Origin of the sequence: Hyphobacterium sp. CCMP332 (assembly GCA_014323545.1) — a bacterium.
Taxonomy (GTDB): Bacteria; Bacteroidota; Bacteroidia; order Cytophagales; family CCMP332; genus CCMP332.
The window spans coordinates 2,779,461-2,894,803 of sequence record CP058647.1 but is presented as its reverse complement, the minus strand read 5'-3'; the positions used below and the strand labels follow the sequence as shown (position 1 = coordinate 2,894,803).

89 protein-coding genes, 2 tRNA genes and 1 other RNA gene (2 of these 92 cut by a window edge) are annotated in these 115,343 nt (G+C 38.4%); 44 read left to right on the top strand and 48 right to left on the bottom strand.

Annotated features, from left to right (window positions below; translation table 11 throughout):
• Positions 1-941, top strand: the 3' portion of a protein-coding gene (locus tag HZR84_12715) for a tetratricopeptide repeat protein (protein ID QNL22765.1). It extends 1,282 nt beyond the left edge of the window; 941 of the gene's 2,223 nt are visible here — the last part of the coding sequence; its start codon lies off the left edge, out of view; the stop codon is at positions 939-941.
• Between the two features lie 24 nt (positions 942-965).
• Here HZR84_12715 and HZR84_12710 read toward each other — a convergent pair whose 3' ends face one another.
• From HZR84_12710 to HZR84_12700, 3 genes are read right to left on the bottom strand one after another with little or no spacing between them, the layout of a single operon-like run.
• Entirely contained in the window at positions 966-3,188 is a 2,223-nt protein-coding gene (locus HZR84_12710; protein ID QNL22764.1) for a carboxypeptidase-like regulatory domain-containing protein, read from the bottom strand.
• A 1-nt stretch (position 3,189) separates the two neighbouring features.
• Entirely contained in the window at positions 3,190-3,537 is a 348-nt protein-coding gene (locus HZR84_12705; protein QNL22763.1) for a cation transporter, read from the bottom strand.
• Positions 3,538-3,589: 52 nt separating this feature from the next.
• A complete protein-coding gene (locus tag HZR84_12700; protein ID QNL22762.1) occupies positions 3,590-3,967 on the bottom strand; it encodes a hypothetical protein in 378 nt (125 codons plus the stop codon).
• A 188-nt stretch (positions 3,968-4,155) separates the two neighbouring features.
• Here HZR84_12700 and HZR84_12695 point away from each other — a divergent pair, with 188 nt between their 5' ends.
• Complete coding sequence (locus HZR84_12695) at positions 4,156-4,626, top strand: hypothetical protein (GenBank protein QNL22761.1); 471 nt, start codon at positions 4,156-4,158, stop codon at positions 4,624-4,626.
• Complete coding sequence (locus tag HZR84_12690; GenBank protein ID QNL22760.1) at positions 4,623-5,828, top strand: aspartyl protease family protein; 1,206 nt, start codon at positions 4,623-4,625, stop codon at positions 5,826-5,828. Before HZR84_12695 ends, HZR84_12690 begins: the two co-directional genes overlap by 4 nt.
• Here the strand turns inward: HZR84_12690 and HZR84_12685 are convergent, their stop codons facing one another.
• From HZR84_12685 to HZR84_12670, 4 genes are all read right to left on the bottom strand, one after another.
• A complete protein-coding gene (locus HZR84_12685; GenBank protein ID QNL22759.1) occupies positions 5,829-6,518 on the bottom strand; it encodes an SDR family oxidoreductase in 690 nt (229 codons plus the stop codon). It abuts the gene before it with no gap.
• Between the two features lie 6 nt (positions 6,519-6,524).
• On the bottom strand, positions 6,525-7,583 hold the full coding sequence (locus HZR84_12680; protein QNL22758.1) for a DUF2652 domain-containing protein: 1,059 nt from the start codon (positions 7,581-7,583) through the stop codon (positions 6,525-6,527).
• Positions 7,584-7,645: 62 nt separating this feature from the next.
• The gene (locus tag HZR84_12675) at positions 7,646-8,572 is read right to left on the bottom strand and encodes an MCE family protein (GenBank protein QNL22757.1); all 927 of its coding nucleotides are present in this window, start codon (positions 8,570-8,572) and stop codon (positions 7,646-7,648) included.
• A gap of 9 nt (positions 8,573-8,581) precedes the next feature.
• Positions 8,582-9,385, bottom strand: coding sequence for an N-acetylmuramoyl-L-alanine amidase (locus tag HZR84_12670; protein ID QNL23261.1), 804 nt, complete (start codon positions 9,383-9,385; stop codon positions 8,582-8,584).
• Positions 9,386-9,448: 63 nt separating this feature from the next.
• Here HZR84_12670 and HZR84_12665 point away from each other — a divergent pair, with 63 nt between their 5' ends.
• The 5 genes from HZR84_12665 to HZR84_12645 all read left to right on the top strand — a co-directional run bounded on the left by HZR84_12665 (position 9,449) and on the right by HZR84_12645 (position 21,228).
• Positions 9,449-12,202, top strand: coding sequence for an LPS-assembly protein LptD (locus tag HZR84_12665; protein QNL22756.1), 2,754 nt, complete (start codon positions 9,449-9,451; stop codon positions 12,200-12,202).
• 46 nt (positions 12,203-12,248) lie between these two features.
• Entirely contained in the window at positions 12,249-12,713 is a 465-nt protein-coding gene (locus tag HZR84_12660) for a hypothetical protein (GenBank protein ID QNL22755.1), read from the top strand.
• A 108-nt stretch (positions 12,714-12,821) separates the two neighbouring features.
• Positions 12,822-14,948 (top strand): T9SS type A sorting domain-containing protein, encoded by a 2,127-nt coding sequence (locus tag HZR84_12655; GenBank protein ID QNL22754.1) that lies wholly within the window; start codon positions 12,822-12,824, stop codon positions 14,946-14,948.
• A 137-nt stretch (positions 14,949-15,085) separates the two neighbouring features.
• Positions 15,086-18,103 carry a T9SS type A sorting domain-containing protein gene (locus tag HZR84_12650; GenBank protein QNL22753.1) on the top strand — a complete coding sequence of 1,006 codons (3,018 nt, stop codon included), beginning with the start codon at positions 15,086-15,088 and terminating at the stop codon, positions 18,101-18,103.
• A 140-nt stretch (positions 18,104-18,243) separates the two neighbouring features.
• The gene (locus HZR84_12645; GenBank protein QNL22752.1) at positions 18,244-21,228 is read left to right on the top strand and encodes a T9SS type A sorting domain-containing protein; all 2,985 of its coding nucleotides are present in this window, start codon (positions 18,244-18,246) and stop codon (positions 21,226-21,228) included.
• A 59-nt stretch (positions 21,229-21,287) separates the two neighbouring features.
• On the opposite strand, the gene HZR84_12640 is transcribed toward HZR84_12645, so the two are convergent.
• From HZR84_12640 to HZR84_12630, 3 genes are read right to left on the bottom strand one after another with little or no spacing between them, the layout of a single operon-like run.
• Positions 21,288-21,716: a DUF2141 domain-containing protein gene (locus HZR84_12640; protein ID QNL22751.1), complete on the bottom strand. Its 429-nt coding sequence runs from the start codon at positions 21,714-21,716 to the stop codon at positions 21,288-21,290.
• A 13-nt stretch (positions 21,717-21,729) separates the two neighbouring features.
• Positions 21,730-23,457, bottom strand: coding sequence for a lysine--tRNA ligase (gene lysS, locus HZR84_12635; protein QNL22750.1), 1,728 nt, complete (start codon positions 23,455-23,457; stop codon positions 21,730-21,732).
• Between the two features lie 54 nt (positions 23,458-23,511).
• Positions 23,512-24,693 (bottom strand): proline dehydrogenase family protein, encoded by a 1,182-nt coding sequence (locus HZR84_12630; protein ID QNL22749.1) that lies wholly within the window; start codon positions 24,691-24,693, stop codon positions 23,512-23,514.
• 86 nt (positions 24,694-24,779) lie between these two features.
• Here HZR84_12630 and aroB point away from each other — a divergent pair, with 86 nt between their 5' ends.
• The 4 genes from aroB (at position 24,780) to HZR84_12610 (ending at position 35,739) form a co-directional block, all read left to right on the top strand.
• A complete protein-coding gene (gene aroB / locus HZR84_12625; GenBank protein ID QNL22748.1) occupies positions 24,780-25,814 on the top strand; it encodes a 3-dehydroquinate synthase in 1,035 nt (344 codons plus the stop codon).
• On the top strand, positions 25,811-26,968 hold the full coding sequence (locus HZR84_12620; protein ID QNL22747.1) for a PLP-dependent transferase: 1,158 nt from the start codon (positions 25,811-25,813) through the stop codon (positions 26,966-26,968). Before aroB ends, HZR84_12620 begins: the two co-directional genes overlap by 4 nt.
• A gap of 213 nt (positions 26,969-27,181) precedes the next feature.
• A complete protein-coding gene (locus tag HZR84_12615) occupies positions 27,182-30,802 on the top strand; it encodes a PKD domain-containing protein (protein QNL22746.1) in 3,621 nt (1,206 codons plus the stop codon).
• A gap of 17 nt (positions 30,803-30,819) precedes the next feature.
• Positions 30,820-35,739, top strand: a complete 4,920-nt coding sequence (locus HZR84_12610; GenBank protein ID QNL22745.1) for a gliding motility-associated C-terminal domain-containing protein — start codon at positions 30,820-30,822, stop codon at positions 35,737-35,739.
• A 3-nt stretch (positions 35,740-35,742) separates the two neighbouring features.
• Here the strand turns inward: HZR84_12610 and HZR84_12605 are convergent, their stop codons facing one another.
• From HZR84_12605 to HZR84_12590, 4 genes are all read right to left on the bottom strand, one after another.
• The gene (locus HZR84_12605) at positions 35,743-36,006 is read right to left on the bottom strand and encodes a hypothetical protein (protein QNL22744.1); all 264 of its coding nucleotides are present in this window, start codon (positions 36,004-36,006) and stop codon (positions 35,743-35,745) included.
• A gap of 125 nt (positions 36,007-36,131) precedes the next feature.
• Positions 36,132-36,908, bottom strand: a complete 777-nt coding sequence (locus HZR84_12600; protein ID QNL22743.1) for a TIGR02757 family protein — start codon at positions 36,906-36,908, stop codon at positions 36,132-36,134.
• Positions 36,905-38,086 carry a LysM peptidoglycan-binding domain-containing protein gene (locus tag HZR84_12595; GenBank protein ID QNL22742.1) on the bottom strand — a complete coding sequence of 394 codons (1,182 nt, stop codon included), beginning with the start codon at positions 38,084-38,086 and terminating at the stop codon, positions 36,905-36,907. Before HZR84_12595 ends, HZR84_12600 begins: the two co-directional genes overlap by 4 nt.
• Positions 38,076-38,864 (bottom strand): hypothetical protein, encoded by a 789-nt coding sequence (locus HZR84_12590; protein ID QNL22741.1) that lies wholly within the window; start codon positions 38,862-38,864, stop codon positions 38,076-38,078. Before HZR84_12590 ends, HZR84_12595 begins: the two co-directional genes overlap by 11 nt.
• Positions 38,865-38,867: 3 nt before the next feature.
• Here HZR84_12590 and HZR84_12585 point away from each other — a divergent pair, with 3 nt between their 5' ends.
• The 3 genes from HZR84_12585 (at position 38,868) to HZR84_12575 (ending at position 42,533) form a co-directional block, all read left to right on the top strand.
• Positions 38,868-40,223 carry a nodulation protein NfeD gene (locus HZR84_12585; protein ID QNL23260.1) on the top strand — a complete coding sequence of 452 codons (1,356 nt, stop codon included), beginning with the start codon at positions 38,868-38,870 and terminating at the stop codon, positions 40,221-40,223.
• Positions 40,223-40,969: a 3-deoxy-manno-octulosonate cytidylyltransferase gene (gene kdsB / locus HZR84_12580; protein QNL22740.1), complete on the top strand. Its 747-nt coding sequence runs from the start codon at positions 40,223-40,225 to the stop codon at positions 40,967-40,969. Before HZR84_12585 ends, kdsB begins: the two co-directional genes overlap by 1 nt.
• A 106-nt stretch (positions 40,970-41,075) precedes the next feature.
• On the top strand, positions 41,076-42,533 hold the full coding sequence (locus HZR84_12575) for a Do family serine endopeptidase (protein QNL22739.1): 1,458 nt from the start codon (positions 41,076-41,078) through the stop codon (positions 42,531-42,533).
• 51 nt (positions 42,534-42,584) lie between these two features.
• Here the strand turns inward: HZR84_12575 and HZR84_12570 are convergent, their stop codons facing one another.
• The 3 genes from HZR84_12570 to HZR84_12560 form a co-directional block, all read right to left on the bottom strand.
• Positions 42,585-43,154 carry a peptidylprolyl isomerase gene (locus HZR84_12570; GenBank protein QNL23259.1) on the bottom strand — a complete coding sequence of 190 codons (570 nt, stop codon included), beginning with the start codon at positions 43,152-43,154 and terminating at the stop codon, positions 42,585-42,587.
• Between the two features lie 1,413 nt (positions 43,155-44,567).
• On the bottom strand, positions 44,568-45,314 hold the full coding sequence (locus tag HZR84_12565; GenBank protein QNL22738.1) for a response regulator transcription factor: 747 nt from the start codon (positions 45,312-45,314) through the stop codon (positions 44,568-44,570).
• A gap of 4 nt (positions 45,315-45,318) precedes the next feature.
• Complete coding sequence (locus HZR84_12560; protein QNL22737.1) at positions 45,319-48,288, bottom strand: histidine kinase; 2,970 nt, start codon at positions 48,286-48,288, stop codon at positions 45,319-45,321.
• A gap of 93 nt (positions 48,289-48,381) precedes the next feature.
• Between HZR84_12560 and HZR84_12555 the strand changes: the two genes are divergently transcribed.
• Positions 48,382-48,735 carry a hypothetical protein gene (locus HZR84_12555; GenBank protein ID QNL22736.1) on the top strand — a complete coding sequence of 118 codons (354 nt, stop codon included), beginning with the start codon at positions 48,382-48,384 and terminating at the stop codon, positions 48,733-48,735.
• On the opposite strand, the gene HZR84_12550 is transcribed toward HZR84_12555, so the two are convergent.
• The 14 genes from HZR84_12550 to HZR84_12485 all read right to left on the bottom strand — a co-directional run bounded on the left by HZR84_12550 (position 48,732) and on the right by HZR84_12485 (position 59,376).
• Complete coding sequence (locus HZR84_12550; protein QNL22735.1) at positions 48,732-49,961, bottom strand: N-acetylmuramoyl-L-alanine amidase; 1,230 nt, start codon at positions 49,959-49,961, stop codon at positions 48,732-48,734. The genes HZR84_12555 and HZR84_12550 overlap by 4 nt on opposite strands.
• Positions 49,945-51,252 (bottom strand): MFS transporter, encoded by a 1,308-nt coding sequence (locus tag HZR84_12545; GenBank protein ID QNL22734.1) that lies wholly within the window; start codon positions 51,250-51,252, stop codon positions 49,945-49,947. Before HZR84_12545 ends, HZR84_12550 begins: the two co-directional genes overlap by 17 nt.
• 55 nt (positions 51,253-51,307) lie before the next feature.
• Positions 51,308-51,778 carry a biopolymer transporter ExbD gene (locus HZR84_12540; protein QNL22733.1) on the bottom strand — a complete coding sequence of 157 codons (471 nt, stop codon included), beginning with the start codon at positions 51,776-51,778 and terminating at the stop codon, positions 51,308-51,310.
• Between the two features lies 1 nt (position 51,779).
• On the bottom strand, positions 51,780-52,331 hold the full coding sequence (locus HZR84_12535; GenBank protein QNL22732.1) for a biopolymer transporter ExbD: 552 nt from the start codon (positions 52,329-52,331) through the stop codon (positions 51,780-51,782).
• Complete coding sequence (locus HZR84_12530; protein QNL22731.1) at positions 52,331-52,654, bottom strand: hypothetical protein; 324 nt, start codon at positions 52,652-52,654, stop codon at positions 52,331-52,333. Before HZR84_12530 ends, HZR84_12535 begins: the two co-directional genes overlap by 1 nt.
• Before the next feature lie 19 nt (positions 52,655-52,673).
• Positions 52,674-53,525, bottom strand: a complete 852-nt coding sequence (locus tag HZR84_12525) for a MotA/TolQ/ExbB proton channel family protein (protein QNL22730.1) — start codon at positions 53,523-53,525, stop codon at positions 52,674-52,676.
• Between the two features lie 54 nt (positions 53,526-53,579).
• Positions 53,580-53,670, bottom strand: a tRNA-Ser gene (locus tag HZR84_12520).
• A gap of 86 nt (positions 53,671-53,756) precedes the next feature.
• The gene (locus HZR84_12515; GenBank protein ID QNL22729.1) at positions 53,757-54,821 is read right to left on the bottom strand and encodes an asparaginase; all 1,065 of its coding nucleotides are present in this window, start codon (positions 54,819-54,821) and stop codon (positions 53,757-53,759) included.
• A 1-nt stretch (position 54,822) separates the two neighbouring features.
• On the bottom strand, positions 54,823-55,584 hold the full coding sequence (locus HZR84_12510; GenBank protein QNL22728.1) for a TatD family hydrolase: 762 nt from the start codon (positions 55,582-55,584) through the stop codon (positions 54,823-54,825).
• Positions 55,581-56,204, bottom strand: coding sequence for a polysaccharide deacetylase family protein (locus HZR84_12505; GenBank protein QNL22727.1), 624 nt, complete (start codon positions 56,202-56,204; stop codon positions 55,581-55,583). Before HZR84_12505 ends, HZR84_12510 begins: the two co-directional genes overlap by 4 nt.
• Positions 56,201-57,406, bottom strand: a complete 1,206-nt coding sequence (locus HZR84_12500) for a PP2C family protein-serine/threonine phosphatase (GenBank protein ID QNL22726.1) — start codon at positions 57,404-57,406, stop codon at positions 56,201-56,203. The genes HZR84_12505 and HZR84_12500 overlap by 4 nt, the downstream gene beginning before the upstream one ends.
• A gap of 14 nt (positions 57,407-57,420) precedes the next feature.
• Positions 57,421-57,675 carry a hypothetical protein gene (locus HZR84_12495; protein QNL22725.1) on the bottom strand — a complete coding sequence of 85 codons (255 nt, stop codon included), beginning with the start codon at positions 57,673-57,675 and terminating at the stop codon, positions 57,421-57,423.
• Positions 57,672-58,652, bottom strand: a complete 981-nt coding sequence (locus HZR84_12490; protein ID QNL22724.1) for a glycosyltransferase — start codon at positions 58,650-58,652, stop codon at positions 57,672-57,674. The genes HZR84_12495 and HZR84_12490 overlap by 4 nt, the downstream gene beginning before the upstream one ends.
• Positions 58,653-58,782: 130 nt before the next feature.
• Positions 58,783-59,376 (bottom strand): hypothetical protein, encoded by a 594-nt coding sequence (locus HZR84_12485; GenBank protein QNL22723.1) that lies wholly within the window; start codon positions 59,374-59,376, stop codon positions 58,783-58,785.
• Positions 59,377-59,665: 289 nt separating this feature from the next.
• Here HZR84_12485 and ruvC point away from each other — a divergent pair, with 289 nt between their 5' ends.
• Positions 59,666-60,220, top strand: coding sequence for a crossover junction endodeoxyribonuclease RuvC (gene ruvC / locus HZR84_12480; GenBank protein ID QNL22722.1), 555 nt, complete (start codon positions 59,666-59,668; stop codon positions 60,218-60,220).
• On the opposite strand, the gene HZR84_12475 is transcribed toward ruvC, so the two are convergent.
• The 8 genes from HZR84_12475 to rsmA form a co-directional block, all read right to left on the bottom strand.
• Positions 60,207-60,596 (bottom strand): HIT domain-containing protein, encoded by a 390-nt coding sequence (locus tag HZR84_12475; protein QNL22721.1) that lies wholly within the window; start codon positions 60,594-60,596, stop codon positions 60,207-60,209. The two genes, ruvC and HZR84_12475, sit on opposite strands and share 14 nt — an antisense overlap.
• The gene (gene greA, locus HZR84_12470) at positions 60,596-61,063 is read right to left on the bottom strand and encodes a transcription elongation factor GreA (protein ID QNL22720.1); all 468 of its coding nucleotides are present in this window, start codon (positions 61,061-61,063) and stop codon (positions 60,596-60,598) included. Before greA ends, HZR84_12475 begins: the two co-directional genes overlap by 1 nt.
• Before the next feature lie 76 nt (positions 61,064-61,139).
• Positions 61,140-62,195, bottom strand: a complete 1,056-nt coding sequence (locus tag HZR84_12465; GenBank protein QNL22719.1) for a PorV/PorQ family protein — start codon at positions 62,193-62,195, stop codon at positions 61,140-61,142.
• Positions 62,196-62,214: 19 nt separating this feature from the next.
• On the bottom strand, positions 62,215-66,582 hold the full coding sequence (locus HZR84_12460; protein QNL22718.1) for a T9SS type A sorting domain-containing protein: 4,368 nt from the start codon (positions 66,580-66,582) through the stop codon (positions 62,215-62,217).
• Positions 66,563-70,516, bottom strand: a complete 3,954-nt coding sequence (locus HZR84_12455) for a carboxypeptidase-like regulatory domain-containing protein (GenBank protein ID QNL22717.1) — start codon at positions 70,514-70,516, stop codon at positions 66,563-66,565. The genes HZR84_12460 and HZR84_12455 overlap by 20 nt, the downstream gene beginning before the upstream one ends.
• A 127-nt stretch (positions 70,517-70,643) precedes the next feature.
• Positions 70,644-71,591 carry a phosphoglycerate dehydrogenase gene (locus HZR84_12450; GenBank protein QNL22716.1) on the bottom strand — a complete coding sequence of 316 codons (948 nt, stop codon included), beginning with the start codon at positions 71,589-71,591 and terminating at the stop codon, positions 70,644-70,646.
• A complete protein-coding gene (gene mgtE / locus HZR84_12445; protein ID QNL22715.1) occupies positions 71,591-72,943 on the bottom strand; it encodes a magnesium transporter in 1,353 nt (450 codons plus the stop codon). The genes HZR84_12450 and mgtE overlap by 1 nt, the downstream gene beginning before the upstream one ends.
• Positions 72,940-73,755, bottom strand: a complete 816-nt coding sequence (gene rsmA, locus HZR84_12440) for a ribosomal RNA small subunit methyltransferase A (GenBank protein ID QNL22714.1) — start codon at positions 73,753-73,755, stop codon at positions 72,940-72,942. The genes mgtE and rsmA overlap by 4 nt, the downstream gene beginning before the upstream one ends.
• Before the next feature lie 74 nt (positions 73,756-73,829).
• Here rsmA and pdxA point away from each other — a divergent pair, with 74 nt between their 5' ends.
• From pdxA to accC, 8 genes are read left to right on the top strand one after another with little or no spacing between them, the layout of a single operon-like run.
• Positions 73,830-74,843 carry a 4-hydroxythreonine-4-phosphate dehydrogenase PdxA gene (pdxA, locus tag HZR84_12435; protein ID QNL22713.1) on the top strand — a complete coding sequence of 338 codons (1,014 nt, stop codon included), beginning with the start codon at positions 73,830-73,832 and terminating at the stop codon, positions 74,841-74,843.
• 45 nt (positions 74,844-74,888) lie between these two features.
• Entirely contained in the window at positions 74,889-75,422 is a 534-nt protein-coding gene (locus tag HZR84_12430; protein ID QNL22712.1) for a DUF177 domain-containing protein, read from the top strand.
• A 7-nt stretch (positions 75,423-75,429) separates the two neighbouring features.
• On the top strand, positions 75,430-75,621 hold the full coding sequence (rpmF, locus tag HZR84_12425; GenBank protein QNL22711.1) for a 50S ribosomal protein L32: 192 nt from the start codon (positions 75,430-75,432) through the stop codon (positions 75,619-75,621).
• A gap of 3 nt (positions 75,622-75,624) precedes the next feature.
• Complete coding sequence (gene plsX / locus HZR84_12420) at positions 75,625-76,557, top strand: phosphate acyltransferase PlsX (GenBank protein QNL22710.1); 933 nt, start codon at positions 75,625-75,627, stop codon at positions 76,555-76,557.
• 2 nt (positions 76,558-76,559) lie between these two features.
• On the top strand, positions 76,560-77,555 hold the full coding sequence (locus HZR84_12415) for a ketoacyl-ACP synthase III (GenBank protein QNL22709.1): 996 nt from the start codon (positions 76,560-76,562) through the stop codon (positions 77,553-77,555).
• 13 nt (positions 77,556-77,568) lie between these two features.
• Positions 77,569-78,135, top strand: a complete 567-nt coding sequence (gene efp, locus HZR84_12410) for an elongation factor P (GenBank protein QNL22708.1) — start codon at positions 77,569-77,571, stop codon at positions 78,133-78,135.
• Between the two features lie 3 nt (positions 78,136-78,138).
• Positions 78,139-78,612 carry an acetyl-CoA carboxylase biotin carboxyl carrier protein gene (accB, locus tag HZR84_12405; GenBank protein QNL22707.1) on the top strand — a complete coding sequence of 158 codons (474 nt, stop codon included), beginning with the start codon at positions 78,139-78,141 and terminating at the stop codon, positions 78,610-78,612.
• 27 nt (positions 78,613-78,639) lie between these two features.
• Positions 78,640-79,983: an acetyl-CoA carboxylase biotin carboxylase subunit gene (gene accC, locus HZR84_12400; GenBank protein ID QNL22706.1), complete on the top strand. Its 1,344-nt coding sequence runs from the start codon at positions 78,640-78,642 to the stop codon at positions 79,981-79,983.
• Here the strand turns inward: accC and tsaD are convergent.
• Entirely contained in the window at positions 79,980-80,984 is a 1,005-nt protein-coding gene (gene tsaD, locus HZR84_12395; protein ID QNL22705.1) for a tRNA (adenosine(37)-N6)-threonylcarbamoyltransferase complex transferase subunit TsaD, read from the bottom strand. The genes accC and tsaD overlap by 4 nt on opposite strands.
• An 87-nt stretch (positions 80,985-81,071) precedes the next feature.
• Here tsaD and HZR84_12390 point away from each other — a divergent pair, with 87 nt between their 5' ends.
• The 5 genes from HZR84_12390 (at position 81,072) to HZR84_12370 (ending at position 89,046) form a co-directional block, all read left to right on the top strand.
• Positions 81,072-85,538: a translocation/assembly module TamB gene (locus tag HZR84_12390; GenBank protein QNL22704.1), complete on the top strand. Its 4,467-nt coding sequence runs from the start codon at positions 81,072-81,074 to the stop codon at positions 85,536-85,538.
• Positions 85,535-86,413: a DUF2279 domain-containing protein gene (locus tag HZR84_12385; protein ID QNL22703.1), complete on the top strand. Its 879-nt coding sequence runs from the start codon at positions 85,535-85,537 to the stop codon at positions 86,411-86,413. Before HZR84_12390 ends, HZR84_12385 begins: the two co-directional genes overlap by 4 nt.
• Before the next feature lie 2 nt (positions 86,414-86,415).
• Entirely contained in the window at positions 86,416-87,387 is a 972-nt protein-coding gene (locus HZR84_12380; GenBank protein QNL22702.1) for a Smr/MutS family protein, read from the top strand.
• Between the two features lie 23 nt (positions 87,388-87,410).
• Positions 87,411-87,876: RNase P RNA component class A (gene rnpB / locus HZR84_12375), an RNA gene on the top strand.
• An 18-nt stretch (positions 87,877-87,894) separates the two neighbouring features.
• Positions 87,895-89,046, top strand: coding sequence for a sigma-54-dependent Fis family transcriptional regulator (locus HZR84_12370; protein ID QNL22701.1), 1,152 nt, complete (start codon positions 87,895-87,897; stop codon positions 89,044-89,046).
• Positions 89,047-89,152: 106 nt separating this feature from the next.
• On the opposite strand, the gene HZR84_12365 is transcribed toward HZR84_12370, so the two are convergent.
• The gene (locus HZR84_12365) at positions 89,153-90,103 is read right to left on the bottom strand and encodes an acyl transferase (protein ID QNL22700.1); all 951 of its coding nucleotides are present in this window, start codon (positions 90,101-90,103) and stop codon (positions 89,153-89,155) included.
• Between the two features lie 56 nt (positions 90,104-90,159).
• Here HZR84_12365 and HZR84_12360 point away from each other — a divergent pair, with 56 nt between their 5' ends.
• Positions 90,160-90,822, top strand: coding sequence for a hypothetical protein (locus HZR84_12360; GenBank protein QNL22699.1), 663 nt, complete (start codon positions 90,160-90,162; stop codon positions 90,820-90,822).
• Between the two features lie 87 nt (positions 90,823-90,909).
• Here HZR84_12360 and HZR84_12355 read toward each other — a convergent pair whose 3' ends face one another.
• On the bottom strand, positions 90,910-93,315 hold the full coding sequence (locus HZR84_12355; GenBank protein QNL23258.1) for a transketolase: 2,406 nt from the start codon (positions 93,313-93,315) through the stop codon (positions 90,910-90,912).
• Positions 93,316-93,447: 132 nt separating this feature from the next.
• Between HZR84_12355 and HZR84_12350 the strand changes: the two genes are divergently transcribed.
• Positions 93,448-94,224: a DUF1573 domain-containing protein gene (locus tag HZR84_12350; GenBank protein ID QNL22698.1), complete on the top strand. Its 777-nt coding sequence runs from the start codon at positions 93,448-93,450 to the stop codon at positions 94,222-94,224.
• A 32-nt stretch (positions 94,225-94,256) separates the two neighbouring features.
• Entirely contained in the window at positions 94,257-95,372 is a 1,116-nt protein-coding gene (gene ald / locus HZR84_12345; protein ID QNL22697.1) for an alanine dehydrogenase, read from the top strand.
• On the opposite strand, the gene HZR84_12340 is transcribed toward ald, so the two are convergent.
• Complete coding sequence (locus HZR84_12340; GenBank protein QNL22696.1) at positions 95,369-95,809, bottom strand: type I restriction enzyme HsdR N-terminal domain-containing protein; 441 nt, start codon at positions 95,807-95,809, stop codon at positions 95,369-95,371. The genes ald and HZR84_12340 overlap by 4 nt on opposite strands.
• A 44-nt stretch (positions 95,810-95,853) precedes the next feature.
• Here HZR84_12340 and HZR84_12335 point away from each other — a divergent pair, with 44 nt between their 5' ends.
• Positions 95,854-97,491 carry an amidohydrolase gene (locus HZR84_12335; GenBank protein QNL22695.1) on the top strand — a complete coding sequence of 546 codons (1,638 nt, stop codon included), beginning with the start codon at positions 95,854-95,856 and terminating at the stop codon, positions 97,489-97,491.
• A 222-nt stretch (positions 97,492-97,713) separates the two neighbouring features.
• Here the strand turns inward: HZR84_12335 and HZR84_12330 are convergent, their stop codons facing one another.
• The gene (locus HZR84_12330) at positions 97,714-97,986 is read right to left on the bottom strand and encodes a hypothetical protein (GenBank protein QNL23257.1); all 273 of its coding nucleotides are present in this window, start codon (positions 97,984-97,986) and stop codon (positions 97,714-97,716) included.
• 215 nt (positions 97,987-98,201) lie between these two features.
• Here HZR84_12330 and HZR84_12325 point away from each other — a divergent pair, with 215 nt between their 5' ends.
• Positions 98,202-98,732: a transposase gene (locus HZR84_12325; GenBank protein ID QNL22694.1), complete on the top strand. Its 531-nt coding sequence runs from the start codon at positions 98,202-98,204 to the stop codon at positions 98,730-98,732.
• 448 nt (positions 98,733-99,180) lie between these two features.
• On the opposite strand, the gene HZR84_12320 is transcribed toward HZR84_12325, so the two are convergent.
• Positions 99,181-99,255: transfer RNA gene (locus HZR84_12320), tRNA-Val, on the bottom strand.
• A gap of 161 nt (positions 99,256-99,416) precedes the next feature.
• Between HZR84_12320 and dnaE the strand changes: the two genes are divergently transcribed.
• The 8 genes from dnaE (at position 99,417) to HZR84_12280 (ending at position 112,032) form a co-directional block, all read left to right on the top strand.
• Positions 99,417-103,709, top strand: a complete 4,293-nt coding sequence (dnaE, locus tag HZR84_12315; GenBank protein ID QNL22693.1) for a DNA polymerase III subunit alpha — start codon at positions 99,417-99,419, stop codon at positions 103,707-103,709.
• Between the two features lie 54 nt (positions 103,710-103,763).
• Positions 103,764-104,087 (top strand): thioredoxin, encoded by a 324-nt coding sequence (gene trxA, locus HZR84_12310; protein ID QNL22692.1) that lies wholly within the window; start codon positions 103,764-103,766, stop codon positions 104,085-104,087.
• A 101-nt stretch (positions 104,088-104,188) separates the two neighbouring features.
• Positions 104,189-104,578 carry a TerB family tellurite resistance protein gene (locus HZR84_12305; GenBank protein QNL22691.1) on the top strand — a complete coding sequence of 130 codons (390 nt, stop codon included), beginning with the start codon at positions 104,189-104,191 and terminating at the stop codon, positions 104,576-104,578.
• Positions 104,565-104,810 carry a hypothetical protein gene (locus HZR84_12300; protein ID QNL22690.1) on the top strand — a complete coding sequence of 82 codons (246 nt, stop codon included), beginning with the start codon at positions 104,565-104,567 and terminating at the stop codon, positions 104,808-104,810. The genes HZR84_12305 and HZR84_12300 overlap by 14 nt, the downstream gene beginning before the upstream one ends.
• Before the next feature lie 33 nt (positions 104,811-104,843).
• Positions 104,844-106,037, top strand: coding sequence for an L-2-hydroxyglutarate oxidase (gene lhgO / locus HZR84_12295; GenBank protein ID QNL22689.1), 1,194 nt, complete (start codon positions 104,844-104,846; stop codon positions 106,035-106,037).
• A gap of 257 nt (positions 106,038-106,294) precedes the next feature.
• Positions 106,295-109,972 (top strand): T9SS type A sorting domain-containing protein, encoded by a 3,678-nt coding sequence (locus HZR84_12290; protein ID QNL22688.1) that lies wholly within the window; start codon positions 106,295-106,297, stop codon positions 109,970-109,972.
• A 128-nt stretch (positions 109,973-110,100) separates the two neighbouring features.
• On the top strand, positions 110,101-111,531 hold the full coding sequence (locus HZR84_12285; protein QNL22687.1) for a T9SS type A sorting domain-containing protein: 1,431 nt from the start codon (positions 110,101-110,103) through the stop codon (positions 111,529-111,531).
• A gap of 165 nt (positions 111,532-111,696) precedes the next feature.
• On the top strand, positions 111,697-112,032 hold the full coding sequence (locus tag HZR84_12280; protein QNL20398.1) for a hypothetical protein: 336 nt from the start codon (positions 111,697-111,699) through the stop codon (positions 112,030-112,032).
• A 23-nt stretch (positions 112,033-112,055) separates the two neighbouring features.
• Here HZR84_12280 and HZR84_12275 read toward each other — a convergent pair whose 3' ends face one another.
• Together HZR84_12275 and HZR84_12270 are read right to left on the bottom strand one after the other, a co-directional pair.
• Positions 112,056-113,072, bottom strand: a complete 1,017-nt coding sequence (locus tag HZR84_12275) for a glycosyltransferase (GenBank protein QNL23256.1) — start codon at positions 113,070-113,072, stop codon at positions 112,056-112,058.
• Entirely contained in the window at positions 113,054-114,031 is a 978-nt protein-coding gene (locus tag HZR84_12270; GenBank protein QNL22686.1) for a pyridoxal-phosphate dependent enzyme, read from the bottom strand. Before HZR84_12270 ends, HZR84_12275 begins: the two co-directional genes overlap by 19 nt.
• Positions 114,032-114,070: 39 nt before the next feature.
• On the opposite strand from HZR84_12270, the gene HZR84_12265 reads away from it, so the two are divergent.
• Positions 114,071-114,841 carry a PorT family protein gene (locus tag HZR84_12265; protein ID QNL22685.1) on the top strand — a complete coding sequence of 257 codons (771 nt, stop codon included), beginning with the start codon at positions 114,071-114,073 and terminating at the stop codon, positions 114,839-114,841.
• Here HZR84_12265 and HZR84_12260 read toward each other — a convergent pair.
• Positions 114,838-115,343 carry the 3' portion of a MarC family protein gene (locus HZR84_12260; protein ID QNL22684.1) on the bottom strand. The gene runs 64 nt beyond the window's last position, so the window shows 506 of its 570 coding nt (coding positions 65-570); the start codon falls outside the window, past its right edge; its stop codon occupies positions 114,838-114,840. The two genes, HZR84_12265 and HZR84_12260, sit on opposite strands and share 4 nt — an antisense overlap.

Sequence of the window (115,343 nt, the reverse complement as noted above, 5' to 3'; positions counted from 1 at the left end):
TAAAAAGACAAAGGATGGGACAATTGTTTCTCAGCGCCATCATTTTTATAGTAATAGTCGTATCATTTTTTATTTATCGTGCCTTGAGGCTTTCAAGAAAACAGAGGCGGGAAATTGAAGATCAGAAAATGATCATTGAAAAGAAGAACCTTGAAATACTTTCATCCATTCGATATGCCAGCAGAATTCAAAATGCATTATTAAAAGAAGAAGAAACCGTAGCGCCCGTACTTCCGGAACATTTCGTCTTTTTCAGGCCAAGGGATATAGTTTCCGGTGATTTTTACTGGAGCGTGAAGCAGGATAACTGGTGGTATCTGGCTGTGGCAGATTGTACAGGCCATGGTGTGCCAGGAGCATTTTTAACGATGTTAGGGACTGCTTATCTAAATGAGATCATAAGTACGGAGGTTCACATTACCCCTGATTTGATATTAAATCAATTGAGGGAAAAAATTGTCAATCAATTAAGTCAGTCAGAAGATATCGAAGACAGCAAAGATGGAATGGATATTTCGCTCATCGCTCTCAATCTAAATACTTTGGAAGCAGAATGGGCCGGCGCCAACAATCCTATTTACATCATTCGGGAAAAGCGATCAGAGGCGATTGAAATAATGGAAAGCGAACAATTTGTACTGGCCGAAATAAAAGGCGATAAACAACCGATTGGATTTTCAAGTCATCAAAAGCCATTTACCAAACATCATATCAAATTTAAAAAAGGTGAGTTATTCTATTTAATGTCCGATGGCTTTGCCGATCAGTTTGGAGGACCAAAAAATAAAAAATACCGTTATAAACCACTTAAACAATTGGTTTTGAATCTGGTGGAATCCGACATTCACGAACAGAAAAATGTATTAAGCAAAGAATTTGATGATTGGAAAGGCAATCAAGATCAACTGGATGATGTTTGTGTACTGGGTGTCAGAGTTTAGTTAATCCCGAAGGCCTAATTCAAGTTATAACCATTTCAATCTAGCGCCCAAATATACCATTCGCCCAAATACAGGTGCCCAAACTAAGGAAGCATCAAAATATTCTCCATAAGGGTCATCAGCAGAAATAATCGGGTTCGACTGACGGAAATTTAAAATATTTTCAGATCCTAAATAAATGTCGAAACGTTCGTTAAAGGTTTTGGTAATTTGAGCATTCATTAAGTAAAAATCTGGTGAATTCGCTCTTAGCCTGAATGATTCAGGATTACTTTGGGTTGAAGGCAAACGCTTGCTTCCATTCCAGTTGAGGGTCCAATCAAAACTCCAGTAATTCCTTGTTTTGTATTCAAGATTGATAAATGCCCTGTGTTGAGAAATCAAGGGTTTTTGAAGAATGTCAAAATGATATTGCGTTTTTACATCGTACCAGCGATAGGCCAGGCGCATGTCCAGCCGGTTGATCAATTCGTAATCCAATTGGGCCTGAATACTGTTCGAATAAGAACGCCCATTCAAATTATAAAATAATACCTGCTGTGGACTTCGATCGTAATCTACTACAATTTGATTCTCAAAATCTGTACGATACAAATCAAGAATCAATGCGCCTTCTCTGTAATCCAGTTCAAATTTTTGAATCAGATTTATTCCATAGTTCCAGGATACTTCTGCATCAAGGCCATAGGGACTTGATTCATTTTGAGAAAATACTCTGATATCGCGAGCCGAAGCAAAAATTTGTTGGTTTTCTGCAAAAATACTAGCCGTGCGTAATGATCTTCCAGCGGATAGTTTAATAGTGGTTTTTTCAAAAATGCCATACCGTAAATGCAGTCTTGGCGTTAAAAAAGTACCGTATGAATTATGGTGATCCGCTCGAAGTCCAACTACCAACGTAAAACGATCATTTGGCAAAAAAGTATACTCTGTAAAAAGACCCGGCACATATTCATCTCTCAAAAAATCTATTGAATCGACTTGTTCATTAAAATTATCCTGCTGATAACTCAGTCCCATTTTTACCACATGAGCGGTATTGGAAATAATTGATTGATAAATCCAATTGAAATAAAGACTTCTCTGTCGGGCATCGTAGGTTCTCATTCCATAATTAGAATTTTGTTCGTGGAAGGTTCCATTCAATTGAATACCGGTACTCCTCCATGGTTTTCCTTGCCATATTTTTCCAGTTTTTGCCCATACATCCATTCTTTGTGTCATATGATTCAGTCGCCATACTCCGTGGTTTTCATTGATCTTTCCGGATAATTGTCCACCTTCATTATCAACGAATAATGCTCTGACACCTACCTGGCTAAAATATCCCTTACCCCAATCAAACTTCCAGCGGTTTAAAGCAATCAGTTTATTTGAAAGGGGCATGTCGCGAAAGCCATCGGAATTATTATCATTTTCGATTGATAGATTTCGCAATTGAATCATGGATGCCGTACTTACCCTCTTGCTAATATCAGACCTGACATCTCCATTGAATTCCATGGCCGAGCCTGCATTGCCATAAACATTCATCATGGCCTTTTTGCCAGATTCAGCTTTTTTGAGTTCAATGTTGATTTGTCCCACAACACTTTCAAAACCATTTACAACAGATCCACTTCCCTTGCTTATCTGCATACTTTGAATCCAGGTGCCGGGGTAAAACTGCAATCCATTGACAGCACCGATTCCCCTGAGATCGGGAATCATTTCTCTGGTAATAAGAATATTGGGACCGGAAAGTCCGAGCATTTGAATTTGACGTGTACCGGTAATTGCATCGGAAAATGAAACATCAATGCTCGGATTGGTTTCAAAACTTTCACTCAGGTTACAACATGCCGCTTTCTGTAATTCCCTTTCACTGACCAAGCTGACATTCAATGGGTCAAGCGTGTTAACCTCCAATCCTCCTACTCTGTGTTCAATTTCAACTTCCTCGAGTAAGCCTGAAAGCATTTTATGATTATGAATAAAATCTTTACCTTTTGTATCGATTGTATCTGTTTCATAACCAACAAAACTTGTAATAAGATAGCGCACCGAATCAGGTTTTTCAATTTCAAACAAGCCCTCAGGATCTGTAGTCGTTTGAATTTTTGAATTCAGCCAAAAAACATTGGCTCCTGCAAGCGGTCCTTTGCCTCCCTCTGCATAATCACCGCCAACTTTACCCTTGAGTATTTCCTGCGTGTATCCTGACTGTGAAAGAATCACAAGTAGAAATAATAAGAAAAAGATTCGCATATCAGTGAACTTTTACTCCATCCTTATAGGAACAGCAAGCAGGAATTTTTTTATAAGCTTCATCATTGGCTTTTAATTCTGAAGTGTCGTGTCCGGCAGCAGCTACAGCCTTATGGATATCCATTAATTCCACTTTATCCTTACGGTAGATGATATGCAAGGTCTGGGAATTTTTGTCCCAATTAACTTTTTTAACTCCATTTAAAAGAGCCGCATTTTCAATCCTGGCTTTGCACATTTCACATACTCCGCTGACATTAAATGCTGTTTCAATTATTTTTTTATCCTGCGAATAGGAATTAATTGTAATAAAAAGACCTAAAATGAAAAATAATATTGATTTATACATGATGATATAATTTAAATTTAAATACTTGATTTTCAGATATTTAAATTTTATATCATGCGTATAATACCAGGGATTGAATAAAAATTCTCGAATTGGATTTTTTGGGAGGAGGTCCTGTATATTGAGGTATCTCCAAAGCATTATTCTTAGAAAATAAAACATCACTTAAGATGAAAACAAGCTTTTCAAATTTCCAATCAGGATCAATACTTTGAAAATGGTTTTGAATTTGGTCATGCTCAATGGAAAGACTAACATGAACGTCTTTACAGCAGCCCTCCATCATTTCGCTTTCTCCACAGCAACATTCATGGCTTTCGTGACCGAATGAAACATCTTTCAATAGTCCCATGCAGTAATGCTGATTTATTCCAAAACCAAGGTTAAAGAATAAGTATATTGATGCTATGGTTGATATAACTGCTCTCAAAGCGATTTTATAAGTACTGTTTTAATTATGTGTTAAAACGTGGATAAATTTAATATTGTTCCATCGCAATTCCAATTTGAGAGTTTTACTCATTGTATTTGAAAACCTTGTCTTATGAACGGATTATTTAAAAAGCTTTTATATTTCTATTTTGATAGGTTTAATTTCAGTTTGAAAATTTTATATACATGAAGTTGGATTATCTATTTTTCGCATTTCTAATATTTGTATCGGCACCAATGTGTGCCCAGGAGCAGTTGGAAAACAACAATCCGGAATACGATTCTGTACTTGCAAAAGAATTAGGCGCTGATGATTACGGAATGAAAAAATATGTCATGGCTTTTTTGAGAAAAGGACCTAACAGAAGTGAAGACAAAGAAGAAAGGGCCAAATTGCAAAGAGCTCATCTCGATAATATCACACAGCTTGCAGAAGCAGGAAAATTGGTTCTAGCCGGTCCGTTTTTTGGCGATGGTGAAATTCGAGGGATTTATATATTTGATGTTCAATCCATTCAGGAGGCAAAAGAACTCACGTCTACCGATCCGGCCATTAAAGCTGGGTCATTGATTATGGACCTGAGGGAATGGTACGGTTCTGCGGCTCTTCTTAAATTAAAAGATATTTATCCAAAAATTTCAAAGAAGAAGATTTGAAAAGAATACTTTTAAAAAAATTTCATTTTGTTCATTTTACTATTCTATTATTTTTACTGAGCTCTTGCAGTCTTGAGTATTATTTAAAAAAAGGAAAGGTACAGTCTCGCAATTTCTCAAAGTCGATTAATTTCGAATACCCCAATCATCTGATAATTGTAAATGCGACCATTGCCGGGAAGGAGAGACGTTTGCTTTTTGATTCCGGTGCCCCGAACATCATATCGCAGGATTTGCAAGAAGAATTGCAACAGAAGGTTAAACTCAGAAATGGCACAATGGATAGTCGCGGTGTCCGGCATATTCTCGACTTCGTTTATATCGATGAAATTGAAATTGCAGGAATTACTGTAAGCAAATCAATTGCAGCAGTATCAGATCTGAATGCTTCAGAAGAAATAAAATGTCTAAATATTGATGGGATTATTGGAAGCAATTTAATGGCAAAACTCAACTGGGAAATTGACTATCAAAAACGAATAATAAATTTCAGCGATTCTAAAACTTTTGAAGATCAACATGATGCAGATATAAAATTGGATTTTAATCCGGACTTCCAGAAAATACCAAAAATTAAACTCGGGCTTGGCACTGAAATTAAAAACAATATCACTTTTGATCTTGGAAGTAATGGCGGAGTTCATTTAAAACCGGAAGATTTGTTGAATACATTTAAACAGGTAAAATCTTATGGATGGGAAAATTCCGCTCTTTTTGGTTCCACTTTTGACACCGCGTATTTTCGTTATACAAATCCGCTTCTCATAGGTAATTCAAGTCTTGGCCCTTATTGGATAAAATGTTCGGAATACTCCGATAGAACCATTGGCAATCGGGTCTGGGACAACTTCAAAGTTCAGATAAATTACAAGGACAAAGTCATTTATTTACATAAACAAAAAGATATACAGCCTTCCAAAGAAGAATTTGGATTTAAACTAAAATACAGAAATGGCCAATGGATTATTGCAACCGTTATCATTGAAAGTCAGGCTTATGATTATGGGTTGCGGCCAGGTGACAAGGTTCTGGAGCTAAATGAGTTCAATCTTTCAGATGCCGGGTTTGAAGATTATTGTGAACAATTTTTATCAGAATCACTCATCCCCAGTGGGAATGACTTAAGAATAAAAGTTTTATCAGGTGTTGATGAAGAGGTTCTGGAACTGGAATTGATTAGAGAAGAATTTTTTACTTTCTGATTACCAGTCTATAACTTTTCTGTCTCTTAAAAATTTGCCATTCGGGATATTTTCTTCTGATGCCAGCCAGGCAATGGTATCTGCACCCTGAATTACATCTCTGGGAGCTGAGCTTCCACCCATCTCGGTTTTTACCCAACCCGGACAAACAGAATTTACCTTTACACCATAAGGTTCCAGCTCATTAGCCAGCAACATGGTTTGTACGTTCAAGCCTGCCTTTGACAATCTATATCCGGCATAGCCTGTGCCCATATCCGAAATAGCACCCATTCCGCTTGAAACATTAATTATCCGGCCTTTACTTTTTTTAAGAAGGGGGATAAACATTCGTGACATTTTTATTGGTCCGTAAAAATTGATTTCCATTATTTTTCGAATCTCATCAAGGTCAACATCAACAAGTCCTTTATTACCCACACCAATTCCTGCATTATTTACAAGCACGTCCAAAGCTCCAAATTCCATTTCCATCCAGGCAGCGATAAAACCTATCTGATCCTCGTCTTGTACATCCAAAGGTTGAAAAGTCACATCAAGATTTTCCGCTTTTAGGATTTCTGCTGCTTTTTTACCATCCGCAACTTTTCTGGCTCCAATAATCACTTTGAAACCCATTTGCCCCAATTGCCGACATACTTCAAATCCGATGCCTCTATTCCCTCCCGTTACTAAAGCTATTTTTGACATTTAACATTAATTATTTTCTGCATAACTTTTTAATGACTTAATACTATTTCTAAGATTTTTAAGCAAAATCATTTTAAGTATAGGTGTCATCAATCTGGAAACAATATTTTTTTGAAAATAGTGAATTTCGACACTTAATTTAACTCCATCTTCCATTTGATCAAGAATGTAATAGCTCAATAATTCCTTAAAAAAAGGAGGATTTTTGTTCTTCTCACCTATAACTCTGTGTTGATCAGAAATATCAGTGGCCACAGTCTCAAATTGAAATTCTTTTTTGTTTATTACACAGATATGTGATGTTCCCAGCCTATTGACCTCATTAGGATTGTATTCCAAGCGATCTACGCCCTTTTGCCAAATTGAGCGAAATGAAAAATTGGCGATGTACTCTATCAGATTATTGATATCCGCATTTATAATTAAGCTGTCTTTTATCGGATTATCAATCCTGTCGGGTGGATTAAACGAAATGGGTTCGGGAATTTTTGAATTTAAATAATTTAAATCGCGATAATAGTATTTTAAAATCCCCGTGCCTTCGTATTCATATTGATCTTTTTGCCAATTTTCGTCGAGTTGATAGCTCGTGAAAAGGCTTTCAGAAAGTAACACATAGGAAGAAGAGGAAATGTTATTTTTTAATAATCTATGAGGAATTACAATATTGTTTCCATGAGGTTTTTTCTTCCCCTGAATATTTAAAAATCCAAGTTCTCCCGAGTGAGCCACAAATTTTAAACTTAATTTTGAAGCAGAGGTACAGGCTCCACAAGTACAAATTCGGTATTTTTCATATTGCAATAAATGCGCATGAAAAGCAATGTACATTTGTTCTGCTTGTTCAATCAGTTGTTGAAACTCAGGTACTTGTTTTTCCTTGTAAAACAATACCGCATCCCCTTCAACTTCTGAAACCTCCATACCCAAAGAATTCTGTTCAATTATGAGCTCTAACAGTTCTGAAATGATGTGCTCACTATGAGAAATCGCTGTGCTATTGACAAAATGACTGAAACCGCTGATATCGGGTATGAATACAATTGATTTTTCCTGATCACTCATCAGGGATCAATATTAGTCATTTGAATTACTCAATTAGTCAATAAGAGGACTAATTTGCTGTATTACTTATCTTTTTTACCAAAAATTGAAAAATGTACGTAGCGTTTGGGTTTTTCTCTGAAGTCGATCAATAGTTTATCCAAATCTGAAGACACAGCATTGAGATTATCATAAAGGGAATCATTGTAAACCAATTTACCCAGGGAGCCTTCACCGGAGGAGATTTGTGTGGTAATGGAATCCATTGAAACCAGAGAACGGTTGAGTGATTTTAAAGTCTTATTGATTTCAATTTGAGTCAGGCTATCCGATACGGAGCGCATATTTTCAAGAATTATTCTTACGTCCTCTGAGCTCTTTTTAAATTCATCCGTACTCGATTTCAAATTGTCCGAAATGGCTTTTAGGTTTTGTCGGTTTTCATATACAATTTTTTGAGATGCTGCCATTAGCTCTTTGGCCTGGACAAACATTTCCTGAATTTCCTTTGAGGCGAAGGCATATGACTTAAAAAATTCGTTGATATTGGTAATGGTAGAATCCAATCCTTCCACAATGGGCATGGCTTTATCTGCAAATACTTCGGGGAGGCTTTTATCCATTCGTCCCTGGATGGTATCGTAATTTTTAGCAGGATTTTTAATATCTCCGGTCTGTAATTCGATTGCTTTGCCGCCAAGTAAATCCGTATCCATTAATAAAGCGACAGCATCTTTACCTACGATCACTTCTTTTGAAACATCGAGACTTACTTTTACACGTGTATTTTCACCTTGTTCGATTGATATGCTAGAAACACGACCTACAGAATATCCATTGACCAAGACCTGATTTGATACTGTTAAACCACTTATTTCTTCATAATAGGCATAATAAGTATGATTGCTTGTCAGGAAGTCGGAACCCTTGAGGAAATTAAATCCAAAATATAGTATGGAGATCGATACCAGGGCTAAAATGCCGATCTTAATTTCTTTATTAAATTTCACAGCGCTAAATTAATTCATTGATTCGATATCCTGCTTATAATCTCTAATTGCTCTGTAAATTGCTGAGGCTAAATAAGTTTGTCCGAGATCATCATTAAGATAGCGCTCCTCCTGATTATGGGTAAGAAAGCCCAGTTCTACAAGCACACTTGGCATTGAAGTTTTCCACAAAACCAGGAAACCTGCTTGTTTTACACCCCTGCTGTGCCGCTGAACTCGATCTTTAAATTGGCCTTCTATTTTTCCCGCAAGGTTGAGGCTGTTATTGATATAAGCGCTTTGATATAGATTGAAAAGTATATAGGATTCGGGTGATTTTGGGTCAAAGCCATCGTAATTTTCCACATGATCTTCTTCCAAGAGAATTACTGAGTTTTCACGAATCACAACTTCCTCTAAATTTTTATCGCTTTTATTTATTCCCATAACCCAGGTTTCCGTTCCATAGGCTCTTTTTTGAGGGTCGGCATTGCAGTGAATGGAAACAAAAAGATCTGCATCATTAACATTGGCAAGTTTGGCTCGTTCATACAATCCGATAAATCGGTCATCTGAACGTGTAAAATAAATTTTTACGTCGGGAAGATATTCTTTAATTATTTTTCCAAGTTCCAGCGAGACGTCCAGGGCAACGTCTTTCTCATTGGAAATTTTTCCAATGCAGCCGGGATCTTTGCCCCCATGACCGGGGTCAATTACAATTTTTACGACTTTTACCTGTTTAGGATTTAAGAAAGAAAATGCCCCCAGGGTAAAAAAAATTGTTAAAATGGAAATGACGGCAATATTTTTGCGCACCTTAGTCCCGGTAATTTGGTGTTGTTCTTGAGTATTACGCAAAATTGTAAATTTTTAATTAATCTGAAAACCCTGTTTTTGAAAATAACAGCTCTAATTTTACTATGCCTCCTCACCATTGTCGGTTATTCTCAAAGCCTTGAGGACGAGAGTGAAATTAAGCCTATTCCTATTCAAAACGAAACTGACAGCCTAATTATTGACAATACTAATATAAGTGTTTTTGACAGCAGTCTGCTTAATGTTGATACATTAAGCGCTGACAGTATAAAAAGCGATAGTATTGCCAGTCCTAAAAGTGATATTAAATCGACAGTATTTTACAGTGCAAGAGATTCAATCGTTACAAATATTCTAAACAAAAAGGCATTTCTGTACGGCGATGCTAAAGTAACTTATGGCGATATTGAGCTTGAAGCAGATGAAATCGCTATCAACTGGGAATTAAATGAGCTTGAAGCGAATTATACTTTGGATTCTGCAGGTGAGAAAGTCGGCAAACCGGTTTTTAAAGAAGGAAGTCAAACTTTTGAAGCCGACAAAATCCGCTATAATTTCAAAACTAAAAAGGGCATAGTATCCGGTGTAATTACACAACAAGGTGAAGGTTTTGTCCATGGTGAAAGAGTAAAAGTGAATGAAAAAAATGAATCTTTTATCGATGATGCCTTATACACTACCTGCAACCTGCCCGATCCGCATTTCAGAATTAGGGCAAGAAAAATTAAAATGATACCCGAAAAACGCGTGATCACGGGCCCTTTTAATCTTGTAATCAATGATGTGCCTACGCCAATTGGATTTGCTTTTGGAATGTTTCCAATTCCCAAGGAAAAAGCCTCCGGTGTAATAATTCCAAAATACGGTGAATCATCGGACAGGGGATTCTTTTTGAGAGATGGGGGCTATTATTGGGCCGTCGGAGATTATATGGGACTAAAGTTTCTCGGAGAAATTTATACCAATGGATCCTGGGGGACCCAGTTTAACAATACCTACAAAAAACGCTATGGATTTGATGGCAATCTCAACTTTAGATTTAATAAAAGGATTCAGGGCGAAGACGATGAAGAAACAATTCTCGAAGATTTCTGGCTAAAATGGAGACATAGCCCGGTTCAAAAAGGAACTTACGGTGGGCGATTTAGCGCAGATGTAAGTCTGGGTTCACAAAATTACAACCAGCGGAATTCATTTAATATTGATGAGTTACAGACTGCCACGTTTAATTCGAATATTTCCTATAGCAAGGCCATTAGAAATACGCCTTTTTCATTCAACTCATCATTAAGACAATCACAAAATACAAGAACTGGGGTTATGGATGTTACCTTACCTGATTTTAACTTATCGATGGCAAGACAAAGTCCTTTTAAGAAGATTCGACCTCTTCGGAAAATTGAACCCCTCAATAAATTCAATATCAGCTACAACGGAACTTTTAGAAATCAATTGGACAATCGATTAATTAATACGACAAGTGTGCAGGGAATTGATGTGAGAAATGGTGTCAATGAGCGGGAAGGAACGGATAGCGATGTATTTAAAGCAAATGGAGATAATTTTGACTTAATGTGGGAAAGAAAAAGAATTGGTGCCAGACATACCATTCCCATTAGTACAAGTATGAAAATAATGAAGTATTTTAATCTGAATCCCGGTTTCAATTATACTGAGCGCTGGTATTTTCAGAAATTAGAGTATTTCGATGATTTCAGAAATGAAGGAATACGTGTAGATACACTCGATGGATTTTTCAGAACCGGAGAATGGAGTACTTCAACTGGTGTTACAACCCGTCTTTATGGAACTTTCTTTTTTCCAAAATTTAAAGGTTTGGAGGCCATCAGACATACAATGATCCCCAATATCTCCGGTTCATACCGTCCTGATTTTTCAAAAACATCAAATGCCTATCAGGAAGTCATAATAAATGATACCACAGGTGAAACGAAAAATTTATCGGTTTTTCAAAATGGAATATTTGGTGTTCCTGCTGCAGGTGAAAGTGCCAGTTTAAATTTTAGTCTTACAAACATCCTGGAAGCCAAAGTCAAAAAGAAAAAAGATACAACCGACAGTTTTGATAAAGTAAAACTTCTGGAAAACCTGAATATTTCTTCCGGATACAACTTCGCAGCGGAAGAGTTTGGGTTTAGTAACTTTAATGTAACAGCCCGAACCAAAATCGGCCCTTTCGACATTAACAGTAATGCTACCATTGACCCCTATGTTTACAAATTGGATTCCATAGTAGATGATGTGGTTTATCAAACCAAACGCGAAAGATACTTTTGGAATGAAGGTTTTAAACTAAGCCAACAGGTGAGGCGATACAGCGTAAACATAAGTACGAAATTTAATCCCAAATCCTTTAAAGGCGGAGCAAAACCGGAAGAAGAATCGCTTGAAGATGAAATTCCTCTGGAAGAATTAACCATTCAGGAGCAAGAAGAACTTAGATATATTGAAGAAAACCCCGACCTCTATGTAGATTTTACCATTCCGTGGAACCTGGGTTTGAGGTACACACTTAATCGCAGTAAAAATGGTTTTGAAGAAGCAGTGGTAACTCAGAATCTTCAGTTTAATGGAGATGTTAAACTCACAAATAAATGGAAAGTCGGGTTTAGATCTGCTTTGGATATCACAAAGGGTGAATTTTCAACAACAAGCATATCCATATATCGGGATTTACATTGTTGGCAGATGAGTTTGAACTGGATTCCTTTTCCATCGAGAAGAGCTTCCTTTACATTTGACATAAATGTTAAGGCTTCGATTTTGCAGGATATGAAATTGAGTAAAAGAAACTCTTGGTATGATCGATAGGTATTATAAAGGGTATTTTCATAATTTTACGATCTAAAGGCATTAAATGAGAAATTTATTCGTGTTAGTAATCATCGCCATCCTGATGCTTTCCTGTCAGGATACTTGCGATGAATCCGATTGTTCAGGTCGTTCTGCATTATTCAGTTTCAGGGTATTAAATTCCAATGGTTTTGATATGGTTTATGAACTCAATCAAATCGATAAGGATTCAATCAAAGTTTTGGGCAGTAATCCGGGTGCCATATCAAATTTGCAAAAGGAAATTAGCGTTAAATTATTTGATACCATTCCCGTTTTTCAATTTAGCGTGGATAACGTACACCTCCGGTATTTAATCAGAACAATAACAAGCGATACCACCATCACGGATACGTTAAGAACTGATTATATTTTGGACAATTCCGATTGTTGCGGTGTGGAATTAAGAGAATTCTCGGCCACTTTAAATTCGGAGCCATTATGTGAAGATTGTCAACCTGAAGACGTTTATATCATAGTTCGGGATTAATATCAGCCCTGATATATTTAATTAAATAACCAAATTCATTGTTATTTAACTCATATTCTGACCGAATAATTTGCTATTTTCACAGCTTTTTATGCCTAATTATTCATCATGATTCGACAATATCTTTTTCTCCTATTTGCTTTTATTTTTTCAAATTCAACTGTAAAGGCACAAGTAAACCCTTTTAGTAAGGATATCCCAAAAACACCTTCAGGTGTTCACAGATGTTATACCGAACAAATTGCACATTCGCTTTACGAGCAAAATCCTACCTTTAGAAATACCGTTGATTACGAAGTATTTAATCAATCCAGAAATTCAGGCGCAATCATTGCAAGACTATTTGGAGATAGTGTAATTCGCATTCCTACAGTGGTTCATGTGATTCACAATAATGGATCAGAAAATATTTCGAAAGCACAGATTGAAAGTCAGATTAGAATTTTGAATGAGGATTTTCGTCGAATTTCCGGCACCAATGGCTTTGGTCCTGGCGTAGATACAAAATTTGAATTTTTTCTTGCGAGAAAAGATGAAAACGGTCAATGTACGGATGGAATAGTAAGAGTGCAGAGTTCAAACACTAATAATGGTTCCGATGCAGCCATTAAATCAACTTCGCCGAATTGGGATCCGAATAAATACCTGAATATCTATGTTGTCAATAGTTTATCGGGAGGTACATTGGGATATGCTTATTTGCCTGCATCTATTTTAAGTCAACCCAATTTGGATGGTGTGGTAATCGCCGATCAATATTTCGGAGATCAGGGGACATCGGGCTCGGGTTCCTATGGCTTTGGAAGAACAACCACACATGAAGTAGGCCATTGGTTGGGTTTAAGACATACTTTTAATGGTTCTTGTACCGGTATGACTGATTCTAATTGCTTTAGCAATGCTACAAACCCCGGAAGTGCCGGTGATGGTGTTTGTGATACTCCACCGGTCAACCAACCTAATTTTACATGCAACACAAATGCAAATTCCTGCGCAGAGAATATTAGTATTTTAGGCGGTGATGCCAATGACATGGTTCAAAACTATATGGACTATACCAATGATTTGTGTATGGACCGTTACACACAGGGACAAAAAGACAGAATGATTGCCCAGGTGACTCAATACAGGCCTTTATTACTCGATTCAATGAATGCGGTTTCTGCAGGATATTACGGATGTCCTGTAACTGCAGCTATATCGGGTTCAGACACAGTCTGCGTGGGAGAAGATGCCACTATAACATTTAATTTAACAGGAAATCCTCCATTTGACATTGTTTTTACCGATGGTAGCAATAATTTCACAATTACCGGTGCCAGCAATCCTCATACGGAGGTTATCACAGCAGCCCAGGGCACATTTACATATACCATTGTATCAGTTACTGATCAGGATTCTACCAAAACTGCTCCGGATCCATCTTTAAGTGGCAGCGCTGAAATTACTGCTTTGTTTACCGGTGCAAATGATGCTACTTTAAGCGGTACTGGTTCCATTTGTGAAGGTGATACAAGTATCATTAACTTTTCTGCCAATGGAGGTACAAGTCCATTCGATATTGAAATTAATAATGGGGTCGGTTCAATTTTAGGTGTTGCAAATAATTCTGATATTCTTGTTACACCTTCTGATACTTCAACATTTACGCTTTTAAATGTTTCGGATGCCAACGGTTGTATGACAACGGTTTTTTCATCTACCGCCAGTTTTAATGTGACCCAAAGTCCAAATTCATTTTTCCTGAAATCTATCAATAAAGGAATAGTAACATTTAACAACTCAACTTCCGGAGCGAGTTCCTATTTATGGGATTTTGGAGATGGCAATACATCAACACAACAAAACCCGGTTCATGCTTATTTGACTACAGGACAATTTACCGTTTCATTAACAAGCACAAACAACCAATCCTGCTCAAATACCTATTCCGAAATCATAACAATATCAGAGATTTCATCCATACGGGGTCTTCTTGCAGGAGAGAGTTTTGAACTATACCCTAATCCTGTTGAGAATCAAGTCCAATTCAGAATTCAATTGAATTCAGAGCAGAATATTAAAATAGAAATTTACAATGTTAGTTCAGAGCAGGTTGCAATTCAAAACTCAAATGTAAAAGCTGCTGAACATAATTATTTATTTAAACTGGAGCATTTCCCTTCTGGAATTTATATATTTAAATTAAGTACAGAAGATGGTCGTGTATTAAATTCAAAAATCTACAAAAAGTAATTTTAAGATCCTTTCAAATAAGGCTCAAACTCCATGTGGAGTTTGGGCTTTTTTTTATAGCCTTGTTTAGCGCAACTAATTGTTTGTGTAATTCATAATTGAAATTCCTATTTTTATAGGATAATTAATTCAATACTATGAGATTTAAACTGCTACTTAATACTTCAATAGTTTTATTCTTTAGCCTTTCATTATTAGCTCAGACAAACCCTTTTTCAGAATCTACACCTCTGAATAAGGATGGTTATCGTTTGTGTTATACCTCAGAGCTTGCTCATGAGAAGTACGAAACCGATCCCGCCTATAGAAATAAAGTTGATCTGGAAAATTCCGGTCTATTATTAAATAGAAAGGCATCTTCTGTTCCATTTAGCGATAGTGTAATTCGCATTCCTGTTAATTTCATTGTTGTACACAATGGTGGTGCTGAAAATATCTCTCAGGCCCAAATAGAAAGTCAAATAAGAATTCTAAATGAGTCTTATAGAAAAATTCCCGGAACGCCGGGTTTTGGAAATGGAGTAGATACCAAGATTGAGTTTTTCTTGGCTCAAAAGGATCCAAATGGCAATTGCATTGATGGAATTGAAAGACATCAAAGTTCTTTAACAGTTCACAACGTTGGACCTCAGTTATCCAATACATTCCCTCCTATGGATTATACAAAATATTTAAATGTTTATGTGGTCACAAGTATTGGTACCGGTGGAACAATAGGATATACTTACCTTGCCAATAATAATGGCGGAGATCAATTTAATTCAATTTATATAGCTCACCATGCAATTGGTGATATTGGTACTGCGGGAACTGTTTTTCCTGCGATTAGTTCAGGAACAGTACTTGCACATGAGGCCGGGCATTGGCTGAATCTTTTACATGTATTTGAGCCACAAGGCTCTTGCCCTTCAGGCAATTGCAATACTACCGGAGATTTTATTTGTGATACCCCACCGCAACAGAGTGCCTCACCCAACGGTTGCAACCCTGCTAATTCATGTGGTACTCCAAATAACATTAATAATTACATGGATTACGGAAGTGACAATTGCTTCAACATGTTTACCAATGACCAGAAAAACAGAATGCAGGCAGCAATTACTCAACACAGACCAAATTTAATGGATTCAACAAATGCTGTTGATGCCGGCTATTATGGTTGTCTTGGCATCACCTATTGCCAGTCTCAGGCCAGCAACACCTCCGGAACAGAAATTCAAAATATGACATTAACCAATGTCAATAAAAACACTGCCAATGAATGTACAGGCTATTCATCCTTTAACACAACTTTTGCCAATGTTACCCAAGACAGTACCTATATTTTGTCGGTAACTACCGGACATTGCAGCGGAGGAACTGCTCCAAACCATGAAGTAAAGGCCTTTATCGATTGGAACAGAGATGGGGACTTCGTTGATCCGGGTGAGGAATATCTGGTTAAAGCTTTAGGACCTTCAGGAACAGGAACCGTTTCAATTACCGTACCCGGAAATGCGCCTTTGGATCGTACCGGTCTTCGTGTTATTGCCACGGATGGCGGTGTAATTGGTCCTTGTGCGACTTATGCCTTTGGAGAAACAGAGGATTATGGGATTCAGGTTTTGGCCCCACCACCAACCATTACATCATTTGCTCCTGCTTCTGGTCCTATTGGCCAATTGGTCTATGTCACCGGAGATAATTTTACTGGAGCTAGTTCCGTAACTTTCAACAATACGACAACAGCTGCAGTTACAGTAATTAGTGATGATTCATTGAGAGTAAATGTACCTGCTAATGCTACTTCCGGCCCGATTACAGTTACAACACCCATTGGTTCTGATGTAAGTGCAGGCAGTTTTAATGTTACCACACAATTGCCAACCGTAAATACATTTTCACCCGACTCCGGGTTTGTAGGAGATCCTGTCGTTATTTTTGGTTCTAATCTTGGAACGGTTCAGCAGGTGTTTTTCAATAGTACCCCCGTAACAAGCTTTACTCAACCACAGGGCATCGAAATAAATACAACAGTCCCTCCAGGTGCAACTACCGGAAAAATACAAGTGCAAAACGCAGTTGGTATTGCTACTAGTGCAAATGATTTTATTGTAAGGGTACCTCCTACCACAGCAAGTATCTCCGGTACAAGTCAGGTGTGTGATGGAACAAGTGCCAATTTGACTTTCAATTTGACAGGTACACCTCCATATGATGTAGTTTACACCGATGGTACCAATAACTTTACATTGAATAATGTAAACAGTCTGCATGTTGAGACGGTTAATCCCGGAATTGGTGCAACAACATATACCATAGTTTCCGTATCGGATACCAACAAAATTGTGACAGCTCCAAATCCGGCCATTACCGGAAACGCGACCATCACAGTCAATGCCAATCCGAGTTCAGCATCCCTGAGCGGAACTGCCACTATTTGTGAAGGAGATACTGCCAGTATAACATTTAATGCAAGTGGTGGATCAGGGCCTTATGATATTAGTATCAATAATGGACTTGGAACCTTCAATAATTTACCGGATGGCGCAATCATAGACGTAAATCCTTCAAGTACCAGTACCTATTCAATACTTACCTTAAATGACAACAATGGTTGCTCTACTAATAATTTTACAGGTTCAGCAAGTATAAATGTCAATGCTGGCCCCAATGCCAATTTTAACACAGCGATCAATAAAAGTATCGTCACATTTACCGATCTATCTGTCGGAGCGGTTTCGTGGCTATGGGATTTTGGGGATTCAACAAGCTCAACCCAACAAAACCCCGTACACGCCTATTTACATATTGGGATTAAAAACGTTAGACTTACTTCAACTAATTCAAATGGTTGTATTGATCAAATCACCAAGAATTTACTAATAACTGAAGTATCAGGTTTTGAAGGGCTTGGCGAAGGAGAAATTATCAATATTTATCCAAATCCTGCAGAAAATGAACTCACGATGGATATCAGGCTCAATCGTGCTGAAAAAGTAAGTGTTGACATAGTTGGCATTGATGGTAAAAAAATGATGAATATTGCTGATTCTAAGGATATGAATAATCATACAATTAAATTAAATGTGGATGATTTTCCCTCTGGTATCTATATCCTTAAAATTGAATTGAGCAATGGAAGAATTTTCAATACGAAGTTTTATAAAAATTAATTTTTAAAAGAAAAGCCTCATTGGATTGCAATTGAGGCTTTTTCAATTGCAATGTAGTTAGGTATCAGAAAATTAAAACTTCAATTATATTTTCAAACCTTGTTTTTATATTTTTACAATCCCTATTTAATAAAAATCGAATGAAATTTAATCTTTTACTAAGCACCTGCTTATGGATTGCGCTTTCAATAAGTGCCCACGGTCAGTCAAATCCTTTTGCCAAAAATATCCCTTCTCATAATGGGATACACCGATGTTTTTCGGATCAGATAGCTCATGAAGAATACAATACAAATCCAAGTTTCAGATTTGTGGTGGATAATGGATTTAGTCAGAATAAAAGCAATAACAATGCAAATGCGGTTCATAGATTCGCAGATAGTATTGTGCGTATTCCTGTAGTTTTTCATGTCATTCACAATGGAGGCGCTGAAAATATTGCTCTAAGCCAAATTGAAAGTCAAATAAGAATCCTTAACGAGGACTTCAGACGAATTCCTGGTACAAATGGTTTTGGACCTGGTGTTGATACTAAAATAGAGTTTTTCCTGGCTCAAAAAGATCCTAATGGGAATTGTACAGATGGCGTGGTTAGGGTCCAAAGCAGTCTTACCAATCACACCCCTTCTCAGGCTGCACAACTTAAAGCATTGAGCTGGTGGGATAATACCAGATATTTAAATTTCTGGGTAGTCAATACCATGGGAGGAGTTCTGGGTTATGCCACATTCCCCGGGGGCACTCCTGCATTGGATGGAATTGTTTGCGCTGATGAATATGTCGGAGATGAAGGGACATCTTCAGGAACAGGACCTTATGGCCTGGGTCGAACTGCAACGCATGAAATAGGGCACTGGCTCGAGCTATTTCACACTTTTCAGGGAGGTTGTACCGGTGGAGATCAATGTGCAGACACCCCACCAGTGGATAATCCCAATTTTGGATGTGCAACTGGCCATGTTTCATGTGGTAACGTGGATCAGGTAGAAAATTACATGGATTATTCTGATGATCCATGCTTTGATAGGTTTACAGCCGATCAGCTTGGACGAATGAATAGCGCACTTACGCAATTTAGGTCGTTAATGCTGGATTCTATGAACGCGATTAATGCGGGATTGTATGGTTGTCTTGGTATAACCTACTGTAATTCCGAAGCCACGGATTCCACAGGAACTGAAATTCGAAATGTAAATATAGAATCGCTAAATAATTCTTCAGCAAACAATTGCACAGGATACTCGGACTATACTACTAGTTTTCCTTTATTAACACAGGATAGTTCATATACTCTTTCTGTAACAACAGGACACTGTACAAATGGTACTGCACCAAACCATGAAGTAAAAGCATATATCGACTGGGATAGGAACGGGAGTTTTGCTGATATAGGGGAAGAGTATCTTGTAAAAGCCAATGGACCGGCCGGAACCGGTACGGTTACTATCACGGTTCCATCGAATGCACCACTCGACAGGACGGGAATGCGGGTGATCGCTACAGATGGTGGTGTTACAGGACCCTGTGCTAGTTATTTAAACGGGGAAACCGAAGATTATGCCATCCAAATCCAGGCGCCACCTCCAAGCATTACTTCATTTAGTCCTACTTCAGGTACGGTCAACTCTATTGTGTTTATAGTTGGTGAAAATTTCACCAGCGCAAGCGAAGTAAAATTCAATAACACCGCAACAAGTTTCTTTATTGTACTTAGCGATGACTCGATAAGAGTTAATGTACCTTTTGGAAGTACAACAGGGCCAATTACCGTTACGTCTCCAACAGGAAGTGATGTAAGCGCAGGAATATTTACAATAACAACTCCTCAACCGGCAATCACCAATTTCACACCGCAATCCGGTCCGGTAGGGACTTCGGTATTGATTTTTGGATCAAATCTTGGAACTGTCAACCAAGTCAGGTTTAATGGTGTGGTTGCGCCTGGTTTTAATCAATCCGGAAATCAGGTAACAGTGAATGTGCCAACAGGAGCAACTACAGGAAAAATAGAAATTGATAATAATGTGGGTACCGCACAAAGTGCTAATAATTTCGTAGTGACTTTCCCTCCTGTATCAGCAGGTATTTCAGGAACAGCCACCATTTGTGATGGTAACTCTAGCGATTTATCCATAAACCTCGCAGGTACTCCGCCATTTGATATCGTGTATACCGATGGAAGCAACAATTTTAGCGTAAACAATGTGAATGGACCTTTCCCATTATTGATTCCTGTTTCTCCATCAATTGGAGCAACAACATACACCATCGTATCTGTCATTGATCAAAACGATACAATTACCGCACCCGATCCGGCGATTTCAGGAAGTGCGGTAATTACGGTAAATGCAAATCCGAGTTCAGGATCACTTAGTGGTAACAGTACAATTTGTGATGGTGATACAACCAGTATTACATTTAATGTGCTCGGAGGTACAGGCCCTTATGATATCAGTATCAATAATGGCCTTGGTCAAATAAATGGAGTTTCCGATGGTGCCATAATCACCGTAATGCCCTCAAATACAAGCACTTATTCATTATTGTCTTTAAGCGATGATAATAATTGCAGTACAAGCAATTTTACGGGTTCAGGAACAGTAAACGTCAATACAGGACCGGATGCCAATTTCACATCCAGTATCAATAAAAGTACGGTGACTTTCACCGATCAATCCGTTGGTGCTGTTTCCTGGTTGTGGAATTTTGGAGATTCAACAACATCCACACAGCAAAATCCTGTGCACATTTACAGTCATATAGGAATTAAAAATGTAAAATTGACTTCTACTCATTCAAATGGATGTATTGATGAAATCAGTAAAAACATATTGATTCTTGAAACAACAGGGCTGTCGGGCTTAGGTATAAATGAGAATATCAGTATTTTCCCAAATCCGGCTAAAAACAGTTTGAATATCGATCTGAATTTAAATACACCAGTAAAAGTTGAAATGGAAATTATTTCAATTGAAGGTAAAAAGATGATTAACATTGCTAATTCAACTTTATCTGATTCACATAAAATGAATATTGATATTAATGAACTTCCAGGTGGTATTTATATCATGAATTTCACTTTGAGCGATGGTAGAACCTTAAATACAAAGTTTTATAAAAACTAATTAGAATAATATAAATGACCCGTCAATGTCTCATTGACGGGTTTTTTTATGCAATAAAATTAATCAAAGAGATGTATTGTAGCGCTTTTGCTTTCGTCTTTTTTTAATTGAAAAGAAGTATTCTCAAAAGCCGGAGGTCCAAAAGTTCCTTTTACATTATTATAAAAACCATATGGTTCCGCCGGAGGGCCATAGAGTCTTGTATTTAGTTTGCCGTTTTTATCGAGATCGTGAATAACAGAAATCGCATATATACCCGAAGGAAGCGCGTTAAAACAAGCCTCGTTAACACCATTTTGAACCTTGATTGTGATGGCTTTTACCGGTTTTTCTAAATAGTCATTCTCGTTGTCGAAAACAGCAATGATTAGATCTCCTTCAATTTTTTTAATGCCGGTGACTTTTACTTTTAATTGACAATCCTGTGCTATACCATTTAAAAAAATGAAAGAGCAAAACAATGTACAGAAAAGGCATTTAAGGAACATTATTTTAAGAAAATTATTCTACCCATTTCTGTACTTCTTCTTTGCTGGGATTAGAAATATCGAGTTTCATTTTTTTGCGCATCCCACAGACATCGTTGTGCAGTTTATTTGGATTCATACCCTTTAAATCTTCAGGCGATTCGATGCCAATCTTGTTTAACACTGGAATCCAATCGGATGAGATTCCAATTTTTTTAAATGCTTCAGGACCTGCTGTTACCTTTGCTTTTTCGGGCTTCATTTGTGGGAAAAACAAGACGTCCTGAATAGAATTTGAATTGGTCATCATCATCGCAAGACGATCTATCCCGATGCCCAGACCGGCTGTCGGCGGCATACCGTATTCCAGTGCCCTGAGGAAATCCTCATCCAACTTCATGGCCTCCTCATCACCCCTTTTGCCCAATTCAAGCTGTTCTTCAAATCGCTGCCTCTGATCAATTGGATCGTTTAACTCAGAAAAAGCATTGCAAATCTCTTTTCCATTGGCTATAGCTTCGAATCGTTCCACCAAACCCTCTTTGCTTCGGTGCTTTTTGGCCAAAGGCGACATTTCAATAGGATAATCTGTAATAAATGTCGGTTGAATTAAATGTGGTTCAACTTTCTCACCAAAAATTTCATCGATGAGCTTGCCTTTACCCATGCTGTCATCAATGGGCACTTTCAACGCTCTTGCGGTTTTGCGCAATTCATCCTCACCCATTGCTGAAATGTCTATTTTTGTATATTCTTCAATGGCCTCAAACATTGTAAAGCGTTTCCAGGGTGTTTTAAAATCAATGGTGTTTTTTCCCACCTGAACTTTAGTGTCTCCATGAAGTGCAAGGGCCACTTGCTCAATCATTTTTTCAGTGAGTTCCATCATCCAGATATAGTCTTTGTAAGCCACATACAGCTCTACCTGGGTAAATTCCGGATTGTGAAAACGCGACATACCTTCGTTTCTGAAATCCTTGGAAAATTCATAGACGCCATCAAAGCCTCCAACAATCAGTCTTTTGAGATATAATTCATTGGCTATTCGCAAATAGAGAGTCATATCCAATGTATTGTGAAATGTTTTAAAAGGGCGTGCCGCCGCACCACCGTAAAGCGGTTGCAGAATGGGCGTTTCTACCTCCAGATAGCCTTTTTCATTCAAAAACTCTCTTATTTTCTGAACCATCTGTGTTCTTTTCAAAAAAGCCTCTTTAACCTGTGGATTGACTACAAGGTCAACATATCTCTGACGGTATCTTTGTTCGGGATCAGTAAAGGCATCGTGCTTTTTTATGCTGCCATCTTCTTCTTTGGTTTCCTTTACGATAGGCAATGGCTTTAGAGATTTTGACAATACTGTTAAATCTTTAACATGAATTGAAATTTCACCTACCTGTGTTTTAAATACATGGCCTTTGATTCCAATAAAATCACCAAGACTTAAGAGTCTTTTAAAAACGGTATTATAAAGGGTTTTGTCTTCACCGGGGCAAATCTCATCCCTGTTAACATAGATTTGAATTCTACCTTTGGAATCCTGGATTTCGGCAAATGAGGCTTTCCCCATAATCCTTTTGCTCATAATTCGACCTGCCAGGTTTACAGATTCAAAATCTTTGGACCCCTCCTTATAGTTTTTATGGATTTCGCGGCTATTGGTATTGACTTCAAATAATTCAGACGGGAATGGGTTTATTCCCAATTCCATCATTGCTTTCAAGTCTTCCCTGCGTTGTATTTCCTGTTCGCTGAGTGGCATATATTAAATTTTGCGCAAAAGTAATGGTTTAATACGAAAAAGCTTGCTTTGAAATCAGCTGGCTTGTTTTCTTCTTTTAATTTCGCTTACAATCAAGGACAGTTCCCTGCTGCTTTGACCAGACACCGATTTATTCTCCTGAGCTCTTCTTACGAGATAAGGCATTACTTTATCTATAGGACCGTAAGGAAGGTATTTTGCTACATTATAACCGGCATTTGCAAGATTAAATGAAATATGATCGCTCATTCCATAGAGTTGAGCAAACCAAAATCGTTTATCATGGTGTTCAATATTATTTTCATCCATCAATTGCGCCAAAAGCAAGGAACTTTTCTCATTATGTGTACCCGCACATACAGTCATAATATCTCTTTTCTTCACACAAAAACGAAGGCCATCATCGTACATTTTATCCGTTAGCTCCTTACTTGGGTTAATGGGGTTTTCATAACCCTTCTCTTCTGCCCGATCGGCTTCTTTCTCCATATATGCACCTCTAACTAATTTTGCACCTGCAAAGAAACCTTCTTTTCTGGCTGTTTCTTCCAGTTTGACTAATTCTTCCAGACTCTTTTTTCGATACATCTGGTAGGTGATATGAATAATGCACTTTTCGCGATTGAATTTTCGCATCATTTCCAGCACCATTTCATCCACGATTTTTTGAATCCAGGTCTCTTCTGCATCTATCATCAAAGGCACCTGTGTGTCGTATGCAAATCGACAAATTCTTTCAAACCTTTGCTTCAATTTGATGTGGGAATTCTTTTCTTTCTCATTTAATTCCTTACCTGCCTGTATTTTTTCCAAAAGCTTAACCGAAGCAATTCCCGAGGTTTTAAATACGCTAAATGGAATATTTTCCTGGTCTTTCGCTTTTTTTATTGTGCGGATTATTTCTTCTGCCCCTTTGTCAAAACCCTTTTCATTTTTTTCGCCTTCCACAGAATAATCCAAAATAGACCCTATTCCATATTCAGCCAGATTTTCAACACTTGAAATTGAATCATTGATGGTCTCGCCCCCACAAAACTGAGCAAATACCGTATTTTTAATTATCCCTTTAACCGGAAGTTTGATTTTCAATGCTTTCAACATGATATCAGACCCTATTTTGACTAAAAAATTGGAATTAAATGAAGTGAAAATCCATTTGGCTTTTCTCAAGTCCCAATTTGATTTGGAGGAAAATGCGATTGAAGTATTATCGAAGTTAAGTTTTGTATCTTTCATAGATAGGTATGATTAGACCAAATATATTAAATTTCGGTACGCAGATTAGAACATTAGAACCTGAACAAGGGTTTTTATAAGCTAACATGAATGATAATTTAATTTTTTCCAGCAGCGTTTCAATCTCCCTTAAGCATTTATTTGAAAAGGGTGAATTTAGTGCTTCTGCAATTTTAGTAGATGAAAACACAGAAAAAAATTGTTTGCATCTGCTTAGCGATCGATTTACAAAAAATATCATCAGAATACCTTCCGGCGAATCTTCTAAAACTATATCACATTGCGAAATGATATGGGAAAAAATGACGGAGTATAAACTTGACAGGGACTCTTTGTTGATTAATTTGGGGGGCGGTGTCATTTGCGATATCGGAGGTTTTTGTGCCTCCACTTTTAAACGAGGGATCCGCTTTGTAAATGTTCCTACTACCTTATTAGCGATGACGGATGCCGCCATTGGTGGTAAAACAGGAATAAATTTTGGCAAGTATAAAAATCATATCGGTGCCTTCAACAATGCCGAAGTGGTCATTATAAATCCGGTATTTCTTGAAACCCTCGAAACCCGTCAATTGCGATCCGGATATGGGGAAGTATTAAAACACGCCATAATTGCCGATGCAGAACTTTGGGAACAGCTTCATTTTTCAGAACAAACAAGGGAAGATTGGGAGCCCTTAATTGAACGTTCTGCCAAAATCAAAAGCGGCATAGTCAGTGCAGATTACAAGGAAGATGGGCTGCGAAAAAAATTGAATTTTGGCCATAGCATCGGCCATCTTTTGGAATCATATCAATTTAATGATGATCCGAAATTTCACGGAGAAGCTATTGCTGAAGGCATGATGATAGAATCATTTCTAGCCTATCAAATGTATCTTCTTTCAGAAAAAGAACTTGCAAGCATTTGCAATCGAATATCTGTCATTTTTGAGTTAAATACTGTCAGCGAAGATTGTCAAAAGTACGTCCTCGAAAATATTAATCAGGATAAGAAAAACAAATCCAATAAATACCTCTTTGTTCTCCCAAAAAAAATTGGTGAAGTATTAATTGATCAGGAAGTTAAAATGGATGATATTAAAATGGCCATTAGTAATTATAATGACTTTCTTTCATGAAATCCTTTACAGAAATAATTAATGAAACCGGCGAGTTCGGCCCAGATGATTTTAACAATGTTAGCCCGGGACTTCACCCTTCCAGTAATTATTTTTTCAATACGGTTGAGGAAATGCGACAGTGTTTGCAAAAAGAACATTTGCAACCATTCTATTCGAGGGGCGTCAATCCAACAGTTAGGATTTTATGTGATAAAATGGCCGCGCTTGAAAACAAAGACAAAGCCCTGGCATTTGCTTCCGGAAGTGCTGCAATTGCAGCTGCTGTGATGAACACACTTAAAAAAGGAGACCATGCCATTTGTGTAAAAAACCCCTATACCTGGACCAGACAATTATTTGAAAATTATCTTCCGGGCTATGGTGTTGAGTGTACTTTTGTAGACGGCCGAAATCCTAAAAATTTTTCAGAGGCGGTTAAAGAAAATACCGGATTGATTTTCCTGGAAAGCCCCAATTCATTTTATTTCGATATGCAGGATCTGGAGGCCATTTCATCAATTGCAAAATCGGGAAAGATCACAACAATATTAGATAACAGCTATGCCTCTCCTCTCAATCAATGTGGAGAGGATTACGGGATTGATATGATTGTACATTCCGCCACCAAATACATCGGCGGCCATAGCGATGCTCTGGGTGGAATACTTTGTTGCTCAGAAGAAAGATACAAGAAATTATTCTCTACAGAATTTATGACTTTGGGCGGTGTTATGTCACCCTGGAATGCCTGGTTGATGATTCGAAGTTTAAGAACCCTTGAAATTCGAATGGAAAGAATTTCAAAAACCACTGAAAACATTGTGAAATTTCTCGAGGGGCATGAAAAAGTAGATAGAGTTCTGTATCCTGGTTCAGATAGTTATGAACAGAATGACCTTGCTCGAAAATATTTAAAGAAATCCGGTGGACTATTCACTTTAAAACTAAAAACAAGCGAAATCAATAAAGTGGAAATGTTTTGCAATCATCTCGTGAAATTTAAATTGGCCTGCTCATGGGGCAGTTATGAGTCCCTGATTTTTCCCGCCTGTGTCACATATCAGGGTAAAGATAAACCACTTGAAGACCAAAATATGATAAGAATGGCCATAGGCCTGGAAGACCAAGATTCACTTATCAATGATTTACAACAATCATTATCGCTTATTTAATAGAATTGACCGCTCAATTAGAAATCCGACCTTTCATTAAGCCAAAAGTGAAGTAAATTCATTATTGAATAATATTAAAATTGCATGTAATATCTTTAACTTTGAATTCAAGTGCTCTTACCAGCGCTTAGCTTCATACAGATGAGAAAACAAGTATTAATTCCAACCGTGAAATGCGTTTTCACGTGTTTTAAAATAAAATCCCATTTACACTTGAAAACGAGTATCTTCCTAGTACTTTTTAGCCTAATATTTTTAGAAGTTAATGCCCAATGCCCGATTCCGGCAAGTTGTACACCGGGAGGCCCTACAGCAGCCAACGCGGAATTATTCAATATGGGTATTCGTCGAGTTACAATTAATACGCTCGACAAGACATCATCTTTTATCAATTCCACCTTATCCAATTCATATGAAGATTTTTCCTGTACGGATTCTACAACTTTAACAGCCGGAATTCCATATAACATTTCTGTTACCACCAATGGAAACCCTCCCACGGGTACGCAAAATGAAAATGTGAGGGTTTGGATTGATTATAATAATGACGGTTCTTTTAGTGCAACTGAATTGGCCTTTTCTTCAAATAATAAACAAATTCACAGCGGAAATATTACCGTACCTCCAACTGCACTGACCAATGTACCGCTTCGTATGCGGGTTGCCTCGGAATGGGTCGGAGCGAATAACTCAATTCCAACAGCCTGTACAGACCGAGAATATTCACAGGTTGAAGATTATAAAATTGTGGTTCAGGTGAATGTATTGCCACCCGCTGCGGACTTTAGTGCTAATCCACAAATTAGCTGTAACGGGGTCGTTCAATTTCAGGATCTTAGCATTAACGGGCCTTCATCATGGATTTGGGATTTTGGTGATGGCACTTTTTCTACCTTGCAAAATCCGCTTAAGACCTATACCATTAACGACACTTTTGATGTCACTTTAATTGCGAGTAATGCCAATGGATCAGACACGATCGTAAAAAACGATTTTATCGTAAGGACGGGCTTTATTCCACCGGCCGCCTCTTGTACTCCTTTGACCAATGCTTATTGTTGTGGTTATGGAATTACAAATTTTCAATTTGAAAATATTAATAATTCCTCTTCAGATGCTTCCGTGGGATATGAGGATTTCACTTGCACGGATTTCACACACGTCATTGAAGGATTATCTTATCCGGTTTCCTTCACGACAAATCAAAGTGCTGCGGTTAATTTGAAAATGTATATTGACATGAATGCCAATGGTTCATTTCAAGACCCGGGGGAATTAATTTATTCTGCAAACAACGTTTCCAATCCTTCCACCAATGTAATTATACCTGCGGCAAAAGCTCCTTATACTCAGGCATTGAGAATGCGGATCATGACAGATGCGGTAGGCTCAACTTTTAATTCTTGTACCAATCTTACCAGAGGGCAGGCGGAAGATTATACAGTATTAATTGACCCCAACCCATTTCCACCTATTGCAAACTTCCTGGACAATCAGGTCAATGCCTGTCAGGATTCTATAGTATTCACAGACAACAGTATTAATGCTCCGCAAAGCTGGTTTTGGGATTTTGGTGATGGTGATACATCCAATCTTCAAAATCCAGTGCACAAATACACATCGAATGGAACTTTTACGGTAAAACTGGTTGTAACTAATTCCAATGGAGCAGATTCCACAAGCAGAAATTTCACAGTAACAGATGGGGCAAGGCCACCGGTTTGTATTCCAAATACTTTACAAACATTTTTTCCTTTGGGTATAGAACGTGTAGTGTTTAATACGATCAATAATATCACCTCTTCTTCAGCTAATTTCCCCCCATATGAAGATTTTGCCTGTGATTTTTCAACCACAGTCACACAAGGGCAAACGGTTAATTTGACCGTTGAATCACAAAGTAATTTTACGCCTTCTGATGTAAAAGCCTGGCTGGATTATAATGACAATGGTATTTTTGAAAGCAATGAGGAGGTATTTAATTCTACCAATGCCATTGTGCATACAGCGCCCGTTACTATTTCTGCAGCAACATCTGTAGTGACTGGCAAAGGGCTAAGATTGAGGATTGCCTCAGATTTTGTCAACTCCCTGAATGGTCCTATTCCCTGTGGTGATCTTGAATTTGGACAAACTGAAGATTATACCGTTGTAATCAATGCGCCAATGCTGCCACCGGCTGCCGATTTCAGCGTTTCCAGTTTTACAGCCTGTACAGGGGATATAGATTTTACCGATATTTCAGGTTTTGGCCCAACCCAATGGTTCTGGGACTTTGGCGATGGAAATACTTCGACCCTTCAAAACCCAAGCCATTTATATACTTCTGTAGGTTCATTTTTTGTAGAGCTAAAAGCTTGCAATGCCTTTGGATGTGATTCAATTCAGAAGACCATAAATATTACAGATTTGAATGGAGTAAAACCTGCCGTATGTACTCCAGGTACAAATTCAATCAATAATTTAATAGGCATTTTTAATGTTACCTTGAATGATTTAAATGTATCTACCATTTCTACTACAGGATACAGCGATTTTGCTTGCGATAAGTTCGCCGAATTGGTTGATGGCAATGCCTATCAATTAAACGTTACCGTTAGCACTTTCTTTAATCAAACAGTGGAAGCCTGGATAGACTATAATAACAATGGCACATTTACTTCCAATGAAAAAGTAATGACAGCCAGTGGATTTGGTCAATTGAGCAATGTGGTCATTCTGCCGGCCAATGCGGTAAAAAACAAATTTCTAAGATTAAGGGTAATGAGCAATAGTACTTCTTCTGGTGGTGCCCCTTTTGATCCTTGTGCAAATGTACCTGTTGGTGAAATTGAGGATTATGGGGTTTTAATCCGATCGGCCAATGCTGCTCCTATTGCTGATTTTGAATCTTTTGATCCAAATAGCTGTAATGGTGAAATTGCCTTTGTCAATCAATCGTATAATAATCCTACCAACTTTTTATGGGATTTTGGAGATGGGAATACATCAATTGATGAAAACCCCGTACATCAATATTCCAATACGGGTTCTTATACGGTAAAATTAAGAGTACAAAATGGATTTGGTGTTGATAGCCTGGTTCGTCTCAATTACGCTATCGTTTCCCAGGTTCAGGGGCCTGAAGCCGCCAATTGCTATCCTATGACTGAACATTCTAACCCTGATTTTGGCATCGTGGGTGTATCCTTAGCCGGAATTAGCAATACCAATAGCATTGTGGATGGCTATGAGAATTACACCTGTTCAGACACCACTCATTTAGAAGAAGGACAGAGTTATCCCATTCAAGTCATAACTTCGGATAATGTAAGAGCGAATGTTCGGGTCTTTGTCGATTTCAACGATGATGGCATATTTCAGGAAAGCACAGAATTGTTTCTACTTTCCAACAATCGAATTCAAAACCACGTAGGAACACTGACCGTACCGGCTTCTTCCGTTAAAAATAAATTGCTTCGTATGCGTGTTTGGGCCGATGAAGCGGCGGTTCCGCTGCCGGCCAGTTTTGCCTGCACAAATCCGGAATATGGGCAAGTCGAAGACTATGGAATATTAGTAAAAGGAACAATCGGTATTAGTGATGAACTCGGGGAACTGATTTCTTTGTATCCTAATCCAGCTAAAACCATTATCAGACTGGATTTGCCAGCCCAGCTAAAAGCGAGCAAAATTTCAGTATTCGGGCAATACGGAAATGAAGTAATGGAGCTGGTAAAAGAAAGGAATCAAAATTCAATTGAAATAGCAATTGAAAACTTAAATAAGGGTATTTATTTTTTAAGGATAGAAAATAAAGACTTTAATAAAACATTGAAATTCATTAAGAATTAAGACAAGAAAAACATACCATGACGAATATTTTTACCTGGGTTAAGAAATCCTTTATTGTTTTCATTTTTGCATTGATAGCCTTGCCCTCTCAAGCTACACATTATCAGGGCGGAGATATCACCTATGAGTTTCTTGGAATTTTTGGAGGCCAATACCGATATCGATTCCAATTAGATGTATATGTCAACTGTCTTCCCACTTCAAATTTTCCAAATGGCGAAGTAAACAATCTTGATTTATGTATCTATAATGGTGCTACAAATGCTTTGTTCACTTCACGTACAATGACCAACCCCTTTAGGCAATTTGTTCAGCCTGATTTGCCGCCAGGATGTAGTGTTCCAATTATAAATCAGGTTTTATGCTCTAGACTAAACCGATTTACAGAAGTTATCGATTTACCAGGTCCGTTTAACGAATACTATGCCATTCATGAAAGATGCTGTCGTGAAAATGCAATTGACAATCTTCAAAATGCGGGTGCAACGGGTAATACCTTTATCACTGAAATGCCACCCAATTTTGTTCAAAATTCTTCACCTCAGTTTCAGGATGTTGTTATTCCATTTTTATGTACTAATGATACCATAACACTGTCAAATAATGCCATTGACCCTGATGGTGATTTTCTGGTGTATAATTTTGTCCAACCCTATGATCAATTTACAGGAGGAACTGCTCCTAGCTGTGCACCTACCTATAATGCCAATGCCATTCCAGGTGCACCTTATGCCCCAAATTATTCCATTCAAGATCCTTTTGGTCCAGGTTCTTATGCCTTCATTAATGCATCAAACGGATTAACAAAATACTTTACTCCAAACGCTGGTAAATATTCTCTAGCTATTGAAATTCAAGAATATAGAGATATCAATAACGATGGAATTCAAGATCTTATTGGTACGATTTACAGAGAAATAATTTTCATTGCAGAGGCTTGTGCTCCGAATCCGACACCAGTTATATCTCCGGTTAACGTCAACGGTAGTCCGGTTCCAATTGTAGGTAATACAGGTGATATCGACATAAATGAAGGAGAGTCGCTTTCATTTTCATTTACGTCAAATGATCCAAACAACGATTCTGTAAATATTGAACCAAGTGGAAGTATTTTAGATGGGTCTAATGGCTATACAGGTCCATTGGCTATATTTCCCGATACTGTCGGTCAAGGGAGTGCTACAACGAATTTCAACTGGCAGACAGTATGTGGTATCACCGGACAATTTGTGGTAAGGATTGATTTAAGAGATAATGGTTGTCCTCCAAAAAATGATATTTATTTTATAAACATTAACGTCAGACCATTTGAAGCTACGGATCAGATCGCTACAACAGATCCGGGTCTTGAAGTAGATTCCATTTGTTTTGGCTTTGATACCATAGAATATGTCGCTCAGATCAATGCACCGAATACCGTCACCTGGGCTGCTTCCGGAGGAAATATTATTGGTTCAAATTCCTCCGATACAATACGAGTGGTCTGGACCAATACCGGTTTGAATCAGTTGAGTTTAATTGAAACCAATTCCCTCTCCTGCACCGATACCAGTACTTTTAATATCAATGTTATTGCGCTGGACACAATTGTTGCATCAGCTGATCTATTTATATGTGAAGGCGATTCGGTACAATTAAATGCTAGCGGAACGAGTGGTTATCAATGGACACCAAATCAGTTTATTTCTAACAATTTCACACCAAATCCTTTTGTTTTTCCTACAGATACTACAATTTATATCGTTAGTAATCCCAATGCTTCGGCCTGTGTGCTCAACGATTCGGTGAAGGTTAGCGTGGTGAAAAATTTTGCAGAAGCTGGTGTCGATGAAGACTTTTGTTCAGGCGACACGATCCAAATTGGTTCTGCATCCTTGACTAATAAAACCTATACCTGGTCAAGCGCGCTTAATCTGAGTGATGGAAGCATTTCTGATCCTTTTTACACCAATGTAATATCCGGGCCCTCACCAATTATTGATACTTTGATTGTAACTGCTACAGACACTATCAATGGCTGTATTTTTAATGATGAAATCGTTGTTGTTACGAATCCATTGCCAATAGCAGATGCAGGAATGGCAGATACCATTTGCTCGGGGGAATCAACAACTTTAGGCATCTTAAACCCCGGGCCTAATTCTAATTGCTCATGGATAGGTAATTTTGTTGCTAATCCTAATTCTTGTCAAACACTGGTTACACCTGTCAATCCGGGAAGCACCAATCTGACATACCAATACGTGCTTAACGTTATTAATTCTAGTACTACTTGTGAAAATTCCGATACGGTTGAGGTGATTTCCAAACCTTTGCCTCCGGTCAATGCTGGCTTAGATACAGCAGTTTGCCGGCTCCAAACCATACAATTGGGAGGAAGTGCTACACCGGGTGTGGTTTATTCCTGGGTAACAACTGCTACCGGATCGCCCATTTCTCCAACCAATAGCTCAAACCCAAATCAGACTTTTAATACTTCGGGAAATTTTCAAAGCATCGTGACTGCGATAAATACGGATCCTTCCAATTTATGTACCAATAGAGATACAATCGATGTTTTCGTAAGAAACCTTCCAAATGTTCAGGTCATTCCGGATACCGTGATTTGTTCTGAAGATTCTATCGATATTGGAGGCCCTAATAATAGCATATTTACCTATACATGGAGCACGCAGTCAGGATTGAATGACTCTACCATATCAGACCCTACGCTTTCAATTAATAATACCACGCAGGTTTCTCAGTTTTTTAATTACCAGTTGGTCGTAGAAAATACGGTTTCAGGGTGCATTGATTCTTCGGATGTAGACGTGGAAATCAAACCACTTCCTATTGTCGATCCGGGGCCGGATTTGGCCATATGCTCTGAATCAAGTGATACTTTGGGTGTTGCTGCGACAAGCGGTTATAATTACCTATGGGGTACTGCACAGTTTTTGGATGATTCTACACTTGCCCGTCCTGAAATCAGCCCGATAACAGGAAATAATCCTGTGGTTCTGAAATACGATTTGCAAATTGAATGGAATGGTTGTTTTGACGATGATTCAGTATTTGTGACGGTTAATCCTAAGCCCGTGGTAGATACCATAATTGGCGGGGTTTCTATTTGTCCAAATTTAGAAGATGTATTGTACACGGTATTAGATACTGTGGGTTTTATAAATTACACATGGGGCATTAGTGGTGGTTTGTTTATCTCTCCTACTAATAATGATTCTGTACTGGTAGATTGGGGAGGATTAAATCCCAATGCTTCCTTGTATATGATTCCGACCAATAGTTTTAATTGTATCGGCGATACGACTTTTCTTCCAATTGACATCAATCCCATATTGAGTTCACCACCACCGGTTGGGCCAAATAGTATTTGTTTGAGCAATGCGAACACCGTGGTCTATTCTGTGCCTTTTACCTCAGGATATAATTACGTTTGGTCGAGTCCGCTTATCAATCACAACATCAATACCATTTTACCCGGCAATCAGGTGGCCTATGATTTTCTTGAACCCGGTGTAGCGCAAATATTTGTTGAACAGCAGGTGACCACAACCACGAGTACATGTCTTGGATTCTCAGATACATTAACTGTCACCATTCATCCCGATCCGGATTTGTCGGTACCGATTGTAGGCGATACATCATTATGTGAATTTACGCAGGGCATTGACTATACTGTAAATGGTTTTCCAAATTCTACCTATCAATGGTCTGTTTTACCAGGAGGCCCGGCCGGCGATTCCACGAATTTATTGACTTTAAGCTGGGGCGCGGCAGGAAATTATCAGGTCATTGCTTTTGAAACCACCGAATTTGGATGTACTTCCGGAAATTTGGTCTTGGATGTACAAATCAATCCGATTCCAGAAACGGATTTTACTTCGGTTGATACATTTGTTTGTGCTGAAACCGTAAACGGCAATTCTTATGTGGCCGATGGCTTTGCTAATTCAAATTATATCTGGGATGTCGTGGGAGGATCTTTTGAGCAAAATGATTCCAGCCAGACTGCATTGGTCACCTGGGATCCGGATCAAAACAATTTAGAAATCAATGTATTTGAAGTTTCGGAATTCAACTGTACGGGTGATCCGGTAAGTTTCAGTCCAACATTGGATCTTTCACTTCCTTTGGTATCAAATGTAAGTCTCACAAACCCGGAGGATACTTTTTCCAATGTCCTAATTTCTTACAATAAAGGTTTCGACTATTCAGAATTGATACCTGATACCTTAACCATGTATAGAAAAATCGCTACATCCTCCAACTGGACTCCAATTGCCGAAGTATCAAGTGCTGATTCAATTTATCTGGATACGGATAATCTCAACCGATTGGACAATTATTATGAATACCAGGTGAGTTCAAGAAATCTATGTTCAAACGAAATATTCAGTCCTCAGCACAATACCATTAAGCTGGAAGGAGAAGGTATCGAAGACCTCGATCAATTGGAATTGTTCTGGAATGAGTATGTCAATTATTCCAATGGCCTTCAGGAATACGAAATTTATCGAAGATTGGACGATCAGGACAGCTTTGAAATATTCCAGAATACCGGCGCCAATTCATACACCGATTTTTCCGCCAATGATGGTTTCAGACATTTCTTTAGAGTTCGCGCTATTGAAGGAGGCGGAGAAAACGAGTCATGGTCCAATGAATTCCTGGTCATATTCCTAAATACAGCCAAGGTTGCCGATGTGATCACTCCCAATGGAGATGGAAAAAACGACACATGGAAAATTGACAATATTGAATTATACCCCGGAACGGAAGTGAAAATATTTAACAGATACGGAACAGAAGTATATAAAACTTCCGATTATAAAGGCGATTGGGCTGCGGATAATTTACCGTCGGGTACCTATTTCTTTCAGGCTGTATTTCAGCATCTGGATGAGCCCGTTGGAGGATACATTACTGTGCTCAGGTAAGGATTATTTACCGTTTTTTTTTCTAAAAGTAATGGGAATGTACTCTTCCGTAGGATTACCAATATGTATTAGTTCCCAGCTGGGATCGTACTTTTCAACCAACTCCCGAATACAGCCCGCGCGGTCGTCTTTGGGAGTTTTGCAATCTTCCCAGAAAAATATCTCAATCCGATAGTTGTATGTCTTGCGTATTCCGTTGATTTTAACATCAACTTCGATTTCCTGTTCGCCCTGAAGTCTGGGTATTTGGATAGATAAAGAGTCCATAGCACAATCTTTGGAATTAATATACCAATTTTTATACCATAAGGCTATCTATTTGACTATCTGATGGTTGTAAGCTTTGTAAAAAAAATAAAATGGCCGAGATTGGACTGAATGTCCAAAAATGGTCAATGAATTTTCACATTTATACCAATCCCAAATAGCGCTATATCGTATTTGACAGGGTCTAGAGGATCAAATTTTTTTAAATTTTCAGTCAATTCCAGTGCGGTTTGCCAGTCGCCTGGTTTTCTTTTAACCAGTCCCAGATCGCGACTGACATTGCTGACATGAACATCAAAAGGACATACCAATTGTCGCGGCAAAATGGATTTCCACATTCCAAAATCAATACCATACTCATCTTTTCTAACCATCCAACGCAAAAACATATTTAATCGCTTGCATGCCGATTTTCTTGCTGGCGTAGCCACATGTTTTCTTGTTCTTTCCGGGGAGTCCTTTAGAGAGAAAAACGTTTTATGAAAACCTATCAGAGCCTTTTCAACATTTGTATCGTTATTTGACAGGTGCTGACTAAAAGCGGTCTCCAGACTCTCATTATTTGAAAACCAATAGTTAAGAAAACTTATAAAGTGCAATAAATCGGTGGTATTGAATGTTCTGTGTTTGAATTTCATCAAGGGCTTTAAATCGCTTTCCGAATGGTCAATAACAAAGGAATAAGGTGCATTGTCCATTAAACGAAACAATTCTTTGCTTTTATTAATAATGGTTATACGCTGCCCCCAGGCCAGCATGGCAGCAAAAAAGGCTGTAATCTCAATGTCCTGTTTTAATGTAAAAGCATGGGGTATCTGTATAGGATCATTTACAATAAAATCGGAAGATGAATAATGATTGTAGGCTTCATCAAGAAGTTCTTTCAATTCTTTGTGCTTCAAGGCAACCAGGAAATTTCCACTTTGAACTTTTTATCTACTCCCTTCAATGCTTCAAATGCACGCGGAGTAATTTTTAATACAATGTCTTTGTTTAGATCTATATCGGGTAGTTTTCCCACAACTCTCACAAATACGCTGTAGCCATTGATTTCATTTTTGACCTGAATGATTGTGCCAATAGGAGCGGTTTTGTGTAGTCCCAGAAAACGATTGGTATCAGTGCCTCCTTCAATGAGCTCGGCCATTCCTTTTTCTATCACTTTTTCATGCCCTCCAATATTGGTAATCTTTACTTTTGGCTCGCCCTTCATGTACTCTTCTTCTTTTGTGACAATGGGATCAGTCTTCTCTTTTGGGCTGGCGACAAGATTGTTTTTTTCAGAGGCCTTCAAGGCCAACTCCTGCCCGATCTGAATATCTGGACCTAATAGATCATTCCATTCAATAATGTCTTTACTGCTCAACTGGTATTTTTTACTAATGGAATACATGGTCTCTCCGGCTTTAACAATATGCTTATCCGGACGATCAATTGTATCAATGTTCGCAACGATTTCTTCCTTCTTCAATACCTCTATATTGGAAGGTGGAATTCCCAGCTTTTGGCCCTCGCTTAAATTATTTGTCTCCAAACCATTATAAACCTTAATGTCCTGCCATTTGACATTGTAAATTCTCGAAATGGAAAAAAGAGTCTCCCCTTTTTTGACTTCGTGGATTTTCCCGGTTATTTCTTCTTTTTCCTTTTCGGATTCAGGGCTTTCGCTATTGTTTTCCTCTTTGCCTACAATAATTCTTTGTCCCAATTGCAAATTATTGTCAGTCAAATTATTCCATTCTTTGATTTGCTCTACACTCACACCGTACATTCGATAAAGACTAAAAAGTGTCTCACCTGCTTTTACCACATGTATTTTACCTGTTAATTCCTTAAAGGGTACAACGATCATCGTCCCTGCTACAAGCCCACCTTTGGTATCTGGATTGTATTCGATAATTTCATTGACATTCACTCCATATCTTCTGCTGATCGCAAAATGTGTTTCTCCTTTCTCAACCAGGTGTTTGATAAATGTTTTACCATTTCTTTGAACTACCCCTACCGAATCCGGTCTTGAGAATGCAAAACCGAATACCAAAAGCATTAATGTGATTGTCGATAAAAGTTTAGTTCGCATTATCAGATTTAATATTTAATATGTTGAGAACATTGAATTGGGATACAAAAATCAAAAAATTGCCAGAAACAAAAAAAGAGTCGGCTATACGTTTCTCAAGCTTATCGTAAAGTTTGCTATTAAAAATTAATTCCCCCTCTTTATTGAGTATTAAAAGTCGTTTACACATTGAACCTTCTTCTTCAAAATGAACGCATAAATAGACATAAGGATTGTATTCCAGTATTTCAATTGGTGCAATTAGCTCCAAGTTGACCATATTATTTAAATATTTCTCAATTGAATCAAATAATTCCTGGCTGGGGAAAATTAATTGTGGGTGTAATAAATTCGTGGATTTTGATATCGAATTTCGCCTGAATTCTGAAAGATCAATAGCTTCCCTGTGAGTCGTTTCAAATCCTGATTTTTCTATTTCACAGGTACTATAATCTTTAAACCCAAGGAAGCGATAACCCTTTACTATTTTTACCTTTTTTTCTGATTTAGTATCAATTATTATAATCTCATTGTCTTCAGGATTTCCCGGGTCAATTATCTTTGTTAGAATCAGAAAATCATTATGTACCGAATTAAGAATGAAATCTTTTCCCTTTTGCACAAAATTTAATTTCTCCTTTTTAAATCCGTGATTAGCAGATATTTTGAAGAAAAGTATTGAATCTTCTTTGTCTTTTTGTGTTATCCATATGTTTGATGTAAATAAATCTACTTCAATACGCGTAATTGCAGATTCAAATGTTATTTGTTGTGCATGAAGGGATTTATCCTTTAACAAAAGATTTTTTATTTTAAAAACGTGAAGAACCGACTTTTATCATTAATCGCTGTATTAATTCTATTTTCTGTTTTCAATATTTCCAAAGCAGAAAATGAGAGAATACTTAAAGTACAATTAAAAGCAAATATCGATCCGAGAACAAATCGATTGATTGATTTGGCATTGGAAAAAGCTGAATCCGATAGCATGGATGCAGTAATCATAGAAATGGACACCTATGGAGGTGCGGTAACAGATGCCAATGACATTAGAAATGCCATTCTTGAATACGATAAACCTATTCATGTCTTTATTAACACCAAAGCAATCTCAGCAGGTGCACTTATCTCCATTGCCTGTGATAGTATTTATATGGCACCCGGAGCAAACATCGGTGCTGCAACTGTTGTAACTCAGGATGGTGCGGCCGCACCAGATAAATACCAATCTTTTATGCGTTCTATCATGCGATCCACTGCGGAAACCAAAGGCAGAGATCCTAAAATTGCCGAAGCCATGGTTGATGAAAAAATCAATTTAGATACTGTAAGTCCTGAAGGAACGGTTTTGACTTTTACAGTCGATGAAGCCATTGAGAATGACTATTGTGAGGCTAAGGTGAGATCAATTGAAGAAATACTTGAATTAAATGGCTGGGAGAATGCAGAGATTATCGAATTTGAAGTAGACAGTGCTGAAAAAATCATTTCAATATTTCTCAACCCTGTTATTAGCAGTGTTCTAATTTTAATTATTGTAGGTGGAATATATTTTGAGCTGCAAACTCCCGGAGTTGGTTTTCCAATTTTGGCATCATTGATTGCTGCCATTCTTTATTTTATTCCCTATTACTTGAACGGCCTGGCTGCTAATTGGGAAATATTGATGTTTGCTATTGGAATTGTTTTGCTGATTCTTGAAGTATTTATTATTCCGGGTTTTGGTATTGCGGGAATTGCCGGTCTGACCTTTACAATTGGAGGATTGGTATTGGTAATGCTCAACAATGACTGGCTTGATTTTACTTTTGTACCAAACACAGATATTTTTATTTCCCTGGCCAGCATTCTCGCCGGATTATTTGGAGCAATCATCCTAATGTTTATTGGCGGAGTACGGCTGAGTCAATCAAATATGTTTAAAAGAATCGCTCTTGAAACAACTTTTGAGAGATCCCAAGGCTATTCATCAAATTTTAAAACCATGAGTCTTCAGGGTAAAAAAGGAAAGGCTCACACCATATTGCGACCAAGCGGAAAGGTTATTATAGACGATGAAATTTACGATGCCTATTCCAGAGGCGAACATATTGATCAGGGCTCTGATATTGTTGTTGTAAGCGAGGAAGGCACATCCTTAAAAGTAAAGAAAGTCTGATGAGAGTACTTGGTATTATCCCTGCCAGATACGCTTCTACACGTTTTCCGGGCAAACCATTGATTGATATTGCCGGAAAAACAATGATCCAAAGGGTTTATGAACAGGCAAAAAAATGTTCGGGTTTTGAAAAAGTTGTCATTGCTACAGATGACAAAAGAATTAAAAATGAGGCACTGAGAATAGGTGCAGAAGTTATATTGACCTCAGAAGAACATCCCAGCGGAACAGATCGCTGTTTTGAAGCCTATGAGAAATCGGGCTTTAATGGAGATTTCATAATCAATATTCAGGGTGATGAGCCTTTTATCGATCCGGGACAGCTCGAAGCCCTAATTGACATACTCGATCCTCAAAAAGTAGAACTTGCAACATTGGCAAAGAAAATCACTGATCCCGGCCGGTTAATCGACGCCAATTCCGTAAAAGTTGTTTTTGCTAAAAACGGAGATGCAATCTATTTCAGCAGGCATCCGATCCCATTTAACAGAGATGAACCCGAAATAAGCAATTGGCTAGCTCATAATGATTATTTCAAACATATTGGAATTTACGCTTACAGAAGTGATGTATTAAAAGCAATTTGTAAACTGAAAAGATCAAATCTGGAAAGCTCAGAATCATTGGAGCAATTGCGCTGGATAGAAAACGGATACAAAATAAAACTGGCTTTTACAGATTTTGAATCACCCAATATAGATTCGCCAGCCGACCTAGAAAAACTCAAAAATCAGGGACTTATATAAATGTCATTCTGACATTAACCCGCATTGGCACAAAGATTGTTTATAAAAATGCAAGAAAAACGCAGGTCAAGGCGTTGAAGAATTGTCATAATTAAACTTATTAGAAATGAAAAATATCAAGCTTGTTTTGCTTGTTGCGATACTGAGTACCGCACTGGCAACATCAATAACCCATTTATTTAACAAAGACAGCGAAAAGGTCATTCTAAAGGAGTCGAACACTCCAGCAGTATTTGCAAGTCAGCCGGGAGAACAGGGCAATTTTCCCGGTTTGGATTTTACCTATGCAGCTGAAAAAACTACAGAAGCAGTTGTACACATCAAATCAACTGTATCTAACAATGTAAATCCGGTGATGCCACCCAACCCCTTTAGAGAATTTTTTGGTGAAGACATGTTTCCCAGCCAACCAAGAGAAAGTCAGGCCTCGGGATCCGGTGTACTCATTGCTGATAATGGTTATATCGTCACCAATAATCATGTGGTAGACAGATCAAATAAATTAGAAGTTACCCTCAACGATAACAGGACTTTTGAGGCTACCCTAATAGGTACGGATCCTTCTACTGATCTCGCAGTTATTAAAATTGATGAAGAAAATTTGCCTTATGTGGCTTTTGCCAATAGCGATCAGGTGAAAGTAGGCTCCTGGGTATTGGCTGTAGGAAATCCTTTTAATCTGGCCTCTACCGTAACTGCAGGTATCGTAAGTGCAAAAGCAAGAAACATCAATATACTTAGGGATAACTATGCGATAGAATCATTTATTCAAACAGATGCCGCAATAAACCGAGGGAATAGCGGGGGGGCGCTGGTAGATCTCAATGGTGATTTAATTGGAATAAATACTGCCATTGCCACTCCTACAGGAACTTATACCGGTTATGCTTTTGCGGTACCCTCGAATATAGTTCAAAAAGTAACGCAGGATTTAATCGAATATGGAACGGTTCAAAGAGGATTCCTTGGGGTCATGATCAGAAATGTAAACCCCATGATAGCGGATGATCAAAATCTGGGAACAAATACCGGAGTATTGGTCGATTCCCTTACTGCAAATAGTGCGGCAGCCCAGGCGGGAATAAAAAAAGGAGACGTGATAATAGCTGTGGATGGTGCAGAAGTAAAAAGTTCACCTGAGTTGCAGGAGAAAGTGGGCAGAAAACGTCCGGGTGAAGAGGTCAATATAACCGTTTTGCGCAATGGCGACGAAAAGGATTATCTCGTAGTACTTAACAATAAAAATGGAAATACTGAATATCTGGCCAAAGTTGAAAAGCCGGAATTATTATCGGATTTAGGTATTTCGGTCAGTGAATTGACTGAATCCGAAAAAGAAGAATTAAAACTCAGCAATGGCATAAAAATTGAAAAAATAGGTCCCGGAAAAGTGAGGAGATTCACTTCGATCGCACCCGGCTTTATTGTCCTTAAGGTGAATAAAAAAGAAGTAAGAGATACCGATCACTTTTTAAAGATGATTGAAAATGAAGAAGGTGGTGTCATGCTGGAAGGAATTTACCCGGGCAAAGAGGGGGAATTTTATTACGCATTTGGAAAATAATTATCAGCTATAAAAGATTGGCCTCGATAAATATCTTATCGGGGCTTTTTATTATGGGAAAATTTCTACGCTTAAAACAGTGTCACCTACTGCCAAATTAAAAACTACTTCCATCCCTTCTGTGACCCTTGCAAAATTGGTATAAGAACCATCAAGGTGAATGCTGGGATAATGCGTAACAAACCATTGACAACTTTCGGTATCCTTACCAGCAGAGGCCATGCCTACAGATCCGGTTTTATAATATTTTGGGCCAAATTCAGATCGAATGGATTCTCCCGATGAACCCCATCCATCGCCTCGTGGGCATCCGCCCTGAACAACAAAATTATTTTCAACGCGGTGAAACCTCAGTGAATCATAAAAGCTATTTTGACTCAGTTCTATAAAATTAGCAACGGTAGCCGGAGCCATTTTATGATCAAATTCCAATTGGAAAGCTCCTTTATTGGTTTTGACCCTGGCCTTTTTTAAAGAAGAAAATGATTTTAACTGATCGATATCAACAAAATGATTTAAAGGAGGCCTTTTTTTGGGAATTTCTTTCCCCTGCACAAATGCCAATGTTTTTTCAAGATCAATATAAGTTTCTATATCCTTTGGCAATGGAATATTGTTCATGGTTACTGCTATGAAGTCAGTGTTTTCCAATTGTCCTACAAAATCTATTTCTTCATTTCTCAAACCTTTGGCACCGTATCCGATTAATGTCGGATCTCCCGACAATATGGCCATTTGAAAAACACGACTAAAATAGGATATGAGTTTATTTCTTGTTTTTTGCTCCTGATAATCACTAATACTTTTAAACATATCAGCTTTGCTTAACTCGAAAAAGACTTGCATTGCATTGGACTTAGAAACAAGATCATGAGAGCCTAAAACAATATCTGCCAGAACATTATAGTTATCCGGCCAGCTTTTAAGGGCTTTTATATAAAACGACTTTGCAAATGGGTCAATTTCATTGTTCATGTTGGATAGAATATGTGAGTTGACCGCCGGTTTTTCATCCTTGTTTGCAAACTTCAATAGGATTTCGTGCATCATTGCTTTTACCTGCGGATTTTGTGAATTATCCTTGAGCAGCGCTATTTTATTCCATTCTGTACGTTCACAACGATTTAGAAAATAGCCGCCTGTTTCCAATTGGATATTGAGCTTAGATTCATTAAACAATGAAATTAGTTTAGGTGCATAAGTCGCATAATGATAATAATTCAGCGAGTTGATGGCATTGACCCTGACTCTAAAATTTTCGGTACTGTCCAAAGCTATTTCTATTAATGTCTCTGCAAATTGGGAACCATTAATTTTATTAAAGGCTGTAGCAATATTCATTCTAACCCCTGCAGAACTATCAGATTTTAAAACTTCGATGAGCTTTTCTGCATAATTTACCAGGTCTTCGCCTTTTAATCTTGCCAGCATGTTAGAAGCAGTCATTCTCACTTTTGAAGATCCGTGTTCCAAAAGACCAACCATTTTTTCTATGCTTTTATCGTAGAACACATTACGCTGTGAAAACTGATACAAGCATCGCGCGATGGCATAATCATTAAATAAATTGCTCTTATTAATGAATGAAACTAAATCCTCGGATTTGGAAGATTTCCCTACGGCTTCAGCCAATTGTACCTGTGCAAGACTGTCCTTTTCGTATTTTGCCAATTCCAGAAGTTTTTCGGTATTCGCATTTCTACAACTTTGACCATATGCATAATAAATCATCGCTCGGACAGTCGGATATTCTATAAAGGGTGCTTTGTCTAATAATAAAGCAGCCAATTCACATTCCTGCATAGAAGCAAATGCCAGGGCCAATTCATACTGGACATCCAGATCATTAGAATTAATAAATTGCTTTAAACTATCTCCTTGTCTGTGATCTTTGTGGATTAGTATTGCACAAATTTCATCTCGATTGAAATCTCTTTGATATTCAAAGGCTTGATTTTTGAAGATTTCACTTTTTTCCGAGCAAGATAAAATGATCGTGCAAACTGATAAAAGGAATAAAAAACGAAGCATAAACTACTTCGCAAGTAAAGAAATAAATTGCTCTTTTCTCCGCTTGGAAACGTCTAATGATGACCCGTCGGACATGATGACATAGCCACCTTCTCCCCTCACATATTTTTTAACTTCATCCATATTTATTAAATGAGAACGGTGAATACGGAAAAAATTATGGTCATTTAAAAGCCCTTCGTATTCTTTGATGTTTTTGGAAACCAGAATTTTACCGGTGTTTTTGGTAAAAAAGTAGGTGTAATTTCCATCCGCGGTGCAATACAAAATATCAGACACTTCAGTAAACATATATCCGTCCGAGGAAGCCAAAGCAATTTTATGTTGTTTTTTATTGGAGTTTTTTATGTTCTTGAGGAGAATGTCAAAATTTTCATGTAGTGATTTATTTGACAATTTTTCTTCGGCCTTTTTAACAGCTTCTTTTAAATCCTCCGTGCTAATAGGTTTCAAAATATAATCAATGGCCGAAAATTTAATGGCCTTAAGCGCATAATGTTCATGAGCGGTGGTGAATATGACTTCAAAATCAATTTTTGGAACCATGTCCAATAAATCAAAACCCGTTTCCCCCTGCAGCTCAACATCCAGAAAAACCAATTCCGGCTTAAGTGCAGAAATTGCTTTTAATGCCTGATCTACAGACTCTAAAGTCTCCAAAACCTGGATTTGAGGACAGTATTCAGAAATCATATTTGAAAGGGCCTCTCTTCCTCTTCTTTCATCATCAACTATTATACAATTGATCATAAGCTTAGCTTATTGGAATTCTAATTTCTACCCTTGTACCCTCAGGGTCACCTTTTTCATTTGAAAGATCAGTAATTTTCACGGATGTTTCCTTTATTTTATTTGGATTCAAAATTTCCAATCGTTCATTATTTACTTTGAGTCCCAGTGATTGACTTTTTATTGGGCTAGGTTTTTTTAGTCTTTCAGCCTCTTCTCGTCCCACACCATTATCCTCAACAATACAAAGCAAGTGGTTTTCATCATCGCATGGTAAAAATTTAATACTGATGAGGCCATTTTCTTTCTTGTAACCAACTCCGTGAATTACCGCATTTTCCACAAAAGGCTGTATTAGTAAATAAGGAATGGCAGTATCTTCTTCATGAATGGCCCGATCCACCTGTATTGCGTATTCAAATTTATTATCAAAACGGAGTTTTTCAAGATCCAGATATAAATCCAGCATTTTGACCTCTTCGGAAAGCTGAATCTCATTTTTATCCGACTTCTCAAGAATCAAGCGGATTAAACTAGCGAATTTGGCCAGATAATTAATAGCTGCTTCTTTTTCATTTGTGGTTATGAAATGCTGAATCGAATAAAGGGCATTGAAAATAAAATGTGGATTCATTTGGGCTCTTAGAGCAGTCAGTCTGAATTCTGCTATTTTCCTGTTCAAGTCTGATTTTTCTTTTTCTTCTTTTCTTATGTTTTGTATCCTGCCATTTACTATTAAAAAAATAGAACCAAAAAAGAGTGTTACTATCAAAATCCGGAACCACCATTCTTCCCAAAATGGAGGTTTTATTTCAAAAGAAAAACTGGCAACTTCATCCGACCATTTCTCATTAGTTTTACGCGATCTGACTTCAAATGTATATTTCCCATTATCCAGATTGGCATAGGTAAAATTTCGTTCTTTACCGGGTTCCGAAAACTCTTTCTCCAATCCTTTTAACCTGAACTGATATTCTGGTCTTTCGGCAGTTTCAAATGAAAGTCCCTCAAAACTGAAAGCAATAAAATTCGCATTATATGGCAATCGAAGGTTTACCGGTAAATTATAAACAAAACCATCCTGCTTGACCTTAGTGCTATCAAAATTGTCGTTTAAGATGGAGATTTTAGTGATATAAGTTTTGGGCCTTACATAGGTATCTTTTTCCGAAGTTTTGGAAATTTTTATGGCTCCGTCGTAGGTACCGACTAATATATCTGAGCTATTTTCTGCAATTGCTCGCAAAAAGCATTTCGACCTTTTTAGATTTTCTCCTACCTTGAATAACTCTGTTGGATTTCCATTTTTGATTTTATTTATACCCAATTCTGTTCCGGCCCAAACATTTTCATTTACATCAATATGAAGGGCATTAACATTATTATTTGCAAGTCCCTCTTGAATCGTTATATCTGCTTCAAACTTGATGGAATCATTAAAAAATTTAAATCGAATTATTCCAAACGTAGATGTCGCAGCATAAAATGTATTTTCCTTAGTCGCACTGAGTTGATTGCAGCTAATGCCTTCAAATTCAGAGAATTTGAAAATTTTATTATTTCTAATCACTCCAAGTCCGGAATTTAATGAAAGCCAGATTCGTTCGTCTGAATCAATGAAAATATCATTGACAAAAGGAGTTTGATCAGAATTAGCGAAGGTGAAGTATTCAAAAGCGTCATTTTCATATTTTATCAAGCCTCTCGCTCCTCCAAACCACATTGCACCATTGGATGCTTCTTCAATATCAAAAATAAAAAACCGAAGAAGCCCTTTGGGATCCTTTAGAGATTGCAGATTATTCCCATCCCATGTTAATACACCATTGAGAAGTGTGCTAATCCAAATTTTGCCATTGGAATCTTCAAATATATCATTGATGGGTTTGTTGCCTGAATATTGATTCACCGGCTCAAATTGATATTTATCTCCCTTTAAATCTTCGATCCAAATCTGCCCTGCTGATGTGCCATACCACAGTTTTCCTTCAGTGCTGTTGAGAACTGCACTAATACCATTGCTTTCAATTGAGCTTGTAAAATCAATTCGGTCGAAAGGGTATTCTGAATATTTCATTAATCCATCAATACCGGCAATCCAAATATTTTTTTCGCGATCTTCTAACACATAAGAGCAGGTTTTTTTTAAATCGGAATCTTTAAATGATCTTAAGCTATCATCCGTCAAAATATTCAATCCATTTTCAGAGGCAATCCATGTGCGTTTTTGAGAGTCTTGCATAAGATGTGAAATGCGCTCAACATCGGCTATTTTATGACTTGAGGTATAGTCTTTGTTTAATTCAATAATTTCATTCATAGTGCCGATCAGCAATGATGAATTGCCGTTATCCATTATTGATCTTACAGATTCAGATCCCGATGAAGCCCATATTTTTTCAATTGATTTGCTTTCGGTAAGGTATTCGTATAATCCACTGGTAGAACCTATTAAAAGTTTCCCTTCACAAAGGTTAAGGTCCCTTATTCTGGGTAATTCAATTAGTTCAATTGAATCATTGTTTATCAATTTATGTAATCCAATGTTTGAGCTAAAGAACATGGCATTATTGTACTCAATTATTGAGGTTACAATCAGGCCTTTTTGAATATTGATAAATGGTGCATCAGGCCCCAGTGAAGGATTAATTTTATTTATTCCTTCATTGCTTCCAACCCAGATACTATTATCAGAACTCTGATAAATACATTTTATAAAATTATTGTTGAGTCCATCGGCTTTTGTATAGTTTTTAAACTCATAACCATTGTAAATTGAAAGACCTTTTTCTGTTCCCAGCCAAATATAATCCCTGTTATCCTGAAAAATAGTATTGACGGAAGATGAGATTAAACCATCCAGTTCTGAGTATTTATCCAGTCGATAAAACTGAGCACTGATGTCATTAGTAGAAAAAAAAATGCAAAGGAAAATTAGAGACCAATTGTAAAATTGAATGTGGATTTTAGTATTTTCAGCTATATTGAAATTCATGCTATACAGATGCAGGTTCAATTTACGATTTAGAATTATTTTATTTTTAAAATCTATTTATACTGAATACGTTTATCAAATAAAGAAAAAGTTATGAGACTATTATTAATTATTGCCTTGTCCTTTATCTGGATAAATAGCAATGCACAACTGTTAAAAACCAAATTAGAAATTACTGTACTTAACACCACAGGAAATCCCGAGGCAGGAGCTGAAGTCATGCTATATGCTTCGGAAGATGACTATTTGGCGGGTAAAAATGCCATTGAGGGTAAAAAATTCACCGATTCAAATGGTGAAGTCTTGTACAAAGACCTGGCCGCTAAAAGCTATTATATTCAAGCTCAAAAAGGAAAGGCTGATAACTATGGTGAAAGTGAAAAAACCATTCCATTGGAAGCCGGTAAAAAAAATAAGGTAACTGTAATAATTACAGAAGGAAATTAGGGTTGAATTACAATTTTGCCTTTCAATTGCCTGTCTTTATTCAAGAGCTTTAAAGTATAAGTTCCATGGGGATAGGCATTTGTATTTATCTTCAATGGATTTTTAGTTTTTTTGATCCTTAAGATTTCTCTTCCCATTAAATCAAAGATGTATAACATTCCGTTTTCCTCTGACCTTATAAATATAATATCTGAAGCGGGTTGAGGGTATATTGCTAATTCATAAGAAGTATTTGTAAAATGAATTGAACTTGGAGTCAGGCAATTGTCTATTCTATTTTCAAGACTATCAATTATTCCCGGGATATCCGCATATAAAAACGTGCCTGGGCAAGCAGTAGCACAACCGTCCTGATGACCGACCACTCTACCCAAATAGGCTCCTCCCGGCAAAGGGTGTCGGGCACTGTCAGCGGGCTGGAGGGATTCCTTATTCAATTTCCAGAGAAGTAAATCTTCCAGAGTACTAAGTGCAGCCAAAGTAGGAACAACAGTAGTATAATCACCTAACAAACAAACACCCATCGTACCTGTGTTTTTTCCGCAAAAATGAGCTCCTCTTACATTATCATCGGAATATAAATTTTGACCATCTCTTCCATGAAAAAGGGTCCCGTCCTGTGCTATCAAATAATTATAACCGATGTCATCCCATCCGTTGACGCCGGTATGATATAGATAAATATTCCTGACTACTTCTGTATAATCTGTGGCGGTATTTGAGCCTGCGCTGTGGTGAATTACACAATGATTCACCTGGTTTAAAGTGGGAGATACTGTTGGCGCAGGTAGCCCAGATCTCCAAACATCCTGATCTATGCCCGCTGGTTTTTCACATGAATCCGTTTGGAGCTTTGAAAGAGATTGATTGACATTGATTTTAGGTACTTTCAGGAGAAATAACTGAAGGTTTGTTCTGAATTGTGAGGAAATAGATAGGCTTTTTGACCCTGGATTTAAAAAAATGAGATAAGATGTATAGACACTTTCATTTTCTACATGCATATCCGGCTTTAGTTCTACAATTTCATTATCCAATTTCACGCTTAATTCTTCCAGTTTTCTGGCAGATTTAAAAGCAAGGCTGCTATGCTCTTCTGATAAGTTTAAGTGCTGAACTTTACCCGGAATAAGGTTTATTTCAATTTTATCTATAAAATCAGATTGTGCATTGACAAATTGGGTCAATGAAAGAATAAAAACTAAGATGCTATATTTCCTTTTCACTCAAATTTCTTTTGGGAACAGATACAAACAATAACATGGCAAAACCGATAATAAAGAAAACGGCAAGTGCGATAGCACTGTTGCGCATGCTTCCGGTTATGTGTTCAATTAAACCATATGCAAATGTACCAATGACTATGGAAACATTATAGGTCACATCATAGAAACTAAAATAAGATGCATGGTCAATGGTATTGACAGGTATGAGTTTAGAATAAGTCGCTCGTGAAAGTGCTTGTATTCCACCCATCACCATTCCTACCAGGAAGCCCAAAATATAAAAGCCCATTTCACCCTGGATAAAATAGGCCATAATGCATACCCCTATCCATAAAATAATCATCAGGCCCAATGAAAATTTATTGCCTCTCAATTCTGAAATCTTGGCGAATAAGAATGATCCACCAACGGCTACCAATTGTATGATTAAAACCGTAAGAATTAGTTTGGAAGTTTCAAGCTGCAATTCTTTGGATCCGAATAATGGTGCCAAATACATTACGGTTTGTACACCAACACTGTAAAAGAAAAAGGATACTAAAAATTTCCGCAAATTCGGTAAATTTTTTAATGACTTGAATACCGATTTTATTTCTTTATAACCCTTGGTGAAAATATTATCCTGTGGTTCCCGGTCGTAAACATTTTCGGGTAAATAGTAAAAAGTATATTGGGAAAACCCTATCCACCAAATCCCTACCATTATAAATGAAATTCTGGCTGGCAATGAGCCTTCAGGCAAAGCAAACAATTCAGGTGTCTGTATCATTAACAAATTGATAATCAATAGAATTACACTGCCCACATAGCCGTATGAAAAACCCTGAGCACTGACTTTATCGAATTTGTCCTCGCTTACAATTTCAGGTAAAAATGAATTGTAAAAAACCAAAGAACCAGAGTAACCAATACTTGCCAAAACAGAACATGTAATGCCCCATTCTACATTTTTAGCCGAAGTAAAAAAATACATTCCGCAACAAGCCAATGAGCCTAGATAAGCAAACATTTTCATAAACATCTTTTTCTTTCCGCTGTAGTCAGCTATACCTGTAAGCAAGGGAAGTATAAATGCCACGAATAAAAATGAAAATGAAAGTGAATAACTGTATAAGACTGTATTTGGCAATTTCCAGAAGAAAAAATCTACGAGGTCGCCTTGTCCTGCATTTTTTGTTATGGTCTCGTAATAAATAGGAAAAACCGCCGTAGTGATTGTAAGACTGTAAACCGAGTTGGCCCAGTCATACATGCACCAGGCTCTGATAATTTTCTTATTGTTTAATTCCATAAAAAAACCCTGAGGCGAATAGCTTCAGGGCTCAATTTATAAAAATATGACAATCTTACTTCACAACATCTCCCAGTCTCGAAGAATAATTCAAGAGTCTGGCATTGGCATCTCTCAATTCCAACTTGATGTCTGTAATTATTCCCATCTTCGTTTCCTTATCCACTTTCAGTGAAATGATCATTTGATCCCTTTCAACTTCATCCAGTTTATTTCTTTCTTCTTCGACAAACTGGATTATTTCGTCGGTTTCAATAAAGACATCATTTACCTGAATTTTAGGCTCGGTACCAAATTGATCAACGAGATAGGACTGTGGTTTACCCACATACATATAGCTTACCAATGATTTCCTCTCAATTTTCTTTAGCTGAGAAGCAGGAGGTATTCTTTGTTCAACTTTAATGGTGTTTTCACGCATAACTGTAGTCACCATAAAGAAGAATAAAAGCATGAAAATGATATCGGGCAATGCCGATGTCGGTATTTCCTGTTTTGAACTTGCCTTTTTCTTAAACTTTGACATATTATCCTCCTATATCTGTTGGTTCAGCTTCAGAAATTTGAAGCGGATATTCTGCTCTTGCTGCATCATAAGCTCTTTTATGATCGGAGTTTTCCATGTCCAGATTTAAAAAATCCTCCAGAGAAATACCCAGATAATCGGCTCTTGACTGGTTATATGCAGCGGTTACCTCATCCAAAACAGTCAGATACTTCTCATAAGATGTACCTCTGTCAGCTTTAATTGAAACGACAGCATCTTTTGGGCTATCTGAAGATTGCGGATCTCTTCCTCTGTTATTGAGAAATTTCATGGCCGCATCTTTAATCGCTTCGGTTTCCATTGGCTCATTCTCAACTAAAAGCTGATCTTTAGAATTGATCAAAACTTTAAAGATATTTTTCTCTTTAAGTTTTACTTCATCCTGTTGATCGGATTTAGGGGGGAGTACCATTGGTATACCCTTATCACTGGCAATAGTCGTTGTCACAAGAAAGAATACCAAAAGCAGGAATGCTATGTCTGCCATAGAACTGGAGTTTACCTCAGCGCCTCCTCTGTCTTTCTTTCTCATTATTTCAACATTTTATTGACTTCAGTAAATACTATACCGATAACAGCTAATCCAATTAACATGTACATCATTATAATCAGACCACCTATTGTTTTAGACCCGGATTCATCCACGTCAAATTCGCTATAAACATTGGTTACCTCACTCCCTGAGAGTGCATAGGAAATTCCAAAAATAACGAGCAGTGCTACAATGCCTATTCCCGACTGGATTAGGCTTTTAGGATTACCCAGAGAATTAATCAGTGGCAGAATAACTGAACCTGCTGCTGCAATAACTATAAGGGCATATCCTATATACAATACTATATCAAATCCATCCATAATTTTGGTTCTATTTGGATTACTTGTCTAAATTATGTTTTACCAACAAATCAATAAATGCAATGGAAGAATCTTCCATTTGATTTACCAATGAGTCAATTTTGGCCACATTGTAATTGTAAAACAATTGAAGAATTACAGCTACAATCAAACCACCCACTGTTGTAAGGAGGGCCACTTTAATACCACCAGCTACTACCTGAGGTGAAATATCACCGGCAGCCTGAATAGAATCAAAAGCCTCAATCATACCAATTACAGTACCCATGAATCCCAACATTGGTGCAAGTGAGATAAATAAAGATATCCAAACCAAGCCTCTTTCTAGTCTTCCCATTTCCACGGAACCGTAAGAGATAATGGATTTTTCTACCATTTCTATACCTTCAGAAATTCTCAATAATCCCTGAGAAAATATAGAAGCAACAGGACCTCGGTGAGAAGCACATATTTTTTTAGCTTCTTCAACGCCACCGCTGTTAAGGGCATCCTCAACTTCATCCAATAATTTTTTAGTATTGGTCGTTGCCAGGTTTAATGTGATAATTCTTTCAATTGAAATGGCTAATCCCAGAATCAAACACAGAAGAACGATCCCCATAAACTCCCATCCACCTTCAATAAATTTTTCTTTTACTCTTTGGTGAAAAGTAGATTCTTCTTCTATTGGCTCAGATTCTTCAACCGTAGGAAGTGGGGCTGCTTCTTCAACAGGTTCAGCTTCCTCCATTGCGGCAGTGTCCGCCTCTGTTGTATCTGAAGTCATTTCTGTTTCATCTCCTGTCTCAGCATCGGCATCCTGCGCCATAAGAAGAGGAGCCTGAAAGGCCATTAAAGCAATAAGCATCAAGGTATTGATTAGCTTTTTCATAATTTAGGTATTAGTTATACGTGTTTATTCTTTATTTATATTATTTACATTTCATGGCGGAGAGACAGGGATTCGAACCCTGGGTACCCTTTTGGGGCACACACGCTTTCCAGGCGTGCACCTTCGACCGCTCGGTCACCTCTCCCTCTCTTTTCCCATGCCTTTTCAAGGGCGTACAAATAAATTAAGAAATTAAGGTATATGCAAGTTTTAGCCCTCATTTGAATTCAATCAAATTGTCAATTCGCCGCGAAGCGAAGATTCCAGCAAATGGCGTATATCACCTTCTTCTTCAAAATTCTCCAAAATGTACATCATTTTTACTATGGCTGCCTCCGATGTGATGTCTTTTCCGCTTATAACGCCAAAATCATCCAATTTCTTGCTTGTTGCATATCGGCCCTGCTTTACACTGCCTCCCAAACATTGAGAAACATTGTAAATGTAGACGCCTTCATTGATAAGCTTTTTAATTTCATCTAAAAACTTCTTATTGGTTGGAGCATTGCCTGAACCAAAGGTTTCAATGATAATACCCTTAAAACCTGCATTAAGATAAACATCAGATATGCCTCCAATTCGCATTCCCGGGAATATTTTCCAATTGATCACATCAGATGAGAATTTATTTCTGAATTTTAACTTGCCATCATTCAATGTTTTCCATAAATAGTGCTCATGCACTTCAATTTCAACTCCTGCTTCGGCCAGTTCGGGAAAATTCTCTGAATGAAAAGCGTCAAAATGATCGCTCTCAATTTTTTTGGCTCTTGTTCCTCTTAACAATAAATTGTTGAAAAACACGCAAACCTCAGTTATAAGTGGTTTAGAGTTTCGTTTTAACCCTGCTATTTCAAGAGATGTGATTAAATTATTTCTCGCATCCGAACGATTTAATCCCAATGGCATTTGTGAACCGGTTAGAATTATTGGTTTATCAAGATTTTCGAACATAAAGCTCAATGCAGCGGCGGTATAAGCCATAGTATCCGTACCGTGAATAATTACAAAACCATCGTAATCATTGTAATGCTTATAAATATGCTCACCAAATAATATCCAATAAGATGGGGTCATATCCGAAGAATCGATGGGCTTCTCCAATGCAGAAATGGATATTTCGCAATTCAACTTTTTTAATTCAGGAATAAATTCCAGTATTTCTTCGAAATTCAGGGCTTCCATGGATCCCTCTTTTTCCCTGGCCAACATACCCAAAGTACCGCCGGTATAAATTAAGAGTAATTTACTATCACTCTTTAGGCCATGTTGATCAACTGTTATTTCCCTGAACATTTTAGTAATTAAAAAAGTCTATACAATTATTTGAACTGAGATCTTCAAGTTCATTTGATTCCATTTTCAATACCTCTGCCAATCTCATTTTTATAAATTCAAGATAAGAAGGTTCGTTTCGTTTTCCTCTTTTCGGTACTGGAGCAAGATAAGGACTATCCGTTTCAAGAAGAATTCTATTTCTTTTCGCTTTATGTATAATATTGGTCAAATTTTGCTTTTTATATGTAAAAACACCACCTATACCTATGTAAAAATCCAGTTCATTGATAGTATTGAGTTCCTTTTCATCTCCGGTAAAACAATGAAATACGCCTTTGAGATTATCAGTACCAACTTCATGAAGTACATTAAATAATTCATCAAATGCATCCCGGCAATGAAGTACAATAGGCAAATTGTATTGCCTGGCCCATTCAATCTGAATTTTTAATGCTTCAATTTGTATCTCAAGAGTACTTTTATCCCAGAATAAATCCAATCCGATTTCACCGATGGCAGACCATTTACGATTGGATAAATGATTTTCTACAATTTTTAATTCTTCTTCGAAATTACTTTTAACAGAACAGGGGTGTAAGCCCATCATTGGAATACAATACGCTTTATACTTATCTTCTGTTTTCAGCATTCTGTCGATTGATGAAGAATCAATATTTGGCATATAAATTTTTGAAACACCCACTTTTTGGGCTCTTTCAATCATTTCATTTTGATCTTCATCAAACTGATCGAGATAAATATGCGCGTGAGAGTCAATCATAATTGAATGGCTTCAAATTTATAACCCAATTCATTAAAGTGCTTTAAATACTTAGGTAATACCTCTTTTAGAATTGGAAAAGCTTTAAAACTATCATGGAAAACAACAATAGAACCCTGACTTGTTTTTTTTATACAGGATTCCAAACACATTTCAGAATCAAGTTTTTTTTCAAAATCACCGGAGAGTACATCCCACATGATAATCTTATAGTTCTGTTTTAGTTTTCTCATCTGAGCAAATGTCAGTTTGCCATAGGGAGGTCTAAACAGTTTTTGATTTTGTTTAAGATAGGATTCACATTTGTTTATATTTTCAAAATATTCACGATTATCTGTTTTCCAACCGGATAAATGATTAAATGTATGATTGGCAGTAATATGGCCTTCGGCATTTATTCTATGGTAAATATGTGGGTGTTTTCGGATATTATCTCCAATACAAAAAAAAGTGGCTTTGGCATTTACTTGTTTTAGCTCATCAAGTACAAATGGGGTGACTTCTTCCACAGGGCCATCGTCAAATGTGAGATAGATGATTTTTTCTTTCGTATTAATTTTCCAAACCAGAGCGGGGAAAATCATTTGGATAAAAAAGGGTGTTTTAAAGGGGAAAATCATGTTTTATCGCAAACAACCAAAGTCAGATCATCATTAAATGGCATCTTTTTTCTAAAATGATCGAGTTCTTCTAAAATCGTATCGCAAATTACCTTGGCCGATTTTGAGCTGGATTTCTTAAGAATTTTAATGATACTGTCTTCTCCAAAATGCACGCCGTCTTCATTTTCTGTTTCACTTACCCCATCGGAAAATAATATCAATTTGAATTTATTCGCTTTAATTTCCTCGTAATTCATGAAGGGCAGTTTATCGAAAGCTCCAAGCACAGTGGTTCCGGCAGTCAGTTCATTAACTGTGCCTTCTGCCATCAACAATCCTGGATTATGACCTGCATTGACGTATTCAATTAATTTTTTTGATTCATCAAATTTGAATAAAAAGAAGGTGACAAAGAGTTCCGCCTTGGCGTTCTGTATCAGCAATCGATTTAGTTCATGAATAATCTTCTTGAGATCTTTGGTTTGCCGGACCAGAGTTCTGAATGCCGCCTGAAAATTAGACATTAAGAGTGCTGCAGGTACACCCTTTCCAGAGACATCGGCCACACATAAAAAGAAGCCTTCATTAAATGGAACATAATCGTAATAATCTCCACCAATGCTTTGATGAGGAATATTTCTGGCTTCGACCGTCAATTTGCCATTGGTAGGTAAAAATTCGGGGAACAAATTGGATTGAACACGATTGGCTATCTCTAATTCCTTTTTTACGGCTTCCTGTTTTATGGCCTCTTGTGCCAATCTTCGGTTTTCTATTGCCACTACAATTAGATTTGTAAATGTGCGTACAAAAGGAATGTCTATTTCAATCGCTATTTTACCTTTATCGTACATTCCTCCTAAAAGTAAATAAGCGATTATGTGCTTATCGTGACGAATAGGGCAAACGAGTTGAAATCCATTATAAGCTTCAGAAATTACATTTTTCAGAATCTGACATTCTTCTTTGATGTCCAATACTTTCGGATGAATTTCTTCGCCCTCAAAGTTCTCTCTGGTGCCAAAATTTACCTTGCAAATCCAGGCTTCGTCTTCCACAAACAAAGCAAGACGCTTAATTTTCAAATGTGATTTAAGGGCATGTTCATAAATTCTATAGAGTTCATCAACTGACTTGTTTTCATTGATAGATTTACTGATCTCAAACAGAGAGTTAATCTCGAGTTCCTGTATTATGAGTTTTCGACTTAATTCTTCCATTTTCAATGAATTAGCTAAATAGAATTATGTGCAAATAATCCTTTTTTACTTGCTAAAAATAAATAGCTTTTAAATTTTTCATCGCTATAATCTATATCGCTAATGGCTATTTCTGTTTCTTTTTCAAAACATTTTACCCATCCTTTTTTTACCATTTCCCTTAATTGATGAAGAAGAGTATCATTTTCAATATCAAGTGAAGCACGTATATCTTTAAATGATATTACAAAATACAATTCGTCCAGTATTTCAAATTGTACATCGTTCATCGATTTACATTTTTCCAGCGATAAACTGCAAATTGGCTCAAAAGTCCGAAGATTACAACATAGGGGGAATAAAGAAATTGTAATACCAGGACATACAGCAAATTAATGGAATGCTCAAAGTTTTTAGCCACTTCGTTGAGCATTTTCATTTCGAGAAGCGCTTTAAGCAAAATCACGATTAAAACAATTTGGAAATATCCTTTTAGGCTTAATGCAAGAATTAGCGAAATGTGAAGGAAATGATAAACCCACAAAGCAATAGGAAAGAGTCTTTGTGAAAGTCCTTTAATCGCACCCCATTTTGACGCCCAGCGTAATCGCTGATTTACAAATTGTGCAAAAGAACGGGGAGCTCTGGTTATTAATAAGGACCCCCGGCTCCATTCATAATAGTTCTTTTTTGGATAGACAGAGTTATAATAATTTAGAAGATAGGCATCATCTCCTGAAGGAACCTCCATTTCAATTATTTCTGAATAAGCCTGATTTTTTAAAACCGATCTGTCCCAACATAAATTAGCCGCACTGCACATTTGTGGTTTTTCTTTTTGAAAACCCAGGTAAGATATTAATACCAGGGCCCAGGATTCCACAGTCAGTAAAGAAGACCAGAAACCTTCGGTCTTAAAAATTACCGGGCCGGCAATCAGATTATATTTATCATTATTTTTTTGTCGGATTGAATTAAACCAGGTGCTTGTAATTTCACAATCGGCATCCGTTTGCACGATCCAATGGTATTTAGCTTTTTCCAAAGCTTTGCTAATCGCTTTTTTCTTAGAAGGTATCCCATCTTTTATAGAAAGGATTTCAATTTTGTCCTTATTTTCAAAATTGTCATGCCATTCTTTCAGTTTTTCCAAAGTGGCCTCGACCGAATTATCGTCGATAAGTATTAGTTCAAAGTTTTTAGAGTTCTTAAACAGATCCTCAATGCCAAGCAATAAATTGGGAATGTTTTCCAATTCATTTCTCATTGGAATAATAAGGGACACCGGCTTCAAGTTGTCAATTTCTAATTTAATGGAATGACTTTTCTGTTTTACTAAGAAAACAATAAGATACAGGATAAAACCTGCGTAAAAAACATTTATAAATACGAAGAGACTAAGCAAATCTTCTCTTACAAAATGAAATTAATCCAAGGATATTCGGGAATACAAAATTACTCAACCAAATCATCACTGCTCCAAATACGATATATGTGGCATCCATTCCCAATTGAGTAAAAAGCACCGAAAGTGTTAATTCCCGTGTCCCAATCCCTCCAAAAATGTTTAACAGAGGTATAAACGTCTTAATTAAGAAGTACAGTGCTATAATTGAAATAGCCAATGTAAATTGGCTTTGGTCGTAAAAGTGAAGAATTACCAACATATATTGAAGATAATATACAATGGACCTGGAAGAAGTCATTGAAAGTATTTTAATTTTTTCCAGGCCATTCTTCAAAACAATGGTAAATAAGGTGGAGACAATAAAAAGGGCGATTAGGATATAAATAGCATCATTCCAACTATCAAAGACATTAATAGTTCCAAAACCAAAATAAACAATAGCAAAAAGGCCAATAATAATACTAGAAATGCTTTGATAGATTCCAAAAGTAATGTTCTTATAAATATTGGTTCCAACTTTTCGAGTACCAAAAATTGATTGCTTCCCAAGAACCGCTCCAAAAAAATTACTTGAAAAGCTCATTATTGGATAGCATTCGCAAACTACTCGAAAAGCATTTTTAAAATTAATTTTTTGATGTGATTGTAGAATATATTGCCAGGCTTTACTTTCTATAATTAAATTAATCAGTGAAAGAAGCAGCAAAGTCAGAAAGATGTTAATATGCTGTAACTTTAAAGATTGCAATTCCAAATCACCAAATAATATACGGTTTGCAATTACACAAATACTTAAAATTACAATAGCAATTTTGGCGTAATTAGCATATCTCTTAATTACCTTGTTGCTAAATATTTTGTAAAAAAAAGAATTGAAAAGCGATAAAATCATATTAGGAATAGACCCCGGAACAAAGATAACAGGTTATGCACTTATTAGCGTAAGGTCAAACAAAGTGGATATAATTCAATATGGTGTAATAAAACTTGATAAATATAAAGATCATCATCTAAGACTCAAAAAAATACAAGATCGCATAAAAGAAATTGTTACTGAGTACATGCCCGATGAAATGGCAATTGAAGCGCAATTTTATGGCAAAAATGTGCAGGCTATGTTAAAATTGGGACGTGCCCAGGGAGTTGCAATTGCCGCCTGTCTTGAGAAAGATATCCCTGTAGTGGAATATGCCCCAAAAAAGGTTAAACAATCCATTACAGGTAATGGCAATGCCTCAAAGGAACAAGTGGCCGAGATGATAATACGAGAATTGAAAATCCAAACAAAAGAGGATTTTTATCTGGATTCAACTGATGCAATAGCGGTCGCCATGTGTCATCACTATCAAAAGGGGATTAATCAAAGATCCAGTAAAAGTTGGGCTAAATTTGCTGAGGAAAACAAAGACAGGATCAAAGGTTCCTGACAATTCTTTTCTGAATAGACTTAAATTCTTCTTCGCTTAATTGCAATTTATTAGAGAAAGAGAAATCTGACATTGCATTTAAAGGAATTAAATGAACATGCGCATGTGGAACTTCCAAACCCACAACTGCCATCCCCACTCTTTTGCATTCTACGCTCTTTTGAATTGCAATGGCAATTTTTTTAGCTGAATCCATAACAGCTTTGTAATCTTCATTTTCCAAATCCCATAAAAGGTCAATCTCCCTTTTAGGAATAACCAGAGTATGCCCTTTGGCAGCCGGATTGATATCTAAAAAGGCAAAGGTATTTTCGTCCTCATACACTTTGTATGAAGGAATCTCTCCTTTAATTATTTTTAGAAACAGGCCAGACATTAAATGCTTATATCAATGATTTTAAATTCCATTTTTCCGGCAGGAGCTTCAATCGCCGCCACATCTCCTTTAACTTTTCCCATTAGACCCTTTCCAATGGGTGACTGTATCGATATTTTTCCTTTTTTCAAATCTGCTTCTTCTTCGGAGACCAGTAAATAAGTAAATTCTGCTCCATTTTTAACATTTTGAATTTTAACTTTGGTCAAAATGGAAACTTTAGAATTGTTTAAAGTTGATGGATCAAGGACTTTCGCTTCTGCTACCAAAGACTCCAATTGGGAAATCTTCATTTCAACCAAACCCTGAGCATCTTTAGCGGCGTCGTATTCGGCATTCTCGCTTAAATCACCTTTGTCTCTCGCTTCTGCTATTTGCTTTGAAATATCGGGACGCACCTTTGTTTTTAAATGATGCAATTCATCTTTTAGTTTTTGTAAGCCTTCTTTAGTATAATAATTTGCCATACCGGTTGTAAAATGTATAAAATAAAAGAACGGCCATTACTGGCCGTTCCCAATGCAAAATTATAAAAATTATTTCTTACAACGATAATATTACTCCAACAGAAGTTGTTCCGCTGAAATAATCTGTAGTTCTGTATGAAAAATCAACACCAAAAGATTTGTCCTTTTCAATTCCAAATGGCAATTGTAAGGTAGCTCCAAATGCAGGTCCATTAAATGCATCCGTATGAAGCTCGCTATCAAAAATACCATCTCTGTAATCAAATCCGGCTCTTAGCATTAAATAGTTTTTAAATCCGTACTCTACACCAATCTGAATATGGTCATTTGTAAAAGTACTGGATACAAAATTAGCTACAGGAGTTATTCTGTGTTCAAGACCCGGCTGGAAATCATAGGATATTCCAATGTTCATTAAAGATGGAATTTCAAACTTATCCGATCTCTGATCAAGACGAAGTTGATAATCACCACCGCCTTGCGGAGGAGATCCTCTAAAACTTAAACCATCACCCGAATATCTCATCGTTGGCCCAAGGTTTCTCATGGATACACCGAATTTAAACTGATTCCTTTCACCGGTTCTATATTGCACGCCACCGTCAAAACAAACGCCTTGAGCACTGGCTTGCGGTATGGATTCAGAAATAATTCTTACCGTAATACCACCCGAGATATTATTTGAAAATACCTTAGAATAACTTAATCCTATATTGAAAAAGTTAGGACTAAAAGTACTACCAGTTCCTTCCGGCAACTCTACAGTAGTTTCAATAAATTCTCCAAAATTCATGGACATCAGGGATACGCCCATTACTCCGCCGTTATCTCCTAATTTCTGTCCAAATCCAACAGAATTAATCGATACACCAGCTCCACCGAGCCAATTGGAATTACTGAAAATAACTTCTGTTTTATTTATTTGTGAAAGGCCGGCTACATTTAATCGCATAGCTTCTACACCTGTTACCATGGCAGTATTGGCTCCTGCAAATCCCGAACTTCTCGACCAGGGATTTATTAATAATTCAGTAGCACCGGCTTGTCCTCTTTTATTATCGTTTCCTGCAAATAGTGCAGTAGAGATAAAAAGTGAACAAAAGATCAACTTATATATATAGAATTTTCTCATAGTTCTCTATTTCAATTTTTTAGAAAGTATCAAGGTCAATTGGTCTGTTGATATGGAAGAATTTCACCACTTTCTCCCCGAGTTCTCCGGCATCGATATGGACGATGTACACGCCACTGGCTATCGGGATGCCTTCTTCATTGGTCAACTCCCAGTTCTGACTGCTCAGACCCAATCCGGCCACATCTTCTGCCACATTTCTGTTGAACTGTCGCACCAGTGATCCGTTCATCGAGAAGATCGAGATGGTACACTGTGCCGGTAAATTGGTGATCTTGACATTTTTATCCACCTGGCTTTGTTCGTATTCCGAATAAGCGTAGTATGGATTCGGTACCAATCTTATGATATCCAGATCACTTTGGGCTTTCTCCTTGCTTGCAAGGATCGCCTGTGAGCCTATCGTGCTAAAGGTATACGTCGGTGGCACGCCATTTTCGGTGGCCTCGTAATCCCTGTCCACTCGCAGGCGGATCCTGACATCGCCGCGGTCTTCCACCGGCAGCGAGGCAAAACTCGGATTGATCTTCATCATCCCTATCCAGCTAAAGGTCTCCTCGTAGGTCACCCTGTACTGACTGGTTCGACTGGTGGTTTGATCCTGGAAGGTGCTGTCCATCAAGCGCTGGTAAGCACTCGGTTGTCCTGCCACTTCAAAGTCGTATTCCATATTGGTCACAATGATGTAGTGATTATTGGTATCGTTGCTGGTCGGGTTGTACAAGCCATCGTTACCCAGCACCGAGTCGACCAGTTTGTTTTCGGTAAAGGCCATGTTCAATCGTATGCCCTTGTCCACATCGATCGCATAACCCGGGAACCAGCTATAGCCTGTCGCCGGATCGGTGCTGCCATCTGGGAAGGCCGCCACTGCGCCATCCGGTTGCCCGTCTTTGTTGACGCTCAGCAACTCGCTTTTCTGTACCCTGTTCACCACCGGGTTCACAATGCTCACCGTTGGCGGTGCCATCTGAACTACCATACAACGCGTCCACTTGCTTCTGTCCTGGGTAAAGACCACGTCCACGTTTGGCAAGTCCTGCATATAGGCCCAGCCTTCGGGGTTTCTTGCGTCCACGCCAGGAGCAATGCTCTCATCGGCAAAGGCCGCTTTGGTCGATAACCAGGTGCTCCAGGAGCCATCCAATACATTCTGATACACGTCCAGCTGATCATAGGTGGTCAATGAACGCGGGGCCTGTCCGATCCAGGGTAAATCACTAAAATCGATCGGGATCAGCCAATCCTGAAGACGGTCGGCGTACTCAATGCTCGCGTCCTGGAAGCCGTTCTCCTCAAAGCCCTTATCCCTGTTTCTAAAACCCGGGTTAAAGCCGCGGCTCATCTGTACCGATAAACCAAACTCAGGCACCGTCTGCTCGCCACCGGCGCTCACCGGCACAACGCCCTTCACCACGACCCCGTTCCCTTCAAGGGTCCAGAGGTCATGCTCTTTAAAGTCGATCGCCTGAGCTATCGATGAACTGTCGCCTTCCAGCCAGAAGTTGGCCGGACGCTTGGTACCGCCCAGGTAACTCTCCTCGCCGCCTTCTCTTCGGATCGCGATCACATCCCGGACAAAGGCCCCGTTCTCATCCCCGTTCAGCATCCGGATCTCTAATGTCTTGCTATCGGAGGTCTCCAGCTCCGGTACTTCACGTACCACAACCGCTCTTCCTTTAGTCTGACGTTTGTAAGGACTGATCGTATAAGCGATCGTGGCTCCCGAGGAGTTATCCACTTCCTGTCCCGTGTAATTGCCCAGCGAAACCAGCGTATCGCCCGGAAGGAATTTGTAATCATTATCAGCGCTGTTGTACTGCAATCGGCTGGTCAAACGAAGCTCCATGTTGTCGATGGCCTTCACCAGCTTCGGATCGTAGACCTTCACCGATATCGGGCCAGAGCCCGCTCTGTAGGTACGCTCAAATGGCGTCTTGTTTAAAATGCTCTCTTCCACGCCTCCGACAAACTCCAGGATGTTGCCCCCGTTGCCAATGCCGCTCTCGGCAGTCAGCACAAACTCATCGCCATAGCCCGAGTTCAGCACCTGCCCTACGTTCGGATGCGGGACCGCCACTTTCCGGATACCGTTTCTACGACCCAGAATAAAAGGCTGCTCTTTTCGGTCCCCTACGTTATCGCCCAGGTTGGCCTGCGCCATTGCCGCATTGTAACCGTAAGAGAGCACAAGGAAGGTATAGCTCTTGTGATTCACCAATTTCGGATCGCCCTCGGCAAAAGCATCATCGCTGATTCTCAACGTTCTGAAAATGCCATTGTCCTGGCCTTCCACTTTGATGATCGGCACAAAAATATCTTCGCCCAGCGTCACATCGTTTTCATAATTGATGATCGTGGTCACCCCATTGGCAACATCGCACTGCGCGATCAGTCTGGCACGGTCCGCGTTGTCAAGATCGGCCTCGGTAACCGTATTGTCAGCCAATTGATAGAAGAGGTAACCTTCAAAATTGTAGAAGTCTCCAATATTGGCTTCAAATTCGCGATAAGTCTCCGTGTTCATCGCCTGACGCTCACCCTGGTTGACAATGGTGAACTCGCTCGGCTCGATGGTAATGATAATCTCGCGATCCAGTTCAGTGATGGTCACATCCGGAGCATCAGGACCATTTAGAAGTTCAAAGTCGTTGTCATAAAGCTTTTGACAAATATCATCAGCTACTCTTAATTTATTGAAAGATCCTCTTGCACCACCGGCACCTGTACGCGCCCATGGAATTCCAATGGTCAATTCATTCAATGCACCCGGTTCAAGGGTAAATGGACCTGCTGACTGAAGCATTCTTCTATCAGCGGGCTGATTACCTGAAACTGATTCATCCCATGGTACATTCTGAGGACCTGCAAAAGGTTGATCTGGAGTACCGCCGAGTCCCCAACCTATTTCCAAATCAGAAGAACCCGGAAACATAAAATCACAAGGAGGAGAGGATTGCTGAGTTCCTTGTGCTAAATCATAAGTACAAAATGTACCGTCTCTCCAAATATTTTTTAAATAATTGAAAAAATCCTGAGCAGATCCCGGGTTACCATTAGTAGGGTTGCTATTATTATTGTAATAAAGGAAATTGGACATGATGATCAATTCATCAACCTCGTCAATTTCACCATCTTTATCATTATCTATGCCATCGCCTTCATAAACGGCATATCCCCTATCCGGCTCATCGATCAAGCCGTCAAGGTCATTATCAATTCCGTCTCCGATGGTATCTTTATCGGCCCAGGGTCCTTCGAAATAATCAACACCAATTGATGGTGGGTTTTCACCATAACCTGTGATACTTTCGTCGAATTCATCTCCATTGTAACATATACCCAAACCTCTTGGCACATCTACTTCCACATAGTCATCACCGGCAAAACCTAAATCAGGGTCAACCCATTGACCCATTCTGGTTTCACTAATAATTCTACTTCCTCGGTTTAAGAGTCTGTTCCAATAGAAAGTCATGTCATTTAATACATCATTGGTTGCAAATCCAAAGCCCATAACCTGAATCTCCATGTTTATAGGAGGAGCGGCTCCGATTACACCTCCAAATTCCTTTTCATTACCGGCATCGTTCATGACCCACCAGATGCCTTCATCACCAAATATAAATGGCACGTCCCCTTGTAATGGATCGTAAATACCATCGCCGGCACCTTCTTCTTCTATTTGAATAAACTCATCAAAGGGTGCCAAATCGCGGTCCATATCAACCACCTGATCATCAAATGCTCCATCAGGGGAAGTTATGTATGGGTTATTTCTACCAGGCCAATTGAGTACAGGCTCAGGAATATCTTCAACCGTTTGAATCCTGCCTGCCTGGAAGTCGTCGATGTATTGCTCAATTTCTTCTCGACTTATTTTAAAATGCACATCCCAGGTTGCACACTCTTCTGTAGAGATTGTTCCCTGATCAGGTCCTGTGGCATACAAAGGACCAGGCCATAAGGCATAGTGTGACTGTCTGTAAGTACTTGCCAATACAAGCAGATCTCCTGAGGTAAGATCTTCACCACCAATCCAAACGGAGCCGGCAAATAAGGAATGCTGTTTTGGTGCACTTGGATCATCCTGTTTTGGAATCTCGTATCGCGCAGCACTTGGCGAAACAACGGTCCACCACATGTCCCCACCATTGTGAAGTGTAGTTCTTACGTTGTTAATTTCCAGTACTTCTCGAGAAGCAGCTCGGGCACATTCATTGGCAACTCTAAAATTGCCTTGATTACTGCCCTTTTTACCGGAACCGGCTACATCAATATCAGCCATTGCTCCAGTACTGGAGATTAATAAAATTGAAAGGATATTGCGGAATATCATATTTTTCATTTTCTCTAAATTCTTTGTATTAAAAGTTAAATGCTGCACCTAAAACAATTCTTCTAGGAAGCGCAAAATTATCCGGGTTTTGAACAGCCATTCTGTATATATCCGAAAATGAATCCGGATAGAGATTAGCATTTATATCTTGTTGTCCAAGTTTTGACTCCAGATAACCATCATTTGTAGGATCACCTGACCAACCGTAAACACCTTGAATGTTCTCCAAACCAAGAAGGTTTCTGACATATACATAAACATTCAAAGATTTCTTGCTCTCATTTCCTCCAAAGAAGATTGATTTATCAACCCTTAAAGAAGATCTGAGGTTCCAAGGCAACCTTGCACCGTTAACTCCACCATCAACTACTTCATTATTACCTCCTCCGTAAATTGGATTAGGGTTGGCACCACCACGTGGAGTAAATGGTCGTCCTGATGTTGCAATCAACTGCAAGTTCACACCTAAGTTTTCAAGTAATTTAAATCCACCTGACTTCTTAGGCATCCCTTCGTCATCAAGTAATAAATTTCCTTCATCATCTTTTATAGGTTTGGACATAATACCAGGTCCATCATTATCTCTGAATCTGTAGTCGATATTAATTTTAATCTGATGTCTCTCATCCCAATTCAAAGGAATAGGGTTTCTGAGGTTTGCACTTACACCCGATTGGATTAATCTGGCATTTGATAATTCTCCTGAAGAAGTACCATCTGCAAAAGCTAATTGGTAATTAGCATTTATGGCCAAACGGTTTGTTCTCCTTAAATCGTATTCTACAGTTATACCTTTTGAAGTTGCAAAGTCAATATTTCCAAATGTTTCCCAAGACGAAACCGGATATGCTCCATCGATTACAATTAAGGAAATCTGATCTTTCATTTCACGGTAGAAAGTTGAAAGCTTAAGCGAGGATGACCTTGTCAATACCTGCTGGAAACCGACCTGATAGTCAACATTTCTTTGTGGTCTTAGGTTTGGATTATTCAATCTTCCACCTGCCGCTCTCTGGAAATAGAAATATGTACTAGTGAAAACATTATTTCTACTAGGCCTTTGTGTCAAGACATCATAATGCGCAAAGAATAAGGCTTCTTCAGAAATAGGGAATGAAAAAGATACTCTCGGCATTACATTAATTTGCGGTTCATAATCCTCAAATGCATCTTCTGTAATTTTGTATTCGTCATAAATTTCTTTCTTAATACCTGTAAATGAAGTTACATCGAACCAAGGAAACACACCGGCGTTTCCGAGATTAGAAGCCCCCAATACAGTTTGTCCCTGAGCATCAAACCATTGATCGCCACTTCTGAAACCTATTACATTGAATTCTCCCAGGTTTGAGCCGTTGTATTCATCCGGATTTCTATCCACATAAACAACATAGTCATCACCGACATTACCCGGAGTAGCAAAGGATCCTTGGTTGAATGCATTCATATTTGACTCTCCAACAGTTCTTAAATCAACCAATGAATATCTGTCTTTAAGGACAGGTTGGTTTACATCGTATCTGTCTACTCTGACACCCAAACGAAGAATTAAATCCTTGATCTCAAATTTATCTTCAATAAATACCGCTCCGTAATTTGGTCTCCATGCGGCGATTGGTCTGTTAAGGGAATCAGTGAAGAAATCACTAAATGTAGAATTCTCATTGGTTCTTTCACCATAATAGTTATATCCCTGATAGGAAACTACATTTCCTCCACCGCCACCTGGGTTAAGTAGTTCTTCAGCATTGAAATATTCAAGACTTAAATCTTTAGGATCTAATTCATCAACATTTATTCTGTAATCATTAGCATAACCAAATTCCTGTCTCAACCTGTTATGGAATGTTCCATTTGGATTCGATTGATTTCTTATCCCGAAATTGAATACAGTTACAGAATCATTGATTTGCTCTTTTTCACCCCAGGAACCAAAATCCAACACCGGTACAATTGTTGGATTACCATTGATTAAGATGGTATCAAGGAATGTATTTGGTGCCTGATTAAGGAATGCACCTTCTAATGAAGTTCCCGAAAGTGCTGCACCACGAGCTGCATTCCAAATTCCTGTTGTAGAAACATTAAATTGTCTTTGAGTTCTTTGTTCAAATTCAAAACCCAATTTAAAAGAGTGATTGTTTAATTCAACAACACCAAGAGCTGAAACCCTGAATTGTTCATCTACGCTTAAATTATAATTTCTGTGTGGGGTTCCCACATTATGAAATAGCCCTCCATGAACTGTATTCGGGATTTGACCATTAAGTAAACCTCCCTGAGATGTATTTAGCTGTTGCAGGTCGGTAATAGGATCATTGGCCAGTGCCTGACGGTTAAAAAAGAAATCCGTATATCGAGAAGTAATTGGATTCTGATTTCCCCCTGTAAAAGTATAAGTATCGGCATTTGTATTATACACAATCCATGGAACATTAGCTTGAACTAATACTGTATCATCATCTCTGTCTCCATTCTTATATATAACAGGACCATTAAATGACCCATCTGTATTAATTCCAAATTGAGTAGGATCGATTCCCAATGAATTCAATTGCTCAAATAAAGTTGGGGTCAACGTATCAGTTGTTCTTTTGTATTCCCCTACATAATTGTACTCAAATAAGCTTTCGTCAAACTCCTTATTGTAGGTTTTATCAATATCCCTGGAATAATCGACTTGCACCTGATAATATGCATTTTTTATAAGTGAAGTATTCTCTTCATCGCTTCTGTCGTTTTTAAAACGCTGTGTAAATCTCGCAAATACATTGTATTGCCTTATCAAGCGATCACCATTGTTATCGTAATTTAGAAGTCTCTTGTATCTCTGGGGGTCTACTCCTCTGGTATTAAATTCTTTATACTCAGAGTTTCTCAAATTTCCACCTATAGATACTAATATGCTCTCAGATGGCTGCCAATCAAAAGTAGCGTTGACATTAACATTGTGTCTGTTCTCATTTTCCTCGAAATCATAAGTTTCGAATTGCTCTCTTGTCAAGGTGTCAGACACATATCTGGTATTTCCAAATTCATCTATGAACAATGGATTTTGCTCAAGCTGACTCTGATATTCATCTTTCAGCCTATAAATATCTATTGCAGGGGGGTCAGGATCCGCGGCACCATCGTATTGAGCAGCAAGAAAATAACCTAGTTTGGTTCTCAAAGCTCTCCCGGTTGAATCTTTTTCCTGTAAAATAGGTCCGGAAACGTTAAAATTGAGAAGGTTGTAATTGTAATTATCAAAAGGTACTGAAGTCTCACCTGCAATTCCTCCAAATATTTTTGAAGATGGTCCTTTGGTTGTTAAACTGATTACACCACCAACGTTATCTCCATACTGCGCAGGGATACCACCAGTTAAGATTGAAACCTCAGCGATGGCCTCAACAGGTACCTGTGGTGTTTGTCCAGGCAATAACTTAACCCCATTAACAAAATATTGCGTAGCATCCGATCGAGCTCCCCGAAGGTTAATCGTTCCACCATCATCCGAGGATGTCACACCTGCCTGCGTGGTAGCAATTGAAGAAATATTCCTGGTAGGAATTTTTTCAATCTCTTTGGATGATAATTTAGAACCGGTAGAAGTGTTATCCGGATCAATCAGTGGCTCGGCATAAATTATAACATCTTCCTCGAGTACTTTGGATTCTGAATTCATTCGAATATCCAATCGAGTTGTTTTTTCAAAATTTATAACCACACCTGTGATCTTTTTAGGAGCATAGCCAACGTAGGAAACCTCCACGTTATATTCTCCCGGCACAAGAGGTGTTATTGAAAAGTTTCCATCGAAGTCAGATACGGTTCCTCCTTTTTGAACTCCACCTTTATTCACTGTAACATTGGCAAAAGGAATGGATTCTCCAGTTTCCATATCGGTTATCTTACCGGAGAGTTTTCCTGTTTGTGCTAGTACGAGTGAAAAAGATGCAATGATGAAGGTTTGTAGTAGTAGTAGTTTTCTCAGCATATACATCAATTTTAGATAATTCTAATAAACATAAAATTATTCAAGGTCTAAAAATGTGAAAGGTAATTCATTTATACAATTATTTAGTATTCTTTTTGGTTCTTATCTTCTCTTTTAAATATGTAAATCACCCATTTTGGAGTAGAAAATTTTCGATTTTGGATGCTAATACTTCATTTATTCTGGAATATGACTCTGAAGACCATCCCCCCACATGTGGTGTTAAAATTGTATTATTTCTGTTTACAAGGTCTTGAAGTATAGCTTTTTCAGAGTCTGAAAGTGAATCGAATTTCTCGTTTTCAAGCACGTCAAGTGCCGCTCCCTTTACTTTACCACTATCGAGGTTTTTTATCAAATCTACAAGTTTTACCACTTTTCCCCTTGAGGTATTTATCAGCCAAATATTTTTTCGAAAGTCATTTATCCATGAATCGTTAACCAGATAAACGTTTCTTTCAGACAACGGGACGTGTAAAGACACGATATCACATTTTTGTGTAAATTCTTCCCAGGATACTTTTTTAACATGTGATGGCAGATCCAAACTTGGCTTAATATCATAAGTGATCACAGAGCAACCAAATCCAATAAGTTTCTCTGCAAATGCTCTCCCCATATGTCCGAAACCAATAACCCCTACAGTTTTGGTATTTAATTCAAATCCCCTGTTGTCCTCTCTTAACCATTTGCCCCGGCGTATTTCATTGTTGGACTTTACAATTTTATGAAGCAATGAAAGCATCAGACCTATGCTGTGCTCCGCTAATGCGTCCTTATTGCCTTCCGGAGCATTAAATACTTCGATATTCCTTTTTTGAACTTCTCTTAAATCGATTTGATCCAAACCTGCACCGGCCCTGGCAATGAATTTCAGCGAAGGCGCATTTGTAAAGAATTCCGAGTCCAGATCGAGTTTGCTGCGCACGACTATTCCAAAATAGTCTTTTATTATATCTAAGGTTTCCTCCCGACTTATATTTGGTTGATAATTAACTATTAGTCCCAGTCTTTCCAGCAAAGGGACTATGGATTTATGCATTTTGTTGACAATTAGAACTGAGTGTCTATTCATTATAATCCGAGCAGTAAATGTGCTACAAGAAAATAAACGCCAAGACCTAATAAGTCGTTCGCTGTAGTAATAAATGGGCCTGAAGCCAGGGCCGGATTAATTCCGAAACTATCGAGTACAAGCGGAGTAAAGGTTCCCATAATTGAAGCTAAAAGAATAACTGAAAAGAGAGCTATACTTACTACTGTTGACAAAACCAGTGATTGACCCAGAATCATATTAAATCCAAATACCAATATGGCAATAACAAATCCATTCAACAAAGCAACAGACAATACTTTAGTTAATCTCCACCAATAGCCCTGATGAATCAGACTATTATCAGCAAGACTTTGAAGAATTATGGAAGAAGACTGAATACCAACATTTCCACCTGTAGCAGTAATTAGAGGAATAAAAAAAGCCATGGCCGGAATTAGCATGAGGTCTCCTTCAAATATTCCAATAAACTGAGCTCCCAACAATCCACCAACCATACCAACAACCAGCCATGGAAGACGGGCTCTTGATAATTCAAGCACGGAATCATCTTCATCAATATCTGCTGAAATACCGGACATTAGTTGTCTTTCCAATTCAGCCTGTTCGGTTATTACATCCACCACATCATCAATGGTGATTCGCCCCAATAGCTGACCATGAAGATTTACAACCGGAATTGCTTCCAAATCATATTTCTGCATAAGCTGTGCTACCTCTTTTTCCTGTTTATAAGTTTCGACCACCTGTACGTCCGGATCGTAAATGTCGGCGATCTTTGTATTGTCCTCAGCGAGAATGATTTTCTTTAGAGCAACCCTTCCAAGTAATTTGTTTTCATCATCGACCACATAAATGGAGTAAATTTTATTGACCCTTCCCGCTTGCCTTCGAATTTCTTCTATGCATTGAACCACATTCCAATTTATATTGGCTTTAATGAGTTCTTTTCCCATCAGGCCGCCTGCACAATCTTCTTCATAATGCAATAGGTCAAGTATGGATTTAGCCTTATCAGGGTTTTTTATAAATGAAATAACTTCCTCTCTAAGTTTTATCGGAAGCGATTGCAGAATATCTACGGAATCATCCGATTCCATAAAATTGATAAACCTCGCTATTTGTGCGGGAGAGAATGATGCTATGAAGTCTTTTTGATTTTCATCTTCGAGATTAATTATTATTTCAGCACCGACCTCAACTGGAAGTGTATCCAAAACATAACGCGCTTCTTCGGCATCGAGCTCATCCAGGATTTGGGAAATATCCGCAGGAAATAACTCATCCAGCACCTCTTGCACAAAGGCGGCATTATCCTCCTTTACTGCAAGTTTTACCTCATCGAGAAACTCACGTGTTAATTCAAAATTCATCCTGCCTTATCTGCTAATGCTTTTGCTATAAAAATAAACTCGGAAACAGATATTTGTTCCGGTCGCAATGTTAAATATTTTTCAAATTCCTTACCTAATGAATTCAATTCAATTCCAATTGTATTTCGCATCATTTTCCGGCGATTATTAAAGGACTTTTTTACCACAGGCTTTAAGATACTCATTAGCTTTTTATCAATGGCATCTTTTTTTAATTCAATCTTAAATACGGAGGAATTGACTTTTGGAGGAGGGACAAAGCTATTTGGCGCCACATCTAAAATTGGAGTACAAGTATAAAGCGACTGTAGCAGTACACTTAAAATTCCATAAGTTTTGGAACCGTGATTTGAGCAAATTCTATCTGCCACTTCTTTTTGAACCATAAACACTCCTTTATATATAAGAGAATAATTTTCGATTATTTTAAAAAAGATAGGTGAAGAAATATTATAGGGAAGGTTACCTATTAATTCTATTGGTTCAGGGAATTTTTGCCAATCCAGTTTTAATACATCCTCAGAAACTATTTCGATATTATCTTTTTGGTAAATCTCTTTGTTCCTGAGAAATTCCACCGATTCCCGGTCCAATTCAATCAATTTTAATTTTAAATCGGGATTTGATATTTTATCGACTATATATTTTGTCAATACACCCATCCCGGGTCCAATTTCAATTACCGTTTTTAGAGTATCGTATTGCAGCTCATTTGCTATTTTTTCCGCGATAGACTCGTCTTTCAAGAAGTGCTGGCCAAGGCTTTTTTTAGCCCTAACATATCCGTATTTTTTTGATTGATTTTGTTTCATCGGGCCGGTTTTGAGACTTTGGAAATTGCCTATCTTTGGGCAAAGGAGCTTATAAGCAAAAAGAATTACAAATTGTGAAGGAGAATAAGAGTTTAATTAAAATTGGAATTTCCATTGGAGATATAAATGGTATTGGGCCGGAAATAATTTTAAAATGCTTTAACCACAGAGAGATATTCAAATATTGCATCCCGATTGTTTATGGTCCATCCTATGTTCTGAATTTTTTTCGTAAGCAACTAAACTTAAATGATATCCGGATTAATTCAATCAAAAATGTATCTGAGGCCAGGCCAAAAAGCATCAATGTCATTGATTGTTTTCAAAAACAGATTACAATTCAAAGCGGACAATTTGATGAGGAATGTGGGAAGCTGGCGGCATCAAGTTTAAATGCTGTCGCGGAAGATTTGTTGCAAAAAAATATAGATGCATGCGTAACTGCTCCTATTAATAAGGAAAACGTTCAAAATGCCGGATTAAATTTTCCGGGGCAAACGGAATTTTTTACCCAAAAAGCAGGAGCTAGTGAAAGTATTATGCTGCTTTGTTCGGACAAAATGCGTATTGCATTGGTTACGGGCCATTATCCAATTTCTGAGGTCGCATCTAAAATTAATTCTGAATTAATCAATTCAAAATTAAAATTGCTGATAAGCAGTTTGAAAAAAGACTTTGGTATAGCCAAACCAAAAATCGCTGTCCTGGGCATCAACCCTCACGCAGGAGAAAACGGTAAAATAGGCCTTGAAGAAGTGGAAATAATTGCTCCGCTAATAAGAAAATTTAAAGAGAAAGGTGAATTTATCAATGGCCCCTATCCTTCCGATGGTTTATTTGGCTCGGGTAATTACAGAAAGTTTGATGGAATTCTGGCCATGTATCACGATCAGGCATTGATCCCATTTAAAATGATATCTTTTGAGGATGGTGTTAATTTCACTGCAGGACTCAACCTAATCCGCACTTCTCCCGATCATGGAACTGCATTTGATATTGCGGGAAAAGGCATTGCTTCAGAGAGTTCATTTCGCAAGGCATTGTTCATGGCCATCGATATTTCAAGGCAGAGAAATGAAAATTATTAAGGATACTGATATTTATTTTTATTAATTGAGTGATTCTCTTTAATTTTGCGCCTCGATATTGAAAAAGTCATGAAAAGAAAGGACTATTGGGTTGATATTATCAATCTGAAAAACGGGACTTATGAATACGATTTCAATATCCAAGATAAGTTCTTTGATTTCTTTGATAATAGTATTGTAGAAAGGGGTAAGCTTGAGGTTAAGCTCAGTCTGGAAAAAAGTGAAAGACTGATAAGGGTTATATTTAGAATTGATGGTACCGTTGAATTGATTTGCGACAGAAGCCTGAAAAAATTCAATCATCCCTTAAAAGTTCAACACGAGCATTTGTACAAGTACAGCGAATACGAGGAAAATGATACAGAAGACATCACTCATATTTCAGCCAACACAGAATCCATTGATATGGGTCAGCTGGTTTATGAATATATTGTATTAAATATTCCGATGAAAAAAATTCATCCGGATCATAAAAATGATAAGGAGGAAGGGTTTTTCTACAAAACTGAAATTAAAGAAGACAAAAACAAAAAAGGGGATATTGATCCTCGCTGGGAAGCATTAAAAAAATTAAAATAAATAGAAAATGGCACATCCTAAAAGGAAAATTTCCAAAACAAGGAGAGACAAGAGAAGAACACATAAAAATCTTGAGGCTAAGACATTGGCAACTTGTCCCACTACCGGCCAACTTCATCAGTTTCACAGAGCACACTGGTATGAAGGAAAACTTTATTACAAAGGCCAGGTGGTAATGGAAAAAGAAGTATTAGCATAAATTATGAGGCTTGCACTTGATGCAATGGGGGGAGATTATGCCCCTCAGGAAGCAATTTCGGGTGCCATTGAGGCAGCAGATGTTCTTCAGGACGAAACCGTTATTTTCCTTATTGGAGATGAAGCGGTAATCAGACCTAAGATTCCTGAAAAGTATCGAAACAAAATACAGGTTGTGCATGCCCCTGAAGTTATTGGCATGGGCGAACACCCTGTTAAGGCCCTTAGCGCAAAACCACAATCCAGTATAAACATAGGCTATGGAATGCTCAAGGCTAGAAAAGCAGATGCATTTTGCAGTGCAGGTAATACAGGAGCCATGCATGTTGGTGCTATGTTTAGCGTCAAGTCAGTTGAAGGTATTATCAGACCTGCAATAGCAGGGCTTGTACCAAAAGAAGGTGGTAACTACGGTGTAATTCTGGATGTTGGTGCCAATGCCGAGTGCAAACCCGATGTGCTCACGCAATTTGCCCAACTGGGTGATATCTATGCGAGAGAAGTGCTAAAAATTGAAAATCCCAAAATTGGCCTTATGAATCTTGGGGAAGAAGAAGAAAAAGGCTCCTTACATACCCAGGCTGCACATCAATATCTTAAAGTGTCTCATTTAAATTTTATAGGCAATATCGAAGGTAGGGATGTTTTCAACGACAAAGCAGATGTTATAGTTTGTGATGGCTTCGTCGGGAATGTGATTTTGAAAATGGCAGAAAATTTTTATGATTTACTATCGAAAAGAAATAAACTTGATTCCTATTTTGATCAATTCAATTATGAAGAAATTGGCGGAAGCCCTATTCTTGGAATCAATGGAAATGTGATAATCGGACATGGTGTATCAACTGCCAAAGCCTTTAAAAACATCCTATTAATGGCTGAAAAAATGGTAGAATCGGGTCTTTTTCACAAAATCCAGGAGTACTTTAAAAATTAATTATGGCCAAAATTACAGCGGCAATAACAGGAGTGCAGGGACATTTGCCCGATTATGTGCTTACTAATGAAGAGCTGTCCACCATGGTAGAAACCAATGATGAATGGATTACCAGCCGAACCGGAATTAAAGAAAGACGAATTTTAAAAGGAAAAGACAAGGGCACATCACATATGGCTGCCCCTGCAGTAAAAAAGCTTTTGGAAAAGACCAATACCGACCCCATGGATATTGATCTTATCATTTGTGCCACGGTAACCGCAGATTTTATTTTCCCCGCAACAGCCAATATTATTGCCAATGAAGTTGGCGCGAAAAGAGCCTATAGCTATGATCTGGCTGCCGCATGTTCCGGATTTTTATATTCATTAACACAGGCTGCCAAAACAATTGAAAGTGGTTTTCACAAGAAAGTAATTGTTGTTGGTGCTGATAAAATGTCTTCCATTGTGGATTACAAGGACAGAACAACCTGTATAATCTTTGGAGATGGTGCTGGTGCTGTATTGCTGGAGGCCAATGAAGAAGGGAATGGACTAATTGACTCTCAATTGTATTCCGATGGTTCGGGTTATGAATTTCTTCACCAAAAAGCCGGAGGAAGCAGAAGGCCTCCCAGTAACGAAACTATCGCCAAAAGGGAACATTTTGTGCATCAGGAAGGCGCTCAGGTATTTAAATTTGCCGTAAAAAATATGGCGGATGTAGCCTATGAAGTAATGCAAAGAAATAATCTTAGCTCTGAAGATATTGCCTGGCTCGTACCACACCAGGCCAATAAAAGGATTATTGATGCCACCGCAAATCGCATGGGATTGAATGAAGACAAAGTAATGCTAAACATTCATAAATATGGCAATACTACAAATGGAACTATCCCTTTATGTCTTTGGGAATACGAAAATCGAATGAAGAAAGGCGACAATATTATTTTGGCTGCTTTTGGAGGCGGATTTACCTGGGGAGCCAGTTTTGTGAAATGGGCATATAATTCTTAATATTAGTCAAAATATGGCATCAACTGCTGATTTTAAAAACGGATTATGTATTGAATTCAACAATGACCTTTATACCATTGTGGAATTCCAGCATGTTAAACCGGGAAAAGGTGGCGCATTTGTCCGAACCAAATTAAAAGGACTTAGAAACGGAAAAGTAATTGACCACACTTTTAATTCGGGTGTAAAAGTTACAACAGCAAGAATTGAAAGACGTCCTCATCAATTTCTATATAAAGATGATTTAGGCTTCCATTTTATGGATACCTCCACCTACGAGCAATTGAGTTTGCCCGATGATCAAATTGAAAATGCCGATTTAATTAAAGAAGGTCAGGAAGTTGAATTAGTTTTTCATGCTGAAACAGAAAGTGTTTTATCATGTGAATTGCCGGCCTTTATTAATTTACAGGTAACCTATACCGAACCCGGAATTAAGGGAGATACTGCTACAAATGCAACAAAATCTGCTACTTTGGAGACCGGGGCGGAAATACAGGTGCCTCTTTTTATAAATAACGAAGAACTACTTAAAATTGATACGAGAACTCGTTCGTATGTTGAACGCGTAAAAGAATAGACGATGAAAGCAAAAGAAATTCAGGATTTAATTGAGTTCATCTCCACTTGTGGAATGGACGAGGTCAACATAGAAACAGACCAAATCAAATTACATGTTAAAAAACACGGTGAAACTCAGGTAGTAAGTGCACCGGCTCCGGTTCAAAATCCTGCTCCGCAGGCCGCTGCGCCAAGTCCTGCCCCATCTGCCTCTGCTCCCGCTCCTACCCAGAGTACTGCAGATGAAGATTCAAAATACGTAGCGATAAAAGCACCAATGATCGGTACATTTTACCGTTCTCCAAATCCGGAATCTCCATCTTTTGTCAATGTTGGTGACAAAGTTGAAGCCGGTCAAACAATATGTATTATTGAAGCAATGAAGCTTTTTAATGAAATCGAATCTGATGTTTCAGGAACGGTGGTAAAAGTAGTTGCTGACAATTCTTCTCCTGTAGAATACGATCAGGTATTATTTCTGATCGATCCCAGTTAATAAAAGAGATTCATAAGCGATATTTCTATGTTTAAAAAAATACTCATCGCCAATAGAGGCGAAATAGCTCTTAGAATTATCCGGACCTGTAGGGAAATGGGCATTAGTACGGTTGCCGTGTATTCCACAGCTGACAAAGAAAGCTTGCATGTCCGATTTGCTGATGAAGCAGTTTGTATTGGTCCTCCTCAAAGCTCTGAAAGCTATTTGAATATACCGCGGTTGCTGGCAGCTGCAGAAATAACCAATGCAGATGCAATTCATCCGGGATATGGTTTTCTATCAGAAAATGCTGATTTCAGCGCTATTTGTGAAGAATACAAGATAAAATTTATTGGTGCCAGTGCCAACATGATCAATGGTATGGGCGATAAAGCTTCCGCTAAAGCCACGATGAAAAAGGCCGGTGTTCCTACAATTCCCGGAACGGATGGTTTATTGAAATCTGTCCAGGAGGGAATGAAATTGGCTGAGAAAATGAAATACCCTGTTCTTCTGAAAGCAACCGCCGGTGGTGGTGGTAAGGGAATGCGGATTGTCAAAAAAGCCGATGAATTTGAAGCAGCATGGAAAAGTGCAAAACAGGAGGCAGCAGCCTCTTTTGGAAATGATGGCTTGTACATGGAAAAATTCATAGAGCAGCCAAGACACGTAGAAATTCAAATAATAGGCGATCAGTTTGGAACGGTTTGTCATCTCTCAGAAAGAGACTGCTCCATTCAGCGAAGACATCAAAAGCTTATTGAAGAAACCCCATCTCAGATACTTAATGATGATCTGAGAGAAAGAATGGGTGAAGCCGCAATAATAGGTGCTCAGGCCATAAATTATGAGGGAGCCGGAACAGTAGAGTTTCTTGTTGATAAAAACGGTGATTTTTATTTCATGGAAATGAACACCCGGATTCAGGTCGAACATCCAATTACTGAAGAAGTTACCGATTACGATTTAATCAAGGAACAAATTAAGGTGGCGGCAGGAATTCCTATCTCCGGTAAGAATTACTTTCCAAAACTTTGTTCGATGGAATGCCGGATCAATGCTGAAGATCCTGAAAATGGCTTCAGGCCAAGTCCCGGTAGAATTACCAACCTTCATATTCCGGGAGGTCATAAAGTACGGGTTGATTCACATGTTTATGCGGGCTATACCATTCCACCAAATTACGATTCTATGATTGCCAAACTGATTGTGAGCGCTCAAACCAGGGAAGAATGTTTGGTAAGAATGAAAAGGGCCTTGCAAGAGTTTGTAATTGAAGGTATTAAAACAACCATCCCCTTTCATATAAAAATGATGGATAATGAAATCTTCAAATCGGGAAAATATTCGACAAAATTCCTCGATGAATATGCCTACAAGGATCTTTAAATAGATAATCGGGCCAAAGGCGTGATGGCCTGGTCTGAAAATTCCCCTTTTAAAAATTTATAATGTGCGGCCATGGCAATCATGGCTGCATTATCTGTACAATACTGAAAATCCGGTATATAGGTATTCCAGGACTTTTTATTGCCGGTACTTTGTATAGCCATTCTCAAACCTTTATTTGCGGAAACTCCTCCGGCAATTGCTATTTCCCCGATTCCTTTATCCTCAGCAAGTTTTTCTAACTTTTGCATCAGGGAATCAATGAGTGTCTTTTGATAGGAGGCACAGATATCGTTTAAATTTGATTTAATAAAATCCGGATCCTTCATTAAGTTCTTCTGCAAGAAATACAGAAGCGAGGTCTTTATACCGCTGAATGAAAAGTTGTAATCGGGCATATCGGATATGGGAAAAGAATAAACACTAGAATCACCAAGTGCAGCGTGCTTATCAATCTCTGGCCCTCCCGGATAACCAAGACCAAGGAGCTTAGCCGCTTTGTCAAAAGCTTCACCAACGGCATCATCAAGCGTTTGTCCGGCTATTTTCATATTTAGATGATCTTCGACAAGCACCAATTGTGTATGACCTCCGGAAACGGTAAGACAGATAAATGGAAATGAGGGCTTTGGATCTTCTATAAAATGAGCCAAAACATGCGCCTGCATATGATTTACTTCAATAAGAGGAATATTTAAAGAGAGTGCCATTGATTTTGCAAAGGACAGCCCTACCAATAATGGCCCCATCAATCCCGGCCCCCTGGTAAAAGCAATGGCCTGAATCTGCGTTTTATCTATCTTTGCGACAGAAATTGCCTGATGCACAACCGGAATTATATTTTGAAGATGCGCTCTGGAAGCCAACTCGGGAACTACTCCTCCAAATCTCTTGTGTACATCCTGATCAGCAATTATGTTTGATAAGACCTTAGCATTGCTTATGATTGAAGCAGAAGTTTCATCACAGGAAGACTCGATAGCTAAAATTATTGTATTCATAAATTGAAAAGAGGCGCCGCGAAATTACAAAGAATCTTTAAAGGGATTTTCAAATCCCTTGTTTACCTAATCTTTGCCTTAATTTTATTGGTGGGCATTATTGGCTTAATTTCAAGGAGCTCATTTGTTCAGACCTATATCGTTCAGAAAATCACCTCAAAAATTTCTTCTGACTACAATGTAGATATTAGTGTTGGGAAGTTTTATTTAAGCGGGTTTAGAACATTAAACCTAAAAGACGCCCTCATTCTGGATCATCACCAGGATACAATGATCTATGTAAAAAGTCTGAGTGCCGATGTATCTATAAAAAATATTTTTGCTAATAATACGCTCTACCTGAGCGATATAGAGCTTCTTTCACCCTATTTTTATCTTCATAAAGCGAAAGAAGACAGCACTTTCAATATTAATTACTTTGCAAACAAACTCAGCCCTCCCAAAGCGCCGGACAGTCTAAAAAAAGATCAGTTCAAGGTATCCCTGGAAAAAGTGTTAATGAGTTCAGGTACATTTATTTTAGAAGGAGATACGGTTCGTCCGGTAGATGCTGGTCAGTTTAATCCGGACTATATACGCTTTAATAAGATTAATGCTAATCTTCAAAACTTAATCGTACATTTTGATTCAATAATGAGCGATATAGACAGTCTCAATTTTGTAGACAACAGAAGCCAAAATGATTTCAATTTGTCGCATACAAATTTCCGCATGACTTCCTCAAATATGCTCTTATACAACACAGACATAAGCTTCAATAAAAGCCATATCAAAGACAGTCTTCAGTTCTATTTTTCAAAATGGCCCGATTGGTCAAATTTCAATGAAAAGATTGAAATGAAGTTTTCGCTTGAAAATACAAGAATTTGGACGGGAGATATTAATTATTTTGTCCCTGTTTGGAATAGAAAAAATGAAAATTTCCTTATCAATGGAAAATTTCAAGGGTTTTTAAATTCATTTATATTTAAAGATCTCAGTCTTGTCTATGGGCGAAACTCTTATTTAAATGGCGATCTGAGCATTGAAGGTCTTCCCGAAATAGATAATTCAATTATTTCCTTAAAAATTAAAAGCTCCCATCTCAATATGGACGACCTCAAAGGATTTTTCAATGAAGAAGCCCGGCCTTATCTTCAAAATCTCGATTACGTTGATCTCAACGGAAATTTTGATGGTTTTTATTACGATTTTGTAGCAGATGGTGAATTTAAAACGGGTCTCGGAACAGTGCGATCTGATATGAATCTTAAAGTACCCGATTCAGGACCGGCTAAATACAGCGGTAAATTAAGCTCCAGAAATTTCAAACTTGGCAAACTTATAGGCAGAGAAGATCTGGTAAAAACAATTAATATCAAGGCCAATGTCAATGGAAAAGGATTCAATGCCAAAGAAGCCGACATGCAAATGGAAGCAACGCTGAGTAAATCTGTGATTTACGGTTATCAGTACAATGAAATTAACTTCAATGCGCATTTAAAAGAAAATCTTTTTGATGGATCTTTTAATGTAAAAGACAGCGCTCTCAATGTCGTGCTAAACGGTCTTATTAATCTGGATCCGGAAATTGAAAAAATCGACATTCAAGGTGAAATAATTAATGCTGATCTCGATAGAATTAATCTGAGTGAAAAAGAGGGTTTTGTTAAAGGAAAAGTCGATCTGGATTTTGCAGGATTGACATTTGATAAAACTTCAGGATATGGAAATCTAAGTGAAATAGAGGTGTTTTACGATGATAAATATCTTGAATTGGATACCATGAGTATAATTTCACAACTTGCGGAAGGGATTCGAAATATTGATATTAATTCAGATTTATTCAACGCAAATATCAAGGGCAATTTTAAACTGAAATCTGTTTACAATGATTTTCAAATGATTCTCAAAGAATATCAATTGCAAATAGTAAATGACGATGAGGACATAAAAAAATACTATGGGTCAAAAATTAAATCAGACAATAAATATTCCGCAGAATGGTATATCGATTTTAATGATATCAACCCCATTGTAAGTTTATTTTATCCGGAATTTTATATCTCTACCAATACAAAAGTTGAAGGTCGTTTTTCCGTAGGCAATACAAATATTTTTAACCTCTTTACGAGCATTGATACACTGATTTACGACAACTATCAGTTTTACAATAATGAATTCGACCTCTCGAGTTCAAAATATGCCGATAGCAGCGAAATTTTGGCATTTGCCTATGTATTTTCGGAAAAACAAATCATACCAAATGTTATTGAAGGCAAAGATTTGATGACCGAGGTATTGTGGAATGATACTAAGATCAATTTTGAATCGGCATTCCGCCAATTTGATGATTCCAATTTTGTCAATTTTGCCGGAAAGGCCATCTTCAAAATTGATTCAACAGTACTCTCATTTACAGAAAGTGATTTTAAAATTTTTGAGAATAATTGGGATATTGAAGATCAAAACCGGGTAGTATTTAAACAAAATGAAATAAAAATTGACAACCTGAACTTCAATTCCAAATACGAAAGCATCTCAATAAACGGAAGCATTTCAAGAAATCCTGAGGCAGTTTTGAAAGTTGAATTTAAAGATTTCAACCTCAGAAACTTAAACCCGATCATAGGAAGGAATATAAGTGGTGTGCTAAATTCCGATTTATCTTTTATTAATATTTATAATCAATTTCAAACTTACGGAACGATTCGTGCCAATGACTGTACCATAGAGGGATTTTTAGTCGGAGATATTGCCGGAACATCAAAATGGGATAATTCGCTTAATGCCATTGTTTCAAAATTTACCATAGACAGGTTGGGAAAAAAGATTCTTGAACTGGAAGGCAGGGTTGTTCCTGCCGGCGATTCCACAGAATTAAATATTGTTGCAAAGCTTAACAGCACAAATCTAAATATCATAGAACCCTTTGCATCTGATCTGATCTCAAATATTAATGGCGTTGCCGATGGGTATTTAAACTTAAACGGTACTACCTCCCAACCAGTATTGAAAGGATGGGTGGCCATCAAGGATGGAGGTTTGTTGGTTAATTATCTCAATACCTATTATTCATTCAGTGACAGACTCGTATTTAATACGGATAATATTTCTGCCAGAAATCTTAATTTGAAAGATAAAAATGGCAATCAGGCAATATTAAATGGTGGTATTTTTCATGATGGCTTTACGAATTTTGTGATTGACCTAAGCGCATCTTTGAACAGGTTTGAAATATTAAATACATCAAGCGACGATAATAATCTCTATTACGGAAATGCTTTTGCTTCTGGTTCTGTTAACTTTTTAGGTTCATTTTCAGACATTCAGATCAGCGCAGATTTGCAAAGTGAAAGAGGAACCTATGTTTATATTCCAACGGATAATTATACCGAATTGGAAAAACAGTCGCATATAACCTTCCTGAGCGAACTCGAAAAAGAAGATGATGGAAATATAATAGATGAATTTAATGTAGACCTCTCCGGCGTAAGTATGAATTTAAATTTAAATATTACCCCCGAGGCCAGAATGGAAATAATTCTCGATCGCCAGACCGGTGATATAATAAAAGGACAAGGTCAGGGAGAGCTCAGTTTAGAAATAGATACCCGAGGTGATTTTAATATGTATGGCTTTTACGAAATAGAAAAAGGAAGTTATAATTTCACCCTCCTCAATATCGTCAATAAAGAATTTAATGTTAAGGAAGGTGGAAGAATATCATGGTCCGGAGACCCCTATCAGGGCCAACTTGATCTTACAGGAACTTATACACAATCGGTGCCTTTAAAACCTTTAATGGAGTCGGCAGATTCTATTTTTCTCAACAGTCCGCAGGCAACCCGAAGAAGCCCGGTCAGCGTAAACCTGCATTTAACAGGTCCTCTTTTAAATCCCGAATTTGAATTTGGAATAGATATTATTGATCCTCCTGTTTATCAGGGTTATGATTTTAACAATGACCTTTTGGCTTTTCAGAATAAGATTCAAAACAACCGAGACTATTTGAATCGACAGGTTTTTAGCCTTATAGTTTTAAGACAATTTTCACAGGAAGAATCCAATTACCAGCAGCCTGCTGGTAGGAATTTAAGCGAACTTTTAACCAATCAGTTGAGCAATTACGTTTCTTCTGTCAATGAAAACCTAGAAATTAATTTTGACTTAAGCGGATTAAGCCAGGAAGATTTAAATGATTTGCAATTGCGATTGTCATATACCTTTCTTGAAGGCAGGCTCAGGGTAACAAGAGAAGGGGGCTTTACCAATTCCACCAATGAAACAGACGTATCAACAATTATCGGAGACTGGACCATTGAATACGCTTTGACACAGGATGGACAACTAAAAGCCAAAATGTTTAACCGCAATAATTCCAATGTCTATCAACCGGGTGCAAGATCCACCAATACTACGGGTTTAAGTGTGTTATACACCAAATCATTTGATGATTTTGTTGAATTTCTAAAAAAAGAAGAGAAAGAACCGAAGAAGAAAAAAATACCTATACAGAAAATCGATCAAGCCAGAAATGAAGAAAAGGACACACCTACAATCGAGCAACAATGATAAGGCCCTTTCTTTTTATTATTGCCTTTGGGTTTTTGCTAAGCGCCCATGCCCAGGACAGCACCGAATTTAACTCGAGAAAATTCAATACCTATCTTATAGGGACAGCCGCGGTATATTCCGGAACATTAATTGGTTTGCAGGCACTTTGGTATTCGGATTCCGAACAAAGAAGTTTTCATTTTTTTAATGATAATAGTCAATGGAAACAGGTTGATAAAATAGGGCATGCTTATTCCTCCTACCAATTGGGAAGAATATCATATGATTTATTAAAAAATGCAGGCGTCCCAAGAAAAAAAGCTGTTTTTTGGGGAGGATTAACCGGTTTTTTAATGCTTACACCAGTAGAAATTCTGGATGGTTTCGCACAGGATTACGGCGCTTCCTACGGCGATCTGATTGCCAATGCTGCCGGGTCAGGAATATTAATGACACAACTTTACCTCTGGGATGAAATCCGGATTAAACCTAAATTTTCATTTCACAGAACTTCTTATTCCAAAGACAATCCGCAATTGTTGGGAAGTAATTTTTATGAAGAAATTTTTAAGGATTATAATGGGCAAAGTTATTGGCTATCTGTTGATATAAATGCCTTTGTCAAATCAGAAAACAGGTTTGTCAAATGGGTTAACATAGCGCTAGGCTATGGAGCCGAGGATATGTTGATCGCAAGAGATGGCCCCAATCGAATTTTGGGCTACCACCCCTACCGACAATTTTATTTGGGTCTGGATCCTGATTTGAGTCATTTAAAAGGCCAAAATAAATGGCTCAATACAGTTATTTACATTTTGGATGGCATCAAGTTACCGGGGCCAACTTTAGTTATTCAAAGAGATAAAGTACTTTTCAGACCACTATATTTTTAGCTATGAATATTGGAGACAGGGTTCGCATGATACGCGACAAACAAGAAGGAGTAGTAACAAAAATTATCGATGATAAGCTGGTAGAAATTCGAATTGACGAAGGTTTTACCTATCCCGTATTGCGACAGGAGCTTGCTATTGTAAACCGAGAGGAGGCAGAGTACTTTGAAACCGACAAAAGGTATGAAAGCCCCTATACAAAAATCAAGGATAAAAAAGCTACTGAAACAAAAGCCGTAGCAGCCACAGGGCTTTTTCTCGCATTTGAACTTATAGACAAAAATGAATTAAAACTCTACCTGATCAATAACACAGATTTTAATTGTCCTTTTAGTGTTTCAGAAAATATGGAAAGTAAAAGACGAGGCATTGAATCGGGGCATTTGTATAGTAAATCCTACGCTGAAATTCAGGTCTTAAAATTAGATGAAATTGAAAAGTGGCCGGAATTCGAATTTGCAATTTTGTTTAGCAGAAAGGGAGAGCATAATATCATTCCGCCTTTCTTAAAGACTTATAAGTTCAGGTCAAAACGTTTTTTCCGGGAAGCAGTGGAAATACCACTTTTAAAAACCAGTGGATATTATTTCCAAATAGATCAAGACAGTTCTGATATTGATACCGATATGCTCAAAGAGCATTTAGCCGAAAATATTGGCAAAACCGATGTTTCAGGTGAAGAAATTCATAGACCTGATGCTGAAATTGACCTTCATTTTGAAGCTTTATGGCCCAATGCTCCTAAAATGGAAAATTCTGAAATATTGAAATTTCAGTTGGATCATTTTGAAAAAATGCTTGACAATGCGATTTATTCGGGAATGAATGAAATCACTTTCATTCATGGTGTTGGCAATGGAAAACTTAGAATGGAAATGCATCGAATTTTAAGCAAACACCAAAACATCAAATCATTTAAAGATGCTCAAAAAGAGAAATTCGGATATGGTGCCACATTGGTCCGGATAAAATAAATAGTCCTATTTTTGTGTCTTGAAATACCGTCTGTCTTATCGCCGGGAAGTTTGCGCTTGCGTCTGCTTTCAGGAGGAAAGTCCGGACAACAGAGGGCACCACACTTCCTAACAGGAAGGTACTGATCCCGTTGTAAAACGGGTAAGTAACAGAAAGTGCAACAGAAAACAAACAGCCCTAAAGCTGAGCCTTTGGCGCGCTTTTCGGCTACGGTGAAAAGGTGGGCCCGCCTCCGCAAGGAGGTGGGATAATTTGCTTCGGCAGACAATGTAAGAGCCCACCGCGCCAATGGTGACATTGGTGGCATGGTAAACCTTGTGGGTTGCAAGATCAAGTATATTGCGCATGAGTTGCCCGCTCAAAATGTGCAATGGGTGGATCGCTGGATCCTGATGGCGACATCAGGGCTAGATAAATGATAAGACCCCAAAGCAGAGCCTCTGGCAATCTTTGGGTGACAGAATCCGGCTTACAGGGCGGTATTTCATATTTATTTAAAAAGATATATGCCAAAAATTCTCATTATCGATGACGAAGCTTCCATTCGGGAAGCCATGAAAGAAATACTAGAAACAGAAAAATACGAAGTGGATGAAGCAGCCTCGGGAGAAGAAGGTCTTAAAAAGCTGATCACCGAAAATTTCGATATAGTACTCTGTGATATAAAAATGCCAAAAATGGATGGGCTGGAAGTACTTTCAAAAGCAAAGGAAACAGAGGTAAAAGCCCAGTTTATAATGGTTTCGGCACATGGTACGATTGAAACAGCCGTTGAAGCCACCAAAAAAGGGGCTTTCGATTTCATTGTTAAGCCACCCGACCTGAACCGACTGCTGATATCAATAAAAAATGCCCTCGAGAAAGGCCAGCTTGTTGAAGAAACCAAAACCCTTCGAAAAAAAGTCATTAAAAATCATCAGATTATCGGGGAATCATCGGCGATAGTGGAGGTAAAGGAAATGATCTCCAAGGTAGCACCTACCGATGCCAGGGTGCTAATTACCGGGGCCAATGGTTCAGGTAAAGAGCTGGTGGCAAGGGAATTGCACGATGCCAGCTCTCGTGCCAAAGGTCCTTTCGTAGAAGTCAATTGCGCAGCGATTCCATCGGAGTTGATTGAGAGTGAGTTGTTTGGGCACGAGAAAGGCTCATTCACCTCTGCGGTGAAGCAGCGAATCGGTAAGTTTGAACAGGCCGAAGGCGGCACCTTATTTCTCGATGAGATTGGTGATATGAGCCTAAGTGCACAGGCCAAGGTGTTGAGGGCACTTCAGGAAAACAAAATCACCAGAGTGGGTGGTGACAAAGATATTAATACCAATGTGCGCGTGCTGGCAGCCACCAATAAGAATCTTCAGGAAGAAATTGAAAATAAAAACTTCCGTGAGGATCTCTATCACAGATTGAGTGTCATTCTAATTAAGGTTCCTCCTTTAAACAACAGAAAGGAAGACATTCCTCTTTTGGTTGATAAATTTTTAAAAGACATCGCAGAAGACTACGGTACCAAGGCAAAAGACATCGATAAAAAAGCACTTGCCGCTTTATCTAATCACGATTGGACCGGAAATATTAGGGAATTGAGAAATGTAGTGGAGAGACTGGTTATTATGGGAAATGATGTGATTTCGGAAGCAGATGTGAAAAAGTACCTTTGAGAAATTAGAAATTGGCAATTATCTGTACCTACAAATTTTAAAATTCGTATTTAACCATTGATCAACTACGTTAAAACTTCGTTGATTAAAATAATTGATAATTATTTTAAGCGCTCATAAGGTTGCAACCCCGAATTTCAGAACTGTCCTTTCTTCCCAGAACTTCGAAAGTTCCATCTTCATAAACTCTTCCCAGGTCTTCCGTGGCAATAAAGGAGCATGTTTCTATGTTTCCAAGGTCAATAATATTCAGCGATCCTATTCTTCCATTTCTCTCAGAACTCATTGGATCATTTAATTCCATCGCCTGTATGCGCAAGGTATTAGGCATTCGGTATTTAGTAATTCCGAAAGAATAAGCTTGCGACATCAATTCCGTCATTCCATATTCACTAAAAATCTCCTTTGCCCCTGTCTTTTCGCGGATTATCTGATGCAGTTCTTCCCTAGTAATTTCTTTCTTCCTTCCCTTCATACCGCCGGTTTCAAATACCATTATATCACTTAAATCAGGACTGTATTTTTCAGCCAGATCAAGAAGTGCAAAACTCACACCCCAGAGAATAATGTTTCTTCCAGTATTTCTGGCTTCCTCCAGATCGGTAATTAGGTTTTCAAAATCACGGTTGTAAAATCCTCCTCCATTCGATCCAGACGATTTTATAAAATAATTGACCATATAAATGAGCGAAGATTCACTATTGTCCAGGTAAGAAGGTAAAAGAGCAAAAATGTAATACTGTTCTAGAGAACCGAATTCCTTTTCGAAAATCTGTTTAGAGAGCTTTTTATAAATATCAGTTTCAGTGAGATACTTTGTGCTTCTCTCCTGCCCCGTCGTACCTGAACTCAGAAATTTCTGGACCGGTTTTAGTTTATGGAGAAGTATTTTATGCGTTTTGAAAAAGGAAATGGGCAAACAGGGGATGTTTTTCCAATGGTTAATACGATTGGGGTTTAAGTTCAGATTTGAAACGAATTCCCTGTAAACTGGGTTTAATTCGTACTGGAGGTCAAATATTTTAAGAGCCAGGTCGTTAAAATCTCGATCTGACATTTTTAATACGGAATCCTTTAATTCTTGAATTTTTGCCGTCATTTGCAATATTAAATATGCAATTCTTTAATTCAAAAATATCGAATAGAAGCTTTATCTGGATAATTTCTTTAATCCTGATTATCCTGAATTCCTGTCGTACCCCACCGGAATACAGTAATGTTCCATACATTATTTTTCAGGACATTGATAGAATCGAAGGTTCCCGTTTTGCAATCACTTTTTATTTTGAAGATGGAAATGCCGATCTGGGTCTGAATGCTAATGACGAAGATGCTTCACCTCCATTTAATGCAAGTTTTTATGTCACTGCTCCTTTTACCGATCCATGCAATTATAAAGACACGTTAACAGTTCCGGTACTAAATTCCGACCAAGCATTAACGGATACAATTGTAAAAACCTATGACAATCCTACCGGAAGAAATGTTGAATTGTCATTGCTTGTAAAAAATGGGGAAGAATATATCAATCGCTTTTACGGCATTTCAGAAAATTGCGATATCAATGATACCATTTACCACCCCCCTATTCGTTTTCCAAGAATTTCAGAAACAATTATTGATGAACCGGTCGATGGAACGGTGAGATTTGAAATAGATTTAAGCTTTACGCCGGTACTAAGTACAGATACAATTGTGCTCGAATTTTTTATTTACGACAGAGCCTTAAATCGAAGTAATACAGTAAGGACAGATCCTGTGGTTAAATCTCCTTAAAGAAGAGGATATGATAGCGAAGACTGAGGGACGAGAGGTGAGAAATGAATTGTTGAATTGTCAACGACCCTGGGTTTTTAATGTTCTTTAGTAAATGTCGGGAAACCTATCCGGTTCTGCTTCAGCTAAAATTTCATAGGCCAGATCAAAAACATCCTCAGGATTGGGTTTGGAGAAATAATCACCATCTGAACCATAAGCAGGTCTGTGTGGATGCGCGCTAAGCGTTCTTGGCTGAGAATCCAACCATCTATATGCATTTTGCTCTTCTATAACTTTTTGCATCATATATGCGCTGGCCCCTCCGGGAACATCTTCATCTGCGAAAATTACCCTGTTTGTTTTTTGAATTGATTCGACAATCTTATGATTGATATCGAAGGGCAAGAGCGACTGGACATCAATGACTTCTACAGATATTCCAACTTTTTGCAATTCTTCAGCTGCTTCCATTATTACTCTACACATAGAACCATAGGTGACAATTGTAATATCATTGCCTTCCCTGATTGTTTCGGGAATTCCAAGGGGAGTAGTGAATTCACCAATGTTTGTTGGTAATTTTTCTTTTAAGCGATAACCATTCAGGCATTCTATGATTAAAGCCGGTTCATCAGACTTTAACATTGTATTGTAAAATCCCGCCGCCCGTGTCATATCTCTAGGCACTAAAACATGGATACCACGAAGACTACCCAATAGCATTCCAATCGGCGAGCCTGAATGCCAGATACCTTCTAACCTGTGGCCTCTTGTGCGAATTATTACCGGCGCTTTTTGTCCTCCTTTGGTTCTGTATTGAACATTAGCCAAATCATCAGCCATGATTTGTACGGCATAATAAATATAGTCCAGGTATTGAATCTCTACAATTGGCCGTAAACCCCTCAGGGCAGCCCCTATTCCCTGGCCCAGTATGGTACATTCTCGAATACCGGTATCTGTTATTCTTTCTACGCCGTATTTGTCCTGCAATCCGGCAAAGCCCTGATTCACATCACCAATTTTTCCCAGGTCCTCTCCTATGGCAAAAACTTCCGGATAGTTAGTAAAAATTTTGTCAAAATTGGCCTGAACAACTTCCCTTCCGTCGACCAGTTTTTCTTCGGCTGAATATTCAGGTTCTACCTGTTCAATGCTTAATGCATTTTGATCCGATACACTAAAAAGCTGTGAGCTGTACTCCTCATAGTGTTTTTTATTTGTGTTTTCCAGCCATGAAAGCAATTCTTCCTTTTTGCCAAAAGTGGTGCCACGCACCAGTCTGAGGGCTTTTTTAACTGATTTGAGCGTATCGAGTTTTAATGGATTTAAGGTCTTTGAAAGTGCATTTGCTATTTCTGCTATTTCCTTATTTCCGGCTTCGCTTGCCAATTCATTCATTATTTGAATAGCAGTGTCTCTATCTGATTTCATGGAGGCGGTAAATTCCTTCCAGGCCTCTTCTTTGGCAGATTTTACTGATTTCCTGGCATCTTCCTCAATCTTGTCCAAAGTTTTTGCATCAGCAATACCCTGATCAAGCATCCATAAGCGCATCTGATTTATGCAGTCGTATTCTTTTTCCCATTCGAGTCGTTCTTTGGACTTGTATCTTTCGTGGGATCCCGATGTTGAATGGCCCTGTGGCTGAGTAAGCTCTTTGAAATGAATAATTACGGGCACATGCTCTTCACGAGCAAATTTTTCTGCTTTTTCAAAAGCAGCAATACAAGCGGAATAATCCCAGCCATTAACAGCTATGATTTCAAATCCCTTTTTGTCTTTTGTCCTTTGGAAACCTTTTAAAGCTTCACTAATACTTCCACCGCTGGTATGGTATTCTTTAGGAACAGAAATTCCATAATCATCATCCCAAATTGATACGATGGCGGGAATTTGTAAGACACCTGCAGCGTTAATTGATTCGTAAAACATACCTTCCGAAGTGGAAGCATTGCCTATGGTGCCGAAAGCAATTTCATTACCTTTATTCGAAAATTTATTCTTACCGGCAAGGGCTTTAACTTCTCTGTAAAGCTTGGAAGCATAAGCCAAACCCACCAATCGCGGCATTTGTGAGGCCGTGGGTGAAATATCAGCCGAAGAATTTTTCATTTTTGTTAAATCCTTCCAATGGCCTTTGTTATCAAGAGAACGCGTTCCAAAATGCCCATTCATACTTCTACCGGCACTCGCGGGTTCTTTATCAAGGTCGGTATGTGCGTATAACTGCGCAAAAAATTCCTTTACTGTTAATTGATCGATCGCCATCATAAATGTCTGATCGCGATAGTAGCCAGATCTGAAATCCCCGTTTCTAAAAACTTTGGCCATGGTCAATTGTGGAATTTCTTTTCCATCGCCAAAAATCCCGAATTTGGCCTTCCCCATAAAAACTTCCTTTCGGCCCATTAAACTTGCTTCACGGCTTTCCAAAGCGAGTTTATAGTCCTTTATTATCTCTTTTTTATCGGTTTTTATTTGGGATTTCTTTTCTTTAATGGCTGGCATGAAAATTATTTTTGGGACTGCAAAAATAGTCAAATCGATGCCATTTTCCAATGTGAGATATAAGCTCAATGCCTATATTTGCAATCCTGTTTTACAAGATAATATGCTAAAATTTAAAATATGTCACTAAAAATGAACAAATATTTAGCCTTAGCGATACTATTTATTTCTACTTATTCAATGGTTTCAGCACAAGGAAAGTTTGATTTCGATAAAATAGAACATGACTTTGGCGAAGTTTCCGAAGGCAATATCGCAAGTCATGAATTTACTTTTACCAATAAAGGCAGCGCCCCGATTATTATTCAAAACGTTAGGGCATCCTGTGGTTGTACCACGCCTTATTGGACACGTGAACCTGTTCTTCCAGGACAGGAAGGAAAAATAAAAGCTTCTTATAATTCCAAAGGAAGACCGGGAGTTTTTAATAAGACAATTACTATTACATCAAATGCTGATGAGCCTTCAAAACGCTTAACCATCAAAGGCAATGTTATTCGAAAGCCGGCGCAACCAAAATACAGCCCCGAAGAATTGGCGGCAAGTCCTGTCATCGGATTTGACAACAATTTTTTTAATCTCGGCAAGGTGGAAGTGGGCCAAAGTGTCGTTAAAAAGCTGATAATCGAAAACAGTGGAAAAAGCGAACTGAAATTAAAAGACCTTCAAAGTTCATGCAATTGCGTGACTGTGTTAAGTGCGCCTGAATCTATTAAACCGGGCGAAACAGCTGAGATGGAAGTCAACATCACTCCGCGTGTCAAAACCAAGCGCGATGAAAAAATTTATATTTTTTCCAATGATTTGAACAAACCAAAAACTGAGTTGACTTTTACAATTGAGGTTGTAGAAGATCTCACGGGGACGAGTATTATGCAAAAACCTGATAACTCGAATCCATTTAAATAATTAGCAATTTATCTTACATAAAAATATTCAATATGATTATCGGCGTTCCCAAGGAAATAAAAAACAATGAAAACCGAATCGCATTAACGCCTAGTGGTGCTTCGGTATTGGTAAAAAACAATCACGAAGTATATATTCAAAAAGACGGAGGCCTTGGTAGCGGATTTACCGATGAGCAGTACACGGAGGTTGGCGCAAAAATTCTGCCCACAATAAAAGATGTATATGCAAAAGCAGAAATGATAATTAAAGTAAAGGAACCAATCGAAGAGGAATACAATCTTATTCGCGAAGGTCAACTGCTTTTTACTTATTTTCATTTTGCCTCATATGAGCCATTGACCAAAGCAATGGTTAAAAGCAAGTCTGTTTGTCTTGCTTATGAAACCGTTGAAAAATCGGATAAAAGTTTACCCCTATTGGTACCAATGTCTGAGGTAGCCGGAAGAATGTCGGTACAGCAAGGTGCAAAATGGCTTGAAAAACCCATGAAAGGCCGTGGCATATTATTGGGAGGAGTCCCGGGCGTAAGACCGGCTAAAGTTATGGTAATTGGTGGTGGAATTGTTGGGACAGAGGCGGCAAAAATGGCTGCGGGACTTGGCGCTGATGTTACAATAATGGATTTGAGTCTCCCAAGATTGCGTTATCTCTCGGAAATCATGCCGGCTAATGTCAATACATTTATGTCCAGCCAGCATAATATCAAGGAATTATTGCCCACGCATGACCTAGTTATAGGAGCAGTGCTTGTTCATGGTGCCAAAGCACCAAAACTGATCACAAGAGATATGCTCAAATTAATGAATCCGGGCAGTGTCTTGGTGGATGTTGCCATTGATCAGGGCGGATGTTTTGAAACATCAAAACCCACCACACATCAGGATCCGGTTTATATGGTGGATGATATTGTACATTACTGTGTAGCTAATATGCCCGGAGCCGTACCTTATACTTCTACTCTTGCCTTGACCAACGCAACGCTTCCTTACGCTTTGCAATTGGCCAATAAGGGATGGAAAAAAGCGTGTCAGGACAATAGGGAGCTGGCACTCGGATTAAATGTAATCAACGGTGATATCGTTTATGAAAGCGTGGCGGATGCCTTTGGAATGCCGTTTACGCCGGTTGAAAAATACATTGATTAGTCGGGCAAAGAAGGTACTTTTTCTAAAAATTCTATATCATCTTTTTGCGAAGACCAGCAAAAAAGGTCAATTCCATTTGTAATTAGCAGATAGGGTGCCTTTATGGTTTCATTGTAAAGACAAACTTGTTTTACCGTTTTTTCATTGAGATTTATTTCGGGCGATTTGCATTCGGCCAATAAAAAAATTTGTCCGTCTCGGTTGTAGACCTGGAGGTCACTTCTTTTTTGCAGTTTATTATAGCTAAGGCTGCTCTCTATGCGGATGAGTGATTTTGGAATTTGAACGTGCATCATCAAATAATGCATCAGATGTTGACGAACCCATTCTTCGGGACTGAGAAAAACATATTTTTTTCGAACGGCATCAAAAATATATTTCTTGCCTTCGCTCTCTTTGATCTTATGTGAAAATGCAGGTAAATTCAGATATTGCACCCTCAAATTTAGAACAGCTTTTTTAAGAATACGAATTCGGGAATATGCATCGATTAATCCTCACACTTTTATTGGGTTTTATGCTTTCATGCCAGAGCAAAGAGAAAGCAGACCTGATCATTACCAATGCAAAAATATACACTGTCAATAGCAATTTTGATGTTTTTAACGCCATGGCTATCGCTGATGGCAAAATATTGAAGGTCGCCGATGAAAAGGAAATTCTTTCTGAATACAAATCCGAAAATTTAAAAGACTTTAATGGAAAGACAATTTATCCCGGTTTTTACGATGCTCATGCACATTTTTTTGGATATGCAAATGTCTTACAGAAGGCCAACCTCAAAGGATCCGGGAGCTTTGATGAGATAATTCTTCGTGTTATCACTCACCGAACAAAATATCCCAATTCCAAATGGATCCTTGGAAGAGGTTGGGATCAAAACTTATGGGAGATAAAAGAATTTCCCAACAAAGCAATACTGGATTCTATTTTTCCAAATACCCCCGTTTTATTGACACGCGTGGATGGACATGCTGCGCTTGTAAACCAAAAAGCACTTGATTTGGCGGGATTTGACGAAAATACAGTCATTGAAGGTGGAAAGCTAATCAAAGATGAAAATGGTTTAACGGGTATTTTACTCGATAATGCCGAAACAGAATTAAATAATCTTGTGCCTCTAGAAAAAAGAGATGTTCGCGTATTGAGCTATCTGGAAGCTCAAAGAAATTGTTTGAAAGTGGGATTAACGAGTCTTGTGGATTGTGGTATAAAGATGGAATGGTTTGAAATAAGTGACTCTCTGTATCAAAGTGGTGATTTTAAAATCAAATTAAATTTATTGCTCAACCCTGAAGAAGAAAACTTTGCATTTGCCAAAGAAAATGGTGTTTTCAAAAGCGACAGACTTCAGGTTCAGGGTTTTAAAGTCTATTCCGATGGTGCCCTGGGTTCAAGGGGAGCCTGTCTTTTAGAAGCCTACAGTGACGATCCCGAAAATTCGGGTTTTCTGTTGAGTAGCCCTGAAAATCTAAAGGCCTTTGCAAAAGATATATACGATCTGGGGTATCAAATGAATACACATGCCATTGGCGACTCGGCCAATCGCTTGATGCTGGATATCTACAATGAAATATTGGGAAATGATACAGCGAGACGCTGGAGAATTGAACATGCGCAGGTGCTCAATCCTGAGGATTTTCAAAAATTTAATAAGAATAAAATTATACCCTCTGTTCAGGCCAGCCATTGCACATCCGATATGTACTGGGCAGATGAGCGTTTGGGAGAAGACAGGATCAATTATGCTTATGCCTATAAAACACTTTTGGATAATGCCGGTATTCTGGCATTGGGTAGCGATTTCCCAGTAGAGGATATCAACCCGATTTACGGTTTTCACGCTGCTGTTGCAAGGGTGGATTCCGAAAACAAACCTGAAGGCGGTTTTCAAATGAAAGATGCCATTTCCAGAGAAAATGCACTGAGAGGAATGACAATCTGGGCGGCTTATTCTGTTTTTGAAGATGAAAGAAAAGGAAGTCTGGAATCGGGAAAAGATGCTGATTTTGTGGTTTTGGACAGGGATATCATGGAGGTTGAAGAAATCCAATTGAGGTATACAAAAGTTCTCAGTACCTATATTTCAGGGGAAGAGGAGTATCGTTTGGAGGAGTAATCTCTACTTTGTCATGGCATAGTCTACTTGCCTCTAAGCAGGTTTTAGATGTAGGGCAGCATGAATACTGGGATTTATTACCATCCTCGTTACAAACCTGCCTGACCGGTTTACCTGCCGAAGGTTAAGCAAATAACCATAGGCATGGCAGGCAGGCGAAGACGAGTGAAAGTAAATGAGTGAAAAGATTTAAAAAAGGGCCCGATAAACGGGCCAAGACTATTACATTTTGGGTGTTTCGCTAATAATTAGCCATTCGTTGTTTTCAGAATTAACAAGATGTATTATGCTTTTCCATGACATCTTTTCTCCTTTATAAGCAACAATTGCAGAAGCAGAGTTTTCGTTAAAGATTATCGTTTCAACATTGACTACTCGCTTAACACCACCCCACTCTTTGCTTACTATTTTTTCTAAGTATTGAGGTTTGTTCATAACTGAAACTTCCTTAGATCCAAATAATCGGTTCATAATAATCCGGTAATCTGGATGCAGAACTTTATCAAGTTTTTCAGTATTGTTAGCGTCTGCGGCCTTAGAAAAGCCCCCGCACTCGTCCTCGTCCGCCTATTGGCCGATAAATTTAGCGTAACGCAACGAGGATACTATGATCATGCGTTTGTAACGCATAACTATTGCTTTACAAAGAAAAAATGTAGTTCCAATCATTGATTTAAACTGCATTTGAATTCTTTTCCGATATTCATCTAATGGCAGGAGATCGGTATTTTATTCAAGGACAAAATGATATTTATTTCCTAACCTTCACTGTTGTTCATTGGGTGGATTTGTTTTCAAGAAAGAATTATCGGCAAATAATTGTTGATTCATTGAATTACTGCGTCATTAATAAAGGTCTAAAAGTCTATGCCTGGGTTATAATGACTAATCATTTACACCTGGTTTGCAAAGTTGAAGCGCCAAATAGAATTTCAGATTTTTTAAGAGATTTTAAAAAATTTACTTCCAAAGCAATTATGAAAGAAATGGATGAGATCTATGAAAGCAGAAGAGAATGGATAAAGCGAATTTTTGCCTTTGAAGCAAAACGGGTCGGGCGAGCCAAAAACTACAAAATCTGGAAAGACGATAATCACGCAATTGGGATGCATGATATAGATATCTGGAATAAGATCGATTATATTCACAATAATCCTGTAGTCGATGAGATTGTTGATTCACCGGGCGAATATATTTATAGTAGTGCAAGAGATTATTGCAGCAAAAAAAGGATTAGTTGAAATTGAAAAAATTGAATGAAATTGCTTTTTAATCAACATACATGGAATTTGATTATGTGTTCTTATGGCATCCGCGTTACAAACGCGGACGAGGTTGGGGGGAAATGCGATGCATTCTGGATTGCTTCCAAATTTGTTCAAGGTATCCAGTTTGGGAGAGGTAAAAATCAAAAAGAATAAATCGTTTCACGATTAACAAACAGCAAAATTCATTTACAAATAAAATTGGTAATGAATTTCACTTTGATTGTTTAAAAAAATTCTTTTGGATCTAGTGAGGCATACGGGATTGCCTCAATTCACTACGTTTCTTTCGGCGATCCTGGTTTGGGGAGGTAAAAACCCGAAATAAAAAATCGCAAAGCGATTAACAATCAAATTTTAATTCAAAGTCAAATACATTTGCTTTGAATTAAAATTTGATTGCTCTTCTTTGTTTCGGGTTTTGTGAAGTGTACTGGATTCGAACCAGTGACCCCTACCCTGTCAAGGTAGTGCTCTAAACCAACTGAGCTAACACTCCATATTTTACGCTTAACCAAAGCTCCGATAATTTTCAGGAGCGTAGGTGGAAGCTAATGCCTCATTGAATTAAAAACACAAGATTACAAATTGTGGATAAATTGTCTAAATCTCCATCCTCCTTTTTGCTAATTTTGAATTCCACTCAGAAAAATTCCGGGAATGTATATCATATTCGATACAGAAACGACAGGATTACCAAAAAACTACAATGCTCCGCTAAGCGACTTCGACAACTGGCCCAGACTGGTACAAATGGCCTGGCAACTGCACGATTTCAGTGGAGGCCTGATAAGTCAGGGCAATTGCATTGTAAAACCTGATGGCTTTACAATTCCCTATAATTCTGAAAAAATACACGGCATATCTACTGAGCGTGCATTAAAAGATGGTGATGAACTCAATTCTGTTCTCGATCAATTTTCAGATGAGTTAAAAAAAGCAGAATTTGTCATTGGCCACAATATAGAATTCGATATCAACATTGTCGGGGCGGAATATCTTAGAACAGAGCAAAGAAATCTTTTAGAAAATGTCAAAATCGTCGACACTAAGGATATTGGTACTGATTTTTGCAAAATTCCCGGCGGCAGAGGGGGAGGCTTCAAATGGCCTACTTTGACCGAACTTCACGAGAAACTTTTTGGTGAGGGGTTTGGTGATGCCCACGATGCAGCTTTCGATGTTGATGCCACTGCCAAATGTTTTTTTGGTCTGCTTGATCTCAACATCATTCCGCTTTTAAAAGAGCAACAAAAAGAATTTAAAAAGTATCAGTCGCCGAATCTCGAAGAAGCAAATTTTGCAAAATCCAAAAAGCAAAAAGACCCTTCTCTGATCGTAGATACTGCAGATGCAAAAAAGATAGATTCTACATTTATCCATCTGCATAACCATTCGCAATTCTCAATTCTTCAGGCAGTTTCGAGAATTGATAGAATTATAAAAAAGGCTAAATCCGATAATATGGATGCGGTCGCACTGACCGATCTCGGCAATATGTTTGGTGCTTTTTCATTTGTGAGAGCGGCCAAAAGAGAAGGTATTAAAGCCATACTCGGTTGTGAGGTTTACCTTACCGAGGACCGTCACATCCGGCAATTTACAAAAGACAATCCGGATAAAAGATACCAGGTTCCACTTATTGCAAAAAACAAAAACGGTTATCAAAATCTCGCCAAAATTTCTTCCTTCGGCTATAAAGACGGATTTTATTTTGGCGTGCCCAGGGTTGATAAAGAGCTGATATCCCAATACAAGGATGACCTCATCGCTTTCACCGGTGGATTGAAAGGTGAAATTCCGGAGCTGATCTTAAATGTAGGTGAAACCCAGGCAGAAGAAGCTCTGCAGTGGTGGCTAGAAACGTTTGGCGATGATTTCTATCTGGAGCTCAACCGGCATGGACTGGAAGAGGAAAACAGGGTCAATGAAGTACTTTTGGGCTTTGCAGAAAAATACAATATCAAAGTCTTTGCGGGCAATGACATATACTATCTGGATAAAACAGATGCCAATGCGCATGACGTTTTGCTTTGCATCAAAGAGGGCGAATTGCAAAGCACGCCCATAGGAAAAGGCCGTGGTTTCAGATACGGTTTTCCCAACGAAGAATATTATTTCAAATCGCAGGATGAAATGAAGGCTATTTTTGCAGATCTCCCTAATGCCATCCAAACCACAAAGGAAATCTCCGACAAAATTGAGTCCTATGAACTGGAAAGAGATGTGCTACTGCCAAAATTTGAGATTCCAGACGAATTCAAAGATCCTGAGGATTTAAAAGACGGAGGCAACCGGGGAGAAAATGCCTACCTCAAACATTTGACCTTTGAAGGAGCGAAAAAAAGGTATCCGGAAATCAACACTGAAATAAAGGAGCGTCTGGATTTTGAGCTTTCCATCATTGAAAAAACAGGATATCCCGGATATTTCCTCATTGTTCAGGATTTTACAAATCAGGCGCGCAAAATGGGTGTTTCTGTGGGCCCCGGAAGGGGTTCTGCAGCCGGTTCTGCCGTGGCTTATTGCACCGGTATTACCAATGTAGATCCCATTAAGTACGATCTGCTTTTTGAGCGATTTCTCAATCCGGACCGTATCTCACTGCCCGATATTGATATAGATTTTGACGATGAGGGCAGAAGCAAAATTATCGATTGGGTTGTCAATAAATACGGAAAAGACCAGGTGGCTCAGATCATCACCTATGGAACAATGGCCGCAAAATCCTCGGTCAGGGACACCGCCCGTGTATTGAATCTCCCTCTTTCCGAAGCCGACCAGGTGGCCAAAAAGGTGCCCGATATTTCGCTGAATAAATTATTTAACCTCGATAAAAAATCGTTAGCAGAACGTCTGCGTAGCGATCAGCTAATGCTGGCCGAACAGCTAAAGGCGTTGGCCAAGGGCAATGACCTGGCAGCCGAAACCATTAATCAAGCCATAATACTTGAGGGTTCGGTAAGAAATACCGGAACACATGCCTGTGGCGTGATTATAACACCCGAAGACATCACGAATTTCATTCCTGTGGCGGTTTCAAAAGATGCTGACCTCCTGGTGACGCAATTTGACAACTCAGTCGTGGAATCGGCCGGAATGCTCAAAATGGATTTCCTCGGTTTAAAAACGCTGACCATTATTAAGGAAGCCATTCGGATAATCAAGGAAAGACATGGCATAGAAATCGATCCCGATGAAATTCCACTGGATGATGAAAAAACCTATGAGCTTTATCAAAAGGGTTTGACCAATGGGACCTTTCAGTTTGAAAGTCCGGGAATGCAGAAACACCTGAAGGATTTGAAACCCGATAAATTTCAGGATCTGATTGCAATGAATGCTCTTTACCGGCCAGGTCCAATGGAATATATCCCCAATTTCATCAAAAGGAAACTCGGTATTGAAGAGATACAATACGACCTTCCTGATATGGAGGAATATTTGGCCGAAACCTATGGAATTACAGTTTATCAGGAGCAGGTCATGCTTTTATCTCAGAAACTCGCCGGATTCTCCAAGGGCGAGGCCGATCTTCTCCGAAAAGCTATGGGTAAGAAGAAAAAGGAGATCATCGATGAGCTCAAACCCAAATTTCTCGAAGGCTGTGAAAAAAATGGCCACGATAAAGAGATTGCAGAAAAAGTCTGGAAAGACTGGGAAGCGTTCGCGGCCTATGCCTTTAACAAATCGCATTCAACCTGTTATTCCGTCGTTGCATTTCACACGTCCTATCTAAAAGCCAATTACCCTGCCGAATATATGTCGGCGGTGCTGACCCACAATATGAATGACATCAAAAAGGTGACATTCTTTATGGATGAATGCAAACATTTGGGCATTAAGGTTTTGGGTCCGGATGTCAATGAAAGCGGTCAGTATTTTAATGTAAATGATGAAGGACAGATTCGATTTGGCCTTGGCGCGATAAAGGGAACCGGCGATGCAGCCGTAGAATGTATTATTAATGAAAGACAGGAAAACGGAGCATTTACTGATATTTTTGATCTTTCCAGCCGTCTGAATTCAAGACAGGTCAATAAAAAAACTTATGAGGCTCTGGCAATGGCCGGCGCTTTCGACAATCTTGGGAATTATCACCGGCGACAATACCTGGAAGCCGCGGAAAACGATGAAAATCTCATAGAAAAGGCAATCAAATACGGACAGCGGATCAGCGCAGAAAGAAATTCTTCGCAGGCATCGTTATTTGGTGCCGGAGGAGATGAAACTGAAATGCCCAAACCGCGGATCGAAGACCTGGAACCCTTTGGAGAAATAGAAAAACTCAACATCGAAAAAGAAGTGGTCGGCTTTTATATTTCCGGACATCCACTGGATGAATTCAAAGTAGAGCTGGAACATATTTGCTCTCATAACATTGAAAATATTCCAAGACAAGCCGCCAATGATATTCGACTTGGAGGCATGGTTACCGCGGTTCGTACCGGACAAACCAAAAAAGGAACGCCATTCGCTGTAATGACTCTCGAAGACATGAGCGGGGCCATAGAAATTTTCAGAATGGGCGATGATTATGTCAATATGGCAAATTATTTTAAACCCGGTACTTTCCTCTATACAAAGGGCAAAATGGATCTGCGCTGGTCCAAAAAACAGCAACTGAGAAATGAGCCCAAAGCACCTATTGAAGAATCGGATTGGGAGTTTCAACCCTTTGAAATGTCACTCTTGTCAGAAGTAAGACAGAATCAGGCGAAGAAAATTGAACTCTATTTACATTCAGCCGTTATTGATCACAGTATGGTAGATGAAATTGATAAAGTGGTATCCGGCAACTCGGGTAAATGCACTTTGAAAATGTTTGTCAGAGATCCATTGGAAAAAATAGAAATTGAATTTTTATCGAGGAAATATACGGTTGATCCAAATGATGAATTATTTTCACAACTCGACAAAATAGAGGGTCTGTCGTATAAATTACTCATTTAACAGAACATTTTTTCTAATTTTGTAAAAATCTAAATCACTAAATAAAACTTAATAATGGGAAAGACAGTAGAAATAACCGATTCCAATTTTGAAGAAGTCATAAACTCCGACAAGCCTGTACTTGTTGATTTCTGGGCTGAATGGTGTGGGCCTTGTAAAATGATTGGACCAATCGTTGAAGAAATGGCCGGAGATTACGATGGCAAAGCCGTAATCGGAAAAGTAAACGTTGATACGAATCCCGGAGTTTCTGCAAAATTTGGAATCAGAAGTATCCCAACTCTTTTAGTATTTAAAAACGGAGAGGTTGTGGATAAGCAGGTAGGCGCAGTTCCTAAAAATATTTTATCCAAAAAATTAGATGCTCAACTGGCTTAATCTATTTATATAGATAAATTAAAAACTTACTTCAATCTTTTTGAGGTAAGTTTTTTTTTGGTCTAATGTCCATTTCTTAAATTGGCAGAAATATTTCCTACATGAGTACAGGTAAATCAAAATTAATAGAAGCATTGGCTTCCTTAGCTTACAGTATTGCTAAGGCAGATGGAGATATCCAAAGTTCAGAAAAACGTCTATTCAAAAGAATCCTTAGAAAAGAATTCAAAGAAGATGCATGGATTGCAGAGCAGCGTTTTGATATTTTGGATTCTGCCATAACACCTACCATTGACAAAGCCTATACGAATGCCTTAAATGCCATCAAGGACAATACAGAACTCTTTGATGAGAAAATGAGCAAGAAATTTCTTAACGTGGTAGAAAGCATTGCGGATGCCTTTGAAGGCACTGAGGATATGGAAGAAAAGCTTCTAAAAAAAATGCGAAAGGATTTTGAGACAATTCAAAAATCCAATGCCGGCGCCTAATCAGAATCCCAATATCAGCGAAGTTCTCAAAGCCTATCAAAATATTTTTCCGGAATTCAGTTTTCCCAATGACTTTCCCGAAGCACGAAAAATCGAGACTTTAAAAAATTCCAGAGGGAGAAAAATCATTTTCAGCAAACAAAAAGATGGATATCGTGTCTTTTTTGAGGATAACGACTCACAGACAGTCGATAGTCCTAAATGGAACAGATTAATTGGTTGTGGCGGATAAAATATTCCGTAATTCGCTTAAATTTTTTCTAAGATGTACGATGTAAGCATTATTGGAGCGGGAATAGTTGGTTTGTCAACCGCCTATCAGCTGCAGATTAAAAAACCCGATACCAGGATTCTGATAATAGAAAAAGAGAGCGATGTGGCTCAACATCAGACCGGTAATAACAGCGGCGTTATTCACTCTGGCATATATTATAAACCCGGCAGCCTGAAAGCCAAAAACTGTATACGCGGCTATCAGCTACTGATAGACTTTGCTAAAAAGCACAACATTCCTTTTGAACTATGCGGAAAAATTATCGTAGCCTCCGATGAAAGCGAATTAGAGGTATTGCATAATATTTACGATCGGGGCATAGAAAACGGATTAAAAGATCTCAAATGGCTTGAAGAGGGAGAAATGAAAGAAATCGAGCCGCATTTGCGGGGAATCAAAGGCGTGAGGGTTCCTCAAACCGGCATTATCGATTACAAAGCCATGAGCCAAAAGCTCAAAGAATTGCTAATTGAAAAAGGTGCGGACTTCGCTTTTGACAATAAGGTGAAAGACATCGAATTAAAAAAAGAGGCCTGCATTATTAAAACGGAAAAAGCAGAATATCAAAGTTCCATGCTTGTAAATTGCGCGGGTCTGTACTCCGATAAAATCGCCCGCCTGAGCAATCAAAATGTCAATTTGAAAATTGTGCCTTTCCGAGGTGAGTACTATGAATTAAAACCAGAGAAGCGATACCTTGTCAAGCATTTAATCTACCCGGTTCCCGATCCTGCGTTTCCATTTCTGGGTGTGCATTTTACAAGAATGATAGGCGGTGGTGTAGAGGCAGGCCCCAACGCGGTGTTGGCCTATGCCCGCGAAGGTTATAAAAAATCAGATGTCAATCTTTCGGAGTTTTTTGAAACACTCACCTGGCCGGGTTTTCAAAAGGTGGCTTTTAAATACTGGAAAACCGGCATTGGTGAATTTTACAGAAGCTATTCAAAAGCCGCTTTTACCAAAGCCTTGCAGAAATTAATTCCGGAAGTACAATCCGATGACCTGATTCCCGGTGGTGCCGGAGTAAGAGCACAAGCCTGCGATAAGGAAGGTGGCTTGTTAGATGATTTTATGATTTTGGAAAGCAAAAGAGTTTTAAATGTCTGTAATGCCCCCTCTCCTGCTGCTACCTCTTCTTTATCGATTGGGGAAACAATATCTAATAAGATTATTCTTCAACTATAATTTTTCACTTAAAAAAGGTTAAATTATATTATAAGGTTTTCCAGAAATCAATTTTTAGATTTAGTTAATGTTTGTTAAAAGTTCCTATAGTTATTGACATACTTAATTTATCAACTAAATTTAAGATAAAGGTTCATAAAAATTTCTAAGACCTTATCGCCTCCCATCTCATGACAGTAATGGAAATTGAGGCATGACGATCACCCAAATCAACAATTATAACGGGTATGTTATGTTCAATTTAAATTATATATGTTATGAAAACTTTTATTGTACTCCTTTTCTCCTTTTTAACAATAGTCCCTTTCATGGGAATTTCTCAAGATTCGCCTATGGATTGGGGTTGTGGATTGGACTCTGCAGATGTGGAGAATTTTAACTTTATGCTAACATGCAATAATTCTCCAGCCTATATAGCCTCTGTTTCAGAGCTTAGAAAATACCTGCCAGATACAACAGTGACTGTCGATACGACTTTACCCATCCGTACTTTAAACATTCGGCTGGTCATTTTTCATGAAGACAGTACCAAACAAAAAAACTTCGATCTTTCAAACCCTGTACACAGTAATTTTTTAGACAGCATTTCCATTGATCTCAATAGGCGCTATTCAAATTTGGCTTTCATTAATGAAGCTGATAGCACGAAATGTAATTGGGAAGGAGGTGGTAATGGTGGTCTTTCATGGACACCTGATGGTAAAATAAATGTATTTCAAGATGTGCGTGTCCGGTTTCGAATTCACGATAAAATTGAAATCATTGATTCAGCTATGTGGAATAGAGATAATAAATATGTCTGTGATCATAGAGATTTGGCTCGTGCCTATTTCATTAACTATGCTGCACATAATAACATTAAAAATGATGCAATAAATGTGTACATCACTGGATCAGAAATCGGTTACAAGCGATGGGTATTACAATTTGATTCTATCAATCTTCTTGGGTTTGATACGGTTTTAGATGGAAGAGCCTGCGCATTTACTCCACAAAGGGATATGGATGTACTAAATGGATTTATCACAGATGATATGTTCGACCGGTGGGTAGCCAAACAAAACGGATATCACTGCAGCGGAGGATTTAAGGCAGATTCAATAAATGCTTGTTGCCCTGCATATTGCCCGCCGGGGTGGAAGCATGATCGAAGGGGCTGGTTACACGAATTTGGTCATAACTTTGGATTAGGTCATGCCAATCAATGCCCTCAAAATATTCAAAATCAAAACGGTGGAGGGGACCCCAGAAATACCTTATACGATTTACAAGTAGCTCAAGTTAATAGAAGTGTTGCTATTACTAACGTAAGAAATGCTGTCTACGAGTGCTATCCTATTAACCCGGATTTGATAATTAGTTCAGATAGACTATTCGATGATAATAGTCGTATCTACCAAAACATGATAATAAAAGACGGTGCCACAGTCACAGTCACATGCGAGCTCTTTATGCAACACGATGCCAAAATCATAGTAGAGCAAGGTGGAAAACTCAACCTTGATGGTGGGCGGATTAGCTCGGTTGACAATGATCATTGTGGAGAGGGCTTTTGGCGTGGTATCGAAGTTTGGGGTACGCCTGGTCAGCCCCAAAATGCTTTGACTTCAGGAATCGTTGAATTAAAAAATGGTGCTGTTATTGAACGTTCTGCTCATGGAATTCGAAATTATCATATCGTTTCCTCAGGGCCGAATTCAGGAGACTCCATTCACTTTGGAGGGATTATTAGAGCTGTTGATTCCAAGTTTTTGAATAACTCTTATTCTGTAAACATGTGTAATTTTCAAAATACTCTAGCCACTGATTCCCTGACATTTGTGGGTGATTTGAGTTATTTCATTAATTGCGATTTTTTGGTCAATGATGATTTTGTTATTGACTCCGTTACTGGTAGCGCTGATTTTAACCGCTTTATTGGACTTTCCAATATAGGGCAGATCAAGGTAAAAGGATGCTCATTTAGAAATGAGACTACAGATTTCCGGCCCAACCTTAAAGGAGGCGCAGGAATTATTGCCTTCGATGCGTCCATCGCTGTGATTCCTAAATCTACCTCTGTAAATGCCAAGCGTTCCACTTTCTATAATTTACATTTGGGAGTACACGCTAGTGGCACAGGTTCGGAAAAGACGGTGATAGTGGATCAAAGTGATTTTGATACACTTGACTATGCCATTATGCTATCAGGGCTTAATCAAGCTGAGATAACTCGCAATAACATTTCTGTTGGGCGAATTGAAAATCTAGGAATTTCCACCGCCATTACCTCTTTTACCTCTACCGGCTATCATATTGAAGGGAATCATATAGCAAAGGCTCCTGATATGGAAAATCCCGCCTATGGCATTCGTATTTTTAACTCTGGCACAGCCTCCAACGAGGTCTACCTAAATACGTTAACCGAAATGCATTTGGCCATGATTGGAGAAGCGATTAATTGGAACATAGCGGAACCAGATCAAGGCCTTGAATTCAAATGCGATAGCATGAACAGCAATGCCTTTGATTTTGTGGTAAGTCCTTCAACGAACTATTCTGCTGCTATTTCAGGTATCAGGTCCTCCCAAGGAGCCAGCGGAAATTCTGCAGGTAATAAATTTGATCCAGTTGGGATTCAGAGCGAAAGTCATTATAAGGTGGCGGTGTTAAATGTTGTTAATTATTATCAGGATCAAGTCAATCAACCTAATCACACAACGCCAGTTTGGTTTAATCCAGTGCCTCAAGCACAATTTAACCAATGTCCTTCCTCATTTGAAGAACTAGGTGGTGGCAACCCTATAGATACCAGCACCAATCAGGAAGCGGCCCGCTCTGCCAATAATTCTGAGTATGCTTCACTAGACACTGCCTATGCCAATTTATTCTATAACCGTAGTCAGTTGGTAGATGGTGGTTCAACCCCTCAGCTTTTGGCAGATATTCAGGCCAGCTGGACAGGGGATGCCTGGAACTTGCGTAACGAGCTTTTGACCAACTCCCCGCTATCGAAAGATGCTTTTATGGAAGCAGCCAATATCGGTGTTTTGCCCGATGCGCTTTTGCTTGAAGTGGCTCTAGCCAACCCCGACGCCACCCAAAGTGGAGACATTATTGATCAGCTGCAATACGAGATTCCCAATCCCCTCGATCAGAATGCAATCGATCTGATTGTGGCCAACTGGGATCAGGAGACCCCGCTTGGGATTCTTGAAGCTGAAATGGGCGCAATACAAGGGCGTATGGAAGTGCTCAATAGCCGCATTTTACGTAGCTTTTTGTTTGACCCCAATGGCTATCTAGCAGATTCTATCGAGCATTACATGACCCGCAATATGGGGCATAGCAAGCACATGGCCTATATCAACTGGCTCACGCATCAAGAGCGCTTTGAAGATGCCGCGACTGAGCTCAACACGCTCAGTACTAAATTACCCGAAGGCGACTACTGGTCAGAGGAATTTGATCGTTTTGAAGCGCTGATCGATCAAAAGGAAGCCTGGCATAATGCAGGTAAGGCTTTAAATGCGCTGGATGTTAGTGATAAATCCCTGCTCGATGACTGGGCAGCATATGATGACCTCACAGGGGCCATTGCCAAGAATCTGCTTATGGTCAACTTTGGAGAGTTTTTCTATCTGCCGGAAATAGATTTGGGAGAAGGAGCCAAACGGGCTTCATTCACAGGCACAACTGCAGAGCAGCTCTTTCAGGCGAAGGTCTATCCCAACCCGGCAGAAAGCTATGTGAGCTTTAGCTTTAGCGGAACGTTGGGAGAAGATATTGCGCTTAGTATTATAGATGTCAATGGCAGACGGTTAAAGCAGTGGAATATAAAATCAAAAGCACCAGTGAAGACGATCTCCACTGAGAACCTGCCGAGTGGTCTGTATTATTACAAGGCCATATCCGGAGAGCAGATCATCGCCGGTAAGCTGAGTATTATTAAATAAATCTGTAATTTTAACATAAAATTGAAGCAAGAGAGATCATCCGATCTCTTTTGCTTTTTAAAATGAAAACACCCCTTACTATATCGCTTATCTATCTTTTTACTCTTGGTCAAGCGCAAATAAACTTAGTGGAGCCTTTTAGCAATGCTTCTGCATCAGGTTATTCAATGGTTGTAGATAGTACTCATATTCATATTGTCGGACCTACATACCCCTATATAGATAGCAATAACATTGCACTTTTGGGCTATATAGCTACCTATGCTCATAATGGCAACTTTCAGTATTTTGATCTTGTGGGAGATACCCTTCGTGCTTATGAGGCTGAAAAACTCCTTATTGATTCCAATGGTAATAAATACATAATCGGTGATTTCAGATTTGATACAGCAGGGGTAAAAACAAACCAAGGACTTTTTGTTCAAAAGCGAGATTTCTATAATGCCATATTGTGGACCGTTGAGTATCAGGATAGTCTTGCGAATATTGATTATCTGGTGGATGATGCCGTTTTATTTGGTTCAGATAAATTAGCGATAATTGGTGGTTTTGTTAAACAACCAGATTCTGTGAGCAGCTACGATGTAGACGTTTTATATATAATAATTGATACTAGCGGGAATCTATTAACAACAAAGAATTTAGGAACGCAAGCCATTCAAGAAGGAAGCTATTCTGTTACTATGTATGATGACACAACTGTTGCTATAGGAGCTAGAAAGTTAGGCAATGGTTTTGATAAAAACTGGGTCATCAAAATGGATTATCAAGGCAATGTACTGGATGAGTATATTTCTGCTTCCAATCGGCGTATTGGGGTCTGGGATATTGTCAAAACCCAGGATGGTGGACTGGCCTGCGCTTCAGCGGCCACAGATGGAGATTTTATCTCACCAGAGAACAAAAGTTATGTCGAAAAGCTAGACAGCAATCTCAATCAGGTTTGGGAATATACCATAGATTGGAGGTTTAGCAGCAACAACTTGGCAACATCTATTGATGAAACCCCGAATGGAGATATTGTCGTTGGTGGTAATGTAGTTGATTTTCTGGTCGATCCTGATACGGCTGGATTCTATTGTTTTTTGCAAAAACTTTCCTGTAATGGCGATAGTATTTGGTATCAGCCACAATATTTCTACAGTAATATTAATTCTAAAGAGTTTCATAACATCTATGACCTTCAAATCTACAATGACCGAATCTATTTTGTTGGGGACGCCAAAGATTTCAACAATCCTATTCCCCCCGGACAGTCGATGTGGCTGGTCTCCACCGATAGCAATGGTATCGTGTCCAGTTTGAATGAAAGAATCTCAGTTAATGAGGGCATTATGGTCTATCCTAATCCTGCTAATGCTATTGTCAATATCCATTTAAGCACAGATAAAGAACATTCACAAATCAAGATATATGACATGCAGGGAAAGTTACAGCATGAGCAAGTTCTAGCAATGCATAAAACTCAAATTAATATTACAAGTTGGCCTTCTGGTATTTACCAATATCGTATTCAAAATGAAAACGGCCTGGTCAGAGGGAAGTTTTTGAAACATTGATCGCGTTTATGGCAAGCAAAACTTAATGCTGCAATGCCCCCTCTCCCGCTGCTACTTCTTCATTATCCATTGGAGAAACCCTTTCTAAAAAAATAATCGATCAAATGATCTGAAATAGGTCAGAGAATGTCTGATTTCTATATTTTTATAGAATAATTATCTAAAATGCCTATTGCAAATTGTTATATCAAGAGCAAAATTTCCAAAAACCTGGTTTTTGAAGATATATGCAGCGAATGGGCCTCTTTGATCGGAGTTGATCCAAAAGATATTAGCATTAATATTATCCGTGACTTTGAACAATACGGACAGAATTATGCTCTAATGATCGATCTGTTCCTGCCATCTTTATGGTCGGAAGCCGATGTTCAGCGCATTCAAAAATCCCTGTCGGGATTAATGTCAAAACACTTAAAAGTCGAGGAAAGGGAAATTTTTATCAAAACCCTGATCATAGCATCTGGGCATGTGTTTAGCAATGGGAAAAGTGAAAACTGGTAAACGCTTTAGCCAATAAGCAGAATTTATTTGCGGGAAATGACTCCAAACTTATCCCGTCCTTTCACATTGATATCCCACCATGCTTTAATAAAACCCGTTCCATAGGCCCAAAGCTGTGTCAAACTTGTGGCAATGGATAAAAATGCCACGCTCAGCTTTTTTTCTTTTAACAGCGCATCGAGAAATAACAGAACGATGTAAAGCGATATTGGAATGAAAAATACCGGCTGGTAAAATCCCAAGGCCAGCAATGCCAGGTTGCCGAGTATAAAAAGACTCGGAAAGACATAAAATATCTTGAAGGTCTCAGGGTAAAGCCTGCTGATGATTACCCGGGTATAACCAAAATTAAAAACCTGTTTTTTAAATTTTGCCAATGATGTTCTACGCTTGTGAAATACATAAGCATCTTCCAATAATTTTGTTTTAAAGCCTTTGCGCATGATTTCAATGGTAAAGACCATGTCTTCGCCAGGATGCATTTTCGTTTTGGGAAAACCACCTACATTTTCAAAGACTTCTCTGGAAATGCCCATATTGAAACTTCTCGGGTAAAATTTATCCACCTTTTTTTTACCTCCGCGAATTCCGCCGGTAGTAAGAAAAGAAGTCATGGCATAACTCGTGGCCTTCTGAAGATCATTAAAGCTCGGATGCGCTCGATCGGGGCCGCCAAAAGCATCAACTTTTTCCTTTTTTAATTCTTCATCAATATTTTGAAAATAATTCTTTGGCAGAATACAATCGGAATCGCAAAATATAAAATACTCGCCCAGGGCTTTGTCCATGCCAAAATTTCTGGCATAACTCGGACCTGCATTTTCCTTAAAAAAATAGCGAATTTCGATGCTGTCCTGATATTGACTGACGATATCCTCACAGGGAATGTCCGATCCGTCTTCTACAATAACCAATTCATAATTATCATAGCTTTGTGGCACCAGGCTTTCCAGCAATTCTTTAATCTCATCCGGCCTGTTATAGACGGGTACAATGAGTGAATATTTAGGTTTATCCAATCTTAAATTTCTTTGAACAATTCAGAGACGCTATTCAGATCGACATTTCCTCCGGTGAGGATCAGTCCGACCCTTTTATTTTTAAAGCGATCCTTATTTTTAATAATCGCCGCCAAAGGTACGGCACAGGAAGGTTCAATTACAATTTTCATTCGCTCCCAAATCAGTTTCATAGCTGAAATTGCTTCCCTGTCGCTGACACGAAAAACCGTAGACACATTTTTTGAAATAATATCAAAATTTTTCTTACCAATCGAAGCTCTTAATCCATCGCAAATGGTTTCCGGATCAGCAATGGTCGTCCAGCGATGCTTTTGAAGGGAAAGCGCTGCGCTGTCGGCGCCTTCTGGCTCTGAACCGATGACTTCGGTCCTGGGTGAAAAATATTTTGCCGCCAGGGCAGTTCCTGAAATGAGGCCTCCCCCACCAATTGGTGTAATTATAATGTCAAGTTTGGGATAGTCTTGAATTAACTCTTGCGCTGATGTTGACTGACCTGCAATCACTCTATAATCATCATAAGGATGTACAAAATGAGCGCCGGTTTCGCTGATGATTTCATTGAGTTTATCTTCACGGGCTTGTAAAGAATTATCACAAAAAATAAGTTCTGCTCCATAAGACCGGACAGCCTCTATCTTGACTTTGGTTGAATTTTGGGGCATAACGATATAGGCCGTGATATTTCTCATTTTAGCCGCCAATGCCACCGCCTGACCATGATTTCCCGATGAATGGGTGGCCACTCCTTTTTGCATTTCTTCTTCACTCAGCTGGAAAATCGTATTGATTCCACCCCTAAATTTAAAAGCGCCAATTTTCTGAAAATTTTCACATTTAAAATATAAAACTGAGCCGGTGATTTCATTTATGCCCTTATTCTGCAAAACGGGCGTATTGTGAATATATTTTTTTACACGTTGCAATGCTTCTAGAAGAATGGTTTTATCCGGTATTGTATTAATTTGCGAATGAGCCATGAAATACTTAGCATTGATTATTGCTCTAAATAATAAGAAATGATGAAAGGTAAAAAGACATTCCTAAAAACAATTTTCACTGTATTATTTCTTTTCTCTATCAATAATCTTCAGGCGCAGGAATATTACAGCGGCGATGTGCGATTTGGATTGGGCATTGCACCAAATCTGAGTTGGTATAACATTAGTTCGGACCCCTACAGTTCTAATGGAGCAAAAGCCGGTTGGTCATGGGGCTTTAATGTGGATTATTTCTTTTCAGGCACTTATTCTCTGAGCACAGGATTGCATTTGTTGAATTACGGAGGAAAACTGAGCTATCCGGACATCTACAGAAATCAACTCGGTCAGGAGTTTAAAGTAAGAGGAGAAAGCGATGTTAAATCCAGCGCCGTGCAATTGCCACTTGCATTAAAAATGAGAACCACCTTGTTAAATGCCCTTAACTATTATGGGAAATTTGGAGCCGTAGCTGCAGTGAATTACAATCGTTCAGAAGATTACTTTACAGATCCCAACAGCAATATCAATGTGGAAATTGAGGATCGTGACTTTAATGATGACTCAAGATTGTTCAATTTGAGTATTCTAATAGGTGCGGGAATCGAATACAACATATCCGGAAACACCACAGCCATTGCAGGCATTAGCTACCATCAGGGAATATTAAATCAATTGAATAAAAGAGCTTATCTCACCAATGACAGCGGAATGGTATTGGCATCGGAACAAACCGATCCCGGGCCACAGGGTGAAAAACAAAAAGCCACCATCAATTTTATTTCCCTCGATCTGGGCATCTTCTTTTAATGCAATACATTTTGCTTGAAGAGCTTAATGGCAATGGCCAGTAGGATTATTCCAAAGACTTTTCTTAAAATGTTAAAACCCGCCTGGCCGATTTTTCTTTCCAGCCAATTGCTGGATTTTAAAACGATATAAACCAGAACCATATTGACAAAAATACCGACCAGTACGTTGATTTGTTCAAACTCCGCGCGCAAAGAAAGAATGGTCGTCATGGTACCGGCTCCTGCTATCAAAGGGAAAGCTATGGGCACTACAGAGGATGAGGATTTCTCTCCGGGGCTGGCTTTAAAAATCTCTACACCGAGCACCATTTCCATACCGAGTAAGAAAATGATAATTGCACCGGCAATGGCGAATGAATAGACATCAATACCAAATAATTTTAGGATGGATTCTCCCAAAAAGAGAAAAGCAACCATGATCACAATGGCCACAATGGATATCTTTTCAGACTGGATATGCCCGAATTTCTTTCTCAGATTTATAATGATGGGAATCGATC

Excerpts from the sequence above, each read along its gene's own strand:
- HZR84_12710 (QNL22764.1), bottom strand. The coding sequence starts at position 3,188 with ATGCGAATCTTTTTCTTATTATTTCTACTTGTGATTCTTTCACAGTCA.
- HZR84_12705 (QNL22763.1), bottom strand. The coding sequence starts at position 3,537 with ATGTATAAATCAATATTATTTTTCATTTTAGGTCTTTTTATTACAATT.
- HZR84_12695 (QNL22761.1), top strand. The coding sequence starts at position 4,156 with ATGAAGTTGGATTATCTATTTTTCGCATTTCTAATATTTGTATCGGCA.
- HZR84_12685 (QNL22759.1), bottom strand. The coding sequence starts at position 6,518 with ATGTCAAAAATAGCTTTAGTAACGGGAGGGAATAGAGGCATCGGATTT.
- HZR84_12680 (QNL22758.1), bottom strand. The coding sequence starts at position 7,583 with ATGAGTGATCAGGAAAAATCAATTGTATTCATACCCGATATCAGCGGT.
- HZR84_12660 (QNL22755.1), top strand. The coding sequence starts at position 12,249 with ATGAGAAATTTATTCGTGTTAGTAATCATCGCCATCCTGATGCTTTCC.
- HZR84_12655 (QNL22754.1), top strand. The coding sequence starts at position 12,822 with ATGATTCGACAATATCTTTTTCTCCTATTTGCTTTTATTTTTTCAAAT.
- HZR84_12650 (QNL22753.1), top strand. The coding sequence starts at position 15,086 with ATGAGATTTAAACTGCTACTTAATACTTCAATAGTTTTATTCTTTAGC.
- HZR84_12645 (QNL22752.1), top strand. The coding sequence starts at position 18,244 with ATGAAATTTAATCTTTTACTAAGCACCTGCTTATGGATTGCGCTTTCA.
- HZR84_12640 (QNL22751.1), bottom strand. The coding sequence starts at position 21,716 with ATGTTCCTTAAATGCCTTTTCTGTACATTGTTTTGCTCTTTCATTTTT.
- lysS (QNL22750.1), bottom strand. The coding sequence starts at position 23,457 with ATGCCACTCAGCGAACAGGAAATACAACGCAGGGAAGACTTGAAAGCA.
- HZR84_12630 (QNL22749.1), bottom strand. The coding sequence starts at position 24,693 with ATGAAAGATACAAAACTTAACTTCGATAATACTTCAATCGCATTTTCC.
- aroB (QNL22748.1), top strand. The coding sequence starts at position 24,780 with ATGAATGATAATTTAATTTTTTCCAGCAGCGTTTCAATCTCCCTTAAG.
- HZR84_12620 (QNL22747.1), top strand. The coding sequence starts at position 25,811 with ATGAAATCCTTTACAGAAATAATTAATGAAACCGGCGAGTTCGGCCCA.
- HZR84_12610 (QNL22745.1), top strand. The coding sequence starts at position 30,820 with ATGACGAATATTTTTACCTGGGTTAAGAAATCCTTTATTGTTTTCATT.
- HZR84_12605 (QNL22744.1), bottom strand. The coding sequence starts at position 36,006 with ATGGACTCTTTATCTATCCAAATACCCAGACTTCAGGGCGAACAGGAA.
- HZR84_12595 (QNL22742.1), bottom strand. The coding sequence starts at position 38,086 with ATGCGAACTAAACTTTTATCGACAATCACATTAATGCTTTTGGTATTC.
- kdsB (QNL22740.1), top strand. The coding sequence starts at position 40,223 with ATGAGAGTACTTGGTATTATCCCTGCCAGATACGCTTCTACACGTTTT.
- HZR84_12575 (QNL22739.1), top strand. The coding sequence starts at position 41,076 with ATGAAAAATATCAAGCTTGTTTTGCTTGTTGCGATACTGAGTACCGCA.
- HZR84_12570 (QNL23259.1), bottom strand. The coding sequence starts at position 43,154 with ATGAACAATATTCCATTGCCAAAGGATATAGAAACTTATATTGATCTT.
- HZR84_12565 (QNL22738.1), bottom strand. The coding sequence starts at position 45,314 with ATGATCAATTGTATAATAGTTGATGATGAAAGAAGAGGAAGAGAGGCC.
- HZR84_12560 (QNL22737.1), bottom strand. The coding sequence starts at position 48,288 with ATGAATTTCAATATAGCTGAAAATACTAAAATCCACATTCAATTTTAC.
- HZR84_12555 (QNL22736.1), top strand. The coding sequence starts at position 48,382 with ATGAGACTATTATTAATTATTGCCTTGTCCTTTATCTGGATAAATAGC.
- HZR84_12545 (QNL22734.1), bottom strand. The coding sequence starts at position 51,252 with ATGGAATTAAACAATAAGAAAATTATCAGAGCCTGGTGCATGTATGAC.
- HZR84_12540 (QNL22733.1), bottom strand. The coding sequence starts at position 51,778 with ATGTCAAAGTTTAAGAAAAAGGCAAGTTCAAAACAGGAAATACCGACA.
- HZR84_12535 (QNL22732.1), bottom strand. The coding sequence starts at position 52,331 with ATGAGAAAGAAAGACAGAGGAGGCGCTGAGGTAAACTCCAGTTCTATG.
- HZR84_12530 (QNL22731.1), bottom strand. The coding sequence starts at position 52,654 with ATGGATGGATTTGATATAGTATTGTATATAGGATATGCCCTTATAGTT.
- HZR84_12525 (QNL22730.1), bottom strand. The coding sequence starts at position 53,525 with ATGAAAAAGCTAATCAATACCTTGATGCTTATTGCTTTAATGGCCTTT.
- HZR84_12515 (QNL22729.1), bottom strand. The coding sequence starts at position 54,821 with ATGTTCAGGGAAATAACAGTTGATCAACATGGCCTAAAGAGTGATAGT.
- HZR84_12510 (QNL22728.1), bottom strand. The coding sequence starts at position 55,584 with ATGATTGACTCTCACGCGCATATTTATCTCGATCAGTTTGATGAAGAT.
- HZR84_12505 (QNL22727.1), bottom strand. The coding sequence starts at position 56,204 with ATGATTTTCCCCTTTAAAACACCCTTTTTTATCCAAATGATTTTCCCC.
- HZR84_12500 (QNL22726.1), bottom strand. The coding sequence starts at position 57,406 with ATGGAAGAATTAAGTCGAAAACTCATAATACAGGAACTCGAGATTAAC.
- HZR84_12495 (QNL22725.1), bottom strand. The coding sequence starts at position 57,675 with ATGAACGATGTACAATTTGAAATACTGGACGAATTGTATTTTGTAATA.
- HZR84_12490 (QNL22724.1), bottom strand. The coding sequence starts at position 58,652 with ATGAGAAATGAATTGGAAAACATTCCCAATTTATTGCTTGGCATTGAG.
- HZR84_12485 (QNL22723.1), bottom strand. The coding sequence starts at position 59,376 with ATGAGCTTTTCAAGTAATTTTTTTGGAGCGGTTCTTGGGAAGCAATCA.
- HZR84_12475 (QNL22721.1), bottom strand. The coding sequence starts at position 60,596 with ATGTCTGGCCTGTTTCTAAAAATAATTAAAGGAGAGATTCCTTCATAC.
- greA (QNL22720.1), bottom strand. The coding sequence starts at position 61,063 with ATGGCAAATTATTATACTAAAGAAGGCTTACAAAAACTAAAAGATGAA.
- HZR84_12465 (QNL22719.1), bottom strand. The coding sequence starts at position 62,195 with ATGAGAAAATTCTATATATATAAGTTGATCTTTTGTTCACTTTTTATC.
- HZR84_12455 (QNL22717.1), bottom strand. The coding sequence starts at position 70,516 with ATGCTGAGAAAACTACTACTACTACAAACCTTCATCATTGCATCTTTT.
- HZR84_12450 (QNL22716.1), bottom strand. The coding sequence starts at position 71,591 with ATGAATAGACACTCAGTTCTAATTGTCAACAAAATGCATAAATCCATA.
- mgtE (QNL22715.1), bottom strand. The coding sequence starts at position 72,943 with ATGAATTTTGAATTAACACGTGAGTTTCTCGATGAGGTAAAACTTGCA.
- rsmA (QNL22714.1), bottom strand. The coding sequence starts at position 73,755 with ATGAAACAAAATCAATCAAAAAAATACGGATATGTTAGGGCTAAAAAA.
- rpmF (QNL22711.1), top strand. The coding sequence starts at position 75,430 with ATGGCACATCCTAAAAGGAAAATTTCCAAAACAAGGAGAGACAAGAGA.
- plsX (QNL22710.1), top strand. The coding sequence starts at position 75,625 with ATGAGGCTTGCACTTGATGCAATGGGGGGAGATTATGCCCCTCAGGAA.
- HZR84_12415 (QNL22709.1), top strand. The coding sequence starts at position 76,560 with ATGGCCAAAATTACAGCGGCAATAACAGGAGTGCAGGGACATTTGCCC.
- efp (QNL22708.1), top strand. The coding sequence starts at position 77,569 with ATGGCATCAACTGCTGATTTTAAAAACGGATTATGTATTGAATTCAAC.
- accB (QNL22707.1), top strand. The coding sequence starts at position 78,139 with ATGAAAGCAAAAGAAATTCAGGATTTAATTGAGTTCATCTCCACTTGT.
- accC (QNL22706.1), top strand. The coding sequence starts at position 78,640 with ATGTTTAAAAAAATACTCATCGCCAATAGAGGCGAAATAGCTCTTAGA.
- tsaD (QNL22705.1), bottom strand. The coding sequence starts at position 80,984 with ATGAATACAATAATTTTAGCTATCGAGTCTTCCTGTGATGAAACTTCT.
- HZR84_12385 (QNL22703.1), top strand. The coding sequence starts at position 85,535 with ATGATAAGGCCCTTTCTTTTTATTATTGCCTTTGGGTTTTTGCTAAGC.
- HZR84_12380 (QNL22702.1), top strand. The coding sequence starts at position 86,416 with ATGAATATTGGAGACAGGGTTCGCATGATACGCGACAAACAAGAAGGA.
- HZR84_12370 (QNL22701.1), top strand. The coding sequence starts at position 87,895 with ATGCCAAAAATTCTCATTATCGATGACGAAGCTTCCATTCGGGAAGCC.
- HZR84_12365 (QNL22700.1), bottom strand. The coding sequence starts at position 90,103 with ATGTCAGATCGAGATTTTAACGACCTGGCTCTTAAAATATTTGACCTC.
- HZR84_12360 (QNL22699.1), top strand. The coding sequence starts at position 90,160 with ATGCAATTCTTTAATTCAAAAATATCGAATAGAAGCTTTATCTGGATA.
- HZR84_12355 (QNL23258.1), bottom strand. The coding sequence starts at position 93,315 with ATGCCAGCCATTAAAGAAAAGAAATCCCAAATAAAAACCGATAAAAAA.
- HZR84_12350 (QNL22698.1), top strand. The coding sequence starts at position 93,448 with ATGAACAAATATTTAGCCTTAGCGATACTATTTATTTCTACTTATTCA.
- ald (QNL22697.1), top strand. The coding sequence starts at position 94,257 with ATGATTATCGGCGTTCCCAAGGAAATAAAAAACAATGAAAACCGAATC.
- HZR84_12335 (QNL22695.1), top strand. The coding sequence starts at position 95,854 with ATGCATCGATTAATCCTCACACTTTTATTGGGTTTTATGCTTTCATGC.
- HZR84_12325 (QNL22694.1), top strand. The coding sequence starts at position 98,202 with ATGGCAGGAGATCGGTATTTTATTCAAGGACAAAATGATATTTATTTC.
- dnaE (QNL22693.1), top strand. The coding sequence starts at position 99,417 with ATGTATATCATATTCGATACAGAAACGACAGGATTACCAAAAAACTAC.
- trxA (QNL22692.1), top strand. The coding sequence starts at position 103,764 with ATGGGAAAGACAGTAGAAATAACCGATTCCAATTTTGAAGAAGTCATA.
- HZR84_12305 (QNL22691.1), top strand. The coding sequence starts at position 104,189 with ATGAGTACAGGTAAATCAAAATTAATAGAAGCATTGGCTTCCTTAGCT.
- HZR84_12300 (QNL22690.1), top strand. The coding sequence starts at position 104,565 with ATGCCGGCGCCTAATCAGAATCCCAATATCAGCGAAGTTCTCAAAGCC.
- lhgO (QNL22689.1), top strand. The coding sequence starts at position 104,844 with ATGTACGATGTAAGCATTATTGGAGCGGGAATAGTTGGTTTGTCAACC.
- HZR84_12290 (QNL22688.1), top strand. The coding sequence starts at position 106,295 with ATGAAAACTTTTATTGTACTCCTTTTCTCCTTTTTAACAATAGTCCCT.
- HZR84_12280 (QNL20398.1), top strand. The coding sequence starts at position 111,697 with ATGCCTATTGCAAATTGTTATATCAAGAGCAAAATTTCCAAAAACCTG.
- HZR84_12270 (QNL22686.1), bottom strand. The coding sequence starts at position 114,031 with ATGGCTCATTCGCAAATTAATACAATACCGGATAAAACCATTCTTCTA.
- HZR84_12265 (QNL22685.1), top strand. The coding sequence starts at position 114,071 with ATGATGAAAGGTAAAAAGACATTCCTAAAAACAATTTTCACTGTATTA.